The organism is Microvirga alba (genome assembly GCF_015694465.1).
In the GTDB taxonomy this organism is placed as follows: Bacteria; Pseudomonadota; Alphaproteobacteria; order Rhizobiales; family Beijerinckiaceae; genus Microvirga; species Microvirga alba.
Genome location: NZ_JADQDO010000003.1, coordinates 1 through 112269 on the forward strand (window position 1 = coordinate 1; position 112269 = coordinate 112269).

Below are 112269 nucleotides of genomic sequence, written 5' to 3' on the forward strand. Positions count from 1 at the left end.
AGATCCAGAAGCTCCGGATCGTCGACCATGTCCACCTTGTTCATGAACACGACCAGCGCCGGAACGCCGACCTGACGTGCAAGCAGGATGTGCTCGCGGGTCTGCGGCATCGGGCCGTCAGCCGAAGACACCACCAGGATCGCGCCGTCCATCTGCGCCGCACCCGTGATCATGTTCTTCACGTAGTCGGCGTGGCCGGGGCAGTCGACGTGGGCGTAGTGGCGGTTCGCCGTCTCGTACTCAACGTGAGCCGTCGAGATCGTGATGCCACGCGCCTTCTCTTCCGGGGCCTTGTCGATTTGGTCGTACGCGGTAAACGTCGCGCCGCCAGATTCAGCCAAAACCTTCGTGATCGCAGCAGTCAGAGACGTCTTACCATGGTCAACGTGACCAATCGTCCCGATGTTGCAGTGCGGCTTAGTCCGCTCAAACTTTTCCTTCGCCATCGATCTCTACCTTACAGAGGCCAGGAACAAAAAAACTTAGCGCGTCCGATATTGCGGTTGCGCTATTTGTGCAAGAGCCAATTTCGATATTGATGCGCATAGGCCTGCACAACTCTGTCGAGAGGCTCATCAAGAAGCGCCTTATCAACAAGAACCCCCAACAGACCTCCACCGGCCCCGACGATGGCTGTTTGGGCCGGGAACGCCTGCAAGACGGCGCCGCTCTTGGCATCCACAAGATTCACGTCCGCCAGCAGGCGGTAGTTACCTCCAACGACGATTCGCTGGATTGTGGATGCGATTTCCAGATCCTGCACCGAAACCTCGATCCTGACCGGACGGGAGCCGACCAGCTGACCGTCGAGGTCGCGTCTCAGGGCATCGCGAAGCTTGGAGGCGATTGCGTTTCGAACATAGGCCCGCCCCTCCTCTGTGCCTGCAGCAATCTCCGCCTCATGGACAGGCAGCCCCTTGGAGAGGGCATATGCCCGCTCTCCGTCTCCCCACCAAAGGCGGGCGCCTGGCGCGAAGCCGACAGTCACGGCTTCAAGGCGGAACGAAAAAACCTGCCCCGGCGACAAGGTATTGGAAGCGGTGACGCAGCCGGAGACGATGAGGCCCAGCGATATAACGAGGAAGAGACGACGGAGCACGCGGGGAATCCATTCGGTGCGATGAGCGGCGAATGGAGCTAAAAGCTCCGCTAAGGTAATTCAAGTTGGGAAGTTGGAGCGGGTGAAGGGAATCGAACCCTCGTATTCAGCTTGGAAGGCTGCTGCTCTACCATTGAGCTACACCCGCATACGCTGCAGCACTGGCTGGGTGGTGGGGGAAGTAGGACTCGAACCTACGAAGGCGTAAGCCAGCGGATTTACAGTCCGCCCCCTTTGCCACTCGGGACATTCCCCCTGATACCCAACCCGGGCGCACCGCGCCGAGGCCGTTCAACTGGAACGCGCCGCCCGGGGGCAGGCGTTCCGTGGGCGCTCTTATGGTGACCTGCATTGCCGGTGTCAACAGCAAAGCGCAATCGATACCCAACGGGTCGTGAAGCCTCGCACCCTGTGTTATGGACTTGCCAACATCACACGAGATTTCAGCACCATGAGCGAGCGTCCCTTCCAGTCCCGAAAGCCACGATTCCAGCGTCCCGGCGGAAAACCGAACCACCGCGACAGCAAGCCCTGGCGCGCGCCGTCGGATATCGACATGACAATCCTCTACGGCTGGCATCCGGTCGCGGAAGCTTTGCGCAATGGCAAGCGAACGATTCGCCGCCTCCTGGCGACGGAAAATTCGGCCAAGCGCCTTCACGATGAACTCGGCGTGCCTCTGCCGATCGAACCGGAAATCGTCCGGCCTGGCGACATCAACCGCCTCGTCGAAGCCGATGCGGTGCATCAGGGCCTTTATCTCGAAGCCGATCCCCTACCCTCGCCGACCCTCGATACGCTCAGCGGAAAGCATGTGGTCTTGGTCCTCGACCAGATCACCGACCCTCACAATGTCGGAGCCATCGTGCGGACGGCGGCGGCCTTCGGGGTCGAGGCAATCATCACGACGGCGCGCCACAGCCCGGCGGCAACCGGCGTCCTTGCCAAATCTGCCTCCGGGGGGCTTGAGCATGTGCCCTTCATGATCGTCCGCAATCTGGCGGATGCCCTCATTCGACTCGGTGAGCGGGGCTTCCAGCGCATTGGCCTCGATTCGACCGGCGATTCGAGCCTCGACGAATTGCAGATCACGCAACCGGTCGTCCTGGTCCTCGGCTCGGAGGGCAAGGGACTGCGCCAGCGCACCCGCGAATGCTGCGATGTGATCGGGCGATTGGACATGCCGGGAGCCATCAAGAGCCTGAACGTGTCCAATGCCGCCGCCATCTCGCTCTACGCTGTGACAAAAGCAGTTGCGACCAAGGCCGCCAAGTAATCGCGAAACTCTGTCTAAGATATTCTATTTGCAGGGATATTTAGGCTCGCCGGGGCATTCTTAGACAGAAGTCGCAAATACCAATGGGGAATTGTGGAGAGTTCCGTCGCGTCTAACCTTCCAATGCAAGGATTCCTGGTCGCTTCAAGCGGCCACGGCGCCTCGGCTCAAAGCCTTCGACAGCAAGGTGCCAGCCGAATCCCGGAAAACCGGGGCAACATTGGAGAGAAACGCCATGGCAATCGCCACCGCCACGCCACGGACGGACGCAGCCGCCCGGCCGATGAGCGGCGAGGAAAAGAAGGTCATCTTCGCCTCGTCGCTCGGTACCGTTTTCGAATGGTACGATTTCTATCTTTACGGATCGCTCGCCAGCATCATCGGCGCGCAGTTCTTTAGCCAGTATCCGCAAGCGACGCGCGACATCTTCGCGCTACTGGCTTTTGCGGCGGGGTTCCTTGTGCGCCCGTTCGGCGCTCTCGTCTTCGGCCGCATCGGTGACCTCGTCGGCCGCAAATACACCTTCCTCGTCACCATCCTGATCATGGGCCTGTCGACCTTCATCGTCGGCCTCCTGCCGAGCGCGAATCAAATCGGCATCCTTGCGCCCATCATCCTGATCGCCTTGCGCCTTCTGCAGGGTCTGGCGCTCGGTGGTGAATATGGTGGCGCTGCGACTTACGTGGCCGAGCATGCTCCCCAGGGCCGTCGCGGGTTCTACACCTCCTGGATTCAGACCACCGCTACGCTCGGTCTCTTCCTCTCGCTCATCGTGATCCTGTTCACCCGCACGATCCTGGGTGAAGCCGAGTTCGCGGCCTGGGGTTGGCGTATCCCGTTCCTGGTCTCCGTGCTGTTGCTGGGCGTGTCGCTCTGGATCCGCATGCAGCTGCAGGAATCCCCGGCCTTCCAGCGCATGAAGGACGAGGGCACCGGCTCCAAGGCGCCGCTTTCCGAAGCTTTCGGCCAGTGGAAGAACGCCAAGATCGCGCTTCTCGCGCTCTTCGGCCTCGTCGCCGGCCAAGGTGTCGTCTGGTACACGGGCCAGTTCTACGCCCTGTTTTTCCTGCAATCGATCCTGAAGGTCGACGGCTACACCGCGAATCTGCTGATCGCCTGGTCGCTTCTGCTCGGCACGGGTTTCTTCGTGTTCTTCGGCTGGCTGTCGGACAAGATCGGCCGCAAGCCGATCATTCTCGCGGGCTGCCTCATCGCCGCGCTGACCTACTTCCCGCTTTTCAAGCAGATCACCACCCTGGCGAATCCTGCCCTCGAAACAGCGGTGGAGAACGTGAAGGTCACCGTGGTGGCCAACCCGGCCGATTGCGGCAATCTCTTCAACCCGGTCGGCACGCGCGTCTTCACCTCCTCCTGCGACCAGGCGCGTGACTATCTCGCCAAGGCTTCCGTGAAGTACACGACCGAAGCGGGAGCGGCCGGCCAACCGACCAAGGTGCGCATCGGCTCGACGGACGTGCCGTTCGACACGGCAAAGACCGCCGACTCGCAGAAGGCCGTCACAGCCGCCCTGCAGGCCGCCGGTTATCCGAAGGCCGGCGATGCGCAGATCGTGAAGATGAATCATCCCTTCGATCTCTTCCGCCCACAGGTGGCCGGGCTCGTCGGGCTGCTCTTCCTCCTCGTGATCTTGGTGACCATGGTCTACGGCCCGATTGCGGCCGCGCTGGTGGAACTCTTCCCGACGCGCATCCGCTATTCCGGAATGTCCCTGCCCTACCATATCGGCAACGGCTGGTTCGGCGGACTTCTGCCCGCGACCGCTTTCGCGATGGTCGCCCAGACCGGCGACATCTACTACGGCCTCTGGTACCCGATCGTGATCGCTCTGATGACCTTCGTCGTCGGCTTCATGTTCGTTCCCGAGACGAAGGATCGCGACATCTTCACGTACAAGGGCGATTAAACGCTGTCCTTGTAACGATGAGAAGGGCCCCGCCTGGCGGGGCCTTTTTCATTTTGGTGAGGGCTGTCAGGCACCGACACGGCGGGGAACTTGCCTCCGACGGCAACCGCTGCTACCTGAAGCCCCGGCGCCGGCGTAGCACAGCGGTAGTGCAGCGGTTTTGTAAACCGAAGGTCGGGAGTTCGATCCTCTCCGCCGGCACCATTTTCTCTCAAAATCCGAGCTTCCATCCCTCCTGCAGATCGTGGCCGCGCGTCACCCAACGGCCGGAGCGCCTTCGCCTTGCAGGCGATCGATGCTAACCTCCTTCCCTAAGGGGAGGCCTGTAGTGAAGACTTGGATTCTGGTCGTTGGGTTGGCGGCGAACCTTGGGGCGTGCGCGCCTATATTGTCCGGGCCGGTCGCGGTCAGTTGCACGGAATTCATCGGCCAGCCCATCTCCGAGCGCAGTGCGGCCTATGGCCCGCCTCAAGCAGTGATCAAACTTAGCCCGACGCAAGTCGGATATAATTTCGAGTCCAAGGAGACGACGTTCGCGGGCGGCGAGGTTTTTTACACGGTCAATTATATGGTCGGGTCCGATGAGCACCGTCTGCCGATCTACCCGACGACGACGGTCTGCCGGGGGACGTTCGTGGTTCGCGCTCCGTCCGATGTTTCCCTGCTCAATCAAGGCGTCATCGTCGATGCTCTCCCTTGAGATTCCCGGACAGCTCGGAACCGGCTTGCCGGGACCTGCCCGTCATCTCTAAAAACCTCTCATGTTGATCGCAATTTCAGACTCCGCCGACCCACGGATCGAAGCCTACCGCGCCGTTCGCGAGCGCGACCTTGTCGGGCGCGAGCACCGATTCGTGGCTGAGGGCGAGGTGGTTTTGCGGGTGCTGGCGAGGCAATCGCGCTTCATTATCGAATCGCTGCTGCTCGCGGAGAACCGCGTGGAGAGCTTGAGCGATCTGTTCGAGTCTCTCCCGGCCGATGTCCCAGTCTACACGGCGAACCGCACCGTCATGGATTCGATTGTCGGCTTCCCGATTCACCGGGGCATTCTGGCCGTCGCCCGTCGCGCGCCGCAGCCTCCGGTCGCGGAGCTGCTCGCCCGCTTGCCGGAGCGGGCGCTCGTGGTCGGGCTCGTGGGCCTGGCCAACCACGACAATGTGGGCGGCATCTTTCGCAACGCGGCCGCTTTCGGGGCCGACGCGGTCCTGCTCGATCCGGAAACCTGCGACCCACTTTATCGAAAGGCGATCCGCGTCTCCGTCGGCGGCGCGCTGGTCGTGCCCTTCACCCGGACCGCCTCCGCGAGCACCATGTTACGGGCCTTGGAAGAGGCTCAATTCGATGTCATCGCGCTCAGCCCGTCGGGCAAGGAAACCTTGGCAGAACTCGAACGATCGCCTCGGGCGGCTCTCCTCCTGGGAGCCGAGGGTCCAGGATTGCCCGCCGACCTTCTGGCACGCACGCGAACCGTCTCCATACCGATGAGCGGCAGCTTCGATTCCCTGAACGTCGCCACCACCAGCGGCATCGCCCTGCATCATCTCGCCGGCGGAGGCAGGGCTCCACTGTTCGCTCGCTGACTTGTGAAAGGCCAAGCTCTTGCGCCCACCCATGGGAATTCTAGCCTTTGGCCGTTCACGCAGAGAGACAAGACCATGGAAATGACACGTCGCGCCGTCCTCGCCAGCACGGCTCTTGCCGCAGCCCCACTCGGAGTCACCGCCTTGGCTCAAACAACCCCTGCCCCGCAGAACGCGCAGTCGCGGCAAGCCCCTGGCTTCTATCGGTACAAGGTCGGCGATATCGAGGTCACCGCGATCCAGGACGGCTTCGCGCGCCGCCCACTTGAGGGCTTTGTCCGCAATGCGGAATTGGCACAGGTTCAACAGGCGATGCAGGAGGCGTTTCTCCCGGCGGACGCCCTGGCGATCACGTTTACGACCCTGGTCCTGCAGCGAAATGGCCGCCTGACGCTGATCGATACCGGCAACGGCGATTCGGGCGCTCCGACCTCGGGCCTCTGGATGTCGAATTTCCGCGCGGCGGGGTTCGACCCGGCACAGGTCGACACCATCGTCATCAGCCACTTCCACGGCGACCACATCAACGGCCTGCGCCTGAAGGATGGAACGGCGGTGTTCCCCAAGGCGGAAATCCTGGTGCCCGCAACCGAGTGGGATTTCTGGATGGACGACGTCCGCATGAACCAGGCGCCAGACGCCATGAAGGGCGGTTTCCAGGGCGTGCGCCGCGTGTTCGGCCCCATCGCCAAGGACGTGAAGCGCTACGAAGCCGACAAGGAGATCTTGCCCGGGCTCACGAGCATCGCCGCGCCCGGCCACACACCGGGTCACACCTCCTATATGCTCTCATCGGGCGCGGGCAGGCTGATGATCATGTCCGATGTCACGAACCATCCGGCGCTTTTCGTGCGCAACCCCGATTGGTCCGCGATCTTCGACATGGATGCCGATCAGGCTCGCGCCACCCGCCGGCGGATGCTCGACATCGCGGCAACGGAGAGGGCCCAGGTGGCGTTCTACCACGCACCCTTCCCCGCGACGGGCCACATCGCGAAGGACGGCAACGGCTTCCGTTTCGTACCCGTTCAATGGAACTCGGCGGTTTAAGGCGAAGGCGGACGCTCAGCCGCCCGCCGTTTCCGCCAGAAGCCACGCCATCGTATCGCCGTCAGCGCCGGTCGGCTCAATGAAGAGAATGACCGGCGTGTCGTAGGGGTGGCGCGCCTTCAAGGCTTGGTGCACCTCGGTCTGCAGGGCCTTGCGGGTCTTGAGGATGGCAACCGCCTCGTGACCTCGTTCGATTTCTCCCTGCCAGGCATAGATCGACGTCATTCCCGGCAGGACATTGATGCAAGCGATCAGCCGGTCGCGGACCAGCGTCTCCCCGACCGACAATGCGGTGTCGACATCGGGAAAGGTCGTATAGACGAGAAGTGGTCTCTCCATGCTATGCCTTTCCTCCGCATCCGGTTCGGATGTCATGAGGGTATCTGGGCATGGCCCGCCGTTTCAACCATGTCGCTTTCGTCGCCAGTCCGACGTCCGAGGCCCAAGGCGCGCTTCAGGCGCTGCAGAGTCGTTACAGGAATGTCGGGCCGGAGGAGGCCGACGTCATCGTCGCGCTCGGCGGCGACGGCCTCATGCTACAGACCCTTCATCGCTTCATGGGAACCGCCAAGCCTATCTACGGCATGAACAAGGGCACGGTCGGCTTCCTGATGAACGACTTCCGGGAAGACGATCTGTTCGAGCGGCTCGAATCGGCGCAACGCAGCGTCGTGCATCCCCTTCTCATGGTCGCCTGGGACATGAAGGGTGAAGCCCACACGGCCCGCGCGATCAATGAAGTCTCCATGCTGCGGCAGACCTATCAGGCCGCCAAGCTGCGGGTGAGCGTGGACTCGCGCGTCCGTCTCGACGCCCTCAGCGCAGATGGCATTCTCATCGCGACTCCGGCCGGATCGACCGCGTACAATCTCTCGGTCAACGGGCCGATCCTGCCTCTCAACGCCCCCCTGTTGGCGCTGACCCCGATCTCGGCGTTCCGCCCTCGCCGCTGGCGCGGCGCATTGTTGCCGGATTACGCGCGAATCCAGATCGACGTTCTGGAGCCGGAGAACCGCCCCGTCAGCGCGGTCGCCGATCATACGGAATTTCGGAACGTCTCGCGGGTCGACGCCTCCCTGGATCGCAGCGTCGATCTCGTGATGCTGCACGATCCGGGCCACAGCCTCGACGAGCGCATCCTGAGAGAACAGTTCGGCTGACCGCCGCGACATTCCATGAAGCAATGCGAGGAAGAAGGACCGTGTCATGACCGACGAGAGCACTAGGCATCCCCGTGGCGGCCTCTATTTCGAGGATTTCACCGTCGGCACCACCATCAAGCACCGCCTGACCCGAACGGTGACCCAGATGGACAACATGCTCTTTTCCAACATGACGCTGAACCCGCAACCGCTCCATATCGACGCGCATTTCTGCGCCACCGAGACGGAATGGGGCAAGCCGCTGATGAACTCCCTCTTCACGCTTGGCCTGATGATCGGCATTTCGGTCAATGACACGACGGTCGGCACGACGATTGCCAACCTCGGCATGACGGACGTGAAGTTCCCGGCCCCGCTCTTCGAGGGCGACACCATCAACGCGACCACGGAGATTGCCGGCAAGCGCGATTCGAAATCGCGACCGGACGCGGGAATCGTCGATTTCATCCACCGCGCCTACAAGCAGGACGGCACCCTCGTCGCCGAGTGCCGGAGGCAGGCCTTCATGCGCAAGCGGAGCGTCTGATGCGATCCCTCCTCTTCGTTCCCGGCGATAGCCCGAAAAAGCTCGAAAAGGCACTGATCTCGGGTGCCGATGCCCTCATCATCGACCTCGAGGATTCCGTCGCGCTCAGCGCGAAGGAGGAAGCCCGGCGCGTCACGGCGGCGTTCGTCCGCGAACATCGCGTAAAAAGCGACAGGCCGCGCCTTTATGTGCGCGTCAACGGCCTGACCACCGGCCTCGTCGATGACGACCTCGACGGCGTGATGGCCTCGGCACCCGAAGGCATCGTGCTGCCAAAAACAGTGGGCGGCGTGGACGTTTCGCATCTCGGCGCGAAGCTTGCGGTGCGAGAAGCGGAGTTCGGTCTCGACGATGGCGGAACCCGCATTCTCGCCATCGCCACGGAAAACGCGCTCGGCGTCTTCGCGCTTGGCACCTTTGCGGGCGCGAGTCACCGCCTCATGGGCATCACCTGGGGCGGCGAAGACCTCTCCGCGGACATCGGCGCGGAGACGAACCGCGACGATACCGGCGCCTATACGGAGCCCTATCGCCTTGCCCGCTCGCTGACGCTTTTGGGCGCGGCCGCTGCGTCGGTGGACGCGATCGATTCCGTCTATACGAATTTCCGCGACATGGAGGGCCTGGAAGCCGAATGTCGCGCCGCGCGGCGCGACGGCTTCGTCGCCAAGATGGCGATTCATCCCGCGCAAGTGCCAGTGATCAACGCCGCCTTCACACCATCGCCCGAAGCCATCGAACGCGCCCGCGCCGTCATCGCGGCGTTCGAGGCCAATCCCGGCGCGGGAGTTGTCGGCGTCGAAGGCGAAATGCTCGACCGGCCGCATCTTTTGCGGGCGGAGCGGCTGTTGAAGAGGGCCTGAAAAGTTCGGAGCAGAGAATTGAAACGAGCGAATTAGCGTTTCATGTTGTGCGATGCCCTGAAACGCACGGATCGACCATGATCAAAGCCGATTTCGACCCTCAACCGAAGCTTCTATCAGGTTCGCTGGAACTCAGGCCCTTGAGACGGGAAGATCTGGATGGCTTGTTCGCTGCCGCAGGACATCCTCAAGTTTGGGCCGACCATCCGGCGAAGAACCGCTACAAGAGGGATGTCTTCGAGCGATATTTCGATTTCTTGCTCGAAACCGGAAGTACCGTCGTCATCATCGATCGGCAATCGGACAAGATCATCGGATGTTCGCGGTACTATGTCGCCCCGGATCAGCCCGACAGTATTTCGATCGGCTTTACCTTCCTCAACCACGCCTATTGGGGCGGAGGGACGAATTTCGAGATCAAACGCCTCATGCTGGACCACGCCTTCCAGACTTTCCCGGAAGTGTGGTTTCACATTGCTCCGACAAACATCCGCTCTCAAAAGGCCACGGCCAAGCTCGGCGCGGAGCACGTCTACGACGCGACGTTGAATTTGTCGGGCACTCCTGCTCAGGGCATGTGTTTCCGCTTGAGTAAGGTAGCCTGGACCAGGACGCTCCGGGACAAGGGCACCCAGGGTGCAACCGAATGAGGCGGCCTAACCGCCCGGCCGTTTCAGCGAAAACTTCGTCTCTGGCGTCGCCACGAAGTAGTCGCGGTAGCCTGAGCGCGCGATGGGGCGCATGGCGGCAGTGTCGACCAGGCCATCGACGATGAACCGGTCATCGATATAGATGCCAACCACTTGGCCGATCACGAGATAATAGGCCGGCTCTCCGCCGTCCAATGGGACGAGCGGCACCGTCTGGAGCCATTTGCATTCGAGGGCGGCGGGCGCAGCCGCGACGCGGGGCGGTTTCACGAGCCGGGACGGCGCGGCGGCAAGGCCGGCGTGGACCATTTCGTTCTCGCCGCGCGGGAGCACGGCGGACGTGGCGTTCATTTCCTCGCGCAGATCGAAGGTCGCGAGATTGCAGACAAATTCCTTCGTCTCCTCCACGAAAGTAACAGCATCCTTCCGCCCGGCGGAGGAGAACGCCACCATGTGCGGCTTGTCCGAGATCGCGTTGAAGAACGAATAAGGCGAGAGGTTCACCTCCCCCTTCGCGCTCATGGTCGTGATCCAGCCGATGGGGCGCGGCGTGACCAGGGCCTTGAAGGGATCGTGCGGCAGGCCGTGGGCGTTGGTGGAGGTTTCGTAGAACATGGCTTTCGTTCAGAACCGCGTGACGATGTCGGCTAGCGCGGGCCGTGGCCGGTCGGTCGGGTTTTCCTTTGTCGTGCCAATGTGAATGTATCCGGCGATCCTCTCTTCGGGCGCAAGGCCCAAGGCGTCGAGAACGCGCCGGTCGTAGGCCGCCCAGCCGGTCAGCCAAACGGCTCCAAAGCCCGAAGCAGTGGCCGCATTCAGAAGGTTCATGCACACCGCCCCTGCCGAGAGAACCTGTTCCCAATCAGGAATCTTCACGTGAGGGACCACCCGAGACACCACGGCCACCACCAACGGAGCCTGGGCGAAACGGTTCCTCTCGGCCGCGAGCTTCTCGGCATCCGCATCGGGCTGGTCCGCCTGGAAGGCCTTGACCAGGATCTCCCCTACCCGATGACGAGCCTCGCCCTCGATGACGACGAAGCGCCAGGGGACGAGCTTGCCGTGATCCGGCACGCGGGCCGCGATCGTCAGAAGAGTGTCGATGTCGGACTGGCTCGGGCCGGGCTCGCCCAGCCAGCGGGCTGGAACCGAGCGGCGCTGCTGAAGGCGGGAAAGACTGTCGTTCATAGGACCTTCATTCGGCGTGAATATTGTGAAAGAATGCGCTTGGATACCCAAAAGACGCTGCGACCCCTGGGACACGAAGCTTTGCCTTGGTCTCGCCGTGTTGATGCGCTTCAGGGAGCGCGGGCGTCCCAAGGTCAGTCGTTGCCACAAAAAAACAGCAACGGATGTATAGGGGGAGTGTGGTGACACGCCAAGCAGGTTTCCGACCCTTGGCGAGCAGCAGGGGCATGCCAGCCTTTCCGGCGGTGCAACCTGGCTCGTTGACCCGGGCACTTGTGCTGATCGATCCTATTGGCGGAGCGCCGCGTTAAAGCAATGCATAGATCCATTCCAGCATCGGACGCTCGACCCGCCGGCGACCTCTGGTCGAGGCGCCAGACCCTCGTGGCGCTTGCTCTCATCCTGACTGTCTGGGCGTTGGCGGCCGCCATTTGGCCCCTGACCGGATCGGTGGTGCCTTGGGATTCCAAGAACCAGTTCTATCCCACCCTGCGCTATCTCGGCGCGGCCTTGGCCCATGGCGAGCTGCCGCTCTGGAACCCCTATCATTTCGGCGGACACCCTTCGGCGGCTGATCCGCAATCCCTGCTCTTCACGCCCTCCATGCTGTTTTTCGGCTGGCTCGTGCCCGCGCCGTCGATGCAGGTCTTCGACGTGGTCGTTTTCGCGCATTTTCTTCCCGGCGCGCTTGCTTTCGTCCCCCTGTTCCGGCGACGCGGTTGGCATCCGGCGGGCGCGGTCGTTGCCGCCATCATTTTCATGCTCGGCGGCTCGGCGACGGCGCGCCTCCAGCATACGGGCATCATCCTCAGCTACGGCTTTTTCCCGCTCGCGCTCTGGCTTCTCGAAGAGGCGCTCGATCGTCGCTCATACCGGTTCGGCGTGCTGTTCGCCATCACCGGCGCCATCATGACCATCGGTCGGGACCAGGTGGCGTTTCTCTGCGCCTTGACGCTCATCGCTTTCGCGGCCCACCGCATCTGCACTGCGGAGAAACCTTTCTCATATTTTGCGTCCCGCCTTGGCCTGCTCGTCGCGATGGGCGCGATTGGCGGCGCGCTTCTCGCCGTGCCGGTCATTCTGACCATGCAGTTCCTGGCCACCTCCACGCGCCCTTCGTTCGGCTTCGGCGTCGCGGCCATGGGCTCGCTGCCGCCGGAGAGTCTCGCGACGATCCTGTTCGGCAACGTGTTCGGCTCCTTACGCTGGACCTATGATTACTGGGGGCCGGACTGGCACAGCCTGGCTGAAGGAACCTGGACCGACCGCGCCACGAATTACCTGTTCATCGGCACGCTTCCCGCCCTCTTCCTGATCTGGCACGGTATCGCCGGCGGACGTCTCTTCGCCCGCGAGTTCCGGTTCTTCCTTGTCGTCGGCATTGCCGCGCTGTTCTACGCGCTCGGGCGCTACACCCCCGGGTTCGAAGTGATCTTCGACCACATGCCCGGCGTGGACCTCTATCGCCGCCCGGCCGACGCGACCTTCCTCATCAACATCGCCCTCTCATTTTCGGTCGGTTATCTCTTTCATCGCTACGTGACCGAAGGGATTCCGAAGTGGAACCAATCCGCTCTCGGAAAGCTTTGGGTCTTCCTTCCAATGCTGGCCCTCGGGCTCGTCGTGGCCGCCATCGCCAGCGCCATGGCGTTCGCCGTGCAGGGCGGTCACGTATCCTCGGCCATGACCGAAATCAGTCTGGGTCTGGTTGTTGCGGCCATCGCCATGGGCGCGCTGATCAAAGTCAGCGGCACCACCCGTTGGCGCGAAGCCGCTGCCCTCGCCCTCATTACTCTGACCGGCGGTGAGCTGATCTCGCGCCACGCGGCGTCAGCGCTGAACGCGGAGCCTGCGGAGCGCTACGCCGTCTTCCGCCAGCTTCCGCCAGAACAGCTTCAGGGTCTGCAAATCCTGAAGCGCGAACTGGCCGAGCGCCATGAGCAGGGCCAATATCCCCGTGTGGAGATTCTCGGCCTGAACGGCCCCTGGCAGAACGCCTCCATGGTCCTCGAGATCGAGGACATCATCGGCTACAACCCGCTGCGCCTTGCCGACTACGAGCGCGCCATCGGGCCGGGCGAGAACGCCGAGGATCCCAACCTGCGCCAATTCCCGGCGACTTTCCGGGGCTACAAGTGCGAACTCGCCAACCTCCTCGGGCTGGAATACCTGGTGCTTGACCGGCCGATCGAGCGCTTGCCGCGCCACTTCCCACGCCTGACGGGCGCGGAGGTCGTCTACGGTACGGGTAAGATGTGGATCTACCGCATGAACAGCTCGAGCCCTCGTGTCTACGTCGCCCATCAGGTCAGCGCGGTCGATTCAGAGGCGGCGCTCGACCAAGAGGAACTGCCGGAATTCAACCGCCGGACAGAGGCCCTGATCGACGACAGCAGCATGCCCCTCCTCAAGGCCCGCTATGGCTCGACTTCGGCGGGCGCCACGCCCGATAGCGCCAAGAGCGTCGCGCGCATCGTCAAATATAAACGCAACTCGGTCAGCATCGATGTGGAGAACAGCGAGGCAGGCGTTCTCGTGCTGCACGACATCTTCTATCCGGGCTGGGAGGTCTCCGTGGACGGCCAGCGCCAGCCAATCCTGCGGGCCAATCTTCTGTTCCGAGGCGTCGAGGTTCCTGAAGGCAAGCACCGCGTCGAGTTCGAATTCCGCCCCATTTCCATTGAAAACATCGTCGCCGCCGCCTCCGATCTCGTGAAGAGCGAGATCGAACCGATCAAGACGGCCTCGGCCGCCCCGATCCGGTGATGAATCCGACATCCGATTGATGACGCATTTCGTGAAACCTTTCCTTGCCACCGCCTTTCTGGCGATCGTCACGGCGTCCGCCGCCTCGGCGCAGATGCCCGCTGTGCCATCGCTGTCGCAGGCGGCACCTCCGGTCCCCGTTGGCCAGGTCGCGCTGAATGCCAGCGCGGTGTTTGCCGAGAACAACCAGCCGATCCGCTCCGGTCTCGTCTGGCGCGTCTATGAGGACAAGGGCGACACGATCCAGCCGCTCATCGTCGGCCGTTCGAGCAGCCCGACTCCGAACTTCACCCTCGCAGCCGGCAACTACATCGTGCATGTAGCCTACGGCTTCGCGAGCGCGTCGAAGCGCCTGAGCATTCAGACCGGGAACGTGACAGAACGCTTCACCATCAGCGCGGGCGCGCTTCGGTTGAAGGGCGCGGTCGGTGACACACCGATCCCGGCCAATCGCCTGTCCTTTTCCGTCTATGTGCCGATCGGCCAGAACTCGGAAGGCCGTCTGGTGATCGCCAATGCCAAGGCGAATGACATCATCCGCCTGCCGGAAGGGACCTATCACGTGGTGTCCACCTATGGCGACGCCAACGCGATCATGCGGTCCGATCTCAAGGTGGAATCCGGACGGGTGACGGAAGCAACCCTCTATCATCGCGCGGCGACCGTCACGCTCAAGCTGGTCGCGGCGGCTGGCGGCGAGGCCTTCGCGGGAACGGCCTTCAGCGTTCTCACCCCCGGCGGCGACGTGATCCGCGAGGCCATCGGAGCCTTTCCCTCAGTCACCCTCGCCGATGGCGATTACGTCCTGATCGCCCGGCACGAAGGCAAGGTGCAGACCCGCGAGTTCAAGGTCGAAAGCGGCCTCGACCGGGACATCGAGATCATCGCAACTCCTTAACGCTCCAAGCCGAACCTTTCGTCGCCCTGCCGCATTGATCGAGTGCTGACGACCGGTCGCTCCTCCTCCGAACCCAACCTTCATGGGCGCGACCTCGACAGGGAGCACACTCATGAAGATCTCAAAGATCATGACCCGCGATGTGCGCGTGATCGGGCCCGACCGGACGATCCGCGAAGCGGCACGGTTGATGGACGAGATGAATGTCGGCGTCCTGCCGGTCTGCGACGGACGCCGCCTCAAGGGCATGATTACCGACCGCGACATCACGATCCGTGCCACCTCAGCCGGCCTCCCGCCCGATACCACCCACGTTGGGGACATCATGTCGGACAATGTCTGGTGGTGTTTCGACGACGACGATTCGGCCCACATCGTCGAACTCATGAGCACTCATCAGATCCGCCGCCTTCCGGTCATCGATCATGACAAGAAAATGGTCGGCATCGTCACGCTCGGCGATCTTGCCACCCACAGCGAGTGGGAAGCGTCCCGGGCGCTCGCGCGCATCTCGACGCCCTCGGAACCCGATCGGTCGCAACGCCGCGCGCACCAACCGTTGACGTCGGCCGAGCGACGCGCATTGGCGCGACGCAGAAAGGCGGAGGAAAGCGATTGGGGCTATCCGCGCAGCCCTCACACCCCGACTGAGCGCGAAATACGCGCGGCCGACCGGCCACGGTTCCGCTTCCGGGACGAGGACGATGTGCGGGCTGCCTTCGGCAGCTTGGGGTATCCCGGTGAGCAGCCTGCTCGCATGCGCGGCGGCTTCCGCGGTGAGGGTTATCAATCTTCCGGTGACGAGTATGCCGATCCACGCGCCCATCGGCCTCGCCGGTTCGGCGCGGCAAGCGCCACGGGATATTACGAGCATCCGGGCGACGACAGCAGCCCGGAGGAGCGGCGTCTCCAGAACCTCGAGCGAACCTGGAGCCTGGTCCACGAGAAGCATGATCACCGGAACTATGGCAGCGGTCCCGGCAACACGCTGTTCGAGAGCGAGGCCGCCACCGGGCGCAGAGAAGTCAGGCCCGGTCCGCATCGGGGCAAAGGCCCGCGCGGCTACCAACGGTCGGACGAGCGCATCCGCGAGGATGTCAGCGAACGCCTGACGGAGGATCCCCGCATCGACGCCTCGGAGATCGAAGTGGTCGTGCAGAACCGGGAAGTGACCTTGATCGGTTTCGTTCGGATCCGGGCGGAAAAGCACCTGGCTGAAGACCTGTCGGCGACCGTGTCCGGTGTGACCCATGTGCAGAACAACCTGCGGGTTCGGCAAGCCGAGAAGATCACGTCGGAGACCAAGGTCAAATCGCCTCCCGAGAGGAAGGGCAATCGGCAGCGGCAGGCAGGTTAGTTCTGTCGCCATTCCCGGTCAGCGAAGCGGAGCCCGGAACCCATAGCCGCCGACGGAAAAGGAAAAGGCGCGTCATTCCCGACGCGCCTTTTCCGGAGCCACTTGTGGCTATAGGTTCCGGGCTCTCGCTACGCTCGCCCCGGAATGGCGGAGGTCGAGCCTCTCTCCATCCAGTTCTAGACCAGCGTGCGCTCGACGACGTGGTGCCCGTCGAGGGTCGCGTGTCCCTCCGGCTCGGAGACGGCCGCAGCGGCGCGCTTCAAATCCGGGGTGACGGCCTCGGCGGCAAGCACCTTCAAAGCCTCTTCGAGACTCAGATTGGTCTGGTCGGGGCTGCCGAGACGACGGATCGAAACACCGCGTTCGGCCGCCTCCTTCTTACCCACCACGAGAAGCACCGGAACCTTGGCCAGCGAATGCTCGCGGACCTTGTAGGTAATCTTCTCGTTGCGAAGATCCGCCTCGACGCGCAAACCCGCAGCTTGAGCCGCCTTCACCACTTCCATGGCATAGGCGTCGCCGTCCGATGTAATCGTCGCGACGACCACCTGCACCGGCGCGAGCCAGAGCGGGAAGTGACCGGCGAAATGCTCGATCAGGATGCCGGTGAAGCGCTCCATGGAGCCGCAGATGGCGCGGTGAACCATGCACGGCGTCTTCTTTTGCCCGTCATGATCCACATAGAACGCGCCGAACCGCTCCGGCAGGTTGAAGTCGACCTGCGTCGTGCCGCATTGCCAATCGCGGCCGATGGCGTCGCGCAGCACGTACTCGAATTTCGGCCCGTAGAACGCGCCCTCGCCCGGATTGATTCCGGTCTTGATGCGCCCGCCGGACTGCTCCTCGATCTGCTTCAGAACGCGGGTCATCACGTCTTCCGCATGATCCCACATCTCGTCCGTGCCGACGCGCTTCTCGGGCCGGGTGGAGAGCTTGACCACGATGTTCTCGAAGCCGAAATCGCCGTAGGTCGAGAGGATCAGTTCGTTGATCTTCAGGCACTCTTCGGCAAGCTGCTCCTCCGTGCAGAACACGTGCGCGTCGTCCTGCGTGAAGGCGCGAACGCGCATGAGGCCATGCAGCGCGCCTGACGGCTCATAGCGCGACACCGCGCCGAACTCGGCAAGCCGCAGCGGGAGATCGCGATAGGATTTCAGGCCGTGCTTGAAGATCTGCACATGGCCGGGGCAGTTCATCGGCTTGATGGCGAAAACGCGCTCGTCCTCGGTCTTCGTGACGAACATGTTCTCGCGATACCAGCCCCAATGGCCGGAGGTTTCCCAAAGCGCCTTGTCGAGGATCTGCGGCGCGTTGACCTCCTGATAATCGCCCTTGAGACGGCGGCGCATGTAGGAGGTCAGCTCCTGGAACAGGGTCCAGCCCTTCGCATGCCAGAAGACGACGCCCGGCCCCTCCTCCTGGAAGTGGAACAGGTCCATCTCGCGGCCCAGGCGACGGTGATCGCGCTTTTCGGCCTCCTCGAGCTGCTTGAGGTAAGCATCGAGCTCCTCCTGGGAGGCCCAGGCGGTGCCGTAGATGCGGGTCAGCATCGGGTTGTTGGAATCGCCGCGCCAATAAGCGCCCGCCACCTTCATGAGCTTGAAGGCGGTGCCGATCTTGCCCGTGGAGGTCATGTGCGGGCCACGGCACAGGTCGAACCAGTCGCCTTGCGCGTAAATCTTGAGATCCTGGCCTTCCGGGATCGCGTCGATGAGCTGGAGCTTGTAGGTCTCGCCCTTCTCAGCAAAGACCTCTTTCGCCTTCTCGCGGCTCCAGACATCCTTCGTGAAAGGCTTATCCTTCGCGATGATCTCGCGCATCTTCGCTTCGATGGCGGCGAAATCATCCGGCGTGAAGGGCTCGTTGCGCGCAAAGTCGTAATAGAAACCGTTCTCGATGACCGGGCCGATGGTCACCTGTGTTCCCGGATAAAGCGCCTGCACGGCCTCCGCGAGAACGTGCGCGCAATCGTGCCGGATCAATTCCAGCGAGCGCGGGTCTTCGCGGTTCAAAAACTCGATCTTCGCGCTCTGCGTGATCGGATCGGCAAGATCGGTAACCGTGCCGTCGAGCGCCATGGCGACGGTGCGCTTGGCTAGCGACTTGGCGATGCCTTCCACGATCTCGCGGCCGGTGATGCCGGAGGCGTATTGGCGCGCTGCGCCATCAGGGAATGTCAGGGTAATCATATGAGCTTTCTCCTGGCTCACTCCTGCCAACGGAGCAGGTAAGCGGGGGCCGACGGTCTTTGGGATGAAAGGAGCGAAATCAGCCGCCGTCAGGTTCGACCGCTTCGCAGGTGATCGCGGGAGCATTGACGCTCCGCCAGCGACCATAAGCCCAGGGCTTATACCAGGCGGACCCATCGGGCAATGTTTCAGACACGAGATCGAGCCCCGACGTGCCGAACGGCCCGCAACGGCAGATCCGCGCCGCGCCCATCCAGCCCCCGGCCCAAAAGCCGTGTTTCTGGATCGCCTCATCCGTATATTCGGAACACGACGGCAAGTGGCGGCATTGGCGGCCGATGAGACCCGAAAGCGTGAGCTGATAGGAGCGGATCGCCATGTGAGCGATCCGGCGGGGAAGATGCCTCGTCGTTATCCCCTGGGGTCTGTTTCTCACGTCCAATCCTCGATCTGGCAGCACGTCACGGGCGGCGGTGAACGTGTCCAGGCGCTAATGTTCATCCTGTCAATGCAGCGAAAGCTGCCGCCCAAAACCTTACCACATTCAACCAGCGTTTAGTGGCGTGCTTGAGACTGAATGAAATATTATACCATTCTTATTTCAAGCATATGCGGCAGTAAGGGCGACGACCGATGACCGTGGAAATCGGGAAGTTCATCTGGGATATTACCTACGCCTGCCCGCTGAGGTGTGTCCATTGCTATACGGAATCGGGGCGGCGGCCCGCGCGCACGCTGGATCGGGATGCCGCTATGCGCGTCATCGACGTGATCCTTGCCGCGCAACCGGAAAAAGTGTCGATCAGCGGTGGCGAACCATTGTCGGTCCGTTGGGCCGTTGAGGCCATGAAGCGTCTGCATGACGCAGGCGTTGCCGTCACGGTGTTCACGAGCGGCTGGTCGATGCCGGAGAAGACTGCCACCGCGCTCGCCGACGCGGTCTCAAGCGTGGCGGTGAGCATCGATGGCGCCAATGCTGCTATCCATGACGCCATCCGCGCGCGCGCCGGCGCATTCGAGCGCGGAATGAAAGCGCTGGATGTCCTGCACCGGGTGAAAGACGAGCGCCGGGCAGCCGGACAGAACTGCTTCACGCTCGGGATCGATTACACCCTGACCCGTTCGGGCGCGAAGGAAGCGGACCTGGAGCGGTTTGTCGAGGCGACAATCAAACGGTTCCCGAGACTCGATTTCATTCGCTTCGGCGCGGTCATCCCATCGGGCCTGGCTGCCGAGCCGGAATTCGAGGCAAGCGAGCTTCTGTCCATTCAGGAATTGATCGATCTGATTGATGTCGGTCGGCGCCTCGCAGGCCGCGAAGGAAACGCCCTCAACATTTCCGTGACCGATGTCAGATACTTCCTGCCCCAACCCGGAGTGAGCGCAGCCGATCTGGACATCCTCCATATCGAGCCCGATGGAGCGCTCCGCGCCTTTCCGATCTACGAAGCGAAGGTCGGAAACGTTCTCCATGAGCCTCTGGACGTTCTTTGGCCACGGGTACGGGCATGGCGCTCCGATCCATTTGTCGCCAAGCAGATGGAAACGGTTCAGACCATGGCCGACTGGGCAAGCACGGCCCGGACCCTGGATCGACGCTACGGCTCCCATGACGATCAAGAGCGAATTGCGCGGCGCGGGCTGCCAGTGCCTGCCTAGAGGGCGGCCCTCCGCGCCTCGATCTGGTCGAGAGCATCGACGACCGCGTCAAAGGTGAGCAGGATCGAGGCGTGACGGGCTTTGAAGTCCCGCACCGGCTCGAGCACCTGAAGATCAGCCCATTTCCCGGACGGCGGCGCGCCGCTCTCCTTCAACATCGCCCGGGCGACCTCCCGGACAGAGCGGAGTTCTTCCGCCGTCGAGCCGATCACGTTGCGCCCCATGATCGAGGAGGACGCCTGACCGAGCGCGCAGGCTTTCACGTCGTGAGCGAACGCCGTGACCACGTCACCGTCGAGCTTGAGATCGACCGTCACCACCGATCCGCAAAGCTTGGAACGGGCGGTCGCCGACGCGTCGGCCTCGGCCAGCCTCCCCAGATGGGGAATATCGGCGGCGAGTTCGAGGATGCGGCGATTATAGATCTCGTTCAGCATCAGACCAACAAGGTGAAAGACAACGACACACACCCGATATAAGCATAATGTTCAAACTCCGCGAGCGGCTGCGTCTTTGCGGAGTGTAAGGGAAAGTGCCGGAGGCCGAGAGGTTTTTCGGTTATCGTCAAAGAAAGGCTCCACATGGATGATGTGGTTAAGTCCTTGTCCAAGCGCCTGACTCCAGCCGCCGACAAGCCCGTCGACCGTCCGACCCGCGAAGAGGCCGAGGCCGCCGTTCGCACCCTGATCCGCTGGGCGGGGGATGATCCCGAGCGCGAAGGCCTGCACGAGACGCCCAAGCGCGTCGCGAAGGCGTTCAAGGAATTGTATTCCGGCTACAAGGACGATCCGCACGAGGTCCTGAACAAAGTCTTCAAGGAGGTCGAGGGCTACGACGACATCGTTCTTGTGCGCGACATCCCCTTCTATTCCCATTGCGAGCACCACATGGTGCCGTTCCACGGCATGGCGCATATCGGCTATTACCCGGTGAAGGGTGTCGTCGGCTTGTCGAAGCTCGCCCGCCTCGTCGAGGTCTATGCGCGGCGGCTCCAGACGCAGGAAACCATGACGGCCCAGATCGCCACCGCTCTGGAACAGGCGCTCGAACCGCGCGGCGTCGCGGTGATGATCGAGGCCGAGCATATGTGCATGTCCATGCGCGGCGTACAGAAGGCCGGAGCGGTGACACTGACGAGCCAGTTCACGGGCGTCTTCAAGAATGACCCGACCGAACAGGCGCGCTTTCTCACGCTGGTTCGACACGGCAAGGTGTAAGTTCCGACACCCCACCCTTCCTCCCGTTTTCTCGAGGCTCATCCATGTGCGCGTCCCACCCCTTTCCCACTCCCGGCGCAAAGGCCGATCTGGAGGAGGGAATGGTTCTTACTCCCCGGTTCGGATCAGACGGCCTCATCACCGTCGTCACGACGGATTCCGCGACGGGCGAGCTGCTGATGCTCGCCCACATGAACGCCGAAGCGTTGGCAAAAACCATCGAGACGGGTGAAGCCTGGTATTGGTCGCGCTCGCGCGGCGAGCTTTGGCACAAAGGCGCGACGAGCGGGCAGGTGCAAACAATCGTCGAAATGCGGATCGACTGCGATCAGGACGCCCTCTGGATCAAGGTCCAGGTGGCAGGAGATGGCGGCTGCTGCCATACGGGCCGTCGCTCCTGCTTCTACAGGACTATCGAAACTGCGAACGGCAAGGCGCGCCTCGCCCTAGCTTGAGAGGCGCTCGAACCCTCATCCCAAATGACAGACTCCCATCGCGATCTTCGGGGGTGAAAGGAATCACTTTCCCGTCTATGAGCGATGGAATGATACAGTCTAATCTTTACTACGCCCGGATGGCCACGAGCGCCATTTTCTTCGGCAACGGCTTCGGCATCGGAACCTGGGCGGCCCAGCTTCCGCGCTTCAAGACTGCGCTTGACCTTTCCGATGGCGAGCTGAGCCTCGCGCTGCTCGCGTTTGCCTTGGGCGCCGTCGTCCTGATGCCGGTCGTGGGCTGGTTCGCGGCCCGCATCGGCAGCCGGACCGCCACCCTCATCGCGGCCTTCGCGTTCGCTGCGACGCTTCTGCTGCCGGGGCTTGCCCCGAACCTGCCCTATCTTGTCGCGGCCTCCCTGGTTGCCGGTGCGAGCAACGGAGCCATGGATGTGTCCATGAACACCAACGCGACCGTCGTCGAGAGCGCCTGGAACAAGGCGATCATGTCCTCCTTCCACGCCTTCTTCAGCCTCGGTGGACTTGCGGGAGCGACCGTATCGGGGCTTCTCATCGCGGGAGGGTTCGATATCCCCTCGACGCTGCTTCTCTCCTGCGTCGGCATGGGCGTCGTGTTTCTCGTCGCCTCGTTCTGGACCCTCGATGACGCGAAAGGCTCGACGGAGGGACATGGCTTCGCGTGGCCGCGGGAGACGATCATCGGCCTCGCCGTTCTGACCCTTCTCTGTTTCATGGTGGAAGGCGCGATGGTGGATTGGACGGCGATCTATCTCAAGACGGTCGCGGGCGCGTCCCTCGAAACCGCCGTGGCAGGCTTTGCCGCCTTCTCCCTGACGATGACGGTCTGCCGGTTCATGGGCGATTTCGTCGTCCGCCGTCTCGGCAGAAGCCGCACGGTCAGATTAGGTGGCTTGCTCGCGGCGTTTGGCCTCGCGCTGGCGATGATGATGCCGCAGCCCATGACCGCCACGATCGGCTTCGCGCTGGTCGGCCTGGGCCTTGCAAACACGGTCCCGGTGCTGTTCAGCGCCGCCAGTCAGGCCGAAGGTGTCCCGCCCAGCATGGGCGTCGCGATGGTGGCGACCCTCGGCTATGGGGGGCTCCTCATGGGGCCGCCCCTCATCGGCTTCAGTGGCGACCTGATTGGCCTGCGGCCCACCCTGGGCTTGCTTATTGCCTGCGCCTTGACAATCATCGTCATGTCCCAACGGGCGCTACGCCCTGCCAAGGTCGTCTAGCGCACGAGGCCTTCGAGAAGGCTGAGGCGTTATTCATTCGCCTTTCATGTGATTGTGGCATGAAGGTCGAAAGCCTCGGAGTTCAGTCATGTTTTGGGACGGCATCGCCCGGCGAAACGCCGGATCAGGGGGTGACGGAGGACCGACGGAAATGAATGCGCCCGTCGAGCGGGAACCCCGCGCCAAGGTGAAAATCGGTTTGGCCCTCGGCGGTGGAGCGGCGCGAGGCTGGTCCCATATCGGTGTCATGCGCGTACTCGAGGAAGCCGGCATCGTGCCCGATGTGATTGCCGGCTGCTCCATTGGAGCCGTGGTGGGCGGCTGCTATGCCGCAGGCAAGCTCGACGCTTTGGAATCCTTCGCCCTCTCGCTCACCAAACGCCGCGTAATGGGCCTCCTCGACTTTCACATCACCGGCGCGGGCCTGATCGCGGGCGGCCGCCTCCAACGCCTGCTCGACCAGGACCTTACGGATCTGCGCGTCGAGGCTCTGCCGATCAAATTCTGCACCATCGCCACGGAACTCTCGAGCGGCCATGAGCTCTGGCTGACCCGCGGCCCGCTGGTTCAGGCCATGCGCGCTTCTTATGCCCTCCCCGGCGTCTTCAACCCGGTGCTCGTCGGGGGACGCTGGTTGATGGATGGCGCTTTGGTGAACCCCATCCCGATCACGGCGGCCCGCGCACTGGGGGCGGACATCGTCATCTGCGTCAACCTCAACGGCGAAGTCCGCATTCGCGGCACCGTCATTCAATCCTATGAGGCGGACGGCAATGACGAGCTCGAAATCGAGGAGGCCATCGAGACCCCGAAGCGCTGGGGCTTTCTGCCGTCATCGTGGGGCGAGAAACCGCGCAAGCCCAATGCTCCCGGCATCGCAACCGTGATGGTCGATGCGTTCAACATCACGCAGGACCGTATCGCTCGCTCCCGGCTGGCGGGAGACCCGCCCGATCTCATGATTTCGCCAAAGCTCGCCAAGATGGGCCTATTCGAGTTTCATCGCGCGGAGGAGTGTATCGCGCTCGGACGGCAGGCCACCGAGCGCGCCCTGCCCGACCTCATGGAGATGATCCGCGACAGCCAGATGGCGTGATCACGCGGTGGCGATGTAGTCCTTGATGGCCTGTGTCTCGGCCTCGATTTCCGCCAGACGGTGCTTCACCACATCGCCGATGGAGATGATGCCGGCCACGGCTCCGTTTTCGATCACCGGGATGTGACGGAATTTGCCCTCGGTCATCACTGCCATGATGTCGACAATCGCGGTTCGACCGTTGCAGGTGACGACCTTCTCCGTCATGAACCGGGCGAGCGGCTGTTCCAGGGATCCGGGACCATGGGCCGAAATCGCCCGAACTATATCCCGCTCGGAAATAATCCCGGTCACGGGCTCCTTGCCGCTGCTGACCAGGAGCGCGCCGATTCTCTTCTCCGAGAGCAGTTTCGCGGCCTCGCCTAGCGTCCGATCCGGCTCGATCGTGGCGACGCTGCGGCCCTTGATCGACAAGATGGTATTGACGTCCATAATCGCCTCCGTTGAGCGGCGGCGAAGAATTGTCACTCTTCGCTTCCGCAAGGCTGAAGACGGGTTCCACGTCCCACCGCGAGGGGAATATGTCCCTCCGTCAATTCAACGATGATTGTGCGAAAGCGCTTTCGTTTCAAGACGAGAGACCGTCGCGCCGCGCTGGAAGCGGATCGATCAACGGGAAAAGCACCAAACCGACGATAAAACCACCAACATGCGCCTCCCACGCGATGCTGGCATCCGTGACACCCAAAGGCTGGACGAACGCGAATACATAGTTTGCGGCAAACCAGACGCCGAGGAAGATGACGACCTGCCGGTTGCGCACGATCTCGGACAGCCTCTCACGTGGGCGCTCATGAGCTTGGGTCGGACGCCCCTCCGGCAACCAATCCACCGGTGCGAAGATAAACCAGGCCGCTGCCGCCATCAGGCCGGACACCGCGGCGGACGCGCCGATCATCGGCAGAACCTGCAAGGAATTCATGAAGGCATAGAAGATCGCGCCGCCAATGGCCGAGGCCGCGCAGAGAAGGAAGAAACGGGCCGTCCCGCATCGCCGCACGACGGGAGTGCCAAAGGCCGCGAGCCAGATCGAGTTGATGAGCACGTGGGCCCAGGAGCCATGCAGGAATGCGTAGGACAGCGCCGTCCAGGGCCGCCCCTCGCCCTCCCCCAGCACGTATTGCGCCAGGGCCGAGAGAGGTGACAGCGTCTCATCCTCCGCGCCTTGTTGCAGGGCGCTCATCACCTCACTGACCGGAATGCCGCCATATTCCACCGACCAACGAGCGGGGATGACCGCCCAGTCGATGAGCAATTTGAAGTCCGTTTCATCCGACAGAAGCATCCGGAGCGCGTGAATGGCGACGAGAACCAGGACACTGAAGGCGACCGCAGCCGGGAGGTTGAAGATGGGCTCGCGGGTGGCCCTGGGTGCGTTGAGCGACATGAAAGCACTTCTTGAGGAGCCGGTTGCGCCTGGCGGCAAACGACCGCGTTTCGGAATCTCGAGATTGACCTAGCGTTGTTTTCACTCGCAGGTCGAGTCGAACACGTCTTAAGGCCTCCCTCGGATAACCAGCATCTGCATGACTAAATGGAAGGTTCAGTAGGCGCATATTCAGGGTGAATAATTTCATTAACCTTAATGGAACTTATCCCACCCGCGACGCGTTAACTCATCCTTTACTTTTGGCTTGAGCCGAAAATTCAACCATGTCAGTTTGGTTAAAAGAACATTAACCAACTGGTGTGGGGCATGGCTCTTCTCAAAAACGTCGATTTTTCTGGCGCGAACGCAAAGACCGGCTTCGCCGCTAAAATTGTTAAAACCGCTTTTCTCGGCCTTTCTCTGGTGTTCCTGGGCTCGCCCTCTCAGGCGCAAACCCTGGCCTCCCTTCCCCCAGCGGGCCATTCGATCGCGAGCATGGGTTCGGCGAAACCCATCCAGGGCTGGGTCGAATTCTGCCGTCAATATCCGTCGGAATGCGCCGTGAACACGGCGGAACCGGCGACCATCGAATTAACGCCGCAGATCTGGAAGACGATTACGTCGGTCAACCAGAGCGTGAACACCAAGATCAAGCCCGTCACGGACATGGAACATTGGGGCGTCGTCGATAAGTGGAGCTTCCCCGATGACGGCAAGGGCGATTGCGAGGATTACCAGCTTCTCAAGCGCCGCACCTTGGCTCAGCACGGCCTGCCCCGCCGCGCGATGCGCATGACGGTCGTGATCGACGAGTTGGGCGAAGGTCACGCTGTTCTGGTGCTGAAAACCAACAAGGGTGACTATGTCCTCGATAACAAGCGCAACGCCGTGTTGCCTTGGGACCGGACCGGCTACGTCTATGTGAAGCAGGAAAGCCAGCAGGCGGCTGCCTGGGTTTCGCTCGGCGGCGTGACCTCCCCGACCAGCACTGCGAACCGCTAAGGTCGGACTATCAGGAACATGAAGCGGGTCAATCGATCCGCTTCAATCCTTTCGCGAAGCGCTGCCAGTTCTCGACATAGTGCCGCGCCGACCACCGAAGCCGCTCGATAGCGGCTTCATCCAGCACCCTGATCGCCCGCGCAGGCGCGCCGACGATCAGCGAGTTGTCCGGAAATTCCTTGCCCTCGGTCACCAGCGCATTCGCGCCGACGACACAATTAGCGCCGATGCGGGCATGGTTGAGCACGGTTGCTCCCATGCCGATCAATGAGTTCTCGCCGATCGTGCATCCGTGAAGGATGGCCCTGTGCCCGATGGTGCAGCCGGCCCCGATGCTTAAAGGGGCACCCTCATCGGTATGGAGCGTAGCCCCCTCCTGAATGTTGGTGCCCGCGCCAATATCGATGAGTTCGTTATCGCCTCGCAGAACCGCACCGAACCAGATCCCGACGTCGAGACCGAGGCGAACGCGACCGATCACGTGGGCGTCCGGGGCAATCCAGAACCGATCCGGCTCAGGAAGGATCGGGGAGTTCGCGTCGAGACTGTAGATCGGCATCGCTTCGGCCACCTTTATGGGCGCGCAGCAGGATCCGCCGGCGAATTCTGCTGCGAGGTCCCGATCAGTCCTCGAGATCCGTGTCGAGGATCGCCATGGTGAAGTTGAAGGAGCGGTCGCCGTCCTCGTCGTCAACGAACAGGACGCCCAAGAACTCCTCACCGATATAGACTTCAGCCGAGTCGGTCTTTTTGGGCCGACCGACCACCCGGATCGAGGCGTTTGCAAAGGTCTGGCGCAGGTAACGCTCGACTTTCGCCATCTCCGATTTATCCACTACGAACCCTTTCTTAGATGTCACGGATCCAGCACTTGCCACGCCAGGCAACCGTGAGCAAGCGGCCTTCGGCCGTTCTCCGCTCAGATCCCTTCCGACAGGAAGTGATCCATGGCGCGGGAAGGCTCGTCGCATCCGGCGCTGCCGATGACCTTGGCGGGAACACCCGCGACGGTCGCGTTATGCGGCACGGGCTTCAACACGACCGAGCCGGCGGCAATCCGGGCGCAGTGCCCGATCTCGATATTGCCAAGGATCTTCGCCCCGGCGCCGATCAGGACGCCGTGCCGGATTTTCGGATGCCGGTCGCCCTTCTCCTTGCCCGTTCCACCCAGGGTGACGTTTTGCAGAATCGAGACATTGTCTTCGATAACCGCGGTCGAGCCGACGACAAGACCTGTGGCATGGTCAAGAAATATGCCGCGCCCGATCTGCGCCGCCGGGTGAATATCCGTCTGGAAGACTTCGGACGAGCGGCTCTGCAGGTAGAGCGCGAAATCCTGCCGCTTTTGATGCCAGAGCCAATGGGCCAGGCGATGGGTCTGGATGGCGTGGAAGCCCTTGAAATAAAGCAGCGGCTCGATCATGCGGTTCGAGGCGGGGTCGCGGTCGAGAACGGCGCTGAGGTCGGCGCGGAAGGCCGTCCCGATGGTGCGGTCCTGCTCCACGGCCTCATGAAAGGTCTGCTCGATGATGTCGGCGGCCAGCGTCTGATGCGCCAAACGCAGGGCGACGCGATGGATCACGGCCGCCTCGAGATTCGGCTGCTGGAGAACCGCGCCGAGCACGAACCCTGCGAGGGCTGGTTCCTCCCGAACGATGGTCTCGGCCTCAAAGCGCAGCCGATCCCAAACAGGATCGACGGTTCCGGCGATGGAACCTGACGCTCCCGGCTTTTGATTGAGCTGTGTCATAATGGTCTCCCTGCCGGTCCCGCGCCGAACGGACTAGCATAAATAAGAAGTCGCCACCTGTTACTCTAGATCCGATCAGCCATGAGTTCCCTTTATATATCGCCCACGCCCAAACTTCGCGTGTCCGTCCAGGATGCGGTGGCAGCCATCGCCGTCGACAATCCGGCCAAGCGCAACGCGTTCGATCTGGAAATGTGGAGGGCCCTGCCGCCCATCATGGCCGCGCTCGAAAGGGCGCCGGACGTCGGAGCGATCATCCTGCGCGGCGCGGGCGAGAGCGCCTTCGCCTCAGGCGCGGATATCGCGGAATTCGAAACCTTCCGCGCCGATGCGGCGGGTGGGCGGCGTTATGAAGCGGAAAATGAAGCCGCCTTTTGGGCCGTGGCGCATTGCCCCAAACCCGTCATCGCCATGATCCGGGGCTTCTGCCTCGGCGGCGGCTTCGGTCTCGCGATCGCGTGCGACCTTCGCGTCGTGTCCGAGAACGCGGTGTTCGGCATTCCAGCAGCGCGGCTCGGGGTCGGCTATCCGCCCGGGGCGATGAAGATGATCACGGCCGCCCTCGGCGCTCCCGCCGCCAAGGACCTGTTTTATACGGCGCGACGGATCGGCGCGGTGGAGGCGCAACGTCTCGGGGTCGTGCAGCGCCTGGTGCCGGATGAAGAGCTGGAAGCAACGACCGTTTCCCTCGCCCAGGACATCGCAAGGAACGCGCCTTTGACGATCCGGGCCGCCAAAGCGGCCATCGACGCGGCTGTCGGCATCGCGAAGCCAAACCTCGATCCGGTCGCTCTCGCCGATCTGTGTTTCGACAGCGCGGATGCGGTGGAAGGGCGCAAGGCCTTTCTTGAGAAACGCCAGCCCGTCTTTACCGGCCGATAGCCTCGAGCCGAGAACGCGATACCGGGCTCTCTCCCGTGCGGCGATAAGCGAAGTAGCGCCCCTCCGCGATGCCCGTCTCGGAGGAGATGTCGGCGCAGGACGGCATTGCGAACGCGCGGTCGGCCAGGAGAATACCTCCTGGCTGGAGCAATGCCTCAAGCAACGGTGCAAGGCGCAAAGCGAGCTTGCGATTGGCCTCCTCGTCGCCGGTGCCGATATCGGTATGGATCAGCGCCGCCGCGCCGGGCCCGAAACGCTCGATGAAAACCGGCAGGGTTTCGAAGATGTCGCCGACGATCAGATACGGGTCTGGAGGCATGCAATCAGGATGAGCGGCGGGCGAACGCTCGAACACGTAGATCTCACGCCGCGGCAACCGCGTCCGCAAATGGTCGTAGGTACGGCCGTTGCCGAGTCCCAGTTCGAGTACGACGCCCTCCGGGGCCGTCAGCTGTGTCGCCCAGTCCAACGAGTCACGCTGGGCCGTCAATCGCCGGATGGCGCTGTCGAGTCGGGTCATCTCGATCTCCTTCCCTTACGGAACTGGAAGGATCGAATGTGAAATCAACAGGTTGGCTCTGCCGACTTGAATCAAAACCTGAATGCTCGGAATCAAAGTGTGAGGATGAGGGGCTGCTCGCCTCACCCTGAACTACAACAAGAGCATCTCGGCCTAAGCGATTTGACCAATTCAGGTTTCAGGGTCTGCGAGTCAGGAAGTCCAGCACGCCCTGCTTATGGACCCGGTCGCCGACCGCGAGATTGTGGTCGCGGCCCGGAATGTCGAGCGCCTCGGCGCACGGCATCAGCTTGACGAGATCATGGGGCGATCCGGCCACCGGATCGTTGGTTCCCACAGCCACCAAGGTCGGCACTCTAATGGAGGCCACTTCGTTTTCGGTTAACGACTGACGCGAGCCGCGAATGCACGCCGCGAGCGCCTTGAGATCGCTCTTCGTCTGCTCGGCAAAAGCGCGGAACATGCGCTGCATCGGGTCGGTCAGATCGTCGAGGGATTTCACCTCCATCGCATCGGCGATGCCGAGCGGCAGGCCGACGCCCGCGACGAGGTGGATGCCGAGGCCGCCCAGGATCGCCGAGCGCATCCGATCGGGCGCGACGAGAGCAAGATGCGCCGTGATCCGCGCGCCCATGGAATAGCCCATCACGTCCGCCCGCTCGATGTCGAGATGATCGAGAAGATTCCGGGCATCCTCAGCCATGCGATAGGAATCATAATCCTCGGGCCGATAGAGTTTCTCGCTCTGCCCATGCCCCCGATTGTCGAGCGCGACGACCCGGTATCCGGCTTTCGTCAGGGTCTTGATCCAGAGCGTGTTGAGCCAATTCACGGCGTAGTTGGACGCAAAGCCGTGGATGAGCAGGATCGGGTCGCCATGACCCTCCTCGGGCGCGACATCGACATAGGCGATGCTGACGCCATTGGAATTGAAGAAACGCATGGGATTTTTCAGGTCTATTGCAAGGACTGACAGATCGAGTTGGCCGCACCCTAAAGCATTTTCGTTGCTCCTTGAGCAAGAAAATGGGCGTCGGCGGAATTGCGAAAATGCTCTAGGCGCATGGCCCTCAGGCCATTATGGTGCGCGCAAATTTATTGAGTTGCGAGCATCGACGATGGCTGACAAAGGCACCCCCCATTTCCACAACGAGCCGGGCGTTTCCGTCATTCATGTGGGCTCGAAAGAGTTCATGTGCATCGGGGCCAAGCCGCCCTTCGATCACCCGCATATCTTCCTGGATATGGGCTCCGACGACGAGATCGTCTGCTCGTATTGCTCGACCCTGTTCAAGTACGACCCGTCCCTGAAGGCCGACCAGGCCCGCCCGGCCGAATGCGTCTGGCAGCCGGATTACGAGACCGACTCACCGGCCGTCTGACATGACGGGGCTTGCGATCGCCGTCGTCGGCGCCGGTATCGGCGGCCTGACGGCGGCCCTGGCGCTTGCCCGGCAAGGCCACGCGGTCACCCTGATCGAACGCCGGACCGGCTTCAGCGAGGTCGGCGCCGGCCTTCAGCTCTCCCCCAATGCCAGCCATATCCTGACCCAGCTGGGCCTCGGCGCGGCGCTTCGCCGCGTCGCTACGGAACCCGCGCGCGTCGTGATCCGCAGCATCCGCTCCGGCAAGGAAATCGGGCAGGTGGCCCTAGGCCCCTCCATGCGCCGCCGCTTCGGCGCGCCCTATTGGGTCGTGCACCGGGCGGACCTCCAGACCATTTTGCTCGACGCGGTGCGCTCGCAGCCTTCGATCCGGCTCCTCATGGGCCGCATTGTCGAGGAGGTTTGTGACGGGCCGGACCAGGCGAGCCTCACCATGGCGACCGCGAGCGGTGCGCGCGAGACCCTGACCGTTGATGCCATCATCGGCGCGGACGGGGTCTGGTCGAAGGTTCGGCCTGCTGTCGGGAATGCCGCGCCGCCAGCCTTTCGCGGCTATGTCGCCTGGCGCGCCACTCTCGACCGGAGCGCCGCCCCCGCCTCTCTTGCTGGGGACGAGACCGGCCTGTGGCTCGGGCCGCGCGGCCATGTGGTGCATTACCCCATCGCCGGCGGACGCTTGGTCAATGTGGTCGCCATCGAGAAGAGCGCCGAGCCCGTGGAAGGCTGGGCCGCGCCGGGAGATGGTGCGGTCCTGCAGGCTCATTACGCCTCCGCCGCCCCTGCCCTGCGCCACCTTCTCGCCCAGCCCCGGCAATGGCTGCGCTGGTCGCTCTTCGACCACCCGGCGGAGACCCTCGCCAAAGGCCGCATCGCCCTTCTCGGCGATGCCGCGCATCCCGTCCTGCCCTTCTTGGCGCAAGGAGCGGCGCTTGCCATCGAGGACGCCGCGACGCTTACCTCCTTGCTGACGCCCGGCGCAGGAGCCGTGCAGCAGGCGTTTGCCGCCTACGCGGAAATGCGCCTCGACCGGGTCCGCAAGGTGCAAGGAGAAGCCCGGCAGAACGGGCGCGTCTATCACATGGGCGGCTTGCTGGCCTTCGGACGGAATCACGTCATCAGGCGGCTCGGTCCGGAGGGCATGATGGAGCGCTATGCCTGGCTCTACGACTTCCGCCCGGCAACCTGACTCGTCCCCGAACAGACCTGCCCTCTTCTCCCCAAAATCGGCCATGGGCTTAAAATCCAGCTCGACAGGCGGGAACCGCATTTGCAAGCATGCACGCCGACACATGCGAGGGACAAATGATGGCAGCGGACACCGCGCCGATGGAGCCTGTTCTCTTCGAGACCGACACACCGTCGAAGGAGGCCTATGACGCCTTGCTGGTCGCGATACGCCGCTTCACCACAGAGACGGTCGGCCCCCCGGACAACAGCAATTTCGCCATCCTGATCCCGCATCCCGAGACGGGCGAGCCGATTGGTGGCCTCTGGGCCCAGTCGCGGTGGGGCGGATTTCTCATCGACATGCTGGTCGTGCCGGCAGAGCTGCGTGGACAGGGGGTCGGCACGCGGCTCATACACGCGGCCGAAGCGGAAGCACGACGCCGGGGCTGCAGCCATATGTGGCTGGATACCTACAACTTTCAGGCGCGCCCCTTCTACGAGCGTTGCGGTTTCGAGGTCTTCGGCCAACTCGATGGCCCCGCGCCGATCTATCCCCGCTTCTTCATGAGGAAGATCCTCTAAGCGGCGAAGCGTGGCATCAGAGGTCAGGCTCAAGCCCCGCGCTTACGGCGAGCGGAGGCTCCACGCTTGAGACATGCGACGACATATGCCACAAGCCGGGTCACGCGGACGTGGCGAAACTGGTAGACGCAAGGGACTTAAAATCCCTCGGGCTATGCCCGTGCGGGTTCGACCCCCGCCGTCCGCACCACTACAAACAAATTCTTGTTGTAGGCCAACGGTTTCCTTGTAGCACAAGACTTTCAAAAGGCTCCCAACTACAAACGGGGCCTACAAATGGCTTTGTCGATGCCCGACATTACGCTGTACCCGTTTGGAGCCGTCGTAAAAGTGTATAGGAAATTGCAGTCAAGCAACATTCTAGCGACTGTCGCTACGAAAGTTTAGCTTAGCACTTAAGAAATTAATCTGGTATCGGCTGGATCAGGGAGTCGAGCCGACCAATGCTTGAAATTGATTTGAATGCACCGACCATACCTCCGGAGCAGAGGGTTTGGAGACTATTTCCCGGTAGCGGGTATCAGTTTCTCCAAATATTCCTTTCCGAGCAAGTTGGCTTCCTTGATCTCCCAGCATTCTTGATGCCCGGCGTTGCAATGGTGGGGGCTAGTGACCTAATCCCACGCATCGCACTTTCGCAACGTGCGCGCGAGATGCTTATGTCTGAAGGAGCTGATACAAAACTCGACCTAAAATTGGATGACTTTACAAACGCACGGCACACACAAGCGCGCGGTCGCATCCGACAGGCGATAATTAATTTCCTAGGCTCCGCGAAAACATCTGATTTATTGGTACTCCCTGGTCCGCTGAGCACAGGCCTTCTATGGATTGGACGTTTCGCTGACGACGGGGTCGTCAACGTAAAAGTTGGAAGGCGTTATGGGAACGCTACTATTCCCGCTCGCAAGATAACTTGGCTCTCTGAAGTCAAGGAGAATATGGTATCGAGCCCACTTTCCCAGTCTTTGCGTCAGACACATCCGTTCACCCTGCTGGAACGCTCTATACGCTTAGAGGTCTTTTCGCTTGCTTATGGCTCCTTTGTCATGGGCGATAGGCATACCGCAACGGTCTACAATGCGAATGATTACTTGGATGCAGATGCAGCGTTTCTCGGCACAGTCTCCCGGCTCGCTGCCGCAGCTTGTCAGGCTCTCGACCGAGGAGCCCTCAAGCTTGATGCGTCGACACTAGTTGACCTCTTACTAAAATCTCCCCCAATTGAATACACCTGCTCACAGGCAGTTGACATTCATTCCCCGGGCTTCAATCGCTATACCAGTGGAACCATAGTAGCTCTCGTAATCGCAGCTCTCGTCGCCACTTTTATTGGTCTTTCTAAACATAGCGACCAAAATGCTATAGCCTCTGAAATGCAAAATTTGGTTATTATAAACTCTTCGCCGAATGCAGACCCTCAATGCACGGGTCGGGTATCAGAGGCGAGCAAGCTCGTGCTAGACGTGCTTGGAATCGACAAAACTCTCGCACTTTGCGACGCGGCGAGAAAAGCTGAGCAGCGAGGCGGACTGCGTTCTACTGCAAAACCGAAAACTTAAGAGGGTCACAGCGATGATGGCTTTTTTGGCTAGACACGCCCAAGGTGCGTTATTCGCCGCCTTGTTAACCAGTGGCTTATCCCTTGTTGGGAGTCTCGGGAACTTATATTTGACTTACCGTGTGGGCCTTGCAACCCAGGACAGACAGGCTCAGCAGGACCGTATTAAACAGTTCGAAGCATCTACATCCCAAATCATCGATGCAAGTGGCGACTTCATAGCAGCTCTTAATTCGGCCAAAGATCTTCAGCCGGCTAAGGCGAAATTACGCGCGGCTATGGCTCAGCAGATATATGAAACCGAGGGACTAAAGAATTTAGTTCCTGGCGGGTACCCACGAACCCTGAAGGACTATGAGAACGCCGTGACTGACTTTAATAACATCAGTCAAGCACTCATATCGCCCAAGGATATTGCAGTCTGGTCGGAGCGCTTCGGACGCGTCATGGATCTCAAGAAATTGCTCGTCGAAAATCTTCGGTCCAAACTCGACTTCTCCGCCACCCTAAGAACTGCGAAATTCGAAAATTGCGTAGTTACTTAGTAATGGACCGGCTTAGGCGAGTCACAGCGATCTTAAGGCGTCGGATCACACCCTAGGCCCTCGAAGTGGTGGGGGCACGCCCCATCGGTTTGCCCTTGCTTTGAATTACAAAGCTGGACTACAAGCAAGTCCTTTAGAGACCGGAAAACTCGTGTTTTTCAATAATTTATATCGAAGAATGTGCCCCCGCGTCAGCACCAAGACATGCAAAGCAGGACGATGAACAGCGAGCCTTTAGGCCGCGCGATAGGCAGCACCGACGAGCATCGGTGCGCATAGGCTGATGTTTTGCTCCAAGGCCAACTCAACGTCGCCGCTGTAGCCGGCCTCCGTCAGTTCGCATCCTGAGACCGAGGCACGGACGAGGCGATGGAGGTCCTGGCCTGCGCTTCGGTAGGAATCGCGCGCGATTTGGGCCTCAGGAGAACAAGGCAAAGCGATCTCGTCGATGATCGCGCCGGCTCCCAACAGATCCTCGATGGCTGGCCGCAGACTGCCATCCGGCCAACGCTCTCCCGCCGGCACCACGCCGATCACGCCGTCTCTTGCGATCGTCCGTGCTGCCTTCGCAACCGCGGCGGCGTTCCGCAAACAGCCTGCGAGGACGGGAGTGGTGCCGCAGGCCACGGACAGGCGTGAGCCATTGGGCGACGGAAGCATGAGCTTTGTTCCCCCGGCAATACTCAAGAGACTGGCCGGCGAAAGACTGAATTGTCCGCCGGTCGCTCGACGGGGATGCGCCAGTTCTGCTCCGACCCGATCCGCCGCGATCTGCGCTGCGTCACGGTCTCCGTAAGGAAACGGGTAAACGATCGCCCCTTTTGAGACCGCGACATCCACGGCTGTCGAGAAGGACAGAACGTCCACGATGACGAGAACCTCGACCCGCGCGCGCAGCGCCTCGACGCCAGCCATGCCCCATTCGCTCAAGACGGATGCCATCCGTGTGCCCCATAAATCAGCAGGCTTCGGCCTGACAGCGTCGTTCGCGTTCCAACCGTCCGAGCCCTGACCTGGGAGAGAGCGGCTTTCAATTTTAGGATTAACCTCAGACACCGTTTTCTAGCGGAAGTTTCAACCTCGGCGCAAGGAGTGGAGACATTAGAGCTCCCCAGCCCCCCCTTGATGCAAGGCGCTGCCGTGAACTCGGCGCTTATGGAGAGGTGAGATCCCGCCAACGGGCGCGCGCAAGCCGGGAGAGAGAAGCCCGCCCCTCCGCGGGCGGATGCACGCATAACGGATCTCCTGTTGTCATGAGCGGCCCCAAAGGCCCCACCGAAGAGAGTGTGAGACTGGGTGATTGAATGCCCCTCGAACACCGCGCGGTGACTGATTCAATGCCGCCTCTCCCTTTTCTCGCGCTGAGGACGATATCCTCATGCGAGGAGCAATTTCGCCTCAGCTCGACAAATTCGGGAGGGTTCGATGCTTAAAGTTGGTTTCGTGGTGGCGCTCCTGGCGGGCGCGGTCCTTGGCGCGCAGCCGGCCTTCGCCCAGGCCAAAGTCGGGGAGACCAGCAAGGGCAAGACGCTCGTCGATGGACGGGGGATGACCCTTTACGTCTACGACCGCGACACCCCGGAAAAATCGAATTGCAACGGCGCCTGCGCCCAAAACTGGCCACCGCTTACGGCTGCAGCCGACGCGAAGACCATGGAACGCTGGACGATCATCGTACGCGACGACGGCACCAGGCAATGGGCTTATCAGGGCAAGCCGCTCTATAGCTGGGCGAAGGATTCCAAGCCCGGTGATGTCACGGGTGATGGCGTCGCCAACGCCTGGCACGTCGCTCAACCCTAGAATCCGATTCAGATTCTAACCTCCTGCGAACGCAGGGTTCTAGCAGGCCGCCTCACTTTTCCGAGGCCCGTTCCGGAGCATTTCGCGCTGAGGTGGGAACCGCTCCTGCGTAATAAAAAACCCCGGTGTTTCCACCGGGGTTTTTCTCACCAATCGGTTTGAGCCGATTAGAAGTCGCGCTGAACGCGGAGACGGCCTTCCCAGGCATTCGACGAGCCAGCCGAGATGTTGTTGCCGATGGCAACACGGCCGCGCGGATCGATGCGGGCGTAGAGAACTTCGACGCCGAAGTCCAAGCCGGGAACCGGCTGCCAGAAGGCATTCGTGCCGACGCGCCACTCGTTGAAGTCGTCGAGGCCGGTGCGGATGCCAGCAGGCGTCACGGTCGAAGCGCCGGCGCCGTAATCGAAGCGGGCGTACGAACCGAACACCGACTGACGGATCTGCGGGGTCCAGTAGTGTGTCACGCCACCGGCGAGCGACCAGCCACGGCCACGGACGATGTTGCCCGTGATCGGGTTGATGTAAGCGTCAGCAACCGCACCCGTGATAGCGCCGTCGGTGATGAAGTCGTCGTTGCCACCGATGATGTAGCCGAGAGCGCCGTTCGCGTAGGTCGCGGCAAACCATATGGCGTCGCCCGCGGCGATCATCGGCAGGTTGATGCCGACCTGACCCGTGACGGCGAAGCCGTATTCGTTGCTCGGAACCGAACCGAGGACCGGAACGACGAACGCGGCGCCCGTCAGGACCTGGCTTCTGATCTGGTGGGCGGCGCCCGAAATCTGAGCCGTACCCCAGGTCGCTTCGTACTTCACGTTGCCGACGAGGTCGGGCACGCGCTCGCCAGCGTAGTTAAGCTGGGTCGCAGCAAGACCACCGGGGAAGAAGCCGTTGTTGCGGCGCTCAAGGCCATTTTCGAGCGACAGCGTGGCCGAGAAGCCGCTGCCGAAGCTGAAGGTGTAGGCCAACAGATCGACGTCGGGCGAGTCCGAGAAGCGGAGCGTGCCCATGTGCTCGGTCGGGAGATCGCCGTTATCGAAGAACGACGTCACACGACCGGCGGTCAGGCCGCCGAACTGGATGAACGCCTCAGCCACGTTCGGGCTGGTCGAAATCGTGCCGTTGGTGCCGTTGAACGGCGTGCCGGACGAACGGGTAATCTCGAAGCGGACAACCGAGCGGAGCAGGCCATAAGCCGTCGCCGTACGAGCGTCTGCCTGGATACGGCCGCGAGCACGGAAGCCGATGGCATCGTTGGCACGGTCGAGCGGTTCCCCATAGAGGTAGTCAGCGCGGACGCGGCCACTCACGCGGAGGCAGGTTTCCGTGCCCGGGATGTAGAAGAAGCCTGCGCCGTAGGTGGAGCAGACGCGAACGTACTCAACAGGAGCAGCCTTCTTCGCAGGAAGATCGGCAGCTTGAGCTCCGGCAACGGCGGCGAGACCCGCGACCGATCCGAGCATAAGGCTCTTAACGAGCTTCATAGAGAATCTCCAAGATATCGATGCTCTGGAAGCGACCCCCCAGTGCGTAAACGTAACATTACCCGGTTCGATATCGGAGGCAATCGCTGCGAAGCTTCGTTTTGGCGAGGATGGGGGCATTTTGCCCAAAAAACGGTCAATTTGGGGTTGTTGGCGCGATTTCTACCAAGGGGTGTGTCAAATTTTCAACAGTACTCACCATCAAATCATAAGACCCTACGCACCGAATATGCGTAGAGGGCGCCCAACATTCCGCAAGGGCATTAGTTCTAAAGTTGAAATTAGCTCAATCCACAGAGAATCAAAGTCCACCTCAGCGGATCGCGATCGCCATTACTCGAAAACGGGACAACGGTGCCTCAAAAGCCAAACAAATCGCTGGGTCCGGTCTTGCAACGATAACCGACGAAGCACTGCGGCGTGTCGCGGGTCGGCAACCACGCCGGGTCGAGATATTCATCGATCTGGCAAAAAGAACGGTCACGCACGTAGCGGTCGTAGGTGTAGGGGCCGGTGTTGAGTACGGCAGCGCCCCGGCCCGCCACGATCTGCTGGGCCTGGCGGCAAGGAAGGGCTGTGGTGAGGGGGCCTTGCAGCGCCAAGGCACTGGTGATCAGTGCCCCGGCAATCTGGGCACCGATAACAGAGCCCACAAGGGCCATGATGACTGCGACTTTCTTCATGACGCCGATCCAGGATCGAGATGTCATTTCTTAAAGTCGTGTATGCGGTGGAAATGACAACGCCGCCTACACGGCTTTGTGACCGGATATGCGGCGTCGGGCTTAGAGCATGGCCTGCAGACGCCGCGCCATGTCCACGGTGGCGGCATAGTCGATCTTGCCGGAGCCGAGCACGGGAATTCCCGAAACCAGAATGGCCTTCGGCACCCAGAGCTCGGGAAAGCCCTCAGCGCGGGCATGCGCCAGAAGAACGTCCCTGTCGGCATCCGGCTTGTCGGTGACGAGCACGATCTGCTCGCCCTTGCGCGGGTCCGGCAGGGCGACCACCACATGGTTGCTCTCAGGCCAGAGGCCTTGCGCCATCGCTTCGATCGCGGCGAGCGAGACCATCTCCCCGCCGACTTTCGCGAAACGCTTCGCACGGCCCCGAATGGTGACGATGCCGTCATCCACCGTGACGATGTCTCCCAAATCGTGCCAGCCGTCCGCTGGCGGCTCGATCTGGCCCGGCGCGTCCGGGTTCAGATAGCCCGTCATGACGTTCGGGCCGCGCACATGAAGACGACCACCCTCATGAATCCCTTCGACGGGTTCGAGACGCCACTCGATCCCTGGCAGAAAGCCGCCCACCGAGCCCGGGCGGTTGCTGTCAGGCAGGCTGCAAGCGACCACCGGCGAGCACTCGGTGGCGCCATACCCCTCCAGAATGACCGTGCCGTAACGGCTCCACAGCTTACGCGTTTCTTCCTTCACGCGCTCGGCTCCGGCAATCACGTAGCGCACGCTTTTGAGATCGTCCTCGTCGGCGGCGCGAGCATAGCCCTGCAGAAAGGTGTCGGTCGCGAGCATGATCGTCGCGCGAGTCCCGGCGACCAGCTTCGGAATCTGGCGATAGTGGAGCGGGCTTGGATAGAGCACCGACTTCATGCCGTTGAGGACCGCCGTCAGCAATCCCGCCGTCAGCCCGAACGAATGAAAGATCGGCAGCGGATTGAAGAACACATCGTCCGGCGTCAGCACGTCGCCCGCGTGTGCCTTCACCTGATAGGCATTGGCGACGAGGTTCGCGTTGGAGAGCACGACGCCCTTCGGCTTGCCTTCCGAGCCGGAGGTGAACAACACGACACCCGGATCGTCCGGCCTGACGCCGGCCCGAGCATGGACGCTTCGGGCGAACCAGCTCTCCACCAAGCCGCGCAGCTTGTCCAAACTCGTGATCGAGGCCCGCACATCCTCGAGCCACACGATCCGGCGGCCCTCCCCCAGCGCCTGGAGGATGTCATCGAGTTTGCCCTGCTCGATAAAGCGCCGCGAGGTCACGATGGTCTGGATCTGAGCGAGTTCACACGCCGCCTTCAGGTTCTTCAAACCAGCGGTAAAATTCAGGAAGGCTGGGACACGGCCGAAGGCGTTGAGGCCGAACAGGGTGACGGCGATGCCCTGCACGTTGGGCAGCAGCACCGCCACATGCTCGCGTTCCTTGGTCAGGCCCGCAAGTTTACGGCCAAGCACCAGTGAAGCCAGAACGAGACGGCCGAAGCTCACCGGCTGGCGCTCAAGATCTTCGAGAGCGATCTTGTTGCGCCCGAACCGGTCCCTGGCATCGAGGAGAGCGCCGAAAAGGCTCTTTCGCGTACGTGCGATGTCGAAATCAGCCACGGTTTCTCTCCTTGATGGGCTTGATCAGCCCGCAGACCCCTCGCGGATGGGGGCCTGATAGGCGAGCCCCATATCCCAGGGAAAATAGATCCAGGTATCCTGGCTCACTTCAGTGACGAAGGTGTCGATGAGCGGACGTCCGGCAGGCTTGGCATAGACAGCAGCGAAATGTGCGTTCGGCAGCATGTCGCGCACGATCTTGACGGTCTTGCCGGTGTCGGTCAGGTCGTCGATGACGAGCACGCCACGGCCCGCGCCGTCGCCGATGGATTTGATCGACGGCGCGACGTCTTTCAGGACATGCAGCTCGCCCTGGTTCTTGTAGTCATGATAGCTCGCGATGCAGACGCTTTCGATGAGCCGCACATCGAGCTCGCGCGCCACGATGGCGGCCGGCACGAGCCCGCCGCGCGTGATGCAAACGATGGCCTCGAACGGCCCGGCGGCGGCAAGACGCCATGCGAGCGCGCGGGCGTCGCGGTGAAATTGGTCCCAGGAAACGGGGAAGGCTTTTGGGGAAGTCGGAGACATCGGCTCACTCGTAAGGCTGGACTGACAATCGAAACTAAAGCGGAACCCCGTCGCGCTTGAGGCGACCGAGCAGATCCTGGACGGCGGAAACGGCGCGCGCAACCGCCGCAGGGTCTTTGCCCCGCACGACGATCTGGTTGCGGAACCCGCTGGTGGAGAAGGTCGGGTAGGACCCGATCGAAACGCCCTCATGGGCCGAGGCGACCTCAGCGAGGCCCTCGGCATAATTGCCCTCGGCGAGCCCTTCAGCCTCGACGGTCTCGGCGAGCATGCGCGCGCCTGTCTTGAGCGTGGGCGCGATCTTGTCGAGCATCGCCTGCATGATCGCAGGCACGCCTGCCATGACAAACACGTTGCCGATCTTGAAGCCGGGTGCCTTGGAAATCGTGTTTTCGATGAGGTCGGCGCCGTCGGGGATGCGGGCCATTCGCAAGCGGGACTCATTCAATTCGTGCGGCTGGTAACGCTCCCTCAGCACCGCGACCGCCCGGGGGTCGTGGTCGATCCCCACGCCGAAGGCCTTCGCCATGGCATCGGCGGTAATGTCGTCATGGGTTGGGCCGATGCCGCCGGTGGTAAAGACATAGGTGTACCGGCTGCGCAGGGCGTTGACCGCCGCGACGATCTCCTCCTCCACATCGGGCACGACCCGAACTTCGCGCAGGTCTACGCCGATGCCGGTGAGGTACTCGGCGATATAGCCGATATTCTTGTCCTTGGTTCGGCCCGAGAGAATTTCATCGCCGATGACGAGAAGGGCGGCTGTGATGGAAACGGCCATGCCAAAACGATCCTTTTCAAGGCGTTTAGCGCCAGCAACAGCATTTCTCAAGCAAGGCTTCAGTTGAAGGCGGGGCTTCTCCCCTGCTACGGAAAGGCCCTCGCCTGCCCGAATTGGATCGCCATGCGTTTTCCGGAGCCCCTGCTCGAAGGCCGCCTGATCGAGCGCTACAAGCGATTTCTCGCCGATGTCGTGCTGTCGAGCGGCGAGCGGGTGACGGCCCATTGCGCCAACCCGGGTGCGATGCTGGGCTTGAAGGAGCCGGGCAGTCGGGTGCTTTTGTCCCGCGCTACGAACCCCAAGCGCAAGCTCCAATACAATTGGGAGTTCGTGGAGGTGGCGGCGGGCGGCGGCCCGCACCAGCTCGTCGGCATCAACACCTCTCGTCCCAACCTCCTCGTCGCCGAGGCGTTGCGCGAGGGCAGGCTCGCCTCTTTCGCGGGATACGACCGCATCCGACCGGAGGTGAAGTACGGCAGGAACAGCCGGATCGACTTCCTGCTGGAAAAGGACGGGGAGCCGCCTTGCTATCTTGAAGTGAAGAACTGCCACCTGATGCGGCAGCCCGGCTTTGCGGAATTCCCGGATTGCATCGCGGCCCGCAGCGCCAAGCATCTCTATGAGCTCGTCGACATGGTGGCCGCGGGCGCAAGGGCGGCCCTGATCTATGTCATCCAGATGGATGCCGACCGTTTCGACGTGGCGCGGGACATCGACCCCGCCTACGACAAGGCCTTCCGCCACGCCCTCGCCATGGGCGTCGAGTCCTATGCTTATGTGTGTCGGGTGACGCCACAAGAGGTCGTCATCGACCACCCCGTGGAGATCGTCACGCCGCGGTGACCTTCCTCGTCATTCCGGGACGGCCCGCAGGGCCGGGCCCGGAACCCAGAGCCGCTTAGCTTTACGAACGGGGCTTACCGATAGCCGCTTTTTCTCATCCGGAACCGCTGGCGTTTATGGGTTCCGGGCTCTCGCTTCGCTCGCCCCGGAATGACGCGCAATCTCGGCCGAAACGCAGCGGACCAGCGATTCCCCAGCGACAAAAAGGACTTATCCCCGCTCGAAGACCAGGTTCATCCGGGTCTGCAGGATAAGCCGGTAACCCTTGCTTTCCAGCAGCTGCGGCAGATCGATCTGCCAGCTACCTCGGCCATCCTCGATGATGAAGAGTGATGGATACAGCGAAGGGGGCGCATCCCGGAAGAACGGATCGAGGATCAGGTCTTCCGCCCCCTCCACATCAAGCTTGACCGCATCGACATGGCTGAACCCTTCCTGATTGAAGAGGTCGAGCAATGTCACCGCCGGCACCCGGATCGCATCCGTCTGGCTCGAGCTGACAATCTTCACGCTCGACTCGCCTCGGTTGTTCGGATCGAGGAACAGGGTCAGTTCGCCCGTCTTGTCGGCGACCGCGCAAGCGACTGCCTTGACCGTGCCGAAGGGGTTCTGGCGGATGTTGAACGTCAGGCGGTCGAAGATTTCCGGCTGCGGCTCGACCGCGAGAATCCGCGACGAGGGGCCCGCCTTGGCTGCGGCGAAAAGCGCATACCAGCCGACATTCGCGCCCACATCGACAAAGGTGAAGCCGTCCTTGATACGCCCGGCGAGGAGCGCGAGCTCCTCGGGGTCGAAATACTGGGGCGTCAGGAGAATGCGCTTCTCGCACACATTGTTATAGGGATGGAGCCGCATCTTGACGCCGAACGTCTCCAGGTCGATTGGCGCGCCGCTCAACGACTGCACCAGAAGCCGGCGCAGCATCAGGGCAAGCCGCCGTGTCGCCCATCCTTCCGGCATCGAACGCGTGCGCTCGACCACCCAGCGGGTGAAGCCTGAAGGGGCAAAGGTGCCAAACGGGCGAGAATCGTTCATTATAGCGAAATCCAATACGAGCGGACCGGGCGAATGCGGGGTGCTCATGACACCCTCGGGCTACAATCGCAAGCGCGGGCGTCATGTCTTTGCTTGCGTCAAGCGCGCCGATCCCTACATTCGGGCTTACGTTTCAAGGACCGATAATGACTGATACCGACGTTATTGAGCGCAAGCGCGCCGCCGAAATCCCGCTCCATGGCCCGGAGGCTTTCGAGGGCATGCGGCGTGCCGGCCGTCTGGCTGCGGAAGCGCTCGACATGCTCGTGGACAAGGTCGCGCCGGGCGTGACCACCGAGGCGCTGGACAAGCTCACCTTCGATTTCATCCGCGATCACGGAGCCTATCCCGCCTGCTTGCATTATCGCGGCTACACCAAGACGATCTGCACCTCGATCAACCACGTGGTTTGCCACGGCATCCCCAACGACAAGCCCCTGCGCGACGGGGACATCATGAACATCGACGTGACCGTCATTCTCGACGGCTGGCACGGCGATTCCAGCCGCATGTACTATGTCGGCGACGTGCCGCGCCGGGCGCAGCGGCTTTGCGAGATCACTTACGAATGCCTGCTGCGCGGGATCGCCGCAGTCCGCCCTGGTGCGACGACCAACGATATCGGGGCTGCCATTCAATCCTATGCGGAAGCCGAGCGCTGCTCGGTCGTGCGGGATTTCTGCGGCCATGGCCTCGGCCGGGTCTTCCACGATTCGCCGACGATCCTCCATTATGTGGAACCGGCCTATAACGTGGAGCTGAAGGCGGGCATGTTCTTCACCATCGAGCCCATGATCAATCTGGGCCGTCCGCAGGTGAAGGTGCTCGCCGATGGCTGGACCGCCGTGACGCGGGACCGGTCGCTCTCGGCTCAGTTCGAGCATACGGTCGGCGTGACCGAGACGGGCGTCGAGATCTTCACCCTCTCGCCCAAGGGCTTGGACAAGCCGCCTTACGCCCTCGCATGAGCGCGGACGACACGCCCCATTACCACGGCCATCGCGACCGCCTCCGAGCCCGCTTCTCGGAGGTCGGCGGCGATGCGATGCCCGATTACGAGCTTCTGGAACTCGTCCTGTTCCGCTCCATCCCGCGCCGGGACGTGAAGCCGATTGCCAAGGAACTCCTGAAGCGCTTCGGCACCTTCGCCGAGGTGCTCGCCGCCTCCCCTGCCCGGTTGATGGAGGTGGACGGCATCGGCGAGAGCGTCGTCACCGACCTGAAGATCGTCGAGGCCTCCGCGCGCCGTCTCATCAAGGGCGAGATCGCCAAGAGGCCGGTCCTGTCCTCCTGGACGTCCGTTCTGGATTATTGCCGCGCCGCCATGGCCTTCATGGACAAGGAGCAGTTCCGCCTGCTCTTCCTCGACAAGCGCAACGCCCTGATCGCCGACGAGGTGCAGCAATCCGGCACCGTCGACCACACCCCGGTCTATCCGCGCGAGGTGGTGAAGCGGGCGCTCGAACTCTCCGCCTCGGCTTTGATCTTGGTCCACAATCATCCCAGCGGAGATCCGACCCCCTCCGCCGCCGACGTCAAAATGACGCGCGAGATCATGGACGTCGCCAAGCCACTCGGCATCACCGTGCACGACCACATCATCGTCGGGCGCGAGGGGCACGCGAGCTTGAAGGGTTTGCAGTTGATCTGAGGCTCCTCCTCGTCATTCCGGGGCCGCGAAAGCGGAGCCCGGAACCCATGACCGCGAGGGCATTGAGATAAAGCGCCGCATCAGCGGCGAGATTTTTCGGAACCGTCAGCGTGCCTGGGTTCCGGACTCCGCTGCGCGGCCCCGGAATGACGGCGCGGAGGAAGGCCCGGAAATCCTCAAAAAATACTCTCGATCCCCGACAGGATCGCGTAGACGAAGCCGAGGCTCAACGTCAGGCCGAACGCGCCGATCACCAGCCCACCGATCACCACCACGCCGTCACGCTCGACCAGCCCCAAGCCGACGAGGCAGACAGCAAGCCCCATCGGGATCTGTCCGATGAAGGGCGGTGCGAAGAGCAGGCCCAAGGCCATCACCAGGATGACCGCGCCCATGAGGCGCATGGTCAGCGGCGTATCGAGGAACGTCAGCCGGGGGCGCGAAAAGCGCTCGAGACGGCGGAAGGTCGGCATCGCGCGTGCGACGGCGCGTTCCACGTCGGTGCGCGCGATGGACCGATTGAGAAGTTGGCTGGGCAGCCACGGCGTCGGGCGGCCGAACATGATCTGAATCGCCACGAGCGCGAGCAAAAGACCGCAGACGAGCGGGATGGGCGGCGGCATGGGGAGACAATTCGGCAGCCCGAGCAGCACGACCAGAACCGCGAACGCGCGGTCCTGAAGCACGGCCATAATATCCCGAACAGTGACGCGCTCGCCCGGCTGGGAGGCCAGGGCAGCCAGGATCTGGGAAGTACGCGCGTTGGAAAACAAGGAGCCCTGGCAGGTTCGAGGATGCTCAAGAGAGGCTTCTCTACCCGAGTTGCGCCGCCGGGCCAAGACTTCTTGCTCGATGACTTCTTGCTCGATGTCCTTAATGAAGGTTGATCTCACCCTCGATCGCGCGGAACTCGGCGGGCCGGATCAATTGGGAGTGGCTGACCCTGACCGAATAAAGCGGCCCGGCCAGTTCCCGCTGCCAGAAATCGAGAAACTTGAGAAGAACCGGGAACCGAGGCGCCAGGTCGTAATCCTGCCAGATATAGGTTTGCAGGAAGGTCGGATGATCGGGCATCCGGTACAGGATATTAGCCGTCGTCAGCCCATAACCTTCCAACTGACGAATGAAGTCTTTGGACGCCATAAGACCTCCTCTGCACCAGACGGAGCGCCCCGTGGGTCACGGCGAGTTCCGATCGAGCGGCGCAGTCATTGCTTGTCCATACTTAAGGTTAAATCATAACCAATATTCGTGGTTCCTGACATTGTGATGACGTTCCCGAGAGGAGCAGCAGCCAAGTAACCACCCCGGCAACGACTTACAAACTGCCTATTGAGAGTTCTTTCCCGCCATCGTATGGCCATATTCCGTTACGGGGGGATGCGATGATCGTTCTTGGCGGCTTGTGCAGGCGGTGGCTGCTCGCGAGTCTTTTGGCCGTCGCGATGTCCGCATGCTCCGGCAATGTGTCCAACGCGCCCATCAACGAGCCCATCGCCAGCGTGGCCGATCAGAGCGGCTGGCCGCTCGGTCCTGACCAGTTCGGCGCGACCGTCGTCGGCGTGGCCTTTTCCGGCGGCGGCATGCGGGCCTCGGCGTTTTCCTATGGCGTGCTGAACGAACTCGACCGCTACGAGATCGTCGCGGAAGACGGCCGCCAGCGAATGACCGACATGATCGATCTCATTTCGGGCGTTTCAGGCGGTTCTGTCACCGCCGCGTATTTCGGTCTGAAAGGTCGCGACGGCCTGCCGATGTTCCGCAGCCGCTTCCTGGAGCGAAACGCAGAACAGGGCTTCGACACGGATGTGTCCCTCGCGAACGTGCTACGGATCGTGCAGGACGGGGGTGTGAACGACCGCTCCCAGTTCCCGCGCTGGCTCGACGACAACCTGTTCGAGGGGGCGACTTATGCCGATCTTTTCGCCCGCAAGCGTCCGCTTGTCTGGATCGCGGCCTCGGACATCTATAGCCGCGTTCCGTTCGTCTTCGAACCGATCACCTTCAGCACGCTCTGCAGCGACCTCAGCAAGGTCCGCTTGTCGGAGGTCGTCGCCGCCTCCGCGGCCGTGCCCGGCGTCTTCATTCCCATGAATGTCGAGAACTTCGGTGGGGCGTGCGGTGGCCATGTGCCCATGTGGCTGCAGCGGGGCCTCGCCGATTCCACCGCTCCTGCGACCTTGCGAGCGAGCGCCGCTGCCATGACGCGCTATCGGAACGATCCGGAGCGGTTCCGGTATGTGAAGCTTCTCGACGGCGGCCTGACGGACAATTTCGGCATTCACTCCCTTGCGGTCTCACGCACCAACCGGGATCGGCCCTACATGCCCATGACCGCCGAGCAGGGCGTGCGGGTCAAGCGGTTCCTGTTCCTCGTCGTCGATGCGGGTCGCGGTCCCGCGGGGCATTGGCCGAAGGAACTCGCCTCGCCCACCGGCACGGAACTGGCCGGAATCGTGACCGATGTCGCCATCGATTCCGGGGTCTATAAAGGCTACGATTACTTCACGACCATCATGCGCGATTGGCAAAACGATCTTAGGCGCTGGCGCTGTTCGTTGTCCGACGAGGAGGTCCTGAAAACGCGCGGCAGCCTCAAGGGCTGGAGGTGCTCCGACGTCGTCTTCACGGTGGGACGCGTCTCCTTCGAAGATGCCGGGCCGGAACTGAAGCAGGAACTCGACAAGGTTCCAACCCGCTTCCAGCTCGATCCCGCCACTCTCGACAAGGTGATCAGTGCAGGTGAAACCGCCTTGCGCAACAACGCGACGTTCCGCTCCTTCATGCGCAAAAGCCCCATGCGAATGCTCAGCGCAGCGGCGACCGAGGGCGGAGAAGTGCGTTAGCGCCGTGATTTAAGGTCGGTGGCTCTGCGGGCTTCCGAAATGACCGAGATCTCGGCTGTCCGCCTGCGGTGGAGCCGGTTCCAGATCGCGGCAAAGGCCCAGCCGATGACAAAGCCGGCGACGGTCGTGACGACCACGAGAAGCGCTGCCCGCGTCAGGTCGAAGGGTCCGATCACGTAAATCGGCTGGATGAAATGGATCCAGAGGACGAAATTGATGAGGGGCTGCGCCCAACCGAGCGCGACGAGCAGGGCCCAGCCCAAGTGCCAAGCGCCGAGCAACACGCCCACGGAGAGTCCAGCTTTCAAGGGGTCTATCCGCATCCGCTTCTCTCTTCTTCAAGAAGGAATGGTCAATCTAGCGGCCGCTTTCCTTACCTGTATTGAGCAGGATCAACCCGCCCAGCGGCTCACGTGTGAATTTGGGACGCGGGGGCGCGCGCTTGGGATGGCCCTCGCCTTTTCGTTCACAATGTGGGGGGTGCTGTTGCACCTCGCCCTTGGTCCATTGACCTTGGGAGGCTAAACCAGGATATGCGCTTCGCCTTCGCCGGTATCGATTTTCTCGGAGACGTTTTCGAAACTCTGCTCGACAAGGGCTGGGAGCCCGTCAAGCTCTTCAGTCGCCCCTGCGACGGCATCTATGATTTCAACGACGCTACGGTTGCCCGCGCTCGCGCCCTGAGGATGCCGGTTCAGCTCTCACGCATTCAGCCGGGGGATCTCGCGAACCTCAAGGCCGTGCGCTGCGACGCCCTCGTGGTGGCAGGCTATCCCTGGCTCATCAAAGGTTGGGAGCGGCATGTTCCCTTCGCCGTCAATTTTCACCCTTCTCCATTACCGCTCGGGCGCGGCCCCTACCCGCTTTTCCAGGCCGTCCTGGATGCACAGCCCGAATGGGGCATGACTGCCCACGCGCTCGACCCCACCTTCGACACCGGTCCCATTCTGACGCAGGAGCGCTTCGCGCTGCACCCGCATGAAACGCACGACACGCTTCTCGCCAAATGCCAGATGGCGGCCAAGGCCGTCGCGGCTCGCCTGGCGGATGACCTGCCCCGGCTATGGGATACGGCGCAGCCGCAGGGACCGGGGATCTACTGGCCCCGCATGACGCAGACCCAGCGGACCCTCGACTGGTCGCGAAACGTGAGCGACGTGCTGCGGACCATCCGCGCCTTCGGTTCGATCGAGGCCTTCGCGCAAGTCAATTCCCGATACCTCTACGTCTGGGACGCGGCCGGCTGGGAGGAGCCCCACCGCTATAACCCCGGGACACTCGTCCATAAGCACCGCAAACATCTCGTCGTCGCGGCGCGCGACGGTTTCGTGCAATTGACCGGCTGGAGTCCCTATGCGCCCGGCGAAGCAAGACGCACGTAGAAACGGCATCCTGTTGATGAAAACGGGCCCCCAAGGAGGCCCGCTTCAAAGAGTTAGAGCCGGCGGCGCTACACGATAAAAAAGTCGCCGGCTTTCAGCTTCAGGTTCTTGGACAAGGTCGCGATCTGTATCGCCGCTCCTTTTCCCGAACCGTCCGCATCGTAATAGAGGATGCCCTTCTTGGAGTTGTAAATAATGCGATCGCTCGCATCATGAGCCTCCGCCCCGATCCAGAATGCGCTCTTGGCGAGAACGCCCTTCTTCGCGATCTTTGAGAAGACTGATTTGGACAACTGGATCGTGTCATCGACAACATTGAAATCGGCGATCTTGTCGAGATTGGTTTTCGACGCCTTCTTGTTGAACAGGAACACGTCCTTCCCGGCGCCACCGTAGAGAGTGTCGTTGCCAAGGCTTCCGACAAGAGTGTCGTCGCCGGCCATACCCTTCAGCGTGTTCTTGCCGGCGTTGCCCTTGATGAAGTTCGCGCCGGAATCGCCTGTGAAAGAGAACGAATCCTTATCCGCTTCAAAAGCGGCGACAAGCTTCTCGATGCCTGAGTTTTCCTGCAGCGCGTAGCTGACCTCGGCTTCGACGGTGTCGTAGCCGGATGAATCCGACACTTGGGTGTTGGAGCTGGTGACCTTGAAGGTGTCGTTTCCACCGCCGCCGATGAGCGTATCGGCGCCGCCGCCGCCGATCAGCACATTGTCGCCGTCGTTTCCGGTGAGCTTATTGGCTCCGGTGTTTCCGGTCAGGGTGATCGGCGCTGTCCCAGGAGCGGCTGTCAGGGCCTCGATCGCTGTTACCACCTGGAGATGAGTGTCGACCGGCACGACAACCGTGTCGAAGCCGCCATTGAATTCCTCGACGATGACGTCGGCGAGGGTGTCGACGATGTAGGTGTCGTCGCCCGGGCCCCCATTCAGCGTATCCAGGCCTGGTCCCCCGTCGAGGGTGTCGTTGCCGCCTTCACCGTAGAGCTGATCGTTGCCTGCTCCCCCGCTGAGGAAATCATCGAAGGCCGAGCCGACATAGTGATCGTCCTGGCTGGTGCCGGCGAGGACGATTCCCTTGGAGCGCGGATCGAGAAACTGGGCGCTGACTCCCACGGCATCGACGTCACGTCCGCTTTCATCGAGCCATGTCGCGATCAGGCGACCATCGGCCATGGTGGCGAGAGCGGGGAGAGCCTTGTCCCCCATGACATTTTGCGGACTGACGAGGACATCGCTGCCGACACGTTGACCCGCACCGTTGAAGATGGCCGCACGGATATCCCATTGGCCCGCATTCTTGGGGTTTGTGTAGGTCACCGAGAACCCACCGTCGTCGAGTGCGGTCACCCCGACACGATCGCCGATCCACTCTTTACCCAGGACGATCTGGTTGACGGCGATCTCGCCGGAGGCCGCCTCGCCGTTCGCCTTGAAGATCTTGGCTTTGACAACCTGAACACCGGCTGCAGAGTACTGCGTCCAAACGGCAACGAACCGTCCGTCGCTCAGAAGTGTGCCAGAAGGGCTAAAAGCGCCCCCACCGGTCGCAAATGACGATATGGCGAACTCGGGCAAACCAGCGACGGGGGCTCCGCTGCCGTCAAAGATCCGGCCGCGGATCGAAACGTTCGAGGCATCAGCATCCCCCTCCGCGAAAAGGGCAACGTAACCGCTTCGCAGACCGATAATGTGAGCGGCCCCGTGGCCCTTGGCCAAATTGGAATTGACGACACCGTCATTGTCGCCCACCGGCCTAAGGCCCGCGTCGAAGATCCGAGACCTGATCTGGGGAAGTGCGGTGCTGAAATCCGTATAGGTCACCGCAAAGCCGCCATTCGAAAGCGCGGCGATGGAGGTATAGATTTGGTCGGCCGCCTTCGTGGTATTGACCTGAAAGTCCGCGCCGACAGCGGTGCCATTGGCCTTGAACACGCGGGCGCGAATGCCCCATCCATCCTCGCCGCCAGCGCCGCTGTGATCCTCCCAGCTCACGACAAAGCGGCCGTCATTGAGAACGGTGATCGCGGGAGAGCCCTGGTCGTTGGCGACGGTGCTGTTGACCGCAAACTCGGACCCCCGTTTGGTCCCGTCCGCGTTGAAGATCTGCCCCCGCAACTCCGCCGTATACTCGGTTCCGGTGGTCGGTTGCCGATCCTCCCAGACGGCGACGAAGCTCCCGTCCTTGAAGGTTGCTACGCAGGGAAAGGTTTGCGCCCCGGCGGTCGTGGTGTTGACCGCGAACTCCGGACCCCAGAGACTTGGAAACGGCATGGGCGGAAACTCCTGAAACTAATACGTTGTATCGTATTATTTGAGGAGTTGGACCGGCCTGACAAGCCAATCCGGTGAAATTCGGTGGAAATTTCGCCTAAAGACTACGGTAAAGTCTGCCCTGATAGACGAGAGCCTGCCTCGTCTCGCCGAGGCGGATGCCGATGATGCTGCCGATGAGCACGTGATGGGTGGCGACGATCCGCGCCTCCGTCAGACGGCAATCGAAGGCAACGAGGCTGGTTGCCAACAAGGGCGCGCCGAGCGCGGAACGCTCCCATTGCCCGACAGTAAAGCGATCCTGCCCGTGAAGATTCTTCCGTCCCGCGAAAACATCGGCCAAAGCGGCATCGGCGGCGCTGAGCGTGTTGACGCAGAACACCTCGTTCGCGAGGAGCGCCTGAGCTGACCGGCCCGACGTGTTGACGCAGACCAGCAGCGTGGCCGGACTGTCCGTCACGGGCGTGACCGCCGTCGCCGTGAACCCCGCCCGCCCCGCCGGACCGTCCGTCGTGACCACATGCACCGCCGCAGCGACCCGGCTCATGCCCTCCCGAAAGAGGGTTGCGTCGGGACCGGAAGCGCCCATGCGAGCGTCGTCTGGATTGGGGTGAGTCTTCAACATCGGTTTTCTGAGAAAGCGTCTCCCACCCTTTCGGGCGGAGCGCAAGACCATGGATCGCATATGGTCGCGATCAGGAATTTTTGAAACTGTCTCCCGGCTCGATCCGCCCTAATTCCATCAACGCGGCTGATAGGAAACTTAACGGAAGATTGTCGAACACTATCCGGTTTGCTAGACACCCCCACCTTACGTCCGGCTTGGCCTCGATCCCACATCGTGCTTTGCTGAGGCGTTTCCCAATAATGACCCCATCCAGAGGGGCAAGGGCAGGACATGGATATATTTGTGCAGCAGCTCATAAACGGGCTGACGCTGGGGTCGATCTACGGCCTCATCGCTATTGGTTACACGATGGTGTTCGGCATCATCGGCATGGTGAACTTCGCCCACGGCGACGTCTTCATGCTCTCGGCTTTCATCGCGCTGATCTTCTTTCTGATCCTGACCACATGGCTCGGGATTTCGTCCGTGGCGTTGGCGCTCCTGATCGTGCTCGTCATCGCGATGGTGCTGACCTCCCTCTGGGGCTGGGCCATCGAGCGGATCGCCTACCGGCCCCTGCGCGGCTCCTTTCGCCTGGCCCCGCTGATCTCGGCCATCGGCGTCTCGATCTTCCTCTCGAACTTCGTCCAGGTCGCGCAAGGAGCGCGCAACAAGCCGACGCCGCCGATGATTCGCGACGTGATCGTGCTTTTCCAGGGCGAGAACGGCTACAATGTCGCGCTGTCCTACAAGCAGATCATCATCATGGCCACGACGGCGGTGCTTCTCACCATCTTCTGGTACCTGGTTCAGAAGACCTCCCTCGGACGCGCGCAGCGCGCCTGCGAGCAGGACCGCAAGATGGCTGCGCTTCTCGGCATCAACGTGGACCGCACGATCTCATTGACCTTCGTCATCGGCGCGGCTTTGGCCGCGGTCGCGGGAACCCTGTATTTGCTCAATTATGGCGTCGTGAGCTTCAACGACGGCTTCGTGCCGGGTGTGAAGGCCTTTACGGCGGCGGTTCTGGGCGGCATCGGCTCCCTGCCGGGCGCGGTTCTCGGCGGTCTGATCATCGGTCTCATCGAGACCTTCTGGTCGGCCTATTTCTCGATCGAATACAAGGACGTGGCGGCCTTTTCGATCCTCGCCATCGTGTTGATCTTCATGCCTTCCGGTATCCTCGGACGGCCTGAAGTCGAAAAAGTCTAAGGAGCACCCCCATGAACGCTCCTTCCATCACGACCAGCTCGGCCCAGGACACCGCCGTCCCGAGCCGCTTCAATCTGGCGGCCGCCCTCAAGGACGCCTTCATCACCGCGCTGATCGCGCTTGGCCTGTCCATTCCGATCCTGTCCTACAAGACGGAGCAGAACGGGTCCGATCTGTTCCTCGCCTCGCGGTGGCGTCTGGTGGCGATTTTCTGCGCCATCGTCTTCGTCCTTCGCGTTCTGGAACATGCCTTCCTGGCAACCCGGGCCGCGCGCAAGGCGCTGCCGGATCCGCATCAGGCGACCGAGCCCGTCCACGCCGAGCCGAGCGCCTACCAGAAGGTCTCCCGTTTCGCGATTCCCATGTTCCTGGGCGTCGCGGTCAGCTTCCCGATCCTGGTCTATCTGGTCCAGGGCGGCCTGAACGAATCGCGCTACTGGGTCGATCTCGGCATCCTCATCCTCACCTATGTGATGCTCGGATGGGGCCTGAACATCGTGGTCGGCCTCGCGGGCCTGCTCGATCTCGGCTACGTCGCCTTCTATGCAGTCGGCGCGTATTCCTATGCCCTGCTCTCGACCACGTTCGGCCTGTCCTTCTGGATCTGCCTTCCGCTCGCGGGCATTCTTGCCGCCTTCTGGGGCATGATCCTGGGCTTCCCGGTGCTGCGCCTGCGCGGCGACTATCTCGCCATCGTCACCCTCGCCTTCGGTGAGATCATCCGCCTCGTTCTCATCAACTGGGTCGATCTGACGAATGGCGGCGCCGGCATCTCCTCGATCCCGCGCGCGAGCTTCTTCGGCTTGCCGTTCACGGCTGGCGAAGGCGGGTTCGCGGACACGTTCGGGCTCGAGTTCCACGGCATGCACCGGATGATCTTTCTCTATTACCTCATCCTGGCGCTCGCGCTTCTGACCAACTTCGTCACCATGCGCCTGCGCCGGCTGCCCATCGGCCGGGCCTGGGAGGCTCTGCGCGAGGATGAGATTGCCTGCCGCTCGCTGGGCATCAACACCACGAACACGAAGCTGACGGCCTTTGCCATCGGCGCCATGTTCGGCGGCTTTGCCGGCTCGTTCTTCGCGGTGCGTCAGGGCTTCGTCTCTCCGGAAAGCTTCAACTTCCTGGAGTCGGCGATCATCCTGGCCATCGTGGTGCTCGGCGGCATGGGCTCCCAGATCGGCGTCGCCATCGCGGCCATCGTGCTCGTCGGCGGTCCGGAAATGCTGCGTAACCTGACCTTCCTCAAGGCGGTCTTCGGCGAAGGGTTCGACCCTAACGAATATCGCCTGCTGCTCTTCGGCATGGGCATGGTCGCCATGATGGTATGGCGTCCGCGTGGCCTCATTTCGGAGCGCGAACCCTCGGTGATCTTGAAAGAGCGCAAGGCTATTTCCGGCTCGCTCGTGAAGGAAGGACACGGCTAATGCGCTGGCAACAAGACCCCATTCTCGACGTACAGCATCTCACGATGCGCTTCGGCGGCCTCGTCGCCATCAACGACCTGTCCTTCAAGGCCGGGCGCGGCGACATCACCGCGCTCATCGGGCCCAACGGCGCGGGCAAGACGACCGTCTTCAACTGCATCACCGGCTTCTACAAGCCGACGGAGGGCATGCTCGCCTTACGCAAGCCGGACGGTTCGCAACTGCTGTTGGAGCGCCTGCCGGGCTTCGACATTAACTGGAAGGCCAAGGTCGCCCGCACCTTCCAGAACATCCGCCTGTTCTCGGGCATGACCGTGCTTGAGAACCTGCTGGTGGCGCAGCACAACCCGCTGATGATTTCCTCCGGCTTCACGTTCCTGGGCGTTCTTGGGCTGGGCGGCTACGCCAAGGCCGAGCGCGCGGCTATCGAACGCGCGAAGTTCTGGTTGGAGAAGACCCGTCTCATCGACCGGGCCGACGATCCCGCCGGCGACCTGCCTTACGGCGACCAGCGCCGTCTGGAAATCGCTCGCGCCATGTGCACGGACCCTCTCCTGCTCTGCCTCGACGAGCCTGCGGCGGGCCTCAACCCGCGCGAGTCGCACGATCTCAACGAGCTCCTGCTGTCGATCCGCAAGGATCACGGCACCTCGATCCTGCTGATCGAGCACGACATGTCGGTCGTGATGGAGATTTCGGATCACGTCGTGGTGCTCGATTACGGCACCAAGATCTCGGACGGTTCGCCGAACGAGGTGAAAAACGATCCGCGCGTCATCGCCGCCTATCTCGGCGTCGACGATGAGGAGATCGCCAAGGTCGAAGCGGAGATCGGCGCATGAGTGCGGGAACAAGCAATCCGATGCAGAGCCATCAAAGTGCGGCCGCAGCGACGCACCAGCCCTTGCTGAGCGTGCGCGGCGTGAAGACCTATTACGGCAACATCATCGCCCTCAAGGGCGTCGACATGGACGTGAACGAGGGTGAAATCGTCACGCTGATCGGGGCCAACGGCGCCGGCAAGTCGACCTTGATGATGACGATTTTCGGCAACCCGCGGGCGCGGGAGGGCACGATCACCTATGCGGGCCGGGACATCACCAAGATGCCGACCCACGACATCGCCCGCCTGTCGATTGCGCAATCGCCTGAAGGCCGCCGCATCTTCCCGCGCATGACGGTGTTCGAGAACCTGCAAATGGGCGCGTCCATCAATGGATTGGCCCATTTCGATCAGGATCTGGAACGGGTCTGTACCCTGTTCCCGCGCCTGAAGGAGCGCCTGCAGCAGCGCGGCGGCACCCTGTCGGGCGGCGAGCAGCAGATGCTGGCCATCGCTCGCGCGCTTATGAGCCGCCCGAAGCTTCTCCTTCTGGACGAGCCCTCGCTCGGCCTCGCGCCCCTGATTGTGAAGCAGATCTTCACGATCATCAAAGAGCTGAACGAGAAGGACGGCATGACTGTCTTCCTCGTCGAGCAGAATGCCTATCACGCACTCAAGCTCGCCCATCGCGGCTACGTGATGGTGACGGGCAACATCACCTTGAGCGGCACCGGCAAGGAGCTGTTGGAGAATCCCCAGGTCCGGGCAGCCTATCTCGAAGGAGGGCACCACTGATGCAGGGTTTGCTTTATGAAGAGCGCTCGATCTGGCTCTTTCTCTTCATCACGGTCGTGCTTGGCGGTTCGGCCGCCTGGATGACCGGGCGGGCCATCGCCATTACCTGGCGGCCCTTCTGGAACCTGGTCCTCTACCTGCTGATTCTGGCAGCGGCGGTGCGGTTCATCCACTTCGCCCTGTTCCAGGGCACGCTCCTGTCGGTTCACTATTACGCCATCGATGCGATCGTCCTTCTCATCATCGGAACCCTGGGCTTCAAATACAACCGGGCCCGGATGATGACGTCGCAATATCGTTGGCTTTATGAGAGGTCCGGCCCGTTCGGCTGGAAGGAAAAGGCCTCTAATACGAACGGCTAAGCTCAAGAAATTCCGGCGTGACTTCCGCTCAAAAAGAGTCATGATGTCACGCGGACGGCGGGCTCGACCTGCTGAAACCGGCCCCGAGGAAGGGGGCCTATAAAACCACCCCAGAGGAGTGACCTCATGAAAAAGATGCTGTTGACCAGCGTAGCGCTTGGTCTTGGCCTTGCCTTTTCCGGCGCGGCCAACGCGCAGATCAAGATCGGCGTCGCAGGCCCGATCACCGGCCCGAACGCCGCTTTCGGCGCGCAGCTGAAGAATGGCGTCGAGCAGGCTGTTGAAGACATCAACGCCGCCGGCGGCATCAATGGCCAGAAGCTGCAGGTCGTCGTCGGCGACGACGTTTCCGACCCCAAGCAGGGCGTGTCGGTGGCGAACAAGTTCGCAGCCGAGGGCGTGAAGATGGTCGTCGGCCACTTCAACTCCGGCGTCTCGATCCCGGCCTCGCAGGTCTACGAAGAAGCCGGCATCGTCCAGGTCACCCCGGCCTCGACCAACCCGCAGTTCACCGAGCGCAAGATGTGGAACACCTTCCGCACCTGCGGCCGCGACGACCAGCAGGGCGCGGTTGCCGGCGGCTATCTCGCCGACAAGTTCAAGGGCAAGAAGGTCGCCGTCGTTCACGACAAGACCCCCTACGGCAAGGGCCTCGCCGACGAGACCCTGAAGGCCATGAATGCCAAGGGCCTCAAGGAAGTCGTGTATGAAGGCATCAACCCGGGCGAGAAGGACTATTCCGCGCTCGTGTCGAAGCTGAAGCAGGCCGGCGTTGACGTCGTCTATTACGGCGGCCTCCACACGGAAGCCGGCCTCATCATCCGCCAGATGCGCGATCAGGGCCTTGCCGCCCCGATGATGTCGGGCGACGGCATCGTGTCGGCCGAGTTCGTCTCGATCGCCGGCCCGGGCGCCGAAGGCACCCTGATGACCTTCTCGCCGGATCCGCGCAAGAACCCGAACGCGAAGGACGTCGTGGCCAAGTTCAAGGCCAAGAACTACGATCCCGAAGCCTACACCCTCTACAGCTACGCCGCGGCCCAGATCCTGGCCGAGGCAGCCAAGCAGGCCGGCGGCCCCGACGGCAAGAAGATGGCTGCCGCCATGCATTCGGGCAAGCCGTTCAAGACCGTCATCGGCGACATCTCCTATGACGCCAAGGGCGACATCACCCGTCCGGACTACATCATGTACGTCTGGAAGAAGGGCGCTGATGGCAAGATCGATTACTCCGGCAACGAGCTCGGCATGTAATCGATCGGCCAACGCCGAGATTTAAAGAAACCCGCCCTGGCGACAGGGCGGGTTTTTTATCGCGACGTTTCACTCCGCGCGTAGGAAGGTTGCATCCGCCCCTCTCCTACGCGCGCTCGATCCGGGCCCCAAAGCATCCACGCCGGGCGAAATGTGTGTCCACATGGGCGACGTTGGGATTGGCCAGGAAGCGCTCGATCACGGCGAGAACCTGTTCGCCTTCGGCCACCTCGGCATCGACGATCAGAGCGTCTGAATCGTAGGCCCGCAGCGACAACAGCCGGTCGCGTAGCATCGGCGGCAGTTCGTCCCGATAATGTCCTGCCTTGGCCAAGCGGCTGACGAAGATCGGTCCGCTGACACGATAGGGCGAGGTCGGCGTGGATTGATGGGCATGGTTGATGAGCAGAAGCTCCTCGCCCTTCCCTACCCGCGTCAGTGAGACACGGCATGGATAGGCATCGGCTTCGTCGGCAACGACCTTGAGGGCCCCGACGGCGGACAGCTCCGCCTCAGAGAAGTTGAACAGCGGCGCAAACAACGCGGCGTCGAGCCCACGGATTTGAAACGACATGACGATCTCCTTGAGTAGATCGTCAGAATTGCAGGGTCCTTGGTTCCATACGACCCGTTTCCTGCTTCGTCTTATCCCAATCGCCCGAGAGCCGGAAACGCCTCCAGCAGCCAGAAGGACATGTTGGTGATCCAACCGGTGAGGAAGGCGATGCCGGTCAGGATGAGAAGAACCCCCATCGCTTTCTCGATGACGCCGAAGCGCGAGCGCACACGCTTCAAAAGCGCGACGAAGGGCTTCATGGCGAAGGCCGCGAGCAAGAACGGGATGCCGAGCCCTAGAGAATAGGCCGCCAGCAGCAGGGCGCCACGCGCGACGCTCGTCTCCGACCCGGCAACCGCGAGGATTGCCGCCAGAACGGGACCGATGCACGGCGTCCAGCCAAAGGCGAAGGCGAGGCCCATCACGTAAGCGCCCCAGAGCCCGACCGGCCGGTCCACGTTGAAGCGGGCTTCCCGGTAGAGGAAGCCGATCCGGAACACGCCGAGGAAATGCAGACCCATGACGATGATGGCGAGACCCGCAATGGTGCTCAACACGTCGAGATATTGCCGGATCACCTGCCCCAAAGCCGAGGCGGTCGCGCCGAGAGCTACGAAAACCGTCGAGAACCCGGCCACGAACAGGAGCGCGGCCAGGATGGCGCGGCGACGCACGGCGCCATCGCCTGCATTGAGCCGGTCGAACGTCGTGCCGGCCAGGAAGGAAAGATAAGGGGGCACCAGTGGCAGAACGCACGGGCTCAGGAAGCTGATGAGGCCGCCGAGCGCCGCGGCTGGGATGGATACATTGAGCATGGGGCCTTCTATCCCGTCGTGATGGCACAAGAAAGCCTGTGAAAGCCGAGGTCGCCAGCTTGTGAACCGACGCGTTTTAGGCTTGCCTTACGTAATGACCAACGCTCGCAATCTCATCACTGATGTCGCAGGCCTGCGGATCGGCAACGCCGATGATGCCACCCTCGGTTCAGGGGTCACCGTCGCCCTTTTCGACGAGCCTGCCGTTACCTCGTGCTTCGTCATGGGCGGCGCGCCCGGCACCCGCGAGACCGACCTCCTCGAACCCGACAAGCTTGCTCCCGGCATCAATGCGGTCGTCCTCTCCGGCGGCTCCGCTTTCGGCCTCGACGCGGCAAGCGGCGTGCAGGCCGCTTTGCGGGAGAAAGGTATCGGCTTCGCTGTCCGAGATGCGGTCGTTCCCCTCGTGCCGCAGGCCGTCATCTTCGACCTGCTCAACGGTGGCGACAAGGGATGGGGACGCTACCCACCCTACCGGGAACTGGGCTACGACGCCGTCCAGAACGCCGGGCTGGATTTCACCCTCGGCACCGTCGGCGGCGGCTATGGCGCGACGACGGCGAACCTCAAGGGCGGCCTCGGCTCGGCTAGTGCGGTCACCTCGTCCGGCCATACGGTCGGCGCGCTGGTGATCGTGAACAGCATCGCCTCCGCCGTCATCGGCAACGGGCCGCATTTCTGGGCGGGGGGATTTGAAGAGGATGATGAGTTCGGCGGCCTTGGCCTGCCGGCCAGGATCTCGCCTGCTGAGCGCAAGCTGATCTGGAAGGGCGGCCCTCAGCCGGCGACCACTATCGCACTCATCGCGACCGATGCGGTCTTGACGAAGAGCCTGGCCAAGCGCCTCGCCATTGCCTCCCACGCCGGTCTCGCTCGGGGCTTACGCTTCTCGCACGCCCTGTTCGACGGCGACACGATCTTTGCCGCTGCCACGAGTCGTAAGCCTCTTCGGGACGAAGCGGCCGAGTTCACGGAACTCACCGCCATCGCCGCCGACTGCCTGACCCGCGCCATCGCGCGCGGCGTCTACGAGGCGACGGCATTGCCTTATCCGGGCACGCTGCCCGCGTGGCGAGACAAGTTCGGGCGCGAGTAGCGCCACGCTCCCCCCTCCCGCTTGCGGGGAGGGCCAGGGCGGCGCGATCCGACGGGCGAGCGAGACAGCGATGGGGACTGTATTCGGGTAGAGCTATTCGAAGAGAACGAACGCTCCGACTTTACGCCCCACCTTGATCCCTCCCCGCAAGAGGGAGGGAAATCGCCTCGTTTTCCAAACCCTCAGAACCGATCCGGCCGATAGGGCTTCGGATCGATGACGGGCTTCTCGCCGGTGATCATCTCGGCCATCAGACGGCCGGTGATGGGGCCGAGCGTCATGCCGTGGTGGGCGTGGCCGAAGCTGAACCAGAGGTTCTTGTGGCGAGCCGCCTTGCCGATCACAGGCATCATGTCTGGCGTGCAGGGCCGCATGCCCATCCACGGCTCCTGATCCACCCGCTCGCCGAGCGGAAAGAACTGCTTGGCGATCGGCTCGGCGCGCTTGAGCTGAACTGGCGATTTCGGCGCATCGCGATCGGCGAATTCGGCGCCCGTGGTGAGACGGATGCCATTCGCCATCGGGGCAAGGAAATAGCCGCGCTCGAAATCGAGGGTCGGGCGGTTGAGCACCGCGTTGCCCTCAGGCTTGTAGTGCATGTGGTAGCCGCGCTTGACCGCCAGCGGGAACCGGTAGCCGAGCCGCCGCGTGACCAGATCGGCCCAGGGACCGAGCGCAACAACGACCTCGCCCGCTTCCACCGGACCCTTCTCGGTCCGGATGCGCCAGCCGGAAGCCGTCTCCTCGAGGCTCCGGGCATCCCCTTCGGCAAGCTCGCCGCCGAGGCGTTGGAACAGCTCCACGTAGGAGGTGGTCAACGCGAAGGGATCGAAGATCGCGGTGGGATCCGTCCAGTGGATGCCGCCCGTCAGCTCCGCTTTCAGGTGCGGCTCGCGATCCGCCACGCTCTTTGCGTCGAGCGCGTCGAAATTGACGCCGAAGTCGCGCTTGACCTGTTCGGCATCGCGAAATTGCTCGTCTCTCGCCTTCTCGCTGCGAAAAACCTTCATCCAGCCCGTCGGTCGGAGGAGTTGGGTCGAGCCAGCGTCCTCGGCCAGCGCCTTGTGCTCCGTCACGCTGTTCTCGATCAGCGGCGCATAGAGCCGCGCGATCGCTTTGTGCTGCGCGGGGCGCGAATGCATCCAGTACTGGAATAGGAAGGGCGCAAGCTTCGGCAGTGCCGCCAGATGGTAATGCGCGTCGATGGTGTTGTTGAGGGCGTAGCGCAGCAACGCGCCGAAATCGTGCGGGAAGCCGTAAGGATAGACGCCCTCGCGCTGGATCAGGCCCGCATTGCCGAAGGAGGTCTCGCCCCCCGGTCCGCGCCGGTCCACCAGAAGCACGGAACGGCCTCGCTTTTGCAGGTGAATGGCAATCGACACGCCGACGATGCCAGCGCCCAGAACAACAACATCCTTACGCATGGAAACTCCGCCCCATTCCTTCAAAGGCCTCTCATTGATTGAGAGCCAAGGGGCCTATTGCCCCTTTTGCGTGCGGTTATTTACTCCCGATCGTTCAAATCCGTCCATGTCTTTCCTGTGGCAAATAGCCCTCTCCCCACATGTCTCGATGACGCGACCGAGGCATAAGTCCCGTTGCCGTGAAGGTAAGCTCGTGCTACCGCGCGGCCATGACACGCCCCCTGCTCATCGCCCCATCCATCCTCTCCGCCGATTTCGCCAAGCTCGGCGAGGAGGTCCGTGCCGTCGACGCCGCTGGCGGCGACTGGATCCATATTGACGTGATGGACGGGCATTTCGTGCCCAACATCACCATGGGCCCGGACATCGTGAAGGCCATTCGCCCGCATTCGGCGAAGGTGTTCGACGTTCACCTGATGATCGCGCCGGTCGATCCCTACCTGGAGGCGTTCGCCAAAGCGGGTGCGGACGTGATCAGCATTCACGCGGAAGCGACCCCGCACTTTCACCGCTCGCTCCAGACCATTCGTTCGCTCGGCAAGAAGGCGGGCGTGGTGCTGAATCCCGGCACCCACGAGACCGTCATCGAGCCAGTGCTCGACCTGGTCGATCTGGTGCTTCTGATGACCGTCAATCCTGGCTTCGGCGGCCAGGCCTTCATCGGCTCGGTTTGCGAGAAGATCCGGCGGATCAAGGCCATGGTCGGCGACCGCGACATCGATATCGAGGTCGATGGCGGCGTGACCGTAGAGACCGCGCCCCTCGTGGCCGAGGCAGGGGCCAACGTTCTCGTCGCGGGCTCGGCGACCTTCAAGGGCGGGCCCGCGGCCTACGCCGGCAATATCGCGGCCATCCGCGAGGCGGCGGCCAAGGCGCGTTGAGGCCGCCGGTTTAGTGGCGCGCGGGCCTATTCCCCGCGCGAAGGTGCGATGTCGAAGGCCGACCGCATGCAAAACCCAGGCAATCTGCCGCTAAGATGCCTGGGCTTTCAGATATACGGGTTTTGGTTCTACGAAGCGGAGACGAACTCGACGAAGGGTTCGAGGCTGCTGAAGGGCAACGTATACCGCTCACCCCGGAAGAGCGTCGGCACATCTTGCCCGCCCGCGTAGCCGGCGGTCAGCTTGCCGCGCACCGTGAAAGTCTCGCCGGCCTTCACGTGTCCCCAAGGCTCATCGATATAGTCGGTGATGCCGAGTTCGTTCAGCTTGGCCTCGACGGTCAGCGTCCGGGCGTGAGAGGGCAATTGCCGCAGGCTATTCTCGATATCATCACGCACGATGGCGTAGGCCGGATTTCGGACTTTGTAGCGAAGCTCGGTGTCCTGGGTGAAGCGCCACACCGATCCTGACACCATCTGCTGTTGCATCGTGAGAGGTTCTGTCACCTTTGGCGCCTTCGTCCCCTTTTTGGCGCTCGCCGGGGCCTCGGCAGCCTGGACGTCGGCGATCAAGGCCCACTTGGTCGACCACTCGACTGCCCTGTAGTCGCCCTTGGTCAGCCGGTCGGTGAACTCCAAAATATCAGAAGCAATGTTTTGATTGCTGCCGCTGGCCTCGAAGTATCGCAGGCGCATGTCGTCGGGAAGAAGCAGATAGAAGTTGTCGCTCTTCACATCCACATCGAAGATGGTCTTGACCTTCACGACCTGATCGCGCGCGGACGTTGACGGTATCCCATCACCGGTCGGGTACACCATGGTACCTTTGGGGACCCGAATGTAACCAGTAACTTGGATCTCAGACATATGAATTTAGTCCATCTTTCATAAATATGGATTTTCGGGCCGATCGCCCGCAGACTCAGCACCTCTTCCAGTGCCCGCTAAACATCCAAATTGCCACCCCCCTGCCTTCTTGAATGTGCGGACATTTTCCCGCAGGCCTTGCCTTGGCCGCCATGCCGCAATCAGTAGTGGACACATGTATCGCCCACCCCCCTCGTCGAGAGGGCCTATCAGCGCGCCTCCTTGTGACCGACCCATCGCTTCGCACGTCTGAACCAACGGCAAGCGGTGTTTTGCATGATCAGAAGAAAAACACACTTGGTTCAAGGAGTTAGGTTGATTTCGCCGAGGGCTCACCATGGTCGTTGTGATGAACGCCGCTTGCGTAAGGGACGGTCATCAAATAGCCATTGCGAAATCGTCCCCGGACCGTCTTCCCGACCGTTCAGACCAACCCGGTTCGCGCACGAAAAATCCAACGTTTTCGACAGTCGTTGTGATCGTTGCGCCCCGCGCTTAGGAGAATTCTAGTGGTCCCTCGTTACAGCCGTCCCGAGATGGTGGCCATCTGGTCGCCCGAAACCAAGTTCCGCATCTGGTTCGAGATCGAGGCTCATGCCACCACGGCGCTTGCGACTCTCGGCGTCGTGCCGAAGGAAGCGGCCGAACTGGTCTGGGAGAAAGGCTCCAAGGCCAACTTCGACGTCGATCGCATCGACGCCATCGAGCGCGAGGTCAAGCACGACGTCATCGCCTTCCTGACCCATCTCTCCGAGATCGTCGGTCCGGAAGCCCGGTTCGTGCACCAGGGCATGACCTCCTCGGATGTGCTCGATACCTGCCTCAGCGTGCAACTCGTGCGCGCGTCCGACCTGCTCTTGCGCGACATCGACGCCCTGCTCGCCGCCATCAAGCGCCGCGCCTTCGAGCACAAAATGACGCCGACCATCGGCCGCTCGCACGGCATCCACGCGGAGCCGGTGACCTTCGGCCTCAAGATGGCCCAGGCCTATGCGGAATTCGAGCGCTGCAAGCTACGCCTCATCGAAGCCCGGCGCGAAGTCGGGACCTGCGCCATTTCGGGTGCCGTCGGCACCTTCGCCAATATCGATCCGAGCGTGGAAGAATACGTGGCCGAGAAGATGGGGCTCTCCGTCGAGCCCGTCTCGACGCAAGTTATCCCGCGCGACCGCCATGCCATGTTCTTCGCGACATTGGGCGTCATCGCCTCGTCCATCGAGCGTCTCGCCATCGAGATCCGCCATCTGCAGCGCAGCGAGGTGCTGGAAGCCGAAGAGTATTTCTCCGAAGGCCAGAAGGGCTCCTCGGCCATGCCGCACAAGCGCAACCCTGTGCTGACGGAAAACCTGACCGGACTTGCACGCATGGTTCGCGCCTACGCCCTGCCCGCCATGGAGAACGTGGCGCTCTGGCACGAGCGCGACATTTCCCACTCGTCGGTCGAGCGCATGATCGGCCCCGACGCGACCGTGACGCTCGACTTCGCACTGGCACGCCTCACCAACGTCATCGACAAGCTTCTGGTCTACCCTGAGAACATGCAGAAGAACCTGGATCGCCTCGGCGGCCTCGTGCATTCGCAGCGCGTTCTCCTGGCCCTGACCCAGAAAGGCGCGTCCCGCGAGGATGCCTATCGTCTGGTCCAGCGCAACGCCATGCCGGTCTGGCGCGGCCAAGGCGACTTCCTCACGCTCCTGAAGGATGATGCGGATGTGACGAGGTACTTGCCACCCTCCGAAATCGAAGCCTGCTTCGACCTCGGCTATCACTTCAAGCACGTGGACACGATCTTCAAGCGCGTCTTCGGCGCGGCTTGAGATAACCCTGTCATTCCGGGCGCGCCATCGGCGCGAGCCCGGAACCCATAACCAATGACGGCTCAGAGCCGAACACGGCACATCCCGTAGCGCCTTCTCCGGCGATGCCAGCGTTTATGGGTTCCGGGCTCCGCTTCGCGGCCCCGGAATGACGGCGCGATCCGCGCAGTAAATTCGACTGCGCGGAAGGGCTCGGCCATGACCGGGAGGCGGAACTCCCTAGCCAAAGGCAGCACTGGAAAATTTCGCACAATGCGCAACAATCTTCGGGCAGGAGATCAACGGCCTGAGGATTGCCATGCTGTCGGAGAAGCTTCTCGCCGCCGCTTTTACGCGCGCGGTCAAGCGGGGAACCCTGAGTTTGACTACCGCCGGAGGTCAGCGTCTGACCTTCGGTGACGGGAAGGCCCCGCTCGTATCGATCCGGTTCACGGATACCACAGCCCAGCTCGCCCTCTGCCTCCATCCGGAATTGAAGCTCGGCGAGTTGTTCATGGATGGGCGGCTCGTGATTGAGCAGGGAACGATTTACGACCTGCTCCAGCTTGTCCTGCAGGACACTCATGGCGAGCTCGATGAGCTTCCCTTCCATCGCCTGCGGGCGATCCGCGCGTGGATGCAACGCCGCGGCGAGAATGACCCTCACGCCTCGAAGCGCAACGTCGCCCATCACTACGATCTTGATGGCCGCCTCTACGCCCTGTTCCTCGACAGCGACCGGCAATATTCCTGCGCCTATTTCGACCATCCGGACGCAACGCTCGAACAGGCGCAGCTCGCCAAGAAGCGGCACATCACGGCCAAACTGATGGTTGATCCTGGCCACAACGTGCTCGATATCGGCTCGGGCTGGGGTGGCCTTGGGCTCTATCTCGCCCGCGTGGCCGGAGCAGGCTCCATCAAGGGCGTGACCCTGTCCGAGGAACAGCTCGAGGTTTCCCGCAAGCGCGCGGCGAATGCTGGGCTTCGAGACCGTGTCCGGTTCGAGCTTGAAGACTACCGCGCGACAAAGGGCACTTTCGACCGCATCGTGTCGGTCGGAATGTTCGAGCATGTGGGCCTGCCGTCCTATGACGCCTATTTCCAGACCTGCGGACAGCTTCTCAAGAATGATGGGGTCATGCTGCTCCACACCATCGGCCGCTCGGGGACACCTTATCCGACCAATCCCTGGATCGCCCGCTACATCTTCCCCGGCGGGCACCTGCCGATCCTCTCGGAGATGCTGCCGTCCATCGAACGCGCCGGCCTCATCGTGACCGATATCGAGGTCCTGCGCCTTCACTATGCGCTCACTCTCCAGGCTTGGCGCGAGCGCTTCATGGCCCATCGCGAGGAGGTCTTGCGCCTTTACGACGAACGCTTCTGCCGGATGTGGGAGTGCTATCTCGCCATGTCCGAGACCGCCTTCCGTTTCCAGGATGCGGTGGTTTTCCAGATCCAGCTGGCAAAGCGCAACGACGCGGTGCCCCTGACGCGCGATTACATCGCCGAGCGGGAGACCGTCCTCAAGCGCGCGGAAGAGCTGGAATTGCGCCGGAGCGCTTGAACCGGCAGCCTTGGGCGGTTACCTCGGGATCATGAAAACTTCCGATTGCGACATCCTCATCGTCCCAGGCTACGAGAATTCAGGCGTCGATCACTGGCAGAGCCGTTGGGAGCGCCAGCTCTCGACCGCGCGCCGGATCGAGCAGCAAGACTGGGACGCTCCCGTCAAAGAGGACTGGGTCAAGCGCATCGTGCAAGATGTGAAGCGCGCGAAGAGGCCCGTCGTCCTCGTAGGCCACAGCCTCGGCGTGGTCGCCATCGCGCATGCGGCCCCGCTTCTCGCAAAGGGCAAGGTTCAGGGGGCGTTTCTCGCCGGATTGCCGGACGTGGAGCGGCCGGGCTTCGTGCCTGAAATCGACCGCGCCTTCGCGCCGATTCCGCGCGATCCCCTGCCTTTCCCGTCCGTGCTCGTTGCGAGCCGCACCGATCCGCATTGTGACTACGAGAAGGCGGAAGATATCGCCTACGCATGGGGTTCGGCCATTGTGGATGCGGGCGACGCGGGCCACATCAATACGGATAGCGGTCATGGGCCCTGGCCCGAGGGTCTGATGCGCTTCGCAGGGTTTCTCAAGCACCTCGGGTGAACTCAACATGACGAAAAATTCATGCGGCGGTCACCTGGGGGAGAGCAGAGTAGGAGCAATCTTGTCCTATCCACTCACGGAGGAAAACCGCATGAAGACTTTTGCCATTTTTTCAACTGCGTCCGCCCTCGCTCTGGCGGCGACCATTGCTTATGCGCAACCGGCTCCTCCGTCGGCAGGGAGCCCCGCTCCACGCGGCCAGATGACCCGCGCGGATTTTGATTCCCTGACCGACGCTCGCGTTGCCTCGATTCAGGCGGGACTGAAGCTGACCCCGGACCAGCAGAAGCTCTGGCCTCCGGTGGAGAAGGCCATACGCGCCATGGCGACCACCCGCGCCGAGCGTCGGGAAGCTTTGCGTGAGCGCGCCTCCCGCACCGAGCGTCCGGACATGATGCAGCGCCTTGAGCGCGGCGCGGCCTTCTCGAGCAAGAACGCCGAGAACCTGAACGCCCTCTCCACCGCAATGAAGCCGTTGTGGGCCTCCCTCGATGACCGCCAGAAAAAGCTTCTGCCGGTTCTGATGCGGGAAGGACGCGAGGGCCGAATGGCGGAGTGGCGTCATCGCGGCGCGGAGATGATGCATCGGGGCGGCCCGCAGGGTCAGCAGGCCCCGGCTCCCAAGCAGTAAGCAGATCGCTCCGAAGCATCGTCTTCGGAGCATCCTCTGGACAATAAAAAAGGCCGCCCTTGAGGCGGCCTTTTCGTATTGAACTTTCGTCGCGGCTTAGCGCGAGTAGAACTCGATCACGAGGTTCGGTTCCATCTGGACCGCATACGGCACCTCGGAGAGGGTCGGGATGCGGGTCACCTTGGCCGTCATCTTGGAATGATCGACTTCGATGTAGTCCGGAACGTCGCGCTCGGCGAGCTGCGTCGCCACAAGGACGACCTCAAGCTGCTTCGACTTGTCCTTGACCTCGATCACGTCACCCGGCTTCACGAGGTAGCTCGGGATGTTCACGCGGCGGCCGTTGACCTTCACGTGACCGTGATTGACGAACTGGCGAGCGGCGAACGGGGTCGCGACGAACTTGGCGCGGTACACGACCGCGTCGAGACGGCGCTCGAGCAGGCCGATCAGGTTCTCGCCCGAGTCGCCCTTCTGGCGGATCGCTTCCGCGTAGTAGCGGCGGAACTGCTTCTCGGTGATGTTGGCGTAGTAGCCCTTCAGCTTCTGCTTGGCGCGCAGCTGCGTGCCGAAGTCGGACATCTTGCCCTTGCGGCGCTGTCCGTGCTGACCGGGGCCGTATTCACGGCGATTGACGGGGCTCTTCGGGCGACCCCAGATATTCTGACCCATACGGCGGTCAAGCTTGTGCTTGGCCTGAATGCGCTTCGACATCGCTGTTCCTCTTGATAAGCGAACGATTTGAGGAACGCGCCCTCCTCTTCCCCTAGGGGACGACAGGCCGACCGGAAGGCCGGGCCACGGGTGCGTAAATAGCCAACGCGGCCCCAGGGGACCGCGCCGACAGGGGGTGCCTAAGGGAAAACACTGGAGGAGTCAATGAAGCAGTGGATGTGGAAGCATCCACCTCGTCATTCCGGGGCCGCGCAGCGGAGCCCGGAACCCATACCCGTTAACGTGTCAGGACAAGCCACAACGACTAAAGCCGCGCTCTGTTCTGAACGGTTGGCGGCTATGGGTTCCGGGCTCTCACTACGTTCGCCCCGGAATGACGGCGGTTGCACGCACCTCGTCACTCCGCCGCCTCCGACATGACTTCCTCCTCGGCCTCCGGTTCTTTGCCGCGCCGCCAGTTCCTCACCGCCAGGGACAGGCGGTCGAGATAGATATAGACAACCGGGGTCGTAAAAAGCGTGAGCGCCTGGCTGACGAGAAGCCCGCCGACCATGGCGTAGCCTAGCGGCTGACGAAATTCCGAGCCGGTCCCGTGGCCAAGCATCAGCGGCACGCCGCCCAGAAGCGCCGCCATCGTCGTCATCATGATCGGCCGGAACCGCAGGATCGCCGCTTTGCGGATAGCGTCGTGGCTCGACAGCCCCTCGCCGCGCTCGGCGCTGATGGCGAAATCCACCATCATGATGCCGTTCTTCTTCACGATGCCGATCAAGAGAATGATGCCGATGAAGGCGATCAGGCTGAACTCGATCCCGAACAGCATCAGCGTCGCCAGCGCGCCCAATCCGGCGGACGGAAGCGTCGAGAGGATCGTGATGGGATGAACGTAGCTCTCGTACAAGATGCCGAGGATCAGATAGACTACAACGAGCGCCGCCAGGATGAGAAGCGGCACGGTGGATAGCGACGCCTGGAAGGCCTGTGCGTTGCCTTGGAAATTACCGACAAGCGCGGCGGGCGCGCCAATCTCGCGTTGCGCCTTTTCAATCGCTGCGGTCGCCTGGCCGAGCGCGGTGTCCGGCGCGAGATTGAAGCTGATCGTCACCGCCGGGAATTGGCCCTGATGGTTGACCGAGAGCGGCGCGATCTTGCGGGTCGTCCATTTCGCGAAGGTGGATAGCGGCACCTGCTGACCTGAGATCGGGGATTTCAAGTAGATGCTGTTGAGGCTGTCCGTCTCGCCCTGCAAGTCCGGCAGGATTTCCATGATTACGTTGTAGCTGTTGAGCTGGGTGAAATACTGCGTGATCTGGCGTTGGCCGAATGCATCGTAGAGGGTGTCGTCGATCAGCTGCGGCGTGAACCCGAACCGCGAGGCCTGGTCCCGGTCGATGGTCAAAGTGAGGGTCGTGCCGTTGATCTGCTGGTCGGTCGCGACATCGCGCAGTTCCGGCAGGGTCTTGAGCTTTTCCAGGACCTTGGGCGCCCATTCGTTCAGCTGGTCGAGATTGGCGTCCTGCAGGGTGTATTGGAACTGCGTGCGAGCCTGGCGCGCCCCGATATTGATGTCCTGCGCCGACTGAAGAAAGAGGCGCATGCCTTCGACCTTATCGAGCTGCGGCCTGAGCCGCGCGATGAACTCGGTTGCCGAGACGTCGCGCTCGGACTGGGGCTTCAGCGTGATGTAGACGCGCCCGTTATTGAGAGTACCGGCGCTGGGGCCTGGCCCGATCGCCATGGCGTAGGTGTCGACAGCCGGATCGCGCGCGAGGATCTCGCCGATTTTCTCCTGCCGCCGCATCATGTCCTTGAATGAAATATCCTGCGCCGCCTCGGAGGTGCCCTGGATGAATCCCGTATCCTGCTGCGGGAAGAAGCCCTTCGGGATCACCACAAACAGATAGGCGGTCGCGGCGAGCGTCGCGAAGAAGACGAGCAAGGTGATGAACCGATGCCGAAGCGCCGTGTCGAGGCCGTGCTCGTAAGCCCTCTCCAAACCAGTGAAGAAGCTCTCCATCAAACGATAGAACCGTCCATGCCGCGCGTTCTTCTCTTCCTTGAGGAGCCGCGAGGCCATCATGGGCGTCAGCGTCAGGGAGACGAAGGCCGAAACCGCGATTGCCATTGCGACAACCATCGAAAACTCGCGGAACAATCGCCCCACGATCCCGCCCATGAGCAAAAGCGGAATGAACACGGCGATCAGCGAAATGCTGATCGACAGGATCGTAAATCCGATCTCGCCGGAGCCCTTATAGGCGGCCTCCATCGGCTTCTCGCCGTTCTCCACATGGCGAACGATGTTTTCGAGCATGACGATGGCGTCGTCCACGACGAAGCCGACGGAGATCGTGAGTGCCATCAACGACAGGTTATCGAGGCTGTATCCCGCCAGGTACATCAGCCCGAACGTGCCGAGCAGCGCCAGCGGAACGGTGATGCTTGGAATGACCGTCGCCCACAATTTGCGCAGAAAGAGAAAGATCACCAGCACGACGAGCACGATGGTCAGGATCAGCGTGAACTGCACGTCCGACACTGAGGCGCGGATGGTCTGGGTCCGGTCGCTCAAAATACTGATCTTGATCGCCGGCGGCATCGCGGCCCGCAGCCGGGGCAGCTGAGCCTTGATCCGCTCCACCGTATCGATGACGTTGGCGCCCGGCTGCTTGTAGATGACGAGAAAGACGCCGCGCTTGTCGCCGCTCCACGCCGCGAGCTTGGTGTTCTCAGGCCCGGCGACGGCGTGGCCGATGTCGCGCACGCGGACCGGCGCGCCATTCTGGTAGGCGACGATGACGTCGTCCCACTCCTCGGCGCGAAGCAACTGGTCGTTGGCATAGACCGTGAAGCTGCGCGTGGTGCCGTCGATGGTTCCTTTCGGGCTGTCGACCGTCGAGATCGCGAGTTGGGCGCGCACGTCCTCCAGGGACAGGTTCTTGTTGACGAGTTTCGCAGGATCGAGCTGCACCCGGATCGAGGGCTTCTGCTCGCCGCCGATGGTTACCTGGGCGACGCCGGAGATCTGGCTGACCTGTTGTGCCAACTTGGTGTCGGCATTGTCGTCCACCTCCGTCAAAGGCAGGCTCTCGGACGTGACCGAGATGATCAGGATCGGCACATCTGCCGGATTGACCTTTCGATAGGTTGGCGGATTGGGCAGGTTTTTCGGTAATCGACCGCTCGCGGCGTTGATGGCGGCCTGCACATCCTGGGCAGCCGCGTCGATGTCGCGGTCGAGGTCGAACTGGATCGTGACCGTCGTGGCGCCGAGAGCGCTCGTTGAGGCCATCTGCGTCACGCCGGGGATCTGCCCGAATTGCCGTTCCAGCGGTTGCGCGACCGAGGAGGCCATGGTCTCCGGGCTTGCGCCGGGAAGCGAAGCCGAGATCTGGATCGTCGGGAAGTCCACCTGAGGCAGCGGCGCAACCGGCAGGAACGGGTAGGCCACCAGGCCCACGAAAAGGACGGCGACCATCAGAAGCGTGGTTGCAACCGGATAGCGAATGAATGGAGCCGAAAGACCACCCATCATGAGGGCTCCTGCGCACTCACGCGTTTCGGAATGTCCGGGTTGTTGGTGATCTCGACAGCCGCACCCGGCTGCAGCCGGTAGTGCCCGGCGGTAACGACCGCGTCCCCCACGGCAAGGCCGCTCTCAATGACGGCTTTATCCTCCGTGATGGGCCCGACCGCGACGCTTCGCATCTCGACGGTCTTGTCCGGCTTGACGACGTAGACGTAGAGCCCGCGCGGCCCGCGTTGAACCGCCGTGCTCGGCACGGCGACGACCCCATTCAAGGTCGCCACCAGAAGCCGCGCATCGACGGACTGGCCCGGCCAAAGGGTATGATCCTTGTTCTCGAATTTCGCTTTGAGACGGATCGTGCCGGTCGAGGTATCGACCTGGTTGTTCAACAGGGTCAGAACACCCTCGCCGAGGGTCTCCTTACCGTTCGGCGACAATGCCCGGACCTTGAGCGGCCCGCTCTTCTGCGATTTTACGATCGCGGGGAGCTGTCCTTCAGGGACCGTGAACACCACGGAAATCGGTTCGATCTGGGTGATCTCGACCACGCCGTTCGTGTCCGCCGCGTGAATGATGTTGCCTTGGTCGACCTGCCGGAACCCGGTGCGCCCGGCAAGCGGCGAGCGGATGGTCGTGTAATCGAGCTGCGTCCTCGCGTTGTCGATAGCGCCCTGATCGGCGCGAATTTGCGCGATCAATCCATCCACGTTCGCCTTTTGCGAGTCGAATAGCTGGTGCGTGGCGTAATCCCGCGCCAGAAGCTCGCTCGTGCGTGACAGGTCCGCCTTGGCGCTGACCAGCTGGGCCTCATCCTGCGCCTTCTTGGCGACGGCCTGGTCGAGGGCCGCCTGGAAAGGCCGCGGATCGAGCTGAAGCAGCAGATCGCCTTGCTTGACCATCTGCCCTTCGTCGAAAGCGATCTTTTGAATCTCACCATCCACACGGCTGCGAACCGTGACGGTATTGTATGCCTGCACGGAACCGAGCCCGGTCAGATAGACCGGAACATCCGCCGTCGCGACCGTGGCCGCCTGCACGGGAACAGGCACGGCGCGTTGAGCCGCATCAGGATCGGCCGCTTTGCTTCCGCGAGAATGCAGCCAATTCCAGCCCGCGTATCCACCGACAGCGAGGAGACAAACGATCAAGACCGCAAGGACGGCGCGTATCGGCCGCGATGTCCTCGGCACCGTCTCCAGCATGGAACTCCCCCGCAGGACGCAACTACACTAACGTAACTACGCCGTAGGGTGGTGAGTGGTTCACGCGCCACACGCAGTTGTGTGGAGGAGCTGTGAGTTTCGGCGGCTATTGAGTTTGGAGAAGCGGCAGAGGCTCGATGGCGATGGCCGGAAGCCCCTTCTCGCGCAACGCAGCGCGAAGTGAAGAGTCGAGGCCCCTGCCCTCGGTAAAGACTGCCAGGACCTCGTTTTCATCGGCCTCGTGGCCGGGAACGGGCTGGCCGATCAACTGAATCACGCGGCGCGCAATGGCGGGGGCCGGGTCGATCCAGGTCACGGGCCAGGGAGCAAGACGCCTCATGCGCTCGAGCAACAGAGGGTAGTGGGTGCACGAGAGCGTGACGACATCGGTACGCCCGTTCTCATCCTCGACGAAGCAGGGGCGAAGTTCGGCCAGCAAGTCGGCGTCGGAGACCGGCGCGCCGGTCAGTTCCGCCTCGGCGAAGCCCGCGAGCAAACGCGAGCCGACGAGATTGACCTCGCATCCGGCGGCATAGGTCTCGATGAGGTCGCGCGTATAGTCCCGCGCCACGGTGCCGGGGGTAGCAAGCACCGTGATCTTGCCCGATTTCGTCGCGAGCGCCGCCGGCTTGATGGCCGGCACCGTCCCCACGAACGGAAGCGGGAAGCGTGCCCGCAGATGCGGCAGAACCAGGGTCGAGGCGGTGTTGCAGGCCACGACGACCATTTGCGGTTGATGCAGCTCGATCAGCCGTTCCATGAAGGTCGAAACACGAGCGACGAGGGTTTGCTCGCTCAGCCGTCCGTAAGGAAATCCGGCATCGTCCGCCGCATAGACGAACCGCGCATCGGGGCGCGCCTTCAAAACCTCGGAGAAGACCGTCAGGCCGCCGAGGCCCGAATCGAAGACGAGGATGGTGGGGACAGGAGACGGCATAACCACTGGATTATAGGCCGTCCCCGCGAGAAGATCGACACGCATGGCAAAGCCTCCCCGGCCTTCGGATTACGTGCGGCTGTTCGGAAAGTGGGACAGGCTCTGCTTGGTCTCGGAAGGACCGAGGTTGAGGCGCCGGCGCGGGCCGCGGTCCTGCTTATCCTCATCGCCCTGGGTCTTCGGCATGTCCGCCGAGAGGCGGCGCACAGGCCAGCCATCGGTCCAGGTTCCCATGTCGATGAATCGCGGATCGCGTCGCAGTGCCGCCGCGTCCTTGCCCGCGAATGCAGCGTCAGCCGCCATGTCGAAGGTTTTCCAGAAGGCGAGGTAATCCAGCGTATCGGTCGCGTTGCTGCCGAGCTGCGCGGTCAGGATTGTCTGCTCACCGGTGAGCGCCATGTCGGCGCTCCAGCGCCAAATGCTTTTCTGCTTGGGGTCCTTCGGCGGATCGGGCGGCAGTTTGATCGCGGACGCGTCGTATTCGGATTTCAGAGAACCCGGCGAGGCGAGCGTCGCCGTCAGCGGGGGGTAGCCATGGTCGTCCGAGGCAACCCGCATGAAGAGCTTTCGGGAAGCCGGGATCTGTTTCGTTTCAGCCAGAATGCGCCTCGCCGCGCGATCAGCCGGCAGGTAGTCGCGGTCGCCGCTCATGGTGATCAGCATCGTCGAGCCACCGATGGCGGACAGATCGTCGAGGGGAATGCCACGCGACTTGTCCCCGGTCGCGATGCCGCCGGGCATCAACGCGAAGATCAGCTTCGGCGTGGGCAGGCCCTCTCGGCCGGCCCCTGTCGCGAGATTGAGCGCAATCGGCACGCCCGCCAGATGGCCGATATAGGCTACCCGGTCGAGATCGGGGCGCGCCGCCGGATCGTTCGCGAGGGTCGCCAGCGAATTGCGGATGATCGTCGCCGCTTGGTAGGTCGCGTCGGCCGGTTTGGTCCGATTGACTTCCTGGAACCGGGGAACGAGGACGACGTATCCTTTCCGCGCCAGATGCTCGATCCATCCACCGTAGAGCGCGGGATTGGTCGCGCCCCAGGAATGGAGAAGCACCACCACCGGCCGCGGCTCCGACGCCGCCCCGGAGGCGTGGAACACATAGGCGGCGGCGCTCGCCGTTCCGACCGCGCGCTTCGTGACATCCGTGACCTTGTAATCGGCCCCGCCCGGCCCTTCCGCAGGCTGCTTGGGCGGAGTCGCGGCTTGCGCCCAGGAAACAACAAGGCACGAACCGAGAAGGAGAAGCGTGGTCAGCGAGCGGCGCATGGCAGCCTCAGGTCGAAAGGTTTTTGCGCAACAGCGCGCTTATAGCCCCAACGTAAACATAATATCTTTAAGGCTTCCTCAATCTCCGGCCTTCCGCCAGGGCACGAACCGCCCCGCGCAGGGTGCGCACATCCTGCTCGGTCATCTCCAGCCGATGAAACATGTCGCGCATGTTGCGGGCCATGATCGGCTTCTTGTCCTCGGGGTAGAAATTCACCGCGTCGAGTTCGGCTTCGAGATAATCGAAGAAGGAGATGATGGCTTCGCGCTCCGCGGGCGGCGAGCGCCTTTCGCCAGAGAACGGCAACGCCCCGTCGGCTTCGAGCTTGTGCCATTCGTAGGACACGAGAAGCACGGCCTGAGCCAGGTTCAGGGATGAGAACTTCGGATCGACCGGAAAGGTGATGATGGCATCGGCGAGCGAAATCTCATCGTTCTCGAGTCCGGTCCGCTCCCGCCCGAACATGATGCCGACGCCCTGCCCCTCCCCGATCCGCTCGCGCGCTTCCTGCATCGCCGCGTCCGGCCCGAAGACCCGCTTCATCTGCCCGCGCTCGCGGGCGGTGGTGGCGAACACGAAATTCAGATCGGCAATCGCCTCGGGGACGGTATCGTAAAGCTTCGCGCCCTCCAGCACATGCACCGCGCCCGAGGCCGCCGAATGCGCGCCCTTCCTGGGCCAGCCATCACGCGGAGCGACAATGCGCAACTCGGAGAGCCCGAAATTGGCCATGGCGCGCGCCACCATGCCGATATTCTCGGCCAGCTGAGGTTCGACCAGAATGATGACGGGTTTAGCCATTGTCGTGCGTGAAGGAGCCTAGGCGAGAGCGGGTGATGTCGGGGCAGTCTTAGCGTCAAACCCGGTGTCACGGCTAGGGCGCAGCCCGTCGATAGGCCGTTATCGCGTCATAGATGGCCCTCGTACGAGGGCGAGCGACGGCAACTGGCTCCCCTCACCGCCCAGCGGGGTCTTTCGTCTCAACTATCGGATCTATCTGCCGGAGGAGGAGGCTAGAACCCCAGCCACAATAGGGAAATGTCTCCCCCCGATCAGGCGGGTCGGCTGAGGTTGGCATTTAAAGCCTCGCCCATGCCGCCCCGAATACCGCCGCCTACCAGCAGCCCCAGCCGCAATAGTAGTGCGGGCGGGCGGCCGCTGCGCCGATCGCGGCGCCGCCGATGACGCCCACGGCAGCGCCGACCGCCGCTTGGTTCGCCGCTGCGTTCGATTGCGCGACATTGTTTTGGAAGCTTGCATTGACGCAGCGATTGTAGGTCGCCGAGCCGGGCTTCAGACCCGATTGCAAGCAAACCGATTGAGCATTTGCCATGGACTGTTCTGTCGTTTGGCAGCCAGCAAGAGCCAGGGTGCCGGCTCCGATGATGATAGCTAGACGCATTCGTCCTCCCAGTGTGTCGATAGGTAATTACTCCGGCAGAGAGAACATAACATCATCCCATGAGTCAAATACGTTTACGTATAACGTTTGGGAATTTCCACCGGATTACACGTAATTTCAATACAGTTTCGCTTCGCCATCGGTGCTGCAGCACACAAGAGCTACACAAAAAGGGATCTGGTCGCTCCGTCTGTACTTCGCGCCCCTACGTGACCCCGGCTCGACCCGGACGGTGGGTGCTAAAGAGCACCTCTAACTTTTCCCGAGCCCCTCTCCCTTTCCCGCCAGCTCCAGTCGCGCTATAGGCCGCAGCAACAGCCTGCCGTCCGGCAGGCCTGGTTCCCGTTCCAGCGCTCAAGGTGAGATCAATGGCGAAGATCAAGGTTGCCAATCCGGTTGTCGAACTCGACGGCGACGAGATGACCCGTATCATTTGGCACTACATCAAAGACAAGCTGATCCACCCCTATCTCGACATCGATCTCAAGTATTACGATCTTGGGATGGAGCACCGCGACGCGACCGACGACAAGGTCACGGTCGAGGCGGCGGAAGCCATCAAGAAGTACGGCGTCGGCGTGAAATGCGCCACGATCACGCCGGACGAGGCCCGCGTGAAGGAGTTCAACCTCAAGGAGATGTGGAAGTCGCCGAACGGCACGATCCGCAACATCCTCGGCGGCGTGATCTTCCGTGAGCCGATCATCTGCAAGAACGTTCCGCGCCTGGTTCCAGGCTGGACGCAGCCGATCATCGTCGGCCGTCACGCCTTCGGCGACCAGTACAAGGCGACGGACTTCAAGATTCCCGGCAAGGGCCGCCTGACGATCAAATTCGAAGGCGAGGACGGCACGGTCATCGAGAAGGAAGTCTTCAAGTTCACGGGCAGCGGCGTCGCCATGGCGATGTACAACCTCGACGAGTCGATCCGCGAATTCGCCCGCGCCTCGATGAATTACGGCCTAATGCGCAAGTATCCGGTCTACCTCTCCACGAAGAACACCATCCTCAAGGCCTATGACGGCCGCTTCAAGGACATCTTCGAAGAGGTCTACCAGAACGAGTTCAAGACGAAGTTCGAAGCCGCCGGCATCACCTACGAGCACCGCCTTATCGACGACATGGTGGCCTCGGCCCTCAAGTGGTCGGGCGGCTATGTCTGGGCCTGTAAGAACTATGACGGCGACGTGCAGTCCGACACGGTCGCTCAGGGCTTCGGCTCGCTCGGCCTGATGACCTCGGTTCTGATGACGCCGGACGGCAAGACGGTGGAGGCGGAAGCCGCCCACGGCACCGTGACCCGCCACTACCGCGAGCACCAGAAGGGCAAGGAGACGTCGACCAACTCCATCGCCTCGATCTTCGCCTGGACCCGTGGTCTCGCCCACCGCGCCAAGCTCGACGACAACGCCGAGCTCGCCAAGTTCGCCTCGACCTTGGAGAAGGTTTGCGTGGACACGGTCGAAGCCGGCTACATGACCAAGGACCTCGCCCTCCTCGTCGGCGCGGAGCAGAAGTGGCTCTCCACTACCGGCTTCCTCGACAAGATCGACGAGAATCTCAAGAAGGCGATGGCGGCTTAAAAACGGGCGCCAGAGTCATGGCCGGGACTTGTTCCGGCCATGCACGCGAAGCCCTCCGGAACAGGTGGGCTGACAGGATCAAAAAAAGAGAGCCCGACGGGCTCTCTTTTTTATTGCGGGAAGACTTGTTTAACGCGGGAAGACTTGCTCAACGCGGGAAGACCTGCCGTCCTCAAAAAATCTCAAATTGATCCGCTGTTAACTTGAGGTGCTTGGACAGGATAGCGAATTTTATTGCCTTCGCTGGGCCATCACCATCCGGATCGTAAGACAGCGCGCCGTTCGCGGGGTTGTAGATGATGCGATCATCCTGATCATGCGCTGCGGCACCCGTCCAGAACGCCTTCGCGTCGAGATGATCAAACGCCGTCTTCGGCGTTCCCTTGAAGATCAGGTGCGCCAAGCGGATCGTATCGTGGCGGACATTGAAGTCCTTTATGACGTCGACGTTGGTTTTGCTGTTCAATCGAGTGTCGAAGAGGAACGTGTCGTCACCCGCCCCACCGATGAGCGTGTCGTTTCCGGCGCCGCCATTAAGCAAATCGTTGCCCGCGCCGCCATTAATGACATTCCGTCCGTGATTGCCCTCGATGACGTTGTTGCGATCATTTCCGAGGACCTTGTAATTCTCATAGCGCGGCCTTGGATGATACCAGCTATCGGGATCAGCAAATTCCATTCTGAACTCGCTCTCCTCGCCCGGGAGATAGACATACGTTCCTGTTGCTGCGTTGAAGGTCGGCATCGAGGTCTCGCAAGAAATGAATATATTACACGATATGTCATTACACGACTTACCGAGCGTTATATAGCAGCTTCTCGCAAAAACAAGTTTTGCCTCACCTCGTAGCAATCGACGCGATCAAGAGCGCCTGCCCCCGCCTCGGTCTTCGCATGGACACACACGGCCTCGCCCGCCGCGCCAACGCCGAACTCGCCAAGTTCGCCTCTTGAGAGGGCCTGCATGCAGTCGGGTCCGGCTCCAAGACCAAGGACCCCGTAGACCACGGACGTCGTAGATCAGGGACTTCGCCCTCTTCGTCGGCGGAGCAGACGTGGCTCTTTACCACCGGCTTCCTCGACAAGATCGACGAGAACCTCAAGAAGGCGATGGCGGCTTAAAAAGGCTCAGCCGCCGCCCCCTCGGCGCGTCATGGCCGCACTTGTTGCGGCCATCCATGTCTCGCTTTCAGCCGCCTTCCGGCAGAAGGCACGGATGCCCTGATCGAGTCCGGGCAATGACATGAGAAGATCTACCAAAGCCCGGCTTCGTGTCGGGCTTTTTTGTTGCCGGTCGCCGCGGCAAGATTGGCAACGTTCTCATTTTGTTCTAAGAATTTATGCATAGTTGAGAACTGATGGATAGTTTATGCCCCTTTCACCGTCCTCTCACCGCGAATTGCTCGGCGCCCGAAGGGCCTTCGCTATAGCGCAACTGGAACTCCGCCCGGACGGATCCATCTTTGGCGTTCGATGGACCGAGCGCTATGGCGTAACGCTCGACGTTATTCGCAGCAATAATTCACTCGTCCTCCCTGGCGATAAGGTGCATCAGAAATGAACAACGAACCTTGTGACAGGCGTTCCGGCAAGCCATTAAGCGAATACGTTAAAATTGTCGCCGATGAGCTTCCTATCGACGCTGTCGGTCTATGGCAGATCGTGCCTCAAGGACGTCTCGGTTTCGGTTTCGAGGGCGAAGCGCTCACCGATTTCGTGCGCCGCTGCATCGCGGAGTTGCTCTCGCGCGGCGCGGTGCCGGTGGTCGGGGGTGGCGAGAGCGAACATGAGTGGATCGTACAGCGACAGTACGGCTCCACGCCCGAAGAGATCATTGACAACGTTGTGCGCGAGTGGCTGGCGAACGGAGCCAGGGACGAGGATCCCGGCGGTCTCTGGTTCGCGCTGCGGGAATACGTCTGGATGCCGCCGGGATGAAAGAGACATCGAAAATCTGCGGTGAACGTATGAAGGACGCTGGGACGATGGCGCCTGGAATGACATTAAGCGGGATCAAGGATCTGATCCCGTTTCTGAACTATCTCGATCGCGAAAAGATCTACTATCGGCTGGATCATGTCCGCCACGATACCATCATGGTGTCGTTCACACTCGTCGGCGCACGTATCGAGCTGGACTTCTTCGACGATCACATCGAGTTCAGCATTTTCAAGGGGTCAGAAGCAGTCGAAGACAATGTCGACCTCCTGTTCGAGCTAATCCAAGCCCACTGGAGCGATGACTGATTGGGCCCTCGGCTGGCCCGACCTATCCGACATCGGCTTAGCGCCCTAGATTATTCCTGAACCGGGATTTTCCGCGAGGCATCCGCGATGCGTGATCGACAGCATTCCACCCATACCGGCGGCTGCCAATGCGGCGCGGTTCGTTATCGCCTCATGTCCGAGCCAACGGGCGCCAGCATCTGCCATTGCCGCATGTGCCAGAAGGCTTTCGGCAATTACTTCGCCCCGCTAGCGGGCGTTCCGCTGGAAGACCTGATCTGGACCAAGGCTCAGCCCGGCATCTTCAAAAGCTCGGAAGCCGTCGAGCGAGGGTTCTGCCGGGATTGCGGCACACCGCTGTCGTTTCGCTATGTGGAGAGCGACCGCATCAGCGTCTCCATCGGAAGTCTTGACGATCCGGACCGCGTGCGGCCGGAGACCCAATACGGCATGGAAAGCCGCCTCGCCGTGTTCGAGACGTTGCACACCCTCCCCGAGACGGAAGACAGCGCGACACCGGAAGAGCTGGCGAAAATGGCCTCCCGCCAGCACCCGGATCACGATTGACGGGTCTCACACCGCCCGCCTTTCCCCGCGGGACTGAATAACCTCTTCGATATGCTGCGCCATCGTAGGGTCAGACGCGATCAACTGATGCAGGTCCTCCGCATCGAGCACGAGGAGCCTGCAAGGCGCAACGGCCCTCACCGTCACGTGCCGGCGACGACGCTTCAGCACGGAGGCTTCACCAAAGAAATCCCCGGCACCCAGCCTCACCGTTTCCCCGGGGACGAGCACCTCCACCTCGCCGGAGGCGATGAGGTACATGGAATGCGCTTCCTCGCCCTTGCGGACGATGAGTTCGCCCGGCACGCAGCTCTGCGAGCGTAGCCGATGCATGATCGATGCAATTTCTTCCGCGTCGAGATCGGCGAAGAGCGGCACGCGCGCCACCATGCTCCATGTGACGACGAAATCGTGCCGGTGAATTTCCCGCGAGAACGCGCTGGCGATGATGCCGACCGGCAACGCGAGCATGATCAGGCCCGTGACGGCGGTCAGCGCGGCGACGGCGCGCCCCCATGCCGTCACCGGCACCACATCGCCATACCCCACCGTGGTCAGCGTGATGATCGCCCAATACATGGATTCCGGAATGCTGCCGAACTTGTCGGGCTGCACATCCTTTTCCACGAGGTTCATCACGGAGGCGAAAAGCAGCACTGCGCCGAGAAGGATGATCCCGCAGGCGACAAGCGCGCGCCGTTCCGAATAGATCGCTTCGATCAGGCTCGTCAGTCCGGGCGAGTAGCGTGCGAGCTTGAAGAACCGGAAAAGCCGCAGCAACAGGAAGATGCGCAGCTCGCTGATGTCCCAATACGCGAAATAGAACGGCAGGATCGCGAGAAGATCGATGATGGATTGCGGGTGAAGCGCCCATTTCAACCGCGCGTGCCACGGCCTCAAATGGATCCAGGGCGTATGCTCCGGCGCGCACCAGATGCGGGCCACATATTCGAGCGTGAAGATGATGCCGCTGAAAACCTCGATGATGACGAAGGTCTGCCAGAAATCGTCACGGAGCGAAGGCACGCTTTCCAGCACCACCGACGTCACGTTCACGACGATCAAGAGGATCAGAAAAACGTGAACAGCGTGAACGAGGGGATCGCTCACGCTGCTGCGTTCAAGGATCTCGTAAACTCTGCGCCGTGCCGGGTGTGGATGATCCCTCGACATGGCGCAGGTCCTGTCAGGCGGCGGTGGAGAGCGCCGCTTCGATAGCCGCGAGCGCCGCTTCGGCCTGGGCCCCGTCGGGACCACCCGCCTGCGCCATGTCGCGACGACCGCCGCCGCCCTTTCCGCCGAGCTTTTCCGAACCCACGCGCACCAACGCGACCGCGTCGAGCTTGGAGGTCAGGTCCTCCGTCACGCCGACGACGATGCCCGCCTTGCCGTCTTCGCCGACGCCGACAATCGCGACGACACCGGAGCCGAGGCGCTTCTTGCCCTCGTCGGCGAGGCTCTTCAAATCCTTCATCTCGACGCCCGTCACCGCGCGCGCCATGAGCTTCACGCCCGCGACCTCGCGAACCGGCTCCTCGCCGCCCGCTGCCCCGCCGCCCATGGCGATCTTGCGGCGCGCGTCGGTGAGTTCGCGCTCAACCTTGCGCTTGTCTTCGAGAAGCGCGGAGAGACGCGCAGGCGCTTCATCGACCGGGATCTTGAGCAGACCGGCAATCTCGCGCAGTTTGCGGCTTTCCTCGCCGAGATGGCGGCGCGCAACGTCACCCGTCATCGCTTCGAGGCGGCGAACGCCCGCCGCGACAGCGCCCTCGGCGAGAACCGTGATGATGCCGATATCGCCCGTGCGGTTCACATGGGTGCCGCCGCACAGCTCGACCGAGAAGGTCTTGTTGCCATCTGCCTTGCCCATGGACACGACGCGGACTTCCTCGCCGTATTTCTCGCCGAACAGCGCGCGGGCACCGGATTCGATGGCCTCTTCGACACCCATCAGCTTGGTGACGACCGGCTCGTTCTGAAGCAGCACCTTGTTGGCGATCTCCTCGACGCGGGCCACCTCTTCCTCGCTCATCGGCTTGGGATGGCTGAAATCGAAGCGCAGGCGGTCGGGCGCGACGAGCGAACCCTTCTGGGCCACGTGATCGCCAAGCACCTGGCGCAGGGCCTCGTGCAGAAGATGGGTCGCGGAGTGGTTCGAGCGCACGGCCGTGCGGCGCTCATGGTCCACGATCAGTTCGAGGGACTGGTTCGGCTTCAGCGTCCCATGCTCCACCATGACGTGGTGCACGAAAAGATCGCCGAGCTTCTTCTCGGTGCTCGTCACGCGAACCCGCGCGCCCTCGCCCTGCATGATGCCCGTATCGCCGACCTGACCGCCGGATTCGCCGTAGAACGGTGTCTGGTTGAGGACCACGAGGCCCGTCTCGCCGGCCTTGAGTTCCTTGATCTCCTGGCCATCCTTCAGCAGCGCGAGCACCATGCCTTCGGCAATCTCGGTGTCGTAGCCGAGGAACTCAGTCGCGCCGACGCGCTCGTTGATGCCGAACCACACGGTTTCCGTCGCCGCCTCGCCCGAGCCGGACCACGCCGCGCGGGCCTTCTCGCGCTGGCGCTCCATGGCTGCCTTGAAGGCATCCGTATCAACGCCGATGCCGCGGGGCTTCAACGCGTCCTGCGTCAGGTCGAGCGGGAAGCCGAAGGTGTCATAGAGCGTGAACGCCGTCTCGCCCGACAGGCTCTGGCCCTTGGTGAGGCTGCGGGTTTCCTCGTCGAGGATAGACAGGCCGCGCTCCAGCGTCTTGCGGAAGCGGGTTTCTTCCAGCTTCAGCGTCTCGGTGATGAGCGGCTCGGCGCGCACCAGTTCCGGATAAGCCTGCCCCATCTCACGTACCAGCGCGGGAACGAGGCGGTACATCAGCGGGTCCTTTGCGCCCAGAAGCTGCGCATGGCGCATGGCGCGGCGCATGATGCGGCGAAGCACGTAACCGCGACCTTCGTTCGAGGGCAGCACGCCGTCGGCGACGAGGAAGGACGAGGCGCGCAGGTGATCCGCGATCACCCGGTGCGACGCCTTGCGGTCGCCCTCGGGCGCGACGCCGGTGGCATGCGCCACAGCCTCGATGAGGGTGCGGAACAGGTCCGTGTCGTAGTTCGAGTGCACGCCCTGCATGATCGCGGCGATGCGCTCCAGACCCATGCCGGTATCGATGGAAGGCTTCGGGAGCGGAATGCGGTTGCCGGGCTCGATCTGCTCGTATTGCATGAACACGAGGTTCCAGAACTCAAGGAACCGGTCGCCGTCCTCATCCGGCGAACCGGGAGGGCCGCCCCAGAGCGCGTCGCCCTGGTCGATGAAGATTTCGGAGCAGGGGCCGCAGGGGCCGGTATCGCCCATCTGCCAGAAATTGTCAGAGGTCGGGATGCGGATGATCTTCGAATCCGAGAACCCGGCGATCTTCTTCCAAAGATTCACCGCCTCTTCGTCGTCGTGATAGACGGTGACGAGAAGCCGATCCTTGGTCAGGTCGAATTCCTTGGTGATCAGGTTCCAGGCCAGCTCAATGGCGTGTTCCTTGAAGTAATCGCCAAAGGAGAAGTTGCCGAGCATCTCGAAGAAGGTGTGGTGGCGGGCGGTGTAGCCCACATTGTCGAGATCGTTGTGCTTGCCGCCGGCGCGCACGCATTTCTGCGCGGTCGTGGCGCGCGAATAAGGGCGCTTCTCGACGCCCGTGAACACATTCTTGAACTGCACCATGCCGGCGTTCGTGAACATGAGGGTCGGGTCGTTTCGAGGCACAAGGGGGCTCGACGCCACGGCCTCGTGGCCGTTCTTGGCGAAGTAATCGAGGAAGGCCGACCGGATTTCGTTGACGCCGCTCATGAAACTCTAAGCTCGGGTAAGGGCCTCGAGGCCCGAAAAAGACATGGTGGAGGCCGGTTTTAGACGCCCGCAGACGGCCTGTCGAGGCGTCGTATCCAGTCCCCCTTACCTTTCCCAACTCTTGGGCGATATGAGAGAAAATAAGAATGCCGCCGCCTCAATGCACCCCTGGCCGCATTGGCATTTCAGGCTTTATCGATCCCGGACGTCTTTTGCTCGATGAATGCCATGATGGCTTGAGCATCCGGATGCTTAGAGAGGACGGCACTCGGAATGGCGATGACGACAAAGTAATTTGTAAGCAAGTTAAAACTATACTCACCCTCCTCGAAAGCAATTATGTCAGCCCACGAACAGAGCTGAGCCCAAGAGCCACCAAACATCAGGATTCCGCCCTCCCCCAACATGAGATCGGTAGCCAGACTACGTTTATCTCCATGCATAGCTCTATGTAATGCTACTCTATGTATCGTTAGCGGCAAAAAAGCCGCAGCCATAAGAGCCAAAATAGAAAACAGCCGAGCGCCCATTGAGTCAAAACTCAAATGAGACATCACGTAGAACGCGACAGCGAATAGTATGCCCCACGAGACAAGTTTGAAGGGGAGCATGAAGTGGCGCATCCGCCGCCGCATATGAGAGAAAAAGACGTCTTGAGCGGCGACATCAGTCTTGTGGTCCGCCTTTGGGATATGCAATCGCCAAGAGACTTGGCCCAAGACCTTCTCCATGGCCTCGAATGTCTGAGCGACCTCTGCCTCAAGCGTGTCAACACTCATGTGCCGAACCTTCGATAGAACGCATCTCCGATCATGAGGTGCATTATTACAAAACTATCGAGAGCATAGAGCATTTTTCCGATCTGACAGGATCAGATCGGATGCTCTATCTTATTGTTATTTCCGCATTTTCTTCACCGAACCGGTTTTCACCTCGTCGGAAAATGCTCTAGACGAGCCCCCTCACTGAAACCGGCAAGACCTTTACCCACCATAGGCGCATCAACGACAAAACCGCCGCGATCTCTCGCGACGGCCTTGGTTTGCCCTTGAAGGAGAGCAAGCGTGACTGCCTTACCGACCCGGCACGGACGACCGGTTGCTTCGCCCGCGTCGGTGGAACCGCCTTAGTCGGCGGAACCCTCGTCGAGATCGTCAGCGGTCGGGCTCGCGTGGTCCAGGATGCGGTCGGCGAGCAAGCCGGCATTCTGGCGGATGAGCGCCTCGATCTTGCCTGCAACCTCGGGATTGTCGCGCAGGAACTGCTTGGAGTTCTCGCGGCCCTGACCGAGGCGCTGGCTGTCATAGGAGAACCAGGCGCCCGACTTCTCGACGATGCCGGCCTTGACGCCGAGGTCGATGAGTTCGCCCACCTTCGACACGCCCTCGCCGAACATGATGTCGAACTCGACCTGCTTGAAGGGCGGCGCGACCTTGTTCTTGACCACCTTGACGCGAACCGAGTTGCCGATCGGGTCGTCCCGGTCCTTGAGAGTTGAGACGCGGCGGATGTCGAGGCGCACGGAAGCGTAGAACTTCAGCGCGTTGCCGCCCGTCGTCGTCTCAGGCGAACCATACATGACGCCGATCTTCATGCGGATCTGGTTGATGAAGATCACCATCGTCTTCGAGCGCGAGATCGAACCGGTGAGCTTGCGCAGGGCCTGGCTCATAAGGCGGGCCTGAAGGCCGGGCTGAACATCGCCCATCTCGCCGTCGAGCTCGGCCTTGGGCGTCAGCGCCGCCACCGAGTCGATGACGAGCACGTCCACCGCGCCGGAGCGCACCAGGGTGTCGGCGATTTCGAGCGCCTGTTCACCCGTATCGGGCTGCGAGATCAGAAGATCGTCGAGCGCGACGCCGAGCTTGCGGGCATAGACCGGATCGAGCGCGTGTTCCGCGTCGACGAAGGCGCAGACGCCACCCTTCTTCTGGGCTTCGGCGATGGTGTGCAGCGCCAGCGTCGTCTTACCCGAGGATTCCGGCCCGTAAATCTCGATGATGCGGCCGCGCGGCAGACCGCCGACGCCGAGCGCGATGTCGAGGCCGAGCGAGCCGGTCGAGACGGTTTCGATTTCCACCGGCTGCTGGTTTTTCCCCAGCCGCATGATCGAGCCCTTGCCAAAGGCGCGTTCGATCTGGGAGAGCGCCGCGTCGAGAGCTTTCGACTTATCTTTATCCATTGATGAGCTTTCCACCAGTCTCAGAGAGGACTGCGACATGACCAGACGTCCTTATGGCACGGAGGGCTATTGAGTCTCAACGCGGGTTGTTGATGCATTATCCGTACCCGCTTTGTTCTCAAACGCAAGTTCTTTTTTTGTTCTCTATCAAATTTCAATTGTGGATTGCCGACACCAACCGCAGAGAAGACTAAATCCGTCAGTGCGCTTAGTCTGATTTGAGCTTTGTTTTTATCTTCTGCACGACCTCGTCCACCGAGGAGCGGATTTGTATATTGAGCTGTACACCCTCCTCCAAACGAAGCAGGCAACCCACCAAATAAACCTCCTGGTCGCCGAAACTCCAGATTTGAAGAGAGATCGGATAGCCCTCCACGCTGATGTCTGACAGCGAGCGCTCCAAACGGGGCGTCTTTCCTTTGAAGAGTCCGGCCAGGCTGTCGGCCATCCGCGTCATAATCTCAAGCGTTTTATCACGGTGTTGCGGCTCCTGGTTGATTGCGGCGACCGCAGCCTCAGCATCGCCCTTCAAGACTGCTTCCGTGACTTGACGGCAGGCTTGGCTGCCAACATTGGGCTTGGCGACAGAAGTCGTCGTCATCCACTCCAGAGCCAACAGCGCAACGATTCCGCACTTGGCAATCGGCGAGGCTGCCACGCGGCAACCAGTTGAAAATTGGGTCTCCAGCATTTGACGGGTTAACTCGCAGAAAATGACGACGAAACATCATTTCATCTGCGCTCTGGAATTGTCCAGAAGCCCTCTGCGATTTCCCGCGCTGCTATCACAACCAAGATTGGCCTCTTGAGGCCGGATAAGGTCCCTACCGCGCCATCACCTGCTTCACGATTTCGACCAGTTGGCGCAGGCTGAACGGCTTGGGAAGGAAGTTGAACTCTTCCCCGTCCGGCAGGTTCTTGCGGAAGGCGTCCTCGGCGTAGCCGGAGACGAAGATCACCTTCAGGTCCGGATAGAGCTTGCGCAACTCGCCGAGCAGGGTCGGGCCGTCCATTTCCGGCATGACCACGTCGGACACGACGAGATCGACCGGGGCCCCCCTCTCCTCGATGATCTGCAGCGCCTCGATGCCGGAAGCGGCCTCGAGCACCGTGTAGCCGCGCGCCGACAGCGCGCGGGCGTTGACGGCGCGCACCGGGTCCTCGTCCTCCACCAGGAGAATCGTGCCCTGACCGGTCATGTCGGCGGCGGGCTTCTTGACCGTCTCGGCCTTGGTCTCCTCCGGCATTTCCTCGATGCCGGGGATATGGCGCGGCAGGTAGATGCGGAAGGTCGTGCCCTGCCCCACCTTGGAATCCACGTCGATGAAGCCGCCGGATTGCTTGACGATGCCGAACACCGTGGACAAGCCGAGGCCCGTGCCCTTGCCGACTTCCTTCGTGGTGAAGAAAGGCTCGAAGATCTTGCCCATCACATCCGGCGTCATACCGGTGCCGGTATCCGAGACTTCGACCACCACATAATCGGCCGGCGGCATCCCATTGACGTTTCGGCGGGCGGCCTCGGAGGCCGCGACATTCGCTGTCCGGATCGCCAATCTGCCGCCATTGGGCATGGCGTCGCGCGCGTTGACCGCGAGGTTCATCACCACCTGCTCGAACTGGTTCAGATCCGCCTTGACGAACCACAGGTCGCGGCCATGACTGAGGTCGAGCTCCACGCGCTCTCCGAGAAGACGCTTCAGGAGCATCGACAGCTCGTAGAGGCGGTCGTTGAGGTTGAGCACCTCGGGGCGCAGGGTCTGCCGGCGCGAGAAGGCAAGCAGTTGCCGCACCAGGCTCGCCGCCCGGTTCGCGTTCTGCTTGATCTGCATGATGTCCTGGAAGGACGGGTCCGTCGGGCGGTGGTTGGCGAGCAGCAGGTCGCTATAGCCGATGATCGCCTGCAGCACGTTGTTGAAATCGTGCGCCACGCCGCCTGCGAGCTGCCCTACCGCGTTCATCTTCTGCGACTGGGCCAGCTGTTCCTCGACCTTGCGGAAATCGGTGGTGTCGAGGCCATAGAGAATGGCCGTCTCGCCGTCCGATCCGGTCTCGCCCACGGGCGTCACCCAGACGCGGACCGAGCCGCCCGCCTCACCCGCGGTATGAAGCTCCAGGGGTTGAATATCGCCCCGGTTCTCCGCCGCCGCCTTGAGGGCGGCCTCGATCTGCGCCCGATCGTTCTCCTGGAACGCATCGAGGATCGACGGCCCTTCCCCGGCCTCACCGGTGCGCGGCAAGGCGACGAACAGGCGCGTGAAGGGAGCGTTGGCCTGCACGATCCGCCCGGCCTTGTTCACGGTCGCGATGGCGATGGGCGTGTTGTTGAAGAAGCGCGCGAATCGCACTTCGGCCGCCCGCTGTCCTTCGTCGACCTCGACGCCGGGCGAGCGGTTGAGCACGAGCGTGCGGGACGCGCCCATGCGCCCGTTCTGCCCGAAAGCGATGCGGTGATAGAGGCGGACCGGCAGGAACTGACCGTTGCGGCGGCGCAGGTCGAGATCGAAGGTCTCCGTGCGGACGCTGCCCGGCTCGCCGGAGAACGAGGTCATCATCGCCACCACGTTGCGCGGCACGACATCCGCCAACGCGAGGCCGCCCGACCCGACCTGGGCAAGATCATAGTCGAGCCAGGAGGCCAGCGTGGCGTTGAGGTAGATGATCGCGCCGTTGGGATCGATGGAGAGGAAGCCCGCCGGCGCGTGGTCGAGATAGTCGATGGCGTGCTGGAGTTCCTGGAAGACGTTTTCCTGCCGCTCGCGCTCGTGCGTCACATCGGCGATGGTCCACAGGGCGGCCTGGCGGCCGCTCGGGCGCGGCAGGGCGCGCACGCGCACGCGGTACCAGCCGAATTCCTGCGAACCGTCGAGGGACGGCGACAGGCGGATCTCTTCCGAGCCGCTCCGGTGCTCGCGCGCGGCCTGGGCCAGCCGATAGATGGCCTCGGAGACCTCCGGAGCGCCGGTGAACAGGCGCTCGACCGCGCGCACATCGCCGCCGCTCGATCCCGCAAGCGAAAGGTAGCCTTCATTGGCATAGATCACACGCCCGTCATCCTCGACCACGACGAGCCCCTCGCCCGCCGTATCGGCCATGATCTTGGTGATGTCGTTGCGGGCGCCCTGCCCGGCGAACTGGATAACGCCGATGGCCATGGCGAACAGGAAGAACACGCCCGCCATGGCGAACAGGGCGAGCAGGGCCAGAATCAGGGGCTGTGCCTGCTCGCTGCCGAGGAAGCGCAGGCTGAGGATCGCGCCGACCAGCAGGGTCGCCAACAGCAGCACCAGCCCGATATGGCCAGGCCGGTCAGAGCGATCGATCGTCATGTCCTTCGGCGTTTCGCCCTCGTGCACCATTGAACTTCAGTATCCCCAAGGAATGACGGCAATGCCTCGCGGCGCCGGACTTGACCATCCGACAACCGCGCGATCGTGTCAGCCATATTACACGGAATTTATTGATCGACCTCTAAGGCGGCATCAAGGGGCTGTACAAGGGGCCAACCCCTCGAATGCCGTTTGACCCTGTTAAAGCCACATTCTGCCCTGTAGTAAGGAAATCGCGGCCCCGCTTGCGGGGGCTGCATCCGGCATTTGCCGATCTCATCATCCACAGCTGGAGGCGGGCGTTAACCATCTGTTAACCTTGCCGCTCCCTTTGATGCCCGATGTGGTACAACAAATATTCGGAACAGGCCTGCAAAGGCCTCCACAACGCTTGAGAGTTCATCGTGTTAGCTCAATTTGGTATCGAAGCGTCACGGGCGGCCCAGTACGTCATCGCTTTCGCGATCATCCTGGCTTTAGTCGCGCTTTTCGGTCTCGTTCTGCGCAAATTGACGGGCGCTCGGCTCCTGATGCCCGGTCAGGACCGTGGACGCAGCCGGCAACCGCGCCTCGGCGTCGTCGACATCTATGATCTCGACCGGCAACGCCAGCTCGTCCTGCTTCGCCGGGACAATGTCGAGCACCTTCTCCTCATCGGCGGCCTCAACGACGTGGTCATCGAGACGAATATCGTCCGCGTGGCGGGTGCGCGCCTCGCGCCGGCACCCAGCGAAGCCGGCGCCGAGCGGCTCGAGCCGGCTTTCGAGCAGGCCTCGCGTCCGCAGGTCGAGCCGTCCGGTCGTCCTTCCATCGAGACGCAGCTCGCCGCCCAGCTTGGCGCCTTCATCAAGCGCCCGTCGGAGGAATCCGACATTGAGGAGGAGTTGTCTCCCGTCGCCTCGATCAGTGCGCCGCTCCCGGCGCATACCGAGCCCGTCCTGAAGCCCGACGTCGTCACCCTGGCCCATGCTCCGGTGGTTTCTCCGCCGGTCTCGCCCGTGGGCGTTCATGGCCTGCGTGCCGAGGCGAAGTCGCCGGTTTTCCCGAGCGCCCCAGCCGCGCCCGAGCCGATCTTCCCGCGCCCTGAACCGCGCCCGACCTTTACGCCGCCGGCCTTCAAGGCTCCTCCGCCGCCGCCCGTGGTGCCGGAGATCGTTCGCGCACCTGAGCCTGTCCCCGTCGAGCGGCAAGGCCCGGACGCAGCGATCCTCTCGGACATGGCAAAGCAGCTTGAAGAAGCGCTGAAGCGCCCCGCGAGCCCGGTTTCCCCGCCAGCGCCGGCACCGGAGCCGGTGCTGCCCAAGCCGGAGATCAAGACCCTGATCGACGAGGACGAGCTTCTCGAGCCGACCGAGCCCGCAGCCCCGACCGAGATCCTCTTCGAGGAAGAAGAAGAGGTGGCTCAGGAGCCGGAACCGGTCGCCAGGGCCATGCCGCCCGTGGCGGAACCTGTCCGCCCGCTGCCCCCGCCGGTGCAGCCCGCGCCGCCGCCTGCGCCCCCGAAGGCCGCGGAGCCCGCTCCGGCCGCGCCCGTCAAGAAAGCTCCCGATCCGTTCTCTGTCGACGAAATCGAGGCCGAATTCGCCCGCCTTCTCGGCCGTCCGACGGAACCCGGCAAGAAGGAGTGAGGCGCGAAGCGCCTCCCCCTCCCGAATCCTGCACCGTCAAGAAAAAGGGCTCCGCAAGCGGAGCCCTTTTTCTTTGAGGTGTAGGAAAGGCAAGGGCGGATTCTAGTCGTCCCGATAAACCCGCTCATTGCGCTCGTGACGCTCTTGCGCCTCGAGTGACAAGGTCGCGATGGGGCGAGCCTCGAGGCGCTTGAGGGAAATCGGATCGCCGGTTTCCTCACAATAGCCATAAGACCCGTCATCAATCCGCGAGAGAGCGGCGTCGATCTTGGCGATGAGCTTGCGCTGGCGGTCGCGGGCGCGGAGTTCAATGGCGCGGTCGGTCTCGGAGGAGGCGCGGTCAGCGAGATCGGGATGATTCTCGTTCTCGCTCTGCAAGGTTGCCAGGGTTTCCTGAGCTTCCTTCAGAATATCGCCCTTCCACCGAATGAGCTTCCGCCTGAAATATTCCCGCTGCCGTTCATTCATGAAGGGCTCGTCTTCAGTCGGTCGATAACCCTCATCGATTACGATGTCTGTCATGTTGGGCCGTTCTATCCCCGATGAACTGTGGCGCCCGTATATAGTGTGTCGAAGCCTGCGACAACGCACTTCCGCGTCACCGTTTTGTCTAAGAAGACCAGATACTTCGTCTTCCGCGCCTTATGAAACAAGAAAACAGGCCGGAAGCCGAACGATTTGCCGCACCCCTTACGAATCAACGAAAACGGCGCAAAGCCTCGGCCACGTCCGCCTCGATCACCTTCGCGATGGGGGCCCGGTAGTGCATCATGTCGAAGAACAGCTCCGGATCGCGGTTCTCGGGCCGGTCCACGCGCCAATCGACCACCGCCGTCCTGGCGTGGACCTGAGCCACCGACGCCACCGACGCCTTGCAGGCCCGATCGACGAAGGCGGCCTCGGTGTTCGGCAACGGCATCAGGTTCTTGTAAGCGGGCGGAATGATGAGGACGAGGGGCATGTCCTTCGGCAGCGATACCGCGACATCCTTCAGCCGCTCAATCGCCGGAAACTGCCGCCTGCCCTCGAGAGGGTCGCGCTCCAGGCGCGGATCGTTGGCATGGGGCGTCTGCTCGAGCCGCTTGCGGATCTCCGGGTTCGTCGTATAGCCGAGGCGGATGTAATCGGGCTCGTAGTCCCAGTACCCGTCCGGCCGGGCGCGCTCCGCCTTCTTTCCAAACACATAGGACAAGCGGCGCGGCAATTCTTCCAGGATGTCATACCGCACGAGGCCACGGGCATATTCCAGCGGGTCGGCGCTGTAGAGCCAGAACGGGAACGGCTTGTCGTTCGGCAAGGCGGGATCGGACGTGCACCACAAGTCATCGACGCTGACCACCAGCGCCTTCGGCTGCTCCTTACGATGCCGAAGGAACCAGTCGATCAGGGTCAGATGCTCCTTCGGCCCCGACCCCGGAACCGCCAACTGGACGAAGTTGAGCCCCGTGGCCTCGTTCAGCCGCTCGGGCGAGAGCATCTGGATCCGGGAATTGCCCGAAATCATGGCGTTGAAAGCGGGATCGCGGCCACGGCTCGGATTGGCCTTGCGCGGCCCCTGGGGCCTCACCCCAGCCTTGGCAAACAGGGAGGAGCGGCCCGTGTCATACGGGTCGACCGCGTAAGCAACGGCGGCGATTGCCACGACGGCGATTGCGGTCGCGGCAAGAAGCGTGACCGCGAAGCTCCGCCAGGATCGGGCCTCAGAACTGGAAGTAGATGAATTCATAGTTCGCATCATCGCCGATCTTGAACAACACGATCACGAAGAGGAGCGCGAAGGCGACCGCGATCCAACGCTTCGGCGGCAGCTTGTGAATCACGGTCCAGGAGGTCGGCCCGATCATGGAGATGGCCGCGCCCACCGCGATAGCGCGCCATTTCATGTTGAAGCCTTCGGGCCCAAAGCCGAGCAGCCCCTTATACATGCGCCCCGCCACCTCGAAACTGCCGGAGCGGAAGACGAGAAGGGTCAGCACGAAGAAGGTGAAGGTCAACGCCCAACCGAGAATGCTCGGCATGGTCAATCCGGCCCTGCGCCACAAAACGGCGACGCTTTGGCCAACCCCATGCAGCGCGCCCCATGCGAGAAAGGTCCAGCCTGCCCCATGCCAGAGACCGCCGAGAGCCATGGTCGCGGTCAGGGCGGCGAGTTGGAGAACCAGGCCTTTCCGGCTGCCGCCGAGCGCGATGTAGAGATAATCGCGTAGGAAGCGCGACAGGGTCATGTGCCAGCGCCGCCAGAAATCCTGCAGCGAGGTGGCGCGGTAAGGCGCGTCAAAGTTCTGCGGCAGCACGATGCCGAACAGGAGGGCGAGGCCCAGCGCCATGTCGGTGTAGCCGGAAAAGTCGAAATAGACCTGGAACGTGAAGCCGAGCGCCCCTTGCCAGGCTTCGCCCATGCCGATCGGCCCGCCGGCTTGGGCTGTCTGGAAGATCGGATTGGTGTAGTCGGCAAGCTGGTCGCCTAGAAACACCTTCTTCGCGAGGCCGACGACCAGCAGCATGAGGCCGCGTGCAAAACGTTCCTGCGCATCGGAGCGCTGATAGGGGCGCTCCTCGAACTGGTGCATGATCTCGCTCCAGCGCACGAGCGGACCGGCGAGAACCTGCGGGAAGAAGGCGATGTAGAGGCCATACCGGACGAGATCGTAGCGGGGCGCTTTGCCCTTCTTCAGATCCGTCAGATACATGATGTGGTGGAAGGTGAAGAACGAAATGCCGAGCGGCAGGGCCACGTCCCAATGGGAGGCCTGAACGCCGGGAATCAGGTTCGCCACATCGGCGAAGAAATTGAAGTACTTGAAGATCGCGAGAACGAGGAGGTTCGCCGTGATCGCCAGCGGGATCAGAATATCCCGGCCCGAGCGCATGAACGCCTCGGCGACGAGCCAGTTCACCAGGACCGAAACCGCGAGCAACGGCGCGAAGCGCCAATCCCAATAGCTGTAGAAGGACAGGGAGAGGACGAGCAGCAGCGGCAGGCGCCATTCGGGCCTGAACCGCTCTACGAGCCAGTGCATCAGAAGTGCGATCGGCAGGAAACCGCAAAGGAAGATGAACGAGTTGAAGAGCATCGCCGCTTGAACGTTATTGAACGGCGCGTAACGCTCCCTTCCGCGCCTGAAGGCGGGCCCTTGTGCGGGAATGCGGGCCGCGCGTCAACTTTCGGCACGCCAAAGCTTTGTTGTGGCAGGGCCTCAAACCGCTGCCGCCTCGGCCCGTTTTGCCAGTTCTCCGGCCACATCGCCGATCTTCGGCGGCTCCTCGCGGATGAAGGGCAGCGGACGGCAGACCGAGAGCGCGGCCAAGCCGAATCGGGCGGTCATCAGCCCGTTCAGCACCCCCTCCCCCAGCTTGGCCGAGATGCGGGCCGCGAGACCGAGGCCGAGTACTTGCTGCATCAAGCTGTCACCCACAGCCATGCCGCCGGTCACCGCGAGATGGTTGAAGGCCGCCTTGGCAAGCCGCAGGAATCCGAACAGGCCGGGCCTGCCGCCATAGATTCGCGCCAGTGTCCGCAGCAGCCTCACGGCCGCGAAAATCACGAAGGCCACGTCCACGATGGCGCGCGGGCTCACCGCCGTGACCAGCGACACCTGCTTCGCTGCCCCCGCGATGGCGCGCTTGGCCTGGGCATCCAGGGGGGCCAGAAGCTCCCGCTCGGCGATGGCGAGACGATCATCCGCGTCGATGATCTCGTCCGACAGACCTTTCAGCCGCGCGCGCCCTTGAGCGGCGCTGGCCCTGCCACCGTAAAGGTCCAGGAGATCCGCGACGATGCCCTTGGCAGCCTTGTGGTCCTTGACCGAGAGCGCATCGATGGCGGCCTCGCGCAGGCGCTCGATCTTCTTTTCCCGCCAGATACCCATGGCCTCGCGGCCGATGATGATTGCGAAGGCAAGCGCCGCCACGAGGGTCAGGGCGAGCGCCACCCAGCCGAGCCACGGCGCGAGGACGTAGAGATCGGCAATCAGCCTTTCGAGCCCCAACCCGACACCCAGCACGATCAGCCCGGACAGGGCGGATAGCAAAATGCCGACCCACGGAGCGCGGCGCTTTTCGCCCATGGGCACGATGATCCCATCCGCCGCCTCGATGGCGTCGAACGGTTCGTCGGTCACTTGAATCGCGCCACTCGCCACATTCGGGTCGTCGAGGCGGACAGCGCGGGGATGGCGGGTCATGCGAAACGGTCCCCCAGCAGGAATTCAAGAGCGCGGTCGAGGCGGATATGGGGCATCTTGGCCATGCGGCCCGCCACATCGACCGGCAGCTTCGGCGGCCTGAAGCGCGGAAACCGCAACGATCCGGGCGGCACCGCCCCTTGGAACACGGCCTCCGCCGTTTCCGGCAGCTCGCCGGGAAAGATCGCAGCCTCGGCCTCCCCGTCGAAGATCTCGTCGCCGACCCGCTCGCCCGCCTCCGGCGTCCCGGCCACTGCCCGCAACGTCTCGCGGCCCTCGCGGATGGTCGTCTCGCGGGTGGCGCGCACGGACGCCAGCGCCACCGTGCCGACCCGCGCCCCCGCCGCCTCCGTGCGCCGCGCGGCGCGGTTGACGAGAAGACGCAGAATGGCGTCGAGCCGATCATGGTCCGTGTGATGAATGTGGTCCGCCTTGGTCGCCGCGAACAGAACCCGGTCGGCGCGGGGCGAGAACAGGCGCGACATGAAGGTGTTGCGTCCAATGCGGAAGGCCATCAGCACCTGATCGAGCGCCTCCTCCAACTCAGCGAGCGCCGCTGGCCCGGCATCGATGGCGGCGAGCACATCGACCAGCACGATCTGCCGGTCGATGCGCTGGAAGTGATCGCGGAAGAACGGCCGCACCACATGGGTTTTATACGCCTCGAACCGCCGTTCCATGAGAGCGGCGAAGCTGCCCGGCGCGATGGGCAGGCCCGCGGGCAGATCGAGCGGCGCGAAGGTCAGAGCGGGCGAGCCCGCGAGATCGCCCGGCATCAGGAACCGGCCCGGCGGGGTCGTGGCGACCGCCTCATCGCCGGCACGCAGGGCATTCAGATACTCCTTGAAGGCATCGCTCGCTTTGGCGGCGAGAACCTCGTCGGCGGAGCCTGCTGGATCGAAGGTCTTGAGAATCTCGTGCCACGAACCGGCCACCCGCGCCCGGTCGCTACGGCGGCTCGCCTCAATGGTCTGCTTCGACCATTGCGCATAACCGGCTTCGAGAAGGGCGAGATCGAGCAGCCATTCGCCCGGATAATCCACGATATCCAGGGCAAGCGACGCGGGACCCGTGCGCCACCCGGCCTTGCGCTCGTATTCGATATCGACGCGCAACTCGCTGATGCGGTTCGTGGACAATGGCCAGCGGCGGCCCTCTGTCAGCGCCGCCATATGCTCCTCATAAGGAAAGCGAGGAATTGTATCATCCGGCTGATGCGCCAGATGCGCCCGCCGGATGCGGCCCTCGGCCGAGGCACGGAAAGCGGGAAGGCTCGTGCCGCGCGTCAGGTGATGCACCAGAGCCGTCGTGAACACGGTCTTGCCCGAGCGGGCGAGGCCCGTCACGCCGAGGCGAAGCGAAGGCTGGACCAGTTGCCCGGAGGCCTCCCACAGGGATTGCGCGGCTGATCCGGCGCGAGAGGCAAGATTGGTGATCACGGACACGAAGATAAACCTAGTTCGCTCAAGCCACGCTTGAAGGTGGGGCCTGAGGCGTCTGCGTGCAAGGCGACGTCAGTGTGCGGAAGTCTTCGCCTGGTCCTGAGCCACGTCGCCTTTCGCGTTCGCCTCTGCCTTCGTGGCAGCGCGCTGGACCGCCCTACCCACGAGGTCCGGGCTCGCGCGTAAGAGCCCAAGCTCGAAGGCGGACATGGCGAGCATGACGGGGCTCAAATTGGGCAAGGGCGTCCCATCGTCCGCGAAAAGCTCAAGGTCGTCGCTGGGGCCGATGCCGAGGTTTTCGACCATCGCGTTGGCGTAATTTCGCAAGCGCTGCTCGTCAGGCGCGCAACCCGTCGCGGTATTCGCTTTCGGGGTCGCGGTGGCAACCTTCACGGGCGCAACCGGCTTCACGCGCGGCGGAGGAGCAGGAGGCGATCGATGATGCTCCCCCATGCCGACGGCGATATCGGGCACGCGATATTGCGGCACCGTGGCCTGCATCACCATCGAAACCCGCCCCGGCTTCGCACCCCGCCCCGGCTGGGCCGTGAATTTGACGCTCCGGTGGGAAGCGAGATAGCGCGCCCGCAACGTGTTGCCGATGCCCTTGATGGCGAGCGACGCGATTCCGCCGAAACTGGTGGCGACGCCACAATCAGCCGGAGCCCAGCGGCGCACGATATCGAGGGCGGATTTTCGATTAAACTGCAGATAATAGCGCCGCAGCAACGTCGCTGCGGCATCCGCCCCCTGATCGGCTGACACGAAACCCACATGGCCCTCGGTGTCGGTGGCGAGTTCACCGTCCCAGCGGGCGCTCTTCACGCACCAGTAATTGTTGAGCTTCACGCACCGCGTGACGACGGGCCGCTCGATCTTGAACAGGGCCGCCATTAACGCGATGGGCTTGGGCTCCAGCGCATCGGCCGCCTGAAGCCGCCAATTGGTAACCTCGCGCGTCTCGGTCTCATACCGCGCCATGATGGCGCCCGCCGCCGCGCTCGGGCGGGCGGCGGTTTCGTCCCGGGGTGCCGGCTCACCCGGCAGAATGGCTCGGGCTGCCAGAACCAGCGCGAGAAGCGTGTGAGGCATCATGATGCGGCACGGCCTCCGAATTGCGCCGGAAGCGTCGAGGCGGCTCCAGGCAGAACGATGGTGGCTGCGAAAGGTTCATGGGTCAGGATCTGTTCAGGGTCACGGCGGCGCGAATGAGAGCCTTCAACGCCTCCTCGTTTATCGTCTCGCCCTCGCGAAAGTCGATCGCGCGCCTCGTGTTCCCGTCAAGACTGGAATTGAAGAGGCCCGAAGGATCCGACAAAGCCGCACCTTTGGCGAAGGTCATTTTCACGACGCTCTTGTAAGTCTCGCCTGTGCAGATCAATCCGCCGTGCGACCACACCGGAACCCCTCTCCACTTCCACTCCTCGACGACGTCGGGATCGGCTTCTTTGACCAAGGCACGAAGCCGGCTGAGCATCTCGCCCCGCCAGTCGCCGAGCTCCTCGATTTTCGCGTCTATCAGCTCAGAGGGAGACGTGCTGTTCTGCGATCCGCTCTGCTTCATGCTCGTTTTCCCTCCTTAGTCCCAAGGCGTCATTGACTCTGGCCTAGTCGTCCTCGCCCTCGCCGAGAGATTTCGGCGTGACGAAGCGTTCGAGACGCCCCTCCTTCCGACCCAACTCGGCCCAGCTGCCATGGGAGAAGTCGATGATCGCGAGCCCGGCGGTCGGGTATTTAAGGCCGATCCGCTGAAGACCATCCCGGTCGCCATGGCCGATGAGAATCTGCGCCAGATCCTCGAAACCGGGATTATGGCCGATCATCAGCACGGTGCGGCTCTCAGGCTCGACCTCGTGCAGGACCTTCAGAAGCGTGGCGACCGTGGCCTCGTAGATGCGCCGGTCGCGACGGGACTCTGGGTCTCCGAGATAGGGCTCGATGGATTTCCAGGTTTGCTCGGTGCGCTTGGAGGGCGACACCAGAACGAGATCGGGCAGCAGCTTCTCGTCTCTGAGGTATTTCCCCATCGAGACGGCAGCCGCCTGCCCGCGCTTGGCGAGCGGCCTGTCGAAATCGAGCATGGACGGGGGCCGGTCGGCCTTGGCGTGACGAAGAAGGAGAAGACGTCGCATGACTGGTTCAGCGCCCTTCCCGCCGCGCGATGAAGGCAAGCTTTTCGAAAAGGCTCACATCCTGCTCGTTTTTCAACAGCGCCCCGTGAAGCGGCGGAATGAGCTTACGGGTGTCCCGTTCGCGCAATTGCTCGGGGCCGATATCCTCGGAAACCAGAAGCTTGAGCCAATCGAGCAACTCCGAGGTGGACGGCTTTTTCTTGAGGCCCGGCACCTCGCGGACATCGAAGAAGATTTTGAGCGCTTCCTCGATCAGGCGGCGCTTGATGCCGGGATAATGCACCTCGACGATCCGGGCCATGGTCTCGGCATCGGGAAACTTGATGTAGTGAAAGAAGCAGCGGCGCAAGAAAGCGTCCGGCAATTCCTTCTCGTTGTTCGACGTGATGATGACGATGGGCCGTTTGACCGCACGGATCGTCTCGCCGGTCTCGTAGACATGGAACTCCATGCGGTCGAGTTCGAGCAGGAGATCGTTCGGGAACTCGATATCCGCCTTGTCGATCTCGTCGATCAGCAAAACCGGCCGCGCGTCGGAGGCGAAGGCGTCCCACAGTTTTCCACGCTTGATGTAATTGCGGATGTCCGACACGCGCTGATCGCCGAGCTGGCTGTCGCGCAGGCGCGAAACGGCGTCATACTCGTAAAGCCCCTGTTGGGCCTTGGTGGTGGACTTGATGTGCCAGGTCAAAAGCGGCGCGTTGAGGGCCCTGGCGATTTCCTCGGCAAGGACTGATTTGCCGGTGCCGGGCTCTCCCTTCACCAGAAGCGGGCGTTCCAGCACGATCGCCGCGTTGACGGCGACCGTCAGGTCCTCGGTTGCCACATATGATTCAGTGCCCGCGAAACGCGCCATGCCCACCTTCCTTGTCCTCGTCACGACCCTATGACCTGTCATCGCCTTTCGGCAACTCTGCTCATAGAGTAAGCCAATAACGAAGCAGAGGAGCGCCCCATGCCTTATAACCGTTACCACAAGGACCGAATCGGCAATCACAAGCTCAAGCCAGAGACGCTGATGCTCGGCTACGGCTACGATCCGACCTTGTCGGAGGGCGCGGTCAAGCCGCCCGTCTTCCTCACCTCGACCTTCGTGTTCACCAGCGCCGAGCACGGCAAGGAATTCTTCGACTATGTGGCCGGACGCCGCGAGCCGCCGAAGGGCGAGACCGCCGGCCTCGTCTATTCCCGCTTCAACCACCCGAATGCCGAAATCGTCGAGGACCGCCTCGCCATTTTCGAGGAAGCGGAAGCGGGCCTTCTGTTTTCCTCCGGCATGTCGGCCATTGCCACCACGATTCTCGCCTTTGCCAAACCCGGCGACGTGATTCTCCACTCGCAGCCGCTTTATGGCGGCACGGAGACCCTGATCGCCAAGACGCTTGCCAATCTCGACATCAAGGCGGTCGGTTTCGCCGATGGCGTCGATGGGGTCGGCATGCGCGCGGCGGCGAAGGAGGCGCAAGGAAAGGGCCGGGTTTCGATCATCATGATCGAAACGCCATCGAATCCGCTCAACACCCTGGTCGATGTCGCCCTGATCCGCAAAATCGCGGAGGAAATCGGCGCGGCCCAGGGTCATCGTCCCATCATCGTGTGCGACAACACCCTGCTCGGCCCGCTCTTCCAGAAGCCGCTGCGCGACGGGGCCGACATCTCGGTCTATTCACTGACAAAGTATGTCGGCGGCCATTCGGACCTCATCGCAGGCGCGGCGCTCGGCTCCAAGGAGCTGATGAAATCCGTCCGCCTGCTGCGTTCCGCCATCGGCACTCAGCTCGACCCGCATTCGTGCTGGATGCTCGGCCGCTCGCTCGAAACGCTGGCGCTGCGCATGAACGCCGCGAACCGCAACGCGGAAATCGTCGCGCGCTTCCTGCACGAGCATCCGAGCGTCGTGAAGGTGCACCACCTCGCCTACCTGCCCGAAGGCTCGGCGGCGAAGCACGTCTATGAGGCCCAATGCGACGCCCCCGGCTCGACCTTCTCCTTCGACGTGAAGGGCGGCGAAGCGGAGGCCTTCAAGGTGCTGAACGCGCTCCAGGTCTTCAAGCTCGCGGTGAGCTTAGGGGGCACCGAGTCGCTGATCTCGCATCCCGCGTCGACCACCCATTCCGGCGTGCCGAAAGCGACCCGCGACCGCCTCGGCGTCTCCGACGCCACCATCCGTGTCTCCATCGGCATCGAGCACCCGGACGATCTGGTGGCCGATCTGGCGCAGGCGCTGGCGACATTAGGGTAAGGCGACCTGCTGCCCCCAGTCATTCCGGGTCGCCACGGGCGAACCCGGAACCCATAACCGCCAACGTTTGAGAAGAGGACGCAACGGTCATCGCTGCGTCTTGTTCGTAACGCTTGGTGTTTGATGGGATGCGGGCTCCGCTTGCGCGGCCTCGGAATGACGATGCGGTGAGCGCAACAGCTACATGTTCAGCGTCGCATAGAGATCCGACCAATCCGGATTCATCTCTTCGATCAGCCTGATCTTCCAATCCCGCCGCCACGTCTTGAGGCTCTTTTCCCGCGCGATGGCTTCATCGATGCGCTCGTAGGTTTCGTACCAGACGAGACGCGTGATGTCGTATTGGGCCGAGAAGCCGGGGATGATCTTGGATTTATGCTGGCCGACCCGGCGCGACAGGTCGTTGGTGACGCCGAGATAAAGCGTTCCGTGACGGCGGCTGGCCAGCATGTAGACGGAGTAGCTCACGGGATGGCAAGCACGGGACGTTTCATTGTTGCAACCAAATAAGACCGGCTAGCCGTTGTCAATCACCCTCCAAGCCTCCCGTCATTCCGGGGCCGCGAAAGCGGAGCCCGGAACCCATAAACGCTGACGGTTGCGGATAAAGAAGCAACGGCTGTCGCGCGCGTTGTTCGGAAAGCTCAGCGGTTCTGGGTTCCGGGCCCGGCCCTACGGCCCGCCCCGGAATGACGGCAGCATGTTCTCTTTTTGTTCTTGACATTATTCCCAACCTTGGCTATCTCTCCTCCTGTCCCGACCCACCGAGGGGCGCGCTCGCGAGGCGTCGTGATTGTGGGGTCGGGCACGGTCCCGCGAGTGGGGGTACGCAACCCCATTCGGCGGGAGGCCCAGGCTGTGCCGAGGGCTCAGGTTGGTCCGGGGCCGCCCGTTTCTCGCAGACGGTGTCCGCCACGGGCAGCTGTTGGAGCCAACGCCGCCTGTCCGCCTAAAAGAACCGTGCGCGAGGTGCCAGCCGGCTCTCACATCTCATCGCCATCATCGAGCCGGACCGCACGTCGCGCCACCCTCGATCGCTTCTCAGGCTTGGGGCTTTTTCAGCCCCAAGCCCGAAGGCGCTTGTTCTTTGACATCCCTTGTCGACACCCTGGACCCCGCCGCAGGCCATCACGAGGCGCGCCTGCTCCCTCTCCCGGCGGGAGAGGGTTGGGGTGAGGGGTTGCGCCCTCTTTCGGATAAGGCGCAAGCCCTCACCCTCGCTTCGCTCGGCCTCTCCGCAACGGGAGAGGTGAAGAGGGCGCCCGCCATCGAACGCTCAGGCGAACCGAGGCGGGCCCCTCTTTCCCCTCCCCCTCGCGGAGGGGTCAGGGGTGGGGGTGGTTCGACCGGGTGAGTGATGACGGAATGCGGGCATGGTATCCGCCGGAGTACGCCGCTCCCCAACCGCGGGCTCTGACTTTCCGACCCCCCACCTCCCCGCAAGGGGGAGGAGCGATCGCGCGGAGAGCGGTGCGCCTTGTTCGTAAAGCACAGCCCCGGACCGGACACCCTCCCTTGTCACTCCGGGGCCGCGTCAGCGGAGCCCGGAGCCCATAACCGCCACAGTGCCCGGACAAGGCGGAATGCTCGCGCTTCATCCTGACATGACAGTGTTTGTGGGTTCCGGGCCCGGCCCGGTGGGCCGTCCCGGAATGACACTCGGGTATCATCCCCGGCCGGAGCGAAGCTGAGGGGAAGAGGATCCACGTCCAGCCTCGGCGGCTACCGTAGATCCCCTTCCCGCGCCTCATTCCTTCCTTGTCATCACCGGGCTCGTCCCGGTGATCTCGATCCGTGAGGCGCTCGTCCAATCGAGATGGCCGGCACAAAGCCAGCCATGACACCAGAACCCCGTTCTCCACGGACCGCGACAAAGCAGGCGAGAAAAAGTTCCCTTTCGCGCCGAGACTGCGCCAAGCGTTCATCCTCTGTGCATCGATATGCGGCTAAGCTTTTCAAGATGCACAGAATTCAACCTTGCGCTCGGGCCCTTCGTGAACTCATGATGGCTGGAACCGGACGGAGCTTATGGCAGTCGCGCTAGACCTGCATTCTTATCAAGAACCCATTCTTTTCCTGGCGACGGCGGGAATCGTCGTTCCGCTCTTCCACCGTTTGAGAATCAGCCCGGTGCTCGGATTTCTCGGCGCAGGCGCGTTGCTGGGGCCCTACGGCCTCGGGCGGCTGGTGCCGTCTTATCCCTGGATCAACTGGCTGACCCTCTCGAATCAGGAAGAGACGTCTCACCTTGCCGAATTCGGCGTGGTGTTCCTGCTCTTCACCATCGGCATCGAACTCTCCTGGCAGCGCCTGCGCACTCTGCGACGACTGGTGTTCGGATTTGGATCGCTTCAGGTCGCGCTCTGCGCGCTCGCGCTTGGCCTCCTCGTGTTCAAGGCGGTCGGCACTGTGACGGCCGCCGCCATCGTCGGCCTCGCGCTCGCCCTATCCTCGACCGCCATCGTGATCCCAGTCATGGCGGAGCAGAAACGGCTCAACAAGGCGGTCGGACGCGCCAGCTTCTCAGCCCTGCTCTTCCAGGATCTCGCCGTCGCGCCGATTCTGTTCACCATCGCGGTGCTCGATACGGGCCAGCCCGAGGTGACGATGTCGTCTTTCGCGGGCGCGCTGCTGCAGGCCGCTTTGGCGCTCGCGGTTCTCGTCGGGCTCGGACGCCTCGTCCTGCGACCGTTCTTCCAGCTCGTCTCCGCGACGAAAAGCCCCGAGCTTTTCATGGCGGCCAGTCTGCTCGTGGTGCTCGTGACGAGTCTGATCGCGGCGGTGAGCGGCCTGTCGATGGCGCTTGGAGCTTTCATCGCGGGCGTCCTGCTTTCCGAGACCGAATATCGCCGCGCCGTCGATGCGACAATTCAGCCGTTCAAAGGCCTGCTGCTCGGCGTGTTCTTCGTCTCGGTCGGCATGCGCCTCGATCTCTCTCGCTTTCTCGAAGCGCCCTTCCTGATCCTGGCCGTCGCCTCCCTGCTGATCGTCATCAAGGGCGTCATCATCTTCGCGCTGGCGCGCCCGTTCGGTCTGAATGCCGCCGAATCCGCGGAGATGGGCCTTTTCCTTGGCCCCGGCGGTGAATTCGGCCTCGTCATCGTCGGCAGCGCGATGGCCGCAGGCATCCTTCCCATCGATGTCGGCCAGAGCCTTCTTCTCGTGACGACGCTGACGATGGTCGCCATCCCCATCCTCGCCCGCGCCGGAAAACCCTTGAGCCGACGCCTCGAACGGAAGCGCGCGCTCGATCCGGAAACCGCGACGCCGCCGCCTGCGGACGAGGTCGGCCGCGTCATCGTCGCGGGATATGGGCGCGTCGGACAGCTCGTTGCCGACATGCTGGAGCGCCACAAGGTGCCCTATCTGGCCATCGACATCGACCCCGCCCGCGTCGCGGCGCAACGCAAGGCCGGCAAGCAGGTCTATTTCGGCGACGGCTCGTACCCTGAGTTCCTGCGCGCTTGCGGCATCGACCGCGCCCCGGCTCTGGTCGTGACCCTGGATACGCCGACCGCCATCGAAGGCGTGGTGACGGCGGCCCGGGGAGAGCGTTCCGACATCACCATCGTCGCCCGCGCCCGCGACGCCCGGCACGCGACGCAGCTTTACGAGCTCGGGGTCGACGACGCCGTGCCCGAGACCATCGAAGCCTCGCTGCAACTGAGCGAGGCGGTTCTCGCAGATATCGGCGTGCCCATGGGCCTCGTCATTGCCTCGATCCACGAGCGGCGGGACGAATTCCGGGCCATCCTGCGCAAGAGCAATCCCAAGCGGGATCCCGCACGGGCGGAATTCCGGGCGCGGCGCACGGTCGGCAAGTGAGCGATGTTCCTGACCTTCTTCACAGAGCTGCGCGCAGCGAAGGTTCCCGTATCCTTGCGGGAATACCTGTCGCTGCTCGAAGCACTGGATCAGGACCTCGCCGACAAGAAGATCGAGGATTTCTACTATCTCTCCCGCGCCTGCCTGGTGAAGGACGAGCGCCATTTCGACAAGTTCGATCAGGTTTTCGGCCATGTCTTCAAAGGCATCGAGAGCCTGGGTCAGGCCGTCGAGGAAGCGCAGATCCCCGAGGAATGGCTCCGCAAGCTCGCCGAGCGCTACCTGACGGATGAAGAAAAGCGCCAGATCGAAGCGATGGGGTGGGACAGACTTCTGGAGACGCTGAGAGAGCGGCTGAAGGAGCAGACGGGTCGCCATCAGGGCGGCAACAAGTGGATCGGCACCGCCGGCACCTCGCCTTACGGGGCTTACGGCTACAACCCCGAAGGCATCCGCATCGGGCAGGACAAGAACCGCAACTTCCGCGCCGTGAAGGTGTGGGACAAGCGCGAGTTCAAGGATTTCGACGACAATGTCGAACTCGGCGTCCGGAATATGCGCATCGCTCTTCGACGCCTGCGCCGCTTCGCCCGTTCGGGCGCGGCGGAGGAACTCGATCTCGACGAGACCATCCACGAGACCGCCCACAGGGGCTATCTCGATGTCCGTCTCCGGCCCGAGCGCCGCAATGCGGTGAAGGTTCTGCTGTTCCTCGATGTCGGCGGGTCCATGGATTGGCACATAGAGGCCGCGGAAGAGCTATTCTCGGCCGCGCGGCTCGAATTCAAGCATTTCGAGCACTTCTATTTTCACAATTGCGTCTATGAAAACCTCTGGAAAGAAAATCGCCGCCGCTTCGATCAGATCATCCCGACCCTCGACGTGATCCGCACCTACCCGTCCGATTACCGCGTGGTCTTCGTGGGCGATGCCTCCATGAGCCCCTACGAAATCATCATGCCAGGCGGCTCCGTGGAGCATTGGAACGAGGAACCCGGTCAGATATGGCTTCAGCGCCTCTTGGGCCATTTCCATAAGGCGGTGTGGTTGAACCCGGTGAGGAAATCCCATTGGGACTACACTCAATCCGTCTCGATCGTGCGGCAGCTCTTCTCGGACCGCATGTATCCGCTCAATCTCGAAGGCATCGATCACGCGATGCGGGAACTGGTACGCTAGACCGATGAAGCAGACCTATCAGCACAGCCCGCGCCCAGTGGGCGGGCCGATCAGCTTCGCCTTGAAGGGCGACCGGCTGACCGTGGATTCGGGCCGCAAAGTGCAGGAGGTCCGGCTCGGCGCGGTGGAAACCGTGCGCATGACTTATGAGCCGGGACGGCTGGCGCAGAGTGCGTTTCGGACCCGGGTCACGATGAAGGACGGCAAGACCTTCACTTTCACGTCGCTCAACTGGAAAAATCTGGTCCAGGCAGAGCAGATGACCGACGAGTACCGGGCCTTCACGCAACAGCTTCTGAGCGCCATCGCCCGCGCCAATCCCGATGCGCGCTTCATGGCCGGAAAGCCTTGGGGAATTTGGTTCTTCACCAGCTTGCTCGCCGCCGGCTCTCTGCTCGCCATGGCCTATCTGATCTGGCGAGCCTTCCAGATGGGCGCGACGAACGTCGCGCTGCTCGGCGGGTTGTTCGCGACGGTCGGTATCTGGCAGATCGAACCGATGGTCCGGCTCAACAAGCCCCGTCCCTTCCGACCGGACGCACCGCCAGTGGAGCTGCTGCCGGGCGCTTCCTGAAAGCGTTCAAGCGAAAACGACGCCCGCGAATTCCTCTGCATCAGGGCAGGTCTGTAAACAAAGGCTCGCGCGTGGGCCGGTCGATGCGCCACCACGCTTCCATCCGACTCGGAACCTCCCTGCGGGCTCCAATGTCGCGCAAGAGATAATCGCTCAAACTCGCTGGATCTAGCATCCCTGTTTCGCGCCGACCGACCCTTTCGCGGACAATGCGGAAGACCTCCCGAACATAACCTTTCCTCATGACAGCCCTTTCTTGCACCGGGGAAAATGCCAAGTTAGGCTGGTGATGGAGAGGGTGGCGAATGGTCATTCCTCACCTGCGCATGAGCGCTTTTCATGAGGATCATCTTGACTGACCGCCCCTCGTTTCTTCCGCCGCTCCAATGGCTGCGAACTTTCGAGGCGGTGGCGCGTCATCTCAGTTTCACCCAAGCGGCGGCAGAACTCGCGGTCACTCAAAGCGCAGTCAGCCATCAGGTGCGGCAGCTGGAGGAACAGCTCGGATGCCGGTTGTTTCGGCGCAAAAATCCCGGCATCGAACTGACCGACGAGGGACAACTCCTTCTCACCGGCCTCGCAGATGGCCTCGAGCGCATGCGCACCGCGGTGCAGCGGGTCAGGACGCGCGGTCAGGTTGGCACTCTGACGGTCGCGGCCCCATCATCCTTCGCGGCTTGGTGGCTCGTCCCACGTCTTGGCCGTTTCGCGACGCGTCACCCCCGGATCGAGGTTCGGATCGCTGCCATGGAGGAATTGCCGGATTTCGTACGCGACGGCGTCGACCTCGCCATCGCGGCTCAACCGCCTTCCCAGGCAATGCTCACGGCCACCAGCATGCCCCTGGTCCGCGAAGAGGTATTTCCCGTATGCAGTCCGGCCCTACTCAACGCAGATGGAGGTTTTCAGGTCGAAGATCTGAAGCGCCACGCCCTCCTGCGAGAGGATGGCTATCCCCGTTCCGGCCTTCATCCATTGCGGCCAGAGCTTGATTGGAACGTCTGGCTCGAACATCTCGGCCTTACAGGGGTAGAGCCATACGGCCCCCAGTTCAGCCATTTCGGCCTGGCGCTTCGGGCCGCGATCGACGGGGCCGGTCTCGTGCTTGGACGCTCCCCGATGGTCGATGCGGAGCTCGCCGCCGGTCGACTGGTCCGACCTTTCGGCGACATCAAGATGCTGGCGTCAAAGACATATGTCGCGCTCTGGCCCAAGACGATCGCGAACGATGCCCGAGTGGTCGCGATGCGCGAATTTCTTCTCGATGAGTCCTGCGGCTGTGAGTTGGCGGCGGGTCCTTGCGGCATTCCCCCCTCGGACCGCGAGCATGCAGGGGGCTAGTTGCGTTCCATGGTGGGGCTAAATGATCCGCCGATCCACGGCGTTTGTGGACGGCGCTCCTTGGATGCGTCGTCCACCTTTGGGCGAACCCGAGCGCGGTTTAGGCGCGCACCACCAATACCGAGCACTTGGCGTGGCGCACGATGGTCGAGGCATTGGAGCCGAGCAGGAAGGTCGCCATGGTCGGCCGGTGGGAGCCGATGACGATGAGATCGGCACCGGTCTTTTCGGCTTCGTCCAGCACTTCGTTGTAAACCGAACCGAGCCGCACCACGGCGGAAACCCGCTCGGCAGGCAAATCCACGCTCGCGGCGAGATCGGCGAGCTTCTTCTCGGACACGCTCTGCTCCTCCTCGTCGAAGGTCGGCGGCATGAATTCCATGTAGGTGACCGGAACGATGGAGCGGACATAGATCAGGCGGAGAGTGCCTTCCGCGCCCTGCGCGAGTTCCACCGCCTTGGCGATAGCGGGTTTCGAGGCGTCGATTTCGCCGAGATCAACGGGAACCAGGATCGTCTTGAACATGAAAATCTCCCAGATCAGCCTTGCCGCGTGGGGGTGTGGACGACGAGGCCATCGAGCTCTGGCCTAACACGGATCTGGCATGACAGTCGCGAATTCGGACGGACGTCGAACGCAAAGTCAAGCATGTCCTCCTCCATCGGTTGCGGCTGCCCCGTGACCGCTTCCCATTCCTCAGCCACATAGACGTGGCAGGTTGCGCAGGAACATGCGCCGCCGCATTCCGCTTCGATCCCTGGAACTCCGTTCCGAATGGCGGTCTCCATAACCGTCGAACCTTCCTCGGCTTCGACGGTGCGGGACGTGCCCTCGGAATCGATGAATGTAATGTTGATCATTGCGGACCTCTGGCTATCAGCGCATATTTAATTCAAGGCGCGCCGGAAAACGAGAGACAGTGCCGGATGGTTTGCCATCTTTGTGCCATATTTTGACCGGCACCCCTGGTTACCGAGCCGTTAACGACGTTCGCAAGTGACAGGGGATATTGGGTTTCAATCCCCCGGGCCCGTCGCTAAAATTGCTTGGTAAATAGTAGGTTTCCACCGGAAGCACCTTAACGGGTACATCCGGGTCGGGCTGACGCCGCGCATTCACGTCATGGGGGCGAAATGTGATCGGCTTCACCCAGATCAGTGCGTCACGAGGCGGATCATGGCGAGCGAAAAGAAAAAGATGAAAGACCCGGCTGAGGCGGCCTTGTCGGCGGTCGAGCAGGCGCTCAACCTCGATGAGACCATCGATGTTCCAATGGCGGAAGATCTGGATGCACTCGCGTCCCGAAACGGCTTGAAATTGCCGGATATCGAAGATCACGATTTCACCAGAGGGCCATTCGGCCTCGAGCCGGAGGCTCCAATGAAGCGCGCGGAAAACCGCGACGGCAAGGCGGATGACGTCTCTCGTTCCGGTTTCCTCGCCCCTGACCGGGATGCCGTCGCCAACGACGACCGTCAGAACGTCGGCGTGATGCTGCAAGCCCTTCAGGTCCGCCCCTCGCGCTTCGCCTACAACATGGCGACTCTGGCCTCCCTCCTCTGGCTTGGCGGCGCCGCCGCCCTGGTCTACTCGCAAGGTGTCAGCACGCCTGACCAATTGCTCGCGACCCTCTCCCCGGCGCAGTTGTCGATCGGAGCGGTCTTGCTGGTCGCGCCGATCATTCTGTTCTTTATCGCCGCGATGCTGACCGTTCGCTCGCAGGAGATGAAGCTCGTCGCTCGCGCCGTCGGCGAAGTCGCTGTTCGCCTTGCTCAGCCGGAAAGTTTCTCGACCGACGCGGTTCTCTCCGTGTCGCAGGCGGTGCGCCGCGAAGTGGCGGCCGTCGGCGATGGCGTTGAGCGGGCTCTCGCCCGCGCCGGTGAGTTGGAAACCCTCGTTCGCAGCGAGATTTCCACCCTGGAGCGCGCCTATTCCGATAACGAGATCCGTATCCGTTCGCTCATCGACGAACTTGTCACCCAGCGCGAGTCCATCGTGACGAGCGCGGAGCGTGTGCGCGGCGCCATCACCGGGTCTCACCAGAACCTCACCCGCGACCTTGATGAAGCCGCCGAGCGTGTCGTCTCCGCCGTCGACGGCGCGGGCAACCGGGTCACGGGTTCGCTCGAGCAGCGCGGTGAGCAGATCACCCAGGCTCTCGGTCGGGCCGGCGAGCGGGTCGTCGAGGAAATGGCGAGCCGTGGCGTCGAACTCGTCGATCGCCTTTCGGGCACCAGCGAAGACATTAAGGCAGGCATCGCCGACGTCGGCACCACCATCACGAGTGCCCTCGAGGGCAAGGCGCAGGACATCACCGGCGCATTCGAGCGCACCGGCGACCTTCTCACCC

The 112269-nt window shown here is 62.5% G+C and carries 109 protein-coding genes, 4 tRNA genes and 1 pseudogene (1 of these 114 only partly in view); 55 read left to right on the plus strand and 59 right to left on the minus strand.

Annotation, left to right across the window (positions count from 1 at the left end):
- The 4 genes from I2H38_RS08185 to I2H38_RS08200 all read right to left on the minus strand — a co-directional run.
- A partial coding sequence (locus I2H38_RS08185; protein ID WP_196271369.1) for a GTP-binding protein occupies nt 1-446 on the minus strand: 446 nt, incomplete at its 3' end.
- 62 nt (nt 447-508) lie between these two features.
- Nucleotides 509-1099: a hypothetical protein gene (locus tag I2H38_RS08190; RefSeq protein ID WP_196271370.1), complete on the minus strand. Its 591-nt coding sequence runs from the start codon at nt 1097-1099 to the stop codon at nt 509-511.
- A 74-nt stretch (nt 1100-1173) separates the two neighbouring features.
- A tRNA-Gly gene (locus I2H38_RS08195) sits at nt 1174-1247 on the minus strand.
- 22 nt (nt 1248-1269) lie between these two features.
- Nucleotides 1270-1355 (minus strand) — tRNA-Tyr (locus I2H38_RS08200).
- Between the two features lie 195 nt (nt 1356-1550).
- Here I2H38_RS08200 and I2H38_RS08205 point away from each other — a divergent pair.
- From I2H38_RS08205 to I2H38_RS08230, 6 genes are all read left to right on the plus strand, one after another.
- Nucleotides 1551-2375: a TrmH family RNA methyltransferase gene (locus tag I2H38_RS08205; protein WP_196271371.1), complete on the plus strand. Its 825-nt coding sequence runs from the start codon at nt 1551-1553 to the stop codon at nt 2373-2375.
- 235 nt (nt 2376-2610) lie between these two features.
- Complete coding sequence (locus I2H38_RS08210; protein WP_196271372.1) at nt 2611-4299, plus strand: MFS transporter; 1689 nt, start codon at nt 2611-2613, stop codon at nt 4297-4299.
- Between the two features lie 129 nt (nt 4300-4428).
- Nucleotides 4429-4503 (plus strand) — tRNA-Thr (locus I2H38_RS08215).
- Between the two features lie 124 nt (nt 4504-4627).
- The gene (locus I2H38_RS08220; protein WP_196271373.1) at nt 4628-4999 is read left to right on the plus strand and encodes a hypothetical protein; all 372 of its coding nucleotides are present in this window, start codon (nt 4628-4630) and stop codon (nt 4997-4999) included.
- 61 nt (nt 5000-5060) lie between these two features.
- Entirely contained in the window at nt 5061-5879 is an 819-nt protein-coding gene (locus I2H38_RS08225) for a TrmH family RNA methyltransferase (RefSeq protein WP_196271374.1), read from the plus strand.
- Nucleotides 5880-5954: 75 nt separating this feature from the next.
- Nucleotides 5955-6929, plus strand: a complete 975-nt coding sequence (locus I2H38_RS08230; RefSeq protein WP_196271375.1) for an MBL fold metallo-hydrolase — start codon at nt 5955-5957, stop codon at nt 6927-6929.
- Nucleotides 6930-6944: 15 nt separating this feature from the next.
- Here the strand turns inward: I2H38_RS08230 and cutA are convergent, their stop codons facing one another.
- Nucleotides 6945-7268 carry a divalent-cation tolerance protein CutA gene (gene cutA, locus I2H38_RS08235; RefSeq protein WP_196271376.1) on the minus strand — a complete coding sequence of 108 codons (324 nt, stop codon included), beginning with the start codon at nt 7266-7268 and terminating at the stop codon, nt 6945-6947.
- A gap of 50 nt (nt 7269-7318) precedes the next feature.
- On the opposite strand from cutA, the gene I2H38_RS08240 reads away from it, so the two are divergent.
- From I2H38_RS08240 to I2H38_RS08255, 4 genes are all read left to right on the plus strand, one after another.
- Nucleotides 7319-8089: an NAD kinase gene (locus tag I2H38_RS08240; RefSeq protein WP_196271377.1), complete on the plus strand. Its 771-nt coding sequence runs from the start codon at nt 7319-7321 to the stop codon at nt 8087-8089.
- Nucleotides 8090-8135: 46 nt separating this feature from the next.
- Nucleotides 8136-8618: a MaoC family dehydratase gene (locus I2H38_RS08245; RefSeq protein ID WP_196271378.1), complete on the plus strand. Its 483-nt coding sequence runs from the start codon at nt 8136-8138 to the stop codon at nt 8616-8618.
- Nucleotides 8618-9481, plus strand: a complete 864-nt coding sequence (locus I2H38_RS08250) for an HpcH/HpaI aldolase/citrate lyase family protein (protein ID WP_196271379.1) — start codon at nt 8618-8620, stop codon at nt 9479-9481. The genes I2H38_RS08245 and I2H38_RS08250 overlap by 1 nt, the downstream gene beginning before the upstream one ends.
- 77 nt (nt 9482-9558) lie before the next feature.
- Nucleotides 9559-10131 (plus strand): GNAT family N-acetyltransferase, encoded by a 573-nt coding sequence (locus I2H38_RS08255; RefSeq protein ID WP_196271380.1) that lies wholly within the window; start codon nt 9559-9561, stop codon nt 10129-10131.
- A 6-nt stretch (nt 10132-10137) separates the two neighbouring features.
- Here the strand turns inward: I2H38_RS08255 and I2H38_RS08260 are convergent, their stop codons facing one another.
- The gene (locus tag I2H38_RS08260; RefSeq protein ID WP_196271381.1) at nt 10138-10746 is read right to left on the minus strand and encodes a flavin reductase family protein; all 609 of its coding nucleotides are present in this window, start codon (nt 10744-10746) and stop codon (nt 10138-10140) included.
- A gap of 9 nt (nt 10747-10755) precedes the next feature.
- Nucleotides 10756-11319, minus strand: coding sequence for a nitroreductase family protein (locus tag I2H38_RS08265; protein ID WP_196271382.1), 564 nt, complete (start codon nt 11317-11319; stop codon nt 10756-10758).
- Nucleotides 11320-11703: 384 nt separating this feature from the next.
- Between I2H38_RS08265 and I2H38_RS08270 the strand changes: the two genes are divergently transcribed.
- The 3 genes from I2H38_RS08270 (at nt 11704) to I2H38_RS20905 (ending at nt 16340) form a co-directional block, all read left to right on the plus strand.
- On the plus strand, nt 11704-14085 hold the full coding sequence (locus tag I2H38_RS08270) for a YfhO family protein (RefSeq protein ID WP_324617366.1): 2382 nt from the start codon (nt 11704-11706) through the stop codon (nt 14083-14085).
- Nucleotides 14086-14104: 19 nt separating this feature from the next.
- Complete coding sequence (locus tag I2H38_RS08275) at nt 14105-14983, plus strand: hypothetical protein (protein ID WP_196271384.1); 879 nt, start codon at nt 14105-14107, stop codon at nt 14981-14983.
- 112 nt (nt 14984-15095) lie between these two features.
- A complete protein-coding gene (locus I2H38_RS20905; protein ID WP_196271385.1) occupies nt 15096-16340 on the plus strand; it encodes a CBS domain-containing protein in 1245 nt (414 codons plus the stop codon).
- 176 nt (nt 16341-16516) lie between these two features.
- On the opposite strand, the gene thrS is transcribed toward I2H38_RS20905, so the two are convergent.
- Together thrS and yidD are read right to left on the minus strand one after the other, a co-directional pair.
- Complete coding sequence (gene thrS, locus I2H38_RS08285; RefSeq protein ID WP_196271386.1) at nt 16517-18529, minus strand: threonine--tRNA ligase; 2013 nt, start codon at nt 18527-18529, stop codon at nt 16517-16519.
- Nucleotides 18530-18608: 79 nt separating this feature from the next.
- The gene (yidD, locus tag I2H38_RS08290) at nt 18609-18944 is read right to left on the minus strand and encodes a membrane protein insertion efficiency factor YidD (RefSeq protein ID WP_324617373.1); all 336 of its coding nucleotides are present in this window, start codon (nt 18942-18944) and stop codon (nt 18609-18611) included.
- A 218-nt stretch (nt 18945-19162) separates the two neighbouring features.
- On the opposite strand from yidD, the gene I2H38_RS08295 reads away from it, so the two are divergent.
- On the plus strand, nt 19163-20188 hold the full coding sequence (locus I2H38_RS08295) for a radical SAM protein (RefSeq protein WP_196271388.1): 1026 nt from the start codon (nt 19163-19165) through the stop codon (nt 20186-20188).
- On the opposite strand, the gene I2H38_RS08300 is transcribed toward I2H38_RS08295, so the two are convergent.
- Nucleotides 20185-20625 (minus strand): iron-sulfur cluster assembly scaffold protein, encoded by a 441-nt coding sequence (locus I2H38_RS08300; RefSeq protein ID WP_196271389.1) that lies wholly within the window; start codon nt 20623-20625, stop codon nt 20185-20187. The genes I2H38_RS08295 and I2H38_RS08300 overlap by 4 nt on opposite strands.
- A gap of 144 nt (nt 20626-20769) precedes the next feature.
- On the opposite strand from I2H38_RS08300, the gene folE reads away from it, so the two are divergent.
- From folE to I2H38_RS08320, 4 genes are all read left to right on the plus strand, one after another.
- A complete protein-coding gene (folE, locus tag I2H38_RS08305; protein WP_196271390.1) occupies nt 20770-21405 on the plus strand; it encodes a GTP cyclohydrolase I FolE in 636 nt (211 codons plus the stop codon).
- A gap of 44 nt (nt 21406-21449) precedes the next feature.
- Entirely contained in the window at nt 21450-21860 is a 411-nt protein-coding gene (gene hisI / locus I2H38_RS08310; RefSeq protein WP_196271391.1) for a phosphoribosyl-AMP cyclohydrolase, read from the plus strand.
- Between the two features lie 89 nt (nt 21861-21949).
- Entirely contained in the window at nt 21950-23098 is a 1149-nt protein-coding gene (locus tag I2H38_RS08315) for an MFS transporter (RefSeq protein ID WP_196271392.1), read from the plus strand.
- A gap of 88 nt (nt 23099-23186) precedes the next feature.
- Entirely contained in the window at nt 23187-24194 is a 1008-nt protein-coding gene (locus I2H38_RS08320) for a patatin-like phospholipase family protein (protein ID WP_196271393.1), read from the plus strand.
- Here I2H38_RS08320 and I2H38_RS08325 read toward each other — a convergent pair whose 3' ends face one another.
- Together I2H38_RS08325 and I2H38_RS08330 are read right to left on the minus strand one after the other, a co-directional pair.
- Nucleotides 24195-24626: a CBS domain-containing protein gene (locus tag I2H38_RS08325; RefSeq protein WP_196271394.1), complete on the minus strand. Its 432-nt coding sequence runs from the start codon at nt 24624-24626 to the stop codon at nt 24195-24197.
- Between the two features lie 136 nt (nt 24627-24762).
- Nucleotides 24763-25581 carry a rhomboid family intramembrane serine protease gene (locus I2H38_RS08330; protein WP_196271395.1) on the minus strand — a complete coding sequence of 273 codons (819 nt, stop codon included), beginning with the start codon at nt 25579-25581 and terminating at the stop codon, nt 24763-24765.
- A gap of 309 nt (nt 25582-25890) precedes the next feature.
- Here I2H38_RS08330 and I2H38_RS08335 point away from each other — a divergent pair, with 309 nt between their 5' ends.
- The gene (locus I2H38_RS08335; protein WP_196271396.1) at nt 25891-26565 is read left to right on the plus strand and encodes a transglutaminase-like cysteine peptidase; all 675 of its coding nucleotides are present in this window, start codon (nt 25891-25893) and stop codon (nt 26563-26565) included.
- Between the two features lie 28 nt (nt 26566-26593).
- Here I2H38_RS08335 and I2H38_RS08340 read toward each other — a convergent pair whose 3' ends face one another.
- The 3 genes from I2H38_RS08340 to cysE all read right to left on the minus strand — a co-directional run bounded on the left by I2H38_RS08340 (nt 26594) and on the right by cysE (nt 28315).
- On the minus strand, nt 26594-27124 hold the full coding sequence (locus I2H38_RS08340; RefSeq protein ID WP_196271397.1) for a gamma carbonic anhydrase family protein: 531 nt from the start codon (nt 27122-27124) through the stop codon (nt 26594-26596).
- Between the two features lie 64 nt (nt 27125-27188).
- Nucleotides 27189-27386 carry a DUF3126 family protein gene (locus tag I2H38_RS08345; protein ID WP_210324738.1) on the minus strand — a complete coding sequence of 66 codons (198 nt, stop codon included), beginning with the start codon at nt 27384-27386 and terminating at the stop codon, nt 27189-27191.
- Between the two features lie 98 nt (nt 27387-27484).
- Nucleotides 27485-28315: a serine O-acetyltransferase gene (gene cysE / locus I2H38_RS08350; protein ID WP_196271398.1), complete on the minus strand. Its 831-nt coding sequence runs from the start codon at nt 28313-28315 to the stop codon at nt 27485-27487.
- An 81-nt stretch (nt 28316-28396) separates the two neighbouring features.
- Here cysE and I2H38_RS08355 point away from each other — a divergent pair, with 81 nt between their 5' ends.
- Entirely contained in the window at nt 28397-29197 is an 801-nt protein-coding gene (locus tag I2H38_RS08355; RefSeq protein ID WP_196271399.1) for an enoyl-CoA hydratase, read from the plus strand.
- Here I2H38_RS08355 and I2H38_RS08360 read toward each other — a convergent pair.
- Nucleotides 29184-29717, minus strand: coding sequence for a class I SAM-dependent methyltransferase (locus I2H38_RS08360; RefSeq protein ID WP_196271400.1), 534 nt, complete (start codon nt 29715-29717; stop codon nt 29184-29186). The genes I2H38_RS08355 and I2H38_RS08360 overlap by 14 nt on opposite strands.
- Nucleotides 29718-29895: 178 nt before the next feature.
- Nucleotides 29896-30660 carry an alpha/beta fold hydrolase gene (locus I2H38_RS08365; protein ID WP_196271401.1) on the minus strand — a complete coding sequence of 255 codons (765 nt, stop codon included), beginning with the start codon at nt 30658-30660 and terminating at the stop codon, nt 29896-29898.
- Nucleotides 30661-30835: 175 nt separating this feature from the next.
- Between I2H38_RS08365 and I2H38_RS08370 the strand changes: the two genes are divergently transcribed.
- The 6 genes from I2H38_RS08370 to I2H38_RS08395 all read left to right on the plus strand — a co-directional run bounded on the left by I2H38_RS08370 (nt 30836) and on the right by I2H38_RS08395 (nt 34957).
- Nucleotides 30836-31099, plus strand: a complete 264-nt coding sequence (locus I2H38_RS08370) for a zinc-finger domain-containing protein (RefSeq protein WP_196271402.1) — start codon at nt 30836-30838, stop codon at nt 31097-31099.
- A 1-nt stretch (nt 31100) separates the two neighbouring features.
- The gene (locus I2H38_RS08375) at nt 31101-32288 is read left to right on the plus strand and encodes an FAD-dependent oxidoreductase (RefSeq protein WP_196271403.1); all 1188 of its coding nucleotides are present in this window, start codon (nt 31101-31103) and stop codon (nt 32286-32288) included.
- 116 nt (nt 32289-32404) lie between these two features.
- A complete protein-coding gene (locus I2H38_RS08380) occupies nt 32405-32851 on the plus strand; it encodes a GNAT family N-acetyltransferase (RefSeq protein ID WP_210324739.1) in 447 nt (148 codons plus the stop codon).
- A 104-nt stretch (nt 32852-32955) separates the two neighbouring features.
- Nucleotides 32956-33041 (plus strand) — tRNA-Leu (locus I2H38_RS08385).
- A gap of 253 nt (nt 33042-33294) precedes the next feature.
- Nucleotides 33295-34413 (plus strand): hypothetical protein, encoded by a 1119-nt coding sequence (locus I2H38_RS08390; protein ID WP_196271404.1) that lies wholly within the window; start codon nt 33295-33297, stop codon nt 34411-34413.
- A 13-nt stretch (nt 34414-34426) separates the two neighbouring features.
- Nucleotides 34427-34957: a hypothetical protein gene (locus I2H38_RS08395; protein ID WP_196271405.1), complete on the plus strand. Its 531-nt coding sequence runs from the start codon at nt 34427-34429 to the stop codon at nt 34955-34957.
- Nucleotides 34958-35191: 234 nt separating this feature from the next.
- Here the strand turns inward: I2H38_RS08395 and I2H38_RS08400 are convergent, their stop codons facing one another.
- A complete protein-coding gene (locus I2H38_RS08400) occupies nt 35192-35899 on the minus strand; it encodes a 2-phosphosulfolactate phosphatase (protein ID WP_196271406.1) in 708 nt (235 codons plus the stop codon).
- A 483-nt stretch (nt 35900-36382) separates the two neighbouring features.
- Here I2H38_RS08400 and I2H38_RS08405 point away from each other — a divergent pair, with 483 nt between their 5' ends.
- Complete coding sequence (locus I2H38_RS08405; protein WP_196271407.1) at nt 36383-36760, plus strand: COG4315 family predicted lipoprotein; 378 nt, start codon at nt 36383-36385, stop codon at nt 36758-36760.
- Nucleotides 36761-36927: 167 nt separating this feature from the next.
- On the opposite strand, the gene I2H38_RS08410 is transcribed toward I2H38_RS08405, so the two are convergent.
- The 5 genes from I2H38_RS08410 to I2H38_RS08430 form a co-directional block, all read right to left on the minus strand.
- Complete coding sequence (locus I2H38_RS08410; protein ID WP_196271408.1) at nt 36928-38247, minus strand: porin; 1320 nt, start codon at nt 38245-38247, stop codon at nt 36928-36930.
- A gap of 359 nt (nt 38248-38606) precedes the next feature.
- Nucleotides 38607-38930 carry a hypothetical protein gene (locus I2H38_RS08415; protein WP_196271409.1) on the minus strand — a complete coding sequence of 108 codons (324 nt, stop codon included), beginning with the start codon at nt 38928-38930 and terminating at the stop codon, nt 38607-38609.
- Nucleotides 38931-39032: 102 nt separating this feature from the next.
- Entirely contained in the window at nt 39033-40589 is a 1557-nt protein-coding gene (locus tag I2H38_RS08420) for an AMP-binding protein (protein WP_196271410.1), read from the minus strand.
- 24 nt (nt 40590-40613) lie between these two features.
- On the minus strand, nt 40614-41120 hold the full coding sequence (gene gpt / locus I2H38_RS08425; protein ID WP_196271411.1) for a xanthine phosphoribosyltransferase: 507 nt from the start codon (nt 41118-41120) through the stop codon (nt 40614-40616).
- A gap of 34 nt (nt 41121-41154) precedes the next feature.
- Nucleotides 41155-41901: a competence/damage-inducible protein A gene (locus I2H38_RS08430; RefSeq protein ID WP_196271412.1), complete on the minus strand. Its 747-nt coding sequence runs from the start codon at nt 41899-41901 to the stop codon at nt 41155-41157.
- Between the two features lie 123 nt (nt 41902-42024).
- On the opposite strand from I2H38_RS08430, the gene sfsA reads away from it, so the two are divergent.
- Nucleotides 42025-42744, plus strand: coding sequence for a DNA/RNA nuclease SfsA (gene sfsA, locus I2H38_RS08435; RefSeq protein WP_196271413.1), 720 nt, complete (start codon nt 42025-42027; stop codon nt 42742-42744).
- Between the two features lie 210 nt (nt 42745-42954).
- On the opposite strand, the gene I2H38_RS08440 is transcribed toward sfsA, so the two are convergent.
- On the minus strand, nt 42955-43779 hold the full coding sequence (locus I2H38_RS08440; RefSeq protein WP_196271414.1) for an FkbM family methyltransferase: 825 nt from the start codon (nt 43777-43779) through the stop codon (nt 42955-42957).
- A 146-nt stretch (nt 43780-43925) separates the two neighbouring features.
- Here I2H38_RS08440 and map point away from each other — a divergent pair, with 146 nt between their 5' ends.
- Both map and radC read left to right on the plus strand, forming a co-directional pair.
- Entirely contained in the window at nt 43926-44747 is an 822-nt protein-coding gene (map, locus tag I2H38_RS08445) for a type I methionyl aminopeptidase (RefSeq protein WP_196271415.1), read from the plus strand.
- Nucleotides 44744-45430, plus strand: coding sequence for a RadC family protein (gene radC, locus I2H38_RS08450; RefSeq protein WP_196271416.1), 687 nt, complete (start codon nt 44744-44746; stop codon nt 45428-45430). The genes map and radC overlap by 4 nt, the downstream gene beginning before the upstream one ends.
- A 176-nt stretch (nt 45431-45606) precedes the next feature.
- Here the strand turns inward: radC and I2H38_RS08455 are convergent, their stop codons facing one another.
- A complete protein-coding gene (locus I2H38_RS08455) occupies nt 45607-46203 on the minus strand; it encodes an exopolysaccharide biosynthesis protein (protein ID WP_196271658.1) in 597 nt (198 codons plus the stop codon).
- Nucleotides 46204-46303: 100 nt separating this feature from the next.
- Nucleotides 46304-46573 carry an usg protein gene (locus I2H38_RS08460; RefSeq protein WP_196271417.1) on the minus strand — a complete coding sequence of 90 codons (270 nt, stop codon included), beginning with the start codon at nt 46571-46573 and terminating at the stop codon, nt 46304-46306.
- A 242-nt stretch (nt 46574-46815) separates the two neighbouring features.
- Here I2H38_RS08460 and I2H38_RS08465 point away from each other — a divergent pair, with 242 nt between their 5' ends.
- Nucleotides 46816-48276 (plus strand): patatin-like phospholipase family protein, encoded by a 1461-nt coding sequence (locus tag I2H38_RS08465; RefSeq protein ID WP_196271418.1) that lies wholly within the window; start codon nt 46816-46818, stop codon nt 48274-48276.
- Here I2H38_RS08465 and I2H38_RS08470 read toward each other — a convergent pair.
- Nucleotides 48273-48584: a hypothetical protein gene (locus tag I2H38_RS08470; RefSeq protein WP_196271419.1), complete on the minus strand. Its 312-nt coding sequence runs from the start codon at nt 48582-48584 to the stop codon at nt 48273-48275. The genes I2H38_RS08465 and I2H38_RS08470 overlap by 4 nt on opposite strands.
- Before the next feature lie 225 nt (nt 48585-48809).
- On the opposite strand from I2H38_RS08470, the gene I2H38_RS08475 reads away from it, so the two are divergent.
- Nucleotides 48810-49658, plus strand: coding sequence for a methionyl-tRNA formyltransferase (locus I2H38_RS08475; RefSeq protein WP_196271420.1), 849 nt, complete (start codon nt 48810-48812; stop codon nt 49656-49658).
- 68 nt (nt 49659-49726) lie between these two features.
- Here I2H38_RS08475 and I2H38_RS21385 read toward each other — a convergent pair whose 3' ends face one another.
- Both I2H38_RS21385 and I2H38_RS08485 read right to left on the minus strand, forming a co-directional pair.
- Nucleotides 49727-51928: a calcium-binding protein gene (locus I2H38_RS21385; protein WP_196271421.1), complete on the minus strand. Its 2202-nt coding sequence runs from the start codon at nt 51926-51928 to the stop codon at nt 49727-49729.
- Nucleotides 51929-52025: 97 nt separating this feature from the next.
- Nucleotides 52026-52553, minus strand: a complete 528-nt coding sequence (locus I2H38_RS08485; protein ID WP_196271422.1) for a flavin reductase — start codon at nt 52551-52553, stop codon at nt 52026-52028.
- 273 nt (nt 52554-52826) lie between these two features.
- On the opposite strand from I2H38_RS08485, the gene I2H38_RS08490 reads away from it, so the two are divergent.
- The 6 genes and pseudogenes from I2H38_RS08490 (at nt 52827) to I2H38_RS08515 (ending at nt 58408) form a co-directional block, all read left to right on the plus strand.
- Nucleotides 52827-53747, plus strand: a complete 921-nt coding sequence (locus I2H38_RS08490; protein WP_196271423.1) for a branched-chain amino acid ABC transporter permease — start codon at nt 52827-52829, stop codon at nt 53745-53747.
- A gap of 11 nt (nt 53748-53758) precedes the next feature.
- Nucleotides 53759-55174, plus strand: coding sequence for a high-affinity branched-chain amino acid ABC transporter permease LivM (gene livM, locus I2H38_RS08495; RefSeq protein WP_196271424.1), 1416 nt, complete (start codon nt 53759-53761; stop codon nt 55172-55174).
- Nucleotides 55174-55989 (plus strand): annotated as a pseudogene (locus tag I2H38_RS08500) (ABC transporter ATP-binding protein); the annotation flags it as partial. The gene livM and the pseudogene I2H38_RS08500, both read left to right, overlap by 1 nt.
- 23 nt (nt 55990-56012) lie before the next feature.
- Entirely contained in the window at nt 56013-56792 is a 780-nt protein-coding gene (locus tag I2H38_RS08505) for an ABC transporter ATP-binding protein (protein ID WP_407664049.1), read from the plus strand.
- Nucleotides 56792-57154, plus strand: a complete 363-nt coding sequence (locus I2H38_RS08510; RefSeq protein ID WP_196271426.1) for a DUF6867 family protein — start codon at nt 56792-56794, stop codon at nt 57152-57154. Before I2H38_RS08505 ends, I2H38_RS08510 begins: the two co-directional genes overlap by 1 nt.
- Nucleotides 57155-57280: 126 nt before the next feature.
- Nucleotides 57281-58408, plus strand: coding sequence for a branched-chain amino acid ABC transporter substrate-binding protein (locus tag I2H38_RS08515; RefSeq protein ID WP_196271427.1), 1128 nt, complete (start codon nt 57281-57283; stop codon nt 58406-58408).
- Between the two features lie 106 nt (nt 58409-58514).
- Here the strand turns inward: I2H38_RS08515 and I2H38_RS08520 are convergent, their stop codons facing one another.
- Complete coding sequence (locus tag I2H38_RS08520) at nt 58515-58982, minus strand: DUF1203 domain-containing protein (RefSeq protein WP_196271428.1); 468 nt, start codon at nt 58980-58982, stop codon at nt 58515-58517.
- A 71-nt stretch (nt 58983-59053) separates the two neighbouring features.
- Nucleotides 59054-59779 (minus strand): cytochrome c biogenesis CcdA family protein, encoded by a 726-nt coding sequence (locus I2H38_RS08525; protein WP_196271429.1) that lies wholly within the window; start codon nt 59777-59779, stop codon nt 59054-59056.
- 94 nt (nt 59780-59873) lie between these two features.
- On the opposite strand from I2H38_RS08525, the gene I2H38_RS08530 reads away from it, so the two are divergent.
- A complete protein-coding gene (locus tag I2H38_RS08530; RefSeq protein ID WP_196271430.1) occupies nt 59874-60875 on the plus strand; it encodes a P1 family peptidase in 1002 nt (333 codons plus the stop codon).
- A 182-nt stretch (nt 60876-61057) separates the two neighbouring features.
- Here I2H38_RS08530 and I2H38_RS08535 read toward each other — a convergent pair whose 3' ends face one another.
- Nucleotides 61058-62299, minus strand: a complete 1242-nt coding sequence (locus I2H38_RS08535; RefSeq protein WP_196271431.1) for an NAD(P)/FAD-dependent oxidoreductase — start codon at nt 62297-62299, stop codon at nt 61058-61060.
- Nucleotides 62300-62508: 209 nt separating this feature from the next.
- Here I2H38_RS08535 and rpe point away from each other — a divergent pair, with 209 nt between their 5' ends.
- A complete protein-coding gene (gene rpe, locus I2H38_RS08540) occupies nt 62509-63180 on the plus strand; it encodes a ribulose-phosphate 3-epimerase (protein WP_196271432.1) in 672 nt (223 codons plus the stop codon).
- A 128-nt stretch (nt 63181-63308) separates the two neighbouring features.
- Here rpe and I2H38_RS08545 read toward each other — a convergent pair whose 3' ends face one another.
- Nucleotides 63309-64046 carry a hypothetical protein gene (locus I2H38_RS08545; protein ID WP_196271433.1) on the minus strand — a complete coding sequence of 246 codons (738 nt, stop codon included), beginning with the start codon at nt 64044-64046 and terminating at the stop codon, nt 63309-63311.
- Between the two features lie 509 nt (nt 64047-64555).
- Between I2H38_RS08545 and purB the strand changes: the two genes are divergently transcribed.
- The 4 genes from purB (at nt 64556) to I2H38_RS08565 (ending at nt 68629) form a co-directional block, all read left to right on the plus strand.
- Nucleotides 64556-65863: an adenylosuccinate lyase gene (gene purB / locus I2H38_RS08550; protein WP_196271434.1), complete on the plus strand. Its 1308-nt coding sequence runs from the start codon at nt 64556-64558 to the stop codon at nt 65861-65863.
- A gap of 298 nt (nt 65864-66161) precedes the next feature.
- Complete coding sequence (locus I2H38_RS08555; protein WP_196271435.1) at nt 66162-67412, plus strand: SAM-dependent methyltransferase; 1251 nt, start codon at nt 66162-66164, stop codon at nt 67410-67412.
- 31 nt (nt 67413-67443) lie between these two features.
- Nucleotides 67444-67998 carry an RBBP9/YdeN family alpha/beta hydrolase gene (locus I2H38_RS08560; RefSeq protein ID WP_196271436.1) on the plus strand — a complete coding sequence of 185 codons (555 nt, stop codon included), beginning with the start codon at nt 67444-67446 and terminating at the stop codon, nt 67996-67998.
- 91 nt (nt 67999-68089) lie between these two features.
- Entirely contained in the window at nt 68090-68629 is a 540-nt protein-coding gene (locus tag I2H38_RS08565; RefSeq protein ID WP_196271437.1) for a Spy/CpxP family protein refolding chaperone, read from the plus strand.
- 96 nt (nt 68630-68725) lie between these two features.
- Here the strand turns inward: I2H38_RS08565 and rpsD are convergent, their stop codons facing one another.
- The 7 genes from rpsD to I2H38_RS08600 form a co-directional block, all read right to left on the minus strand.
- A complete protein-coding gene (gene rpsD / locus I2H38_RS08570; RefSeq protein ID WP_196271438.1) occupies nt 68726-69343 on the minus strand; it encodes a 30S ribosomal protein S4 in 618 nt (205 codons plus the stop codon).
- 358 nt (nt 69344-69701) lie between these two features.
- Complete coding sequence (locus I2H38_RS08575; protein ID WP_196271439.1) at nt 69702-72839, minus strand: multidrug efflux RND transporter permease subunit; 3138 nt, start codon at nt 72837-72839, stop codon at nt 69702-69704.
- A complete protein-coding gene (locus I2H38_RS08580) occupies nt 72836-74035 on the minus strand; it encodes an efflux RND transporter periplasmic adaptor subunit (protein WP_196271440.1) in 1200 nt (399 codons plus the stop codon). The genes I2H38_RS08575 and I2H38_RS08580 overlap by 4 nt, the downstream gene beginning before the upstream one ends.
- Before the next feature lie 106 nt (nt 74036-74141).
- Nucleotides 74142-75017 (minus strand): glutamate racemase, encoded by an 876-nt coding sequence (murI, locus tag I2H38_RS08585; RefSeq protein WP_196271441.1) that lies wholly within the window; start codon nt 75015-75017, stop codon nt 74142-74144.
- Nucleotides 75018-75041: 24 nt separating this feature from the next.
- Nucleotides 75042-76241, minus strand: coding sequence for a dienelactone hydrolase family protein (locus I2H38_RS08590; RefSeq protein WP_196271442.1), 1200 nt, complete (start codon nt 76239-76241; stop codon nt 75042-75044).
- A 67-nt stretch (nt 76242-76308) separates the two neighbouring features.
- A complete protein-coding gene (locus I2H38_RS08595; protein ID WP_196271443.1) occupies nt 76309-77043 on the minus strand; it encodes an RNA methyltransferase in 735 nt (244 codons plus the stop codon).
- Between the two features lie 313 nt (nt 77044-77356).
- Entirely contained in the window at nt 77357-77644 is a 288-nt protein-coding gene (locus I2H38_RS08600; RefSeq protein ID WP_196271444.1) for a hypothetical protein, read from the minus strand.
- A gap of 368 nt (nt 77645-78012) precedes the next feature.
- Here I2H38_RS08600 and I2H38_RS08605 point away from each other — a divergent pair, with 368 nt between their 5' ends.
- Nucleotides 78013-79227 (plus strand): NADP-dependent isocitrate dehydrogenase, encoded by a 1215-nt coding sequence (locus I2H38_RS08605; protein ID WP_196271445.1) that lies wholly within the window; start codon nt 78013-78015, stop codon nt 79225-79227.
- A 172-nt stretch (nt 79228-79399) separates the two neighbouring features.
- Here the strand turns inward: I2H38_RS08605 and I2H38_RS21390 are convergent, their stop codons facing one another.
- The gene (locus I2H38_RS21390) at nt 79400-79972 is read right to left on the minus strand and encodes a M10 family metallopeptidase C-terminal domain-containing protein (RefSeq protein ID WP_196271446.1); all 573 of its coding nucleotides are present in this window, start codon (nt 79970-79972) and stop codon (nt 79400-79402) included.
- Between the two features lie 812 nt (nt 79973-80784).
- On the opposite strand from I2H38_RS21390, the gene I2H38_RS08615 reads away from it, so the two are divergent.
- The 3 genes from I2H38_RS08615 to I2H38_RS08625 all read left to right on the plus strand — a co-directional run bounded on the left by I2H38_RS08615 (nt 80785) and on the right by I2H38_RS08625 (nt 82019).
- The gene (locus I2H38_RS08615) at nt 80785-81165 is read left to right on the plus strand and encodes a hypothetical protein (protein ID WP_196271447.1); all 381 of its coding nucleotides are present in this window, start codon (nt 80785-80787) and stop codon (nt 81163-81165) included.
- Nucleotides 81162-81473, plus strand: a complete 312-nt coding sequence (locus tag I2H38_RS08620) for a hypothetical protein (RefSeq protein WP_229426620.1) — start codon at nt 81162-81164, stop codon at nt 81471-81473. Before I2H38_RS08615 ends, I2H38_RS08620 begins: the two co-directional genes overlap by 4 nt.
- 87 nt (nt 81474-81560) lie before the next feature.
- Nucleotides 81561-82019: a GFA family protein gene (locus tag I2H38_RS08625; protein ID WP_196271448.1), complete on the plus strand. Its 459-nt coding sequence runs from the start codon at nt 81561-81563 to the stop codon at nt 82017-82019.
- Between the two features lie 6 nt (nt 82020-82025).
- Here the strand turns inward: I2H38_RS08625 and I2H38_RS08630 are convergent, their stop codons facing one another.
- From I2H38_RS08630 to cckA, 6 genes are all read right to left on the minus strand, one after another.
- Complete coding sequence (locus I2H38_RS08630; RefSeq protein ID WP_196271449.1) at nt 82026-83192, minus strand: cyclic nucleotide-gated ion channel; 1167 nt, start codon at nt 83190-83192, stop codon at nt 82026-82028.
- 13 nt (nt 83193-83205) lie between these two features.
- Entirely contained in the window at nt 83206-85860 is a 2655-nt protein-coding gene (gene alaS, locus I2H38_RS08635; protein WP_196271450.1) for an alanine--tRNA ligase, read from the minus strand.
- 185 nt (nt 85861-86045) lie between these two features.
- Complete coding sequence (locus tag I2H38_RS08640; protein WP_196271451.1) at nt 86046-86639, minus strand: hypothetical protein; 594 nt, start codon at nt 86637-86639, stop codon at nt 86046-86048.
- A 347-nt stretch (nt 86640-86986) separates the two neighbouring features.
- Complete coding sequence (gene recA / locus I2H38_RS08645) at nt 86987-88081, minus strand: recombinase RecA (RefSeq protein ID WP_196271452.1); 1095 nt, start codon at nt 88079-88081, stop codon at nt 86987-86989.
- A gap of 169 nt (nt 88082-88250) precedes the next feature.
- On the minus strand, nt 88251-88733 hold the full coding sequence (locus I2H38_RS08650) for a hypothetical protein (protein WP_196271453.1): 483 nt from the start codon (nt 88731-88733) through the stop codon (nt 88251-88253).
- 133 nt (nt 88734-88866) lie between these two features.
- The gene (gene cckA, locus I2H38_RS08655; protein ID WP_196271454.1) at nt 88867-91401 is read right to left on the minus strand and encodes a cell cycle histidine kinase CckA; all 2535 of its coding nucleotides are present in this window, start codon (nt 91399-91401) and stop codon (nt 88867-88869) included.
- A gap of 374 nt (nt 91402-91775) precedes the next feature.
- On the opposite strand from cckA, the gene I2H38_RS08660 reads away from it, so the two are divergent.
- On the plus strand, nt 91776-92999 hold the full coding sequence (locus I2H38_RS08660; RefSeq protein ID WP_324617368.1) for a hypothetical protein: 1224 nt from the start codon (nt 91776-91778) through the stop codon (nt 92997-92999).
- A gap of 102 nt (nt 93000-93101) precedes the next feature.
- Here the strand turns inward: I2H38_RS08660 and dksA are convergent, their stop codons facing one another.
- From dksA to I2H38_RS08705, 9 genes are all read right to left on the minus strand, one after another.
- The gene (gene dksA / locus I2H38_RS08665) at nt 93102-93521 is read right to left on the minus strand and encodes an RNA polymerase-binding protein DksA (RefSeq protein WP_196271455.1); all 420 of its coding nucleotides are present in this window, start codon (nt 93519-93521) and stop codon (nt 93102-93104) included.
- 175 nt (nt 93522-93696) lie between these two features.
- A complete protein-coding gene (locus I2H38_RS08670; protein WP_196271456.1) occupies nt 93697-94725 on the minus strand; it encodes a hypothetical protein in 1029 nt (342 codons plus the stop codon).
- The gene (locus tag I2H38_RS08675; RefSeq protein WP_196271457.1) at nt 94700-96073 is read right to left on the minus strand and encodes an MBOAT family O-acyltransferase; all 1374 of its coding nucleotides are present in this window, start codon (nt 96071-96073) and stop codon (nt 94700-94702) included. Before I2H38_RS08675 ends, I2H38_RS08670 begins: the two co-directional genes overlap by 26 nt.
- A 123-nt stretch (nt 96074-96196) precedes the next feature.
- Nucleotides 96197-97183, minus strand: a complete 987-nt coding sequence (locus I2H38_RS08680) for a YcjF family protein (RefSeq protein ID WP_196271458.1) — start codon at nt 97181-97183, stop codon at nt 96197-96199.
- The gene (locus tag I2H38_RS08685; protein ID WP_196271459.1) at nt 97180-98628 is read right to left on the minus strand and encodes a YcjX family GTP-binding protein; all 1449 of its coding nucleotides are present in this window, start codon (nt 98626-98628) and stop codon (nt 97180-97182) included. Before I2H38_RS08685 ends, I2H38_RS08680 begins: the two co-directional genes overlap by 4 nt.
- Nucleotides 98629-98697: 69 nt before the next feature.
- Nucleotides 98698-99720 carry a hypothetical protein gene (locus I2H38_RS08690; RefSeq protein ID WP_196271460.1) on the minus strand — a complete coding sequence of 341 codons (1023 nt, stop codon included), beginning with the start codon at nt 99718-99720 and terminating at the stop codon, nt 98698-98700.
- An 82-nt stretch (nt 99721-99802) separates the two neighbouring features.
- Nucleotides 99803-100189, minus strand: coding sequence for a DUF1801 domain-containing protein (locus I2H38_RS08695; RefSeq protein WP_196271461.1), 387 nt, complete (start codon nt 100187-100189; stop codon nt 99803-99805).
- Nucleotides 100190-100232: 43 nt separating this feature from the next.
- Nucleotides 100233-100757 carry a SixA phosphatase family protein gene (locus tag I2H38_RS08700; RefSeq protein WP_196271462.1) on the minus strand — a complete coding sequence of 175 codons (525 nt, stop codon included), beginning with the start codon at nt 100755-100757 and terminating at the stop codon, nt 100233-100235.
- A 7-nt stretch (nt 100758-100764) separates the two neighbouring features.
- Entirely contained in the window at nt 100765-101613 is an 849-nt protein-coding gene (locus I2H38_RS08705; protein ID WP_196271463.1) for an AAA family ATPase, read from the minus strand.
- 99 nt (nt 101614-101712) lie between these two features.
- Between I2H38_RS08705 and I2H38_RS08710 the strand changes: the two genes are divergently transcribed.
- Nucleotides 101713-102999 (plus strand): cystathionine gamma-synthase family protein, encoded by a 1287-nt coding sequence (locus I2H38_RS08710; protein ID WP_196271464.1) that lies wholly within the window; start codon nt 101713-101715, stop codon nt 102997-102999.
- A gap of 180 nt (nt 103000-103179) precedes the next feature.
- Here I2H38_RS08710 and I2H38_RS08715 read toward each other — a convergent pair whose 3' ends face one another.
- Nucleotides 103180-103467: a GIY-YIG nuclease family protein gene (locus I2H38_RS08715; RefSeq protein ID WP_196271465.1), complete on the minus strand. Its 288-nt coding sequence runs from the start codon at nt 103465-103467 to the stop codon at nt 103180-103182.
- Nucleotides 103468-105027: 1560 nt separating this feature from the next.
- Here I2H38_RS08715 and I2H38_RS08720 point away from each other — a divergent pair.
- The 4 genes from I2H38_RS08720 to I2H38_RS08735 all read left to right on the plus strand — a co-directional run bounded on the left by I2H38_RS08720 (nt 105028) and on the right by I2H38_RS08735 (nt 109918).
- Nucleotides 105028-106824: a cation:proton antiporter domain-containing protein gene (locus I2H38_RS08720; RefSeq protein WP_196271466.1), complete on the plus strand. Its 1797-nt coding sequence runs from the start codon at nt 105028-105030 to the stop codon at nt 106822-106824.
- Nucleotides 106825-106827: 3 nt separating this feature from the next.
- Nucleotides 106828-108003, plus strand: coding sequence for a vWA domain-containing protein (locus I2H38_RS08725; RefSeq protein WP_196271467.1), 1176 nt, complete (start codon nt 106828-106830; stop codon nt 108001-108003).
- Between the two features lie 4 nt (nt 108004-108007).
- Nucleotides 108008-108577, plus strand: a complete 570-nt coding sequence (locus tag I2H38_RS08730) for a hypothetical protein (protein WP_196271468.1) — start codon at nt 108008-108010, stop codon at nt 108575-108577.
- Between the two features lie 339 nt (nt 108578-108916).
- The gene (locus I2H38_RS08735; protein ID WP_196271469.1) at nt 108917-109918 is read left to right on the plus strand and encodes a LysR substrate-binding domain-containing protein; all 1002 of its coding nucleotides are present in this window, start codon (nt 108917-108919) and stop codon (nt 109916-109918) included.
- A 100-nt stretch (nt 109919-110018) separates the two neighbouring features.
- Here the strand turns inward: I2H38_RS08735 and I2H38_RS08740 are convergent, their stop codons facing one another.
- Nucleotides 110019-110444 carry a universal stress protein gene (locus tag I2H38_RS08740; protein WP_196271470.1) on the minus strand — a complete coding sequence of 142 codons (426 nt, stop codon included), beginning with the start codon at nt 110442-110444 and terminating at the stop codon, nt 110019-110021.
- Between the two features lie 14 nt (nt 110445-110458).
- Nucleotides 110459-110779 carry a 2Fe-2S iron-sulfur cluster-binding protein gene (locus tag I2H38_RS08745; RefSeq protein ID WP_196271471.1) on the minus strand — a complete coding sequence of 107 codons (321 nt, stop codon included), beginning with the start codon at nt 110777-110779 and terminating at the stop codon, nt 110459-110461.
- A gap of 316 nt (nt 110780-111095) precedes the next feature.
- On the opposite strand from I2H38_RS08745, the gene I2H38_RS08750 reads away from it, so the two are divergent.
- A protein-coding gene (locus tag I2H38_RS08750) for an apolipoprotein A-IV repeat region-like domain-containing protein (protein WP_196271472.1) crosses the window boundary here: on the plus strand, nt 111096-112269 show its 5' portion. It continues 3752 nt past the right edge of the window; 1174 of the gene's 4926 nt are visible here — the first part of the coding sequence; its start codon is at nt 111096-111098; the stop codon falls past the right edge of the window.

Bases quoted from the DNA above. Each gene is read 5' to 3' on its own strand.
- I2H38_RS08680 (WP_196271458.1), bottom strand. From the start codon at position 97,183: ATGACCCGCCATCCCCGCGCTGTCCGCCTCGACGACCCGAATGTGGCG.
- I2H38_RS08520 (WP_196271428.1), bottom strand. From the start codon at position 58,982: ATGTCGTTTCAAATCCGTGGGCTCGACGCCGCGTTGTTTGCGCCGCTG.
- I2H38_RS08360 (WP_196271400.1), bottom strand. From the start codon at position 29,717: ATGACCCGACTCGACAGCGCCATCCGGCGATTGACGGCCCAGCGTGAC.
- I2H38_RS08710 (WP_196271464.1), top strand. From the start codon at position 101,713: ATGCCTTATAACCGTTACCACAAGGACCGAATCGGCAATCACAAGCTC.
- cysE (WP_196271398.1), bottom strand. From the start codon at position 28,315: ATGACACAGCTCAATCAAAAGCCGGGAGCGTCAGGTTCCATCGCCGGA.
- I2H38_RS08365 (WP_196271401.1), bottom strand. From the start codon at position 30,660: ATGCGTTTCTTCAATTCCAATGGCGTCAGCATCGCCTATGTCGATGTC.
- I2H38_RS08735 (WP_196271469.1), top strand. From the start codon at position 108,917: ATGAGGATCATCTTGACTGACCGCCCCTCGTTTCTTCCGCCGCTCCAA.
- thrS (WP_196271386.1), bottom strand. From the start codon at position 18,529: ATGATTACCCTGACATTCCCTGATGGCGCAGCGCGCCAATACGCCTCC.
- I2H38_RS08225 (WP_196271374.1), top strand. From the start codon at position 5,061: ATGTTGATCGCAATTTCAGACTCCGCCGACCCACGGATCGAAGCCTAC.
- I2H38_RS08210 (WP_196271372.1), top strand. From the start codon at position 2,611: ATGGCAATCGCCACCGCCACGCCACGGACGGACGCAGCCGCCCGGCCG.
- I2H38_RS08340 (WP_196271397.1), bottom strand. From the start codon at position 27,124: ATGCCGATCTACAGTCTCGACGCGAACTCCCCGATCCTTCCTGAGCCG.
- I2H38_RS08440 (WP_196271414.1), bottom strand. From the start codon at position 43,779: ATGAACGATTCTCGCCCGTTTGGCACCTTTGCCCCTTCAGGCTTCACC.
- cckA (WP_196271454.1), bottom strand. From the start codon at position 91,401: ATGGTGCACGAGGGCGAAACGCCGAAGGACATGACGATCGATCGCTCT.
- I2H38_RS08275 (WP_196271384.1), top strand. From the start codon at position 14,105: ATGACGCATTTCGTGAAACCTTTCCTTGCCACCGCCTTTCTGGCGATC.
- rpe (WP_196271432.1), top strand. From the start codon at position 62,509: ATGACACGCCCCCTGCTCATCGCCCCATCCATCCTCTCCGCCGATTTC.
- I2H38_RS08330 (WP_196271395.1), bottom strand. From the start codon at position 25,581: ATGTCGCTCAACGCACCCAGGGCCACCCGCGAGCCCATCTTCAACCTC.
- I2H38_RS08245 (WP_196271378.1), top strand. From the start codon at position 8,136: ATGACCGACGAGAGCACTAGGCATCCCCGTGGCGGCCTCTATTTCGAG.
- I2H38_RS08545 (WP_196271433.1), bottom strand. From the start codon at position 64,046: ATGTCTGAGATCCAAGTTACTGGTTACATTCGGGTCCCCAAAGGTACC.
- I2H38_RS08505 (WP_407664049.1), top strand. From the start codon at position 56,013: ATGAGTGCGGGAACAAGCAATCCGATGCAGAGCCATCAAAGTGCGGCC.
- I2H38_RS08355 (WP_196271399.1), top strand. From the start codon at position 28,397: ATGAGTTCCCTTTATATATCGCCCACGCCCAAACTTCGCGTGTCCGTC.
- I2H38_RS08320 (WP_196271393.1), top strand. From the start codon at position 23,187: ATGTTTTGGGACGGCATCGCCCGGCGAAACGCCGGATCAGGGGGTGAC.
- I2H38_RS08295 (WP_196271388.1), top strand. From the start codon at position 19,163: ATGACCGTGGAAATCGGGAAGTTCATCTGGGATATTACCTACGCCTGC.
- I2H38_RS08535 (WP_196271431.1), bottom strand. From the start codon at position 62,299: ATGCGTAAGGATGTTGTTGTTCTGGGCGCTGGCATCGTCGGCGTGTCG.
- I2H38_RS08700 (WP_196271462.1), bottom strand. From the start codon at position 100,757: ATGCGACGTCTTCTCCTTCTTCGTCACGCCAAGGCCGACCGGCCCCCG.
- I2H38_RS08675 (WP_196271457.1), bottom strand. From the start codon at position 96,073: ATGCTCTTCAACTCGTTCATCTTCCTTTGCGGTTTCCTGCCGATCGCA.
- I2H38_RS08490 (WP_196271423.1), top strand. From the start codon at position 52,827: ATGGATATATTTGTGCAGCAGCTCATAAACGGGCTGACGCTGGGGTCG.
- I2H38_RS08260 (WP_196271381.1), bottom strand. From the start codon at position 10,746: ATGTTCTACGAAACCTCCACCAACGCCCACGGCCTGCCGCACGATCCC.
- I2H38_RS08560 (WP_196271436.1), top strand. From the start codon at position 67,444: ATGAAAACTTCCGATTGCGACATCCTCATCGTCCCAGGCTACGAGAAT.
- I2H38_RS08740 (WP_196271470.1), bottom strand. From the start codon at position 110,444: ATGTTCAAGACGATCCTGGTTCCCGTTGATCTCGGCGAAATCGACGCC.
- I2H38_RS20905 (WP_196271385.1), top strand. From the start codon at position 15,096: ATGAAGATCTCAAAGATCATGACCCGCGATGTGCGCGTGATCGGGCCC.
- I2H38_RS08345 (WP_210324738.1), bottom strand. From the start codon at position 27,386: ATGGCGAAAGTCGAGCGTTACCTGCGCCAGACCTTTGCAAACGCCTCG.
- I2H38_RS08515 (WP_196271427.1), top strand. From the start codon at position 57,281: ATGAAAAAGATGCTGTTGACCAGCGTAGCGCTTGGTCTTGGCCTTGCC.
- I2H38_RS08475 (WP_196271420.1), top strand. From the start codon at position 48,810: ATGCGCTTCGCCTTCGCCGGTATCGATTTTCTCGGAGACGTTTTCGAA.
- I2H38_RS08745 (WP_196271471.1), bottom strand. From the start codon at position 110,779: ATGATCAACATTACATTCATCGATTCCGAGGGCACGTCCCGCACCGTC.
- I2H38_RS08380 (WP_210324739.1), top strand. From the start codon at position 32,405: ATGATGGCAGCGGACACCGCGCCGATGGAGCCTGTTCTCTTCGAGACC.
- I2H38_RS08460 (WP_196271417.1), bottom strand. From the start codon at position 46,573: ATGGCGTCCAAAGACTTCATTCGTCAGTTGGAAGGTTATGGGCTGACG.
- I2H38_RS08590 (WP_196271442.1), bottom strand. From the start codon at position 76,241: ATGCGCCGCTCGCTGACCACGCTTCTCCTTCTCGGTTCGTGCCTTGTT.
- dksA (WP_196271455.1), bottom strand. From the start codon at position 93,521: ATGACAGACATCGTAATCGATGAGGGTTATCGACCGACTGAAGACGAG.
- I2H38_RS08580 (WP_196271440.1), bottom strand. From the start codon at position 74,035: ATGCTGGAGACGGTGCCGAGGACATCGCGGCCGATACGCGCCGTCCTT.
- I2H38_RS08705 (WP_196271463.1), bottom strand. From the start codon at position 101,613: ATGGCGCGTTTCGCGGGCACTGAATCATATGTGGCAACCGAGGACCTG.
- I2H38_RS08625 (WP_196271448.1), top strand. From the start codon at position 81,561: ATGCGTGATCGACAGCATTCCACCCATACCGGCGGCTGCCAATGCGGC.
- I2H38_RS08730 (WP_196271468.1), top strand. From the start codon at position 108,008: ATGAAGCAGACCTATCAGCACAGCCCGCGCCCAGTGGGCGGGCCGATC.
- I2H38_RS21385 (WP_196271421.1), bottom strand. From the start codon at position 51,928: ATGCCGTTTCCAAGTCTCTGGGGTCCGGAGTTCGCGGTCAACACCACG.
- rpsD (WP_196271438.1), bottom strand. From the start codon at position 69,343: ATGTCGAAGCGCATTCAGGCCAAGCACAAGCTTGACCGCCGTATGGGT.
- I2H38_RS08325 (WP_196271394.1), bottom strand. From the start codon at position 24,626: ATGGACGTCAATACCATCTTGTCGATCAAGGGCCGCAGCGTCGCCACG.
- I2H38_RS08375 (WP_196271403.1), top strand. From the start codon at position 31,101: ATGACGGGGCTTGCGATCGCCGTCGTCGGCGCCGGTATCGGCGGCCTG.
- I2H38_RS08430 (WP_196271412.1), bottom strand. From the start codon at position 41,901: ATGGCCGTTTCCATCACAGCCGCCCTTCTCGTCATCGGCGATGAAATT.
- I2H38_RS08240 (WP_196271377.1), top strand. From the start codon at position 7,319: ATGGCCCGCCGTTTCAACCATGTCGCTTTCGTCGCCAGTCCGACGTCC.
- I2H38_RS08605 (WP_196271445.1), top strand. From the start codon at position 78,013: ATGGCGAAGATCAAGGTTGCCAATCCGGTTGTCGAACTCGACGGCGAC.
- I2H38_RS08205 (WP_196271371.1), top strand. From the start codon at position 1,551: ATGAGCGAGCGTCCCTTCCAGTCCCGAAAGCCACGATTCCAGCGTCCC.
- I2H38_RS08630 (WP_196271449.1), bottom strand. From the start codon at position 83,192: ATGTCGAGGGATCATCCACACCCGGCACGGCGCAGAGTTTACGAGATC.
- I2H38_RS08265 (WP_196271382.1), bottom strand. From the start codon at position 11,319: ATGAACGACAGTCTTTCCCGCCTTCAGCAGCGCCGCTCGGTTCCAGCC.
- I2H38_RS08720 (WP_196271466.1), top strand. From the start codon at position 105,028: ATGGCAGTCGCGCTAGACCTGCATTCTTATCAAGAACCCATTCTTTTC.
- murI (WP_196271441.1), bottom strand. From the start codon at position 75,017: ATGCGTGTCGATCTTCTCGCGGGGACGGCCTATAATCCAGTGGTTATG.
- I2H38_RS08405 (WP_196271407.1), top strand. From the start codon at position 36,383: ATGCTTAAAGTTGGTTTCGTGGTGGCGCTCCTGGCGGGCGCGGTCCTT.
- sfsA (WP_196271413.1), top strand. From the start codon at position 42,025: ATGCGTTTTCCGGAGCCCCTGCTCGAAGGCCGCCTGATCGAGCGCTAC.
- I2H38_RS08565 (WP_196271437.1), top strand. From the start codon at position 68,090: ATGAAGACTTTTGCCATTTTTTCAACTGCGTCCGCCCTCGCTCTGGCG.
- I2H38_RS08650 (WP_196271453.1), bottom strand. From the start codon at position 88,733: ATGCTGGAGACCCAATTTTCAACTGGTTGCCGCGTGGCAGCCTCGCCG.
- I2H38_RS08640 (WP_196271451.1), bottom strand. From the start codon at position 86,639: ATGAGTGTTGACACGCTTGAGGCAGAGGTCGCTCAGACATTCGAGGCC.
- I2H38_RS21390 (WP_196271446.1), bottom strand. From the start codon at position 79,972: ATGCCGACCTTCAACGCAGCAACAGGAACGTATGTCTATCTCCCGGGC.
- I2H38_RS08255 (WP_196271380.1), top strand. From the start codon at position 9,559: ATGATCAAAGCCGATTTCGACCCTCAACCGAAGCTTCTATCAGGTTCG.
- I2H38_RS08390 (WP_196271404.1), top strand. From the start codon at position 33,295: ATGCTTGAAATTGATTTGAATGCACCGACCATACCTCCGGAGCAGAGG.
- I2H38_RS08485 (WP_196271422.1), bottom strand. From the start codon at position 52,553: ATGTTGAAGACTCACCCCAATCCAGACGACGCTCGCATGGGCGCTTCC.
- I2H38_RS08695 (WP_196271461.1), bottom strand. From the start codon at position 100,189: ATGAAGCAGAGCGGATCGCAGAACAGCACGTCTCCCTCTGAGCTGATA.
- radC (WP_196271416.1), top strand. From the start codon at position 44,744: ATGAGCGCGGACGACACGCCCCATTACCACGGCCATCGCGACCGCCTC.
- I2H38_RS08670 (WP_196271456.1), bottom strand. From the start codon at position 94,725: ATGAATTCATCTACTTCCAGTTCTGAGGCCCGATCCTGGCGGAGCTTC.
- I2H38_RS08620 (WP_229426620.1), top strand. From the start codon at position 81,162: ATGAAAGAGACATCGAAAATCTGCGGTGAACGTATGAAGGACGCTGGG.
- I2H38_RS08555 (WP_196271435.1), top strand. From the start codon at position 66,162: ATGCTGTCGGAGAAGCTTCTCGCCGCCGCTTTTACGCGCGCGGTCAAG.
- I2H38_RS08615 (WP_196271447.1), top strand. From the start codon at position 80,785: ATGAACAACGAACCTTGTGACAGGCGTTCCGGCAAGCCATTAAGCGAA.
- gpt (WP_196271411.1), bottom strand. From the start codon at position 41,120: ATGTCTCCGACTTCCCCAAAAGCCTTCCCCGTTTCCTGGGACCAATTT.
- alaS (WP_196271450.1), bottom strand. From the start codon at position 85,860: ATGAGCGGCGTCAACGAAATCCGGTCGGCCTTCCTCGATTACTTCGCC.
- I2H38_RS08315 (WP_196271392.1), top strand. From the start codon at position 21,950: ATGATACAGTCTAATCTTTACTACGCCCGGATGGCCACGAGCGCCATT.
- I2H38_RS08335 (WP_196271396.1), top strand. From the start codon at position 25,891: ATGGCTCTTCTCAAAAACGTCGATTTTTCTGGCGCGAACGCAAAGACC.
- I2H38_RS08725 (WP_196271467.1), top strand. From the start codon at position 106,828: ATGTTCCTGACCTTCTTCACAGAGCTGCGCGCAGCGAAGGTTCCCGTA.
- I2H38_RS08400 (WP_196271406.1), bottom strand. From the start codon at position 35,899: ATGGCATCCGTCTTGAGCGAATGGGGCATGGCTGGCGTCGAGGCGCTG.
- I2H38_RS08690 (WP_196271460.1), bottom strand. From the start codon at position 99,720: ATGATGCCTCACACGCTTCTCGCGCTGGTTCTGGCAGCCCGAGCCATT.
- recA (WP_196271452.1), bottom strand. From the start codon at position 88,081: ATGTCGCAGTCCTCTCTGAGACTGGTGGAAAGCTCATCAATGGATAAA.
- I2H38_RS08465 (WP_196271418.1), top strand. From the start codon at position 46,816: ATGATCGTTCTTGGCGGCTTGTGCAGGCGGTGGCTGCTCGCGAGTCTT.
- folE (WP_196271390.1), top strand. From the start codon at position 20,770: ATGGATGATGTGGTTAAGTCCTTGTCCAAGCGCCTGACTCCAGCCGCC.
- I2H38_RS08230 (WP_196271375.1), top strand. From the start codon at position 5,955: ATGGAAATGACACGTCGCGCCGTCCTCGCCAGCACGGCTCTTGCCGCA.
- livM (WP_196271424.1), top strand. From the start codon at position 53,759: ATGAACGCTCCTTCCATCACGACCAGCTCGGCCCAGGACACCGCCGTC.
- I2H38_RS08595 (WP_196271443.1), bottom strand. From the start codon at position 77,043: ATGGCTAAACCCGTCATCATTCTGGTCGAACCTCAGCTGGCCGAGAAT.
- map (WP_196271415.1), top strand. From the start codon at position 43,926: ATGACTGATACCGACGTTATTGAGCGCAAGCGCGCCGCCGAAATCCCG.
- hisI (WP_196271391.1), top strand. From the start codon at position 21,450: ATGTGCGCGTCCCACCCCTTTCCCACTCCCGGCGCAAAGGCCGATCTG.
- I2H38_RS08415 (WP_196271409.1), bottom strand. From the start codon at position 38,930: ATGAAGAAAGTCGCAGTCATCATGGCCCTTGTGGGCTCTGTTATCGGT.
- I2H38_RS08525 (WP_196271429.1), bottom strand. From the start codon at position 59,779: ATGCTCAATGTATCCATCCCAGCCGCGGCGCTCGGCGGCCTCATCAGC.
- cutA (WP_196271376.1), bottom strand. From the start codon at position 7,268: ATGGAGAGACCACTTCTCGTCTATACGACCTTTCCCGATGTCGACACC.
- I2H38_RS08250 (WP_196271379.1), top strand. From the start codon at position 8,618: ATGCGATCCCTCCTCTTCGTTCCCGGCGATAGCCCGAAAAAGCTCGAA.
- I2H38_RS08410 (WP_196271408.1), bottom strand. From the start codon at position 38,247: ATGAAGCTCGTTAAGAGCCTTATGCTCGGATCGGTCGCGGGTCTCGCC.
- I2H38_RS08300 (WP_196271389.1), bottom strand. From the start codon at position 20,625: ATGCTGAACGAGATCTATAATCGCCGCATCCTCGAACTCGCCGCCGAT.
- I2H38_RS08510 (WP_196271426.1), top strand. From the start codon at position 56,792: ATGCAGGGTTTGCTTTATGAAGAGCGCTCGATCTGGCTCTTTCTCTTC.
- I2H38_RS08530 (WP_196271430.1), top strand. From the start codon at position 59,874: ATGACCAACGCTCGCAATCTCATCACTGATGTCGCAGGCCTGCGGATC.
- I2H38_RS08395 (WP_196271405.1), top strand. From the start codon at position 34,427: ATGATGGCTTTTTTGGCTAGACACGCCCAAGGTGCGTTATTCGCCGCC.
- I2H38_RS08370 (WP_196271402.1), top strand. From the start codon at position 30,836: ATGGCTGACAAAGGCACCCCCCATTTCCACAACGAGCCGGGCGTTTCC.
- I2H38_RS08600 (WP_196271444.1), bottom strand. From the start codon at position 77,644: ATGCGTCTAGCTATCATCATCGGAGCCGGCACCCTGGCTCTTGCTGGC.
- I2H38_RS08575 (WP_196271439.1), bottom strand. From the start codon at position 72,839: ATGATGGGTGGTCTTTCGGCTCCATTCATTCGCTATCCGGTTGCAACC.